This window comes from Andreprevotia sp. IGB-42 (assembly GCF_009848685.1).
Lineage (GTDB): Bacteria > Pseudomonadota > Gammaproteobacteria > Burkholderiales > Chitinibacteraceae > Andreprevotia.
Genome location: NZ_WXTX01000004.1, coordinates 115,008 through 230,350 on the forward strand (window position 1 = coordinate 115,008; position 115,343 = coordinate 230,350).

At 60.9% G+C, this 115,343-nt stretch carries 97 protein-coding genes and 1 pseudogene (2 of these 98 cut by a window edge); 38 read left to right on the forward strand and 60 right to left on the reverse strand.

Going from position 1 to position 115,343, the window contains the following annotated elements; translation table 11 throughout:
• From IGB42_RS07585 to IGB42_RS07650, 14 genes are all read right to left on the reverse strand, one after another.
• Window positions 1–3,175 carry the 5' portion of an FAD/FMN-binding oxidoreductase gene (locus IGB42_RS07585; protein WP_174764184.1) on the reverse strand. It extends 728 nt beyond the left edge of the window, so 3,175 of the gene's 3,903 nt are visible here — the first part of the coding sequence; it begins with the start codon at window positions 3,173–3,175; its stop codon lies beyond the left edge, outside the window.
• Between the two features lie 163 nt (window positions 3,176–3,338).
• The gene (locus IGB42_RS07590) at window positions 3,339–4,940 is read right to left on the reverse strand and encodes a diguanylate cyclase (protein ID WP_159669379.1); all 1,602 of its coding nucleotides are present in this window, start codon (window positions 4,938–4,940) and stop codon (window positions 3,339–3,341) included.
• 106 nt (window positions 4,941–5,046) lie between these two features.
• Complete coding sequence (locus IGB42_RS07595; RefSeq protein WP_159669381.1) at window positions 5,047–6,057, reverse strand: tetratricopeptide repeat protein; 1,011 nt, start codon at window positions 6,055–6,057, stop codon at window positions 5,047–5,049.
• A gap of 103 nt (window positions 6,058–6,160) precedes the next feature.
• Complete coding sequence (locus tag IGB42_RS07600) at window positions 6,161–7,321, reverse strand: iron-containing alcohol dehydrogenase (RefSeq protein ID WP_159669383.1); 1,161 nt, start codon at window positions 7,319–7,321, stop codon at window positions 6,161–6,163.
• A 31-nt stretch (window positions 7,322–7,352) separates the two neighbouring features.
• Entirely contained in the window at window positions 7,353–8,363 is a 1,011-nt protein-coding gene (locus tag IGB42_RS07605; protein WP_159669385.1) for a lipopolysaccharide assembly protein LapB, read from the reverse strand.
• Between the two features lie 144 nt (window positions 8,364–8,507).
• Window positions 8,508–8,783 carry a DUF971 domain-containing protein gene (locus tag IGB42_RS07610; protein WP_159669388.1) on the reverse strand — a complete coding sequence of 92 codons (276 nt, stop codon included), beginning with the start codon at window positions 8,781–8,783 and terminating at the stop codon, window positions 8,508–8,510.
• Window positions 8,780–9,760 (reverse strand): HEAT repeat domain-containing protein, encoded by a 981-nt coding sequence (locus tag IGB42_RS07615; RefSeq protein WP_159669392.1) that lies wholly within the window; start codon window positions 9,758–9,760, stop codon window positions 8,780–8,782. The genes IGB42_RS07610 and IGB42_RS07615 overlap by 4 nt, the downstream gene beginning before the upstream one ends.
• Window position 9,761: 1 nt before the next feature.
• The gene (locus tag IGB42_RS07620) at window positions 9,762–10,619 is read right to left on the reverse strand and encodes an ABC transporter ATP-binding protein (protein WP_159669395.1); all 858 of its coding nucleotides are present in this window, start codon (window positions 10,617–10,619) and stop codon (window positions 9,762–9,764) included.
• The gene (locus IGB42_RS07625) at window positions 10,616–11,455 is read right to left on the reverse strand and encodes an ABC transporter permease (RefSeq protein WP_159669398.1); all 840 of its coding nucleotides are present in this window, start codon (window positions 11,453–11,455) and stop codon (window positions 10,616–10,618) included. The genes IGB42_RS07620 and IGB42_RS07625 overlap by 4 nt, the downstream gene beginning before the upstream one ends.
• A gap of 74 nt (window positions 11,456–11,529) precedes the next feature.
• Window positions 11,530–12,942 (reverse strand): ABC transporter substrate-binding protein, encoded by a 1,413-nt coding sequence (locus tag IGB42_RS07630; protein ID WP_159669401.1) that lies wholly within the window; start codon window positions 12,940–12,942, stop codon window positions 11,530–11,532.
• A 33-nt stretch (window positions 12,943–12,975) separates the two neighbouring features.
• Entirely contained in the window at window positions 12,976–13,224 is a 249-nt protein-coding gene (locus IGB42_RS07635) for a ferredoxin family protein (RefSeq protein WP_159669404.1), read from the reverse strand.
• On the reverse strand, window positions 13,221–14,951 hold the full coding sequence (locus IGB42_RS07640; protein ID WP_159669407.1) for a fumarate reductase/succinate dehydrogenase flavoprotein subunit: 1,731 nt from the start codon (window positions 14,949–14,951) through the stop codon (window positions 13,221–13,223). The genes IGB42_RS07635 and IGB42_RS07640 overlap by 4 nt, the downstream gene beginning before the upstream one ends.
• Before the next feature lie 16 nt (window positions 14,952–14,967).
• Window positions 14,968–15,708: a GntR family transcriptional regulator gene (locus IGB42_RS07645; RefSeq protein WP_159669410.1), complete on the reverse strand. Its 741-nt coding sequence runs from the start codon at window positions 15,706–15,708 to the stop codon at window positions 14,968–14,970.
• 299 nt (window positions 15,709–16,007) lie between these two features.
• Complete coding sequence (locus IGB42_RS07650; RefSeq protein ID WP_159669413.1) at window positions 16,008–16,898, reverse strand: LysR family transcriptional regulator; 891 nt, start codon at window positions 16,896–16,898, stop codon at window positions 16,008–16,010.
• A 156-nt stretch (window positions 16,899–17,054) separates the two neighbouring features.
• Between IGB42_RS07650 and IGB42_RS07655 the strand changes: the two genes are divergently transcribed.
• Both IGB42_RS07655 and dkgB read left to right on the forward strand, forming a co-directional pair.
• Window positions 17,055–18,278, forward strand: coding sequence for an MFS transporter (locus tag IGB42_RS07655; RefSeq protein WP_159669416.1), 1,224 nt, complete (start codon window positions 17,055–17,057; stop codon window positions 18,276–18,278).
• A gap of 57 nt (window positions 18,279–18,335) precedes the next feature.
• Window positions 18,336–19,136 carry a 2,5-didehydrogluconate reductase DkgB gene (gene dkgB, locus IGB42_RS07660; protein ID WP_159669419.1) on the forward strand — a complete coding sequence of 267 codons (801 nt, stop codon included), beginning with the start codon at window positions 18,336–18,338 and terminating at the stop codon, window positions 19,134–19,136.
• A gap of 119 nt (window positions 19,137–19,255) precedes the next feature.
• Here the strand turns inward: dkgB and IGB42_RS22515 are convergent, their stop codons facing one another.
• Window positions 19,256–20,617 (reverse strand): carbohydrate-binding protein, encoded by a 1,362-nt coding sequence (locus IGB42_RS22515; RefSeq protein WP_159669422.1) that lies wholly within the window; start codon window positions 20,615–20,617, stop codon window positions 19,256–19,258.
• Between the two features lie 185 nt (window positions 20,618–20,802).
• Window positions 20,803–22,428 carry a carbohydrate-binding protein gene (locus IGB42_RS07670; protein ID WP_159669425.1) on the reverse strand — a complete coding sequence of 542 codons (1,626 nt, stop codon included), beginning with the start codon at window positions 22,426–22,428 and terminating at the stop codon, window positions 20,803–20,805.
• 356 nt (window positions 22,429–22,784) lie between these two features.
• On the opposite strand from IGB42_RS07670, the gene IGB42_RS07675 reads away from it, so the two are divergent.
• The 6 genes from IGB42_RS07675 to IGB42_RS07700 all read left to right on the forward strand — a co-directional run bounded on the left by IGB42_RS07675 (window position 22,785) and on the right by IGB42_RS07700 (window position 29,931).
• On the forward strand, window positions 22,785–23,789 hold the full coding sequence (locus IGB42_RS07675) for a LacI family DNA-binding transcriptional regulator (RefSeq protein ID WP_159669427.1): 1,005 nt from the start codon (window positions 22,785–22,787) through the stop codon (window positions 23,787–23,789).
• 165 nt (window positions 23,790–23,954) lie between these two features.
• Window positions 23,955–25,205 (forward strand): extracellular solute-binding protein, encoded by a 1,251-nt coding sequence (locus IGB42_RS07680; protein WP_159669429.1) that lies wholly within the window; start codon window positions 23,955–23,957, stop codon window positions 25,203–25,205.
• Complete coding sequence (locus IGB42_RS07685) at window positions 25,202–26,104, forward strand: carbohydrate ABC transporter permease (RefSeq protein ID WP_159669431.1); 903 nt, start codon at window positions 25,202–25,204, stop codon at window positions 26,102–26,104. The genes IGB42_RS07680 and IGB42_RS07685 overlap by 4 nt, the downstream gene beginning before the upstream one ends.
• Window positions 26,101–26,928: a carbohydrate ABC transporter permease gene (locus tag IGB42_RS07690; protein WP_159669433.1), complete on the forward strand. Its 828-nt coding sequence runs from the start codon at window positions 26,101–26,103 to the stop codon at window positions 26,926–26,928. The genes IGB42_RS07685 and IGB42_RS07690 overlap by 4 nt, the downstream gene beginning before the upstream one ends.
• A 145-nt stretch (window positions 26,929–27,073) precedes the next feature.
• A complete protein-coding gene (locus IGB42_RS22520; protein ID WP_159669435.1) occupies window positions 27,074–28,942 on the forward strand; it encodes a beta-1,3-glucanase family protein in 1,869 nt (622 codons plus the stop codon).
• A 239-nt stretch (window positions 28,943–29,181) separates the two neighbouring features.
• Window positions 29,182–29,931 carry an ABC transporter substrate-binding protein gene (locus tag IGB42_RS07700; RefSeq protein ID WP_159669438.1) on the forward strand — a complete coding sequence of 250 codons (750 nt, stop codon included), beginning with the start codon at window positions 29,182–29,184 and terminating at the stop codon, window positions 29,929–29,931.
• Between the two features lie 82 nt (window positions 29,932–30,013).
• Here IGB42_RS07700 and IGB42_RS07705 read toward each other — a convergent pair whose 3' ends face one another.
• The 9 genes from IGB42_RS07705 to phnG all read right to left on the reverse strand — a co-directional run bounded on the left by IGB42_RS07705 (window position 30,014) and on the right by phnG (window position 37,531).
• Complete coding sequence (locus tag IGB42_RS07705; RefSeq protein ID WP_159669440.1) at window positions 30,014–31,222, reverse strand: multidrug effflux MFS transporter; 1,209 nt, start codon at window positions 31,220–31,222, stop codon at window positions 30,014–30,016.
• Between the two features lie 257 nt (window positions 31,223–31,479).
• The gene (locus tag IGB42_RS07710; protein WP_159669443.1) at window positions 31,480–32,619 is read right to left on the reverse strand and encodes an alpha-D-ribose 1-methylphosphonate 5-triphosphate diphosphatase; all 1,140 of its coding nucleotides are present in this window, start codon (window positions 32,617–32,619) and stop codon (window positions 31,480–31,482) included.
• Complete coding sequence (gene phnL, locus IGB42_RS07715; RefSeq protein ID WP_159669446.1) at window positions 32,607–33,317, reverse strand: phosphonate C-P lyase system protein PhnL; 711 nt, start codon at window positions 33,315–33,317, stop codon at window positions 32,607–32,609. The genes IGB42_RS07710 and phnL overlap by 13 nt, the downstream gene beginning before the upstream one ends.
• Window positions 33,318–33,319: 2 nt before the next feature.
• On the reverse strand, window positions 33,320–33,742 hold the full coding sequence (locus tag IGB42_RS07720) for a VOC family protein (protein WP_201799861.1): 423 nt from the start codon (window positions 33,740–33,742) through the stop codon (window positions 33,320–33,322).
• A 4-nt stretch (window positions 33,743–33,746) separates the two neighbouring features.
• Window positions 33,747–34,517 carry a phosphonate C-P lyase system protein PhnK gene (gene phnK, locus IGB42_RS07725; RefSeq protein WP_159669449.1) on the reverse strand — a complete coding sequence of 257 codons (771 nt, stop codon included), beginning with the start codon at window positions 34,515–34,517 and terminating at the stop codon, window positions 33,747–33,749.
• Complete coding sequence (locus IGB42_RS07730) at window positions 34,514–35,380, reverse strand: alpha-D-ribose 1-methylphosphonate 5-phosphate C-P-lyase PhnJ (RefSeq protein WP_159669452.1); 867 nt, start codon at window positions 35,378–35,380, stop codon at window positions 34,514–34,516. The genes phnK and IGB42_RS07730 overlap by 4 nt, the downstream gene beginning before the upstream one ends.
• Window positions 35,377–36,471 carry a carbon-phosphorus lyase complex subunit PhnI gene (locus tag IGB42_RS07735; RefSeq protein WP_159669455.1) on the reverse strand — a complete coding sequence of 365 codons (1,095 nt, stop codon included), beginning with the start codon at window positions 36,469–36,471 and terminating at the stop codon, window positions 35,377–35,379. Before IGB42_RS07735 ends, IGB42_RS07730 begins: the two co-directional genes overlap by 4 nt.
• Before the next feature lie 2 nt (window positions 36,472–36,473).
• Window positions 36,474–37,061 carry a phosphonate C-P lyase system protein PhnH gene (gene phnH / locus IGB42_RS07740; protein WP_159669458.1) on the reverse strand — a complete coding sequence of 196 codons (588 nt, stop codon included), beginning with the start codon at window positions 37,059–37,061 and terminating at the stop codon, window positions 36,474–36,476.
• A gap of 2 nt (window positions 37,062–37,063) precedes the next feature.
• The gene (gene phnG / locus IGB42_RS07745) at window positions 37,064–37,531 is read right to left on the reverse strand and encodes a phosphonate C-P lyase system protein PhnG (protein ID WP_159669461.1); all 468 of its coding nucleotides are present in this window, start codon (window positions 37,529–37,531) and stop codon (window positions 37,064–37,066) included.
• Window positions 37,532–37,696: 165 nt separating this feature from the next.
• On the opposite strand from phnG, the gene phnF reads away from it, so the two are divergent.
• From phnF to phnN, 4 genes are all read left to right on the forward strand, one after another.
• The gene (gene phnF / locus IGB42_RS07750) at window positions 37,697–38,425 is read left to right on the forward strand and encodes a phosphonate metabolism transcriptional regulator PhnF (RefSeq protein ID WP_159669464.1); all 729 of its coding nucleotides are present in this window, start codon (window positions 37,697–37,699) and stop codon (window positions 38,423–38,425) included.
• Between the two features lie 115 nt (window positions 38,426–38,540).
• The gene (locus IGB42_RS07755; protein WP_159669467.1) at window positions 38,541–39,692 is read left to right on the forward strand and encodes an alpha-D-ribose 1-methylphosphonate 5-triphosphate diphosphatase; all 1,152 of its coding nucleotides are present in this window, start codon (window positions 38,541–38,543) and stop codon (window positions 39,690–39,692) included.
• Window positions 39,692–40,387 (forward strand): DUF1045 domain-containing protein, encoded by a 696-nt coding sequence (locus IGB42_RS07760; protein ID WP_159669470.1) that lies wholly within the window; start codon window positions 39,692–39,694, stop codon window positions 40,385–40,387. Before IGB42_RS07755 ends, IGB42_RS07760 begins: the two co-directional genes overlap by 1 nt.
• Window positions 40,384–41,001, forward strand: a complete 618-nt coding sequence (gene phnN, locus IGB42_RS07765; protein ID WP_159669473.1) for a phosphonate metabolism protein/1,5-bisphosphokinase (PRPP-forming) PhnN — start codon at window positions 40,384–40,386, stop codon at window positions 40,999–41,001. Before IGB42_RS07760 ends, phnN begins: the two co-directional genes overlap by 4 nt.
• A 127-nt stretch (window positions 41,002–41,128) precedes the next feature.
• Here the strand turns inward: phnN and IGB42_RS07770 are convergent, their stop codons facing one another.
• The 18 genes from IGB42_RS07770 to IGB42_RS07855 all read right to left on the reverse strand — a co-directional run bounded on the left by IGB42_RS07770 (window position 41,129) and on the right by IGB42_RS07855 (window position 61,750).
• Complete coding sequence (locus IGB42_RS07770) at window positions 41,129–41,692, reverse strand: phosphonate degradation HD-domain oxygenase (RefSeq protein ID WP_159669476.1); 564 nt, start codon at window positions 41,690–41,692, stop codon at window positions 41,129–41,131.
• A 24-nt stretch (window positions 41,693–41,716) separates the two neighbouring features.
• Window positions 41,717–42,511 carry a phosphonate ABC transporter, permease protein PhnE gene (gene phnE, locus IGB42_RS07775; protein ID WP_159669479.1) on the reverse strand — a complete coding sequence of 265 codons (795 nt, stop codon included), beginning with the start codon at window positions 42,509–42,511 and terminating at the stop codon, window positions 41,717–41,719.
• Window positions 42,512–42,620: 109 nt separating this feature from the next.
• Window positions 42,621–43,595, reverse strand: a complete 975-nt coding sequence (phnD, locus tag IGB42_RS07780) for a phosphonate ABC transporter substrate-binding protein (protein WP_159669483.1) — start codon at window positions 43,593–43,595, stop codon at window positions 42,621–42,623.
• A gap of 39 nt (window positions 43,596–43,634) precedes the next feature.
• The gene (phnC, locus tag IGB42_RS07785) at window positions 43,635–44,474 is read right to left on the reverse strand and encodes a phosphonate ABC transporter ATP-binding protein (protein ID WP_159669486.1); all 840 of its coding nucleotides are present in this window, start codon (window positions 44,472–44,474) and stop codon (window positions 43,635–43,637) included.
• Window positions 44,475–44,772: 298 nt separating this feature from the next.
• Window positions 44,773–50,025: a DNA repair ATPase gene (locus tag IGB42_RS07790; protein ID WP_159669489.1), complete on the reverse strand. Its 5,253-nt coding sequence runs from the start codon at window positions 50,023–50,025 to the stop codon at window positions 44,773–44,775.
• Between the two features lie 57 nt (window positions 50,026–50,082).
• Window positions 50,083–50,640, reverse strand: a complete 558-nt coding sequence (locus IGB42_RS07795) for a zf-TFIIB domain-containing protein (RefSeq protein ID WP_159669492.1) — start codon at window positions 50,638–50,640, stop codon at window positions 50,083–50,085.
• 69 nt (window positions 50,641–50,709) lie between these two features.
• Window positions 50,710–52,851, reverse strand: a complete 2,142-nt coding sequence (locus IGB42_RS07800) for a flotillin family protein (protein ID WP_159669495.1) — start codon at window positions 52,849–52,851, stop codon at window positions 50,710–50,712.
• Window positions 52,852–52,917: 66 nt separating this feature from the next.
• Window positions 52,918–53,556 (reverse strand): OB-fold-containig protein, encoded by a 639-nt coding sequence (locus IGB42_RS07805; protein WP_159669498.1) that lies wholly within the window; start codon window positions 53,554–53,556, stop codon window positions 52,918–52,920.
• Between the two features lie 147 nt (window positions 53,557–53,703).
• Complete coding sequence (locus tag IGB42_RS07810; RefSeq protein WP_159669501.1) at window positions 53,704–53,970, reverse strand: hypothetical protein; 267 nt, start codon at window positions 53,968–53,970, stop codon at window positions 53,704–53,706.
• The gene (locus tag IGB42_RS07815) at window positions 53,967–54,296 is read right to left on the reverse strand and encodes a hypothetical protein (RefSeq protein WP_159669504.1); all 330 of its coding nucleotides are present in this window, start codon (window positions 54,294–54,296) and stop codon (window positions 53,967–53,969) included. The genes IGB42_RS07810 and IGB42_RS07815 overlap by 4 nt, the downstream gene beginning before the upstream one ends.
• Window positions 54,293–55,045 carry a PspA/IM30 family protein gene (locus IGB42_RS07820; RefSeq protein ID WP_159669507.1) on the reverse strand — a complete coding sequence of 251 codons (753 nt, stop codon included), beginning with the start codon at window positions 55,043–55,045 and terminating at the stop codon, window positions 54,293–54,295. The genes IGB42_RS07815 and IGB42_RS07820 overlap by 4 nt, the downstream gene beginning before the upstream one ends.
• Window positions 55,046–55,066: 21 nt before the next feature.
• Entirely contained in the window at window positions 55,067–55,480 is a 414-nt protein-coding gene (locus IGB42_RS07825; RefSeq protein WP_159669510.1) for a DUF2170 family protein, read from the reverse strand.
• Between the two features lie 174 nt (window positions 55,481–55,654).
• Window positions 55,655–56,512, reverse strand: coding sequence for a phosphonoacetaldehyde hydrolase (gene phnX / locus IGB42_RS07830; protein WP_159669513.1), 858 nt, complete (start codon window positions 56,510–56,512; stop codon window positions 55,655–55,657).
• 1 nt (window position 56,513) lies between these two features.
• Window positions 56,514–57,605 carry an iron-containing alcohol dehydrogenase PsrA gene (psrA, locus tag IGB42_RS07835; protein ID WP_159669516.1) on the reverse strand — a complete coding sequence of 364 codons (1,092 nt, stop codon included), beginning with the start codon at window positions 57,603–57,605 and terminating at the stop codon, window positions 56,514–56,516.
• Between the two features lies 1 nt (window position 57,606).
• Window positions 57,607–58,428 (reverse strand): phosphonate ABC transporter, permease protein PhnE, encoded by an 822-nt coding sequence (gene phnE / locus IGB42_RS07840; RefSeq protein ID WP_159669518.1) that lies wholly within the window; start codon window positions 58,426–58,428, stop codon window positions 57,607–57,609.
• Window position 58,429: 1 nt separating this feature from the next.
• On the reverse strand, window positions 58,430–59,224 hold the full coding sequence (gene phnC, locus IGB42_RS07845) for a phosphonate ABC transporter ATP-binding protein (RefSeq protein ID WP_159669521.1): 795 nt from the start codon (window positions 59,222–59,224) through the stop codon (window positions 58,430–58,432).
• Window positions 59,221–60,081, reverse strand: coding sequence for a phosphonate ABC transporter substrate-binding protein (phnD, locus tag IGB42_RS07850; protein WP_159669524.1), 861 nt, complete (start codon window positions 60,079–60,081; stop codon window positions 59,221–59,223). Before phnD (IGB42_RS07850) ends, phnC (IGB42_RS07845) begins: the two co-directional genes overlap by 4 nt.
• 220 nt (window positions 60,082–60,301) lie before the next feature.
• Window positions 60,302–61,750 (reverse strand): PAN domain-containing protein, encoded by a 1,449-nt coding sequence (locus IGB42_RS07855; protein ID WP_159669527.1) that lies wholly within the window; start codon window positions 61,748–61,750, stop codon window positions 60,302–60,304.
• A gap of 109 nt (window positions 61,751–61,859) precedes the next feature.
• Here IGB42_RS07855 and IGB42_RS07860 point away from each other — a divergent pair, with 109 nt between their 5' ends.
• Window positions 61,860–62,759, forward strand: a complete 900-nt coding sequence (locus IGB42_RS07860) for a LysR substrate-binding domain-containing protein (protein WP_159669531.1) — start codon at window positions 61,860–61,862, stop codon at window positions 62,757–62,759.
• A gap of 68 nt (window positions 62,760–62,827) precedes the next feature.
• Here the strand turns inward: IGB42_RS07860 and IGB42_RS07865 are convergent, their stop codons facing one another.
• The 4 genes from IGB42_RS07865 to IGB42_RS07880 all read right to left on the reverse strand — a co-directional run bounded on the left by IGB42_RS07865 (window position 62,828) and on the right by IGB42_RS07880 (window position 67,860).
• A complete protein-coding gene (locus IGB42_RS07865; RefSeq protein WP_159669534.1) occupies window positions 62,828–64,783 on the reverse strand; it encodes a right-handed parallel beta-helix repeat-containing protein in 1,956 nt (651 codons plus the stop codon).
• A gap of 90 nt (window positions 64,784–64,873) precedes the next feature.
• Window positions 64,874–65,158 (reverse strand): hypothetical protein, encoded by a 285-nt coding sequence (locus tag IGB42_RS07870; protein ID WP_159669537.1) that lies wholly within the window; start codon window positions 65,156–65,158, stop codon window positions 64,874–64,876.
• Between the two features lie 18 nt (window positions 65,159–65,176).
• The gene (locus IGB42_RS07875) at window positions 65,177–66,151 is read right to left on the reverse strand and encodes a hypothetical protein (protein ID WP_159669540.1); all 975 of its coding nucleotides are present in this window, start codon (window positions 66,149–66,151) and stop codon (window positions 65,177–65,179) included.
• 173 nt (window positions 66,152–66,324) lie between these two features.
• A complete protein-coding gene (locus IGB42_RS07880; protein WP_201799862.1) occupies window positions 66,325–67,860 on the reverse strand; it encodes a glycosyl hydrolase family 18 protein in 1,536 nt (511 codons plus the stop codon).
• A gap of 384 nt (window positions 67,861–68,244) precedes the next feature.
• On the opposite strand from IGB42_RS07880, the gene IGB42_RS07885 reads away from it, so the two are divergent.
• From IGB42_RS07885 to IGB42_RS07925, 9 genes are all read left to right on the forward strand, one after another.
• Window positions 68,245–69,120, forward strand: coding sequence for an AraC family transcriptional regulator (locus IGB42_RS07885; RefSeq protein ID WP_159669546.1), 876 nt, complete (start codon window positions 68,245–68,247; stop codon window positions 69,118–69,120).
• 230 nt (window positions 69,121–69,350) lie between these two features.
• Window positions 69,351–70,148 carry a threonine/serine exporter family protein gene (locus tag IGB42_RS07890; RefSeq protein ID WP_159669549.1) on the forward strand — a complete coding sequence of 266 codons (798 nt, stop codon included), beginning with the start codon at window positions 69,351–69,353 and terminating at the stop codon, window positions 70,146–70,148.
• Window positions 70,149–70,200: 52 nt separating this feature from the next.
• Complete coding sequence (locus tag IGB42_RS07895) at window positions 70,201–70,662, forward strand: threonine/serine exporter family protein (RefSeq protein WP_159669552.1); 462 nt, start codon at window positions 70,201–70,203, stop codon at window positions 70,660–70,662.
• A 142-nt stretch (window positions 70,663–70,804) separates the two neighbouring features.
• A complete protein-coding gene (pflB, locus tag IGB42_RS07900) occupies window positions 70,805–73,063 on the forward strand; it encodes a formate C-acetyltransferase (protein WP_159669555.1) in 2,259 nt (752 codons plus the stop codon).
• Window positions 73,064–73,165: 102 nt separating this feature from the next.
• Window positions 73,166–73,990 carry a pyruvate formate-lyase-activating protein gene (gene pflA / locus IGB42_RS07905; protein WP_236822528.1) on the forward strand — a complete coding sequence of 275 codons (825 nt, stop codon included), beginning with the start codon at window positions 73,166–73,168 and terminating at the stop codon, window positions 73,988–73,990.
• A 114-nt stretch (window positions 73,991–74,104) separates the two neighbouring features.
• Window positions 74,105–76,750 (forward strand): bifunctional acetaldehyde-CoA/alcohol dehydrogenase, encoded by a 2,646-nt coding sequence (gene adhE / locus IGB42_RS07910; protein ID WP_159669558.1) that lies wholly within the window; start codon window positions 74,105–74,107, stop codon window positions 76,748–76,750.
• 362 nt (window positions 76,751–77,112) lie between these two features.
• Complete coding sequence (locus IGB42_RS07915) at window positions 77,113–78,273, forward strand: twin-arginine translocation pathway signal protein (RefSeq protein WP_159669561.1); 1,161 nt, start codon at window positions 77,113–77,115, stop codon at window positions 78,271–78,273.
• Between the two features lie 32 nt (window positions 78,274–78,305).
• Window positions 78,306–78,944, forward strand: a complete 639-nt coding sequence (locus tag IGB42_RS07920) for a TetR/AcrR family transcriptional regulator (protein ID WP_159669564.1) — start codon at window positions 78,306–78,308, stop codon at window positions 78,942–78,944.
• Window positions 78,945–79,634: 690 nt separating this feature from the next.
• On the forward strand, window positions 79,635–79,985 hold the full coding sequence (locus IGB42_RS07925) for a hypothetical protein (RefSeq protein WP_159669567.1): 351 nt from the start codon (window positions 79,635–79,637) through the stop codon (window positions 79,983–79,985).
• A gap of 167 nt (window positions 79,986–80,152) precedes the next feature.
• Here the strand turns inward: IGB42_RS07925 and IGB42_RS07930 are convergent, their stop codons facing one another.
• The 3 genes from IGB42_RS07930 to IGB42_RS22430 form a co-directional block, all read right to left on the reverse strand.
• Window positions 80,153–80,590, reverse strand: coding sequence for a hypothetical protein (locus tag IGB42_RS07930; RefSeq protein ID WP_159669570.1), 438 nt, complete (start codon window positions 80,588–80,590; stop codon window positions 80,153–80,155).
• Between the two features lie 343 nt (window positions 80,591–80,933).
• Entirely contained in the window at window positions 80,934–81,065 is a 132-nt protein-coding gene (locus tag IGB42_RS22425) for a hypothetical protein (protein ID WP_255461438.1), read from the reverse strand.
• Window positions 81,062–81,190, reverse strand: coding sequence for a hypothetical protein (locus IGB42_RS22430; RefSeq protein WP_255461439.1), 129 nt, complete (start codon window positions 81,188–81,190; stop codon window positions 81,062–81,064). The genes IGB42_RS22425 and IGB42_RS22430 overlap by 4 nt, the downstream gene beginning before the upstream one ends.
• 408 nt (window positions 81,191–81,598) lie before the next feature.
• Here IGB42_RS22430 and sbnA point away from each other — a divergent pair, with 408 nt between their 5' ends.
• The 9 genes and pseudogenes from sbnA (at window position 81,599) to IGB42_RS07975 (ending at window position 96,628) form a co-directional block, all read left to right on the forward strand.
• Window positions 81,599–82,579 (forward strand): 2,3-diaminopropionate biosynthesis protein SbnA, encoded by a 981-nt coding sequence (sbnA, locus tag IGB42_RS07935; protein WP_159669573.1) that lies wholly within the window; start codon window positions 81,599–81,601, stop codon window positions 82,577–82,579.
• Between the two features lie 150 nt (window positions 82,580–82,729).
• A complete protein-coding gene (gene sbnB / locus IGB42_RS07940; RefSeq protein WP_236822529.1) occupies window positions 82,730–83,776 on the forward strand; it encodes a 2,3-diaminopropionate biosynthesis protein SbnB in 1,047 nt (348 codons plus the stop codon).
• Window positions 83,754–84,485 (forward strand): AzlC family ABC transporter permease, encoded by a 732-nt coding sequence (locus IGB42_RS07945; protein WP_159669576.1) that lies wholly within the window; start codon window positions 83,754–83,756, stop codon window positions 84,483–84,485. Before sbnB ends, IGB42_RS07945 begins: the two co-directional genes overlap by 23 nt.
• A complete protein-coding gene (locus IGB42_RS07950) occupies window positions 84,482–84,817 on the forward strand; it encodes an AzlD domain-containing protein (protein WP_159669580.1) in 336 nt (111 codons plus the stop codon). The genes IGB42_RS07945 and IGB42_RS07950 overlap by 4 nt, the downstream gene beginning before the upstream one ends.
• Window positions 84,818–84,869: 52 nt before the next feature.
• On the forward strand, window positions 84,870–86,405 hold the full coding sequence (locus tag IGB42_RS07955) for a condensation domain-containing protein (protein WP_159669583.1): 1,536 nt from the start codon (window positions 84,870–84,872) through the stop codon (window positions 86,403–86,405).
• 19 nt (window positions 86,406–86,424) lie between these two features.
• Window positions 86,425–92,880, forward strand: coding sequence for a non-ribosomal peptide synthetase (locus IGB42_RS07960; protein WP_159669586.1), 6,456 nt, complete (start codon window positions 86,425–86,427; stop codon window positions 92,878–92,880).
• A gap of 563 nt (window positions 92,881–93,443) precedes the next feature.
• Complete coding sequence (locus IGB42_RS07965; RefSeq protein ID WP_159669589.1) at window positions 93,444–94,415, forward strand: phosphatidylinositol-specific phospholipase C domain-containing protein; 972 nt, start codon at window positions 93,444–93,446, stop codon at window positions 94,413–94,415.
• Window positions 94,416–94,477: 62 nt separating this feature from the next.
• The gene (locus IGB42_RS07970; protein ID WP_159669592.1) at window positions 94,478–95,137 is read left to right on the forward strand and encodes a flagellin; all 660 of its coding nucleotides are present in this window, start codon (window positions 94,478–94,480) and stop codon (window positions 95,135–95,137) included.
• 333 nt (window positions 95,138–95,470) lie between these two features.
• Window positions 95,471–96,628: pseudogene (locus tag IGB42_RS07975) on the forward strand (IS3 family transposase).
• Window positions 96,629–97,251: 623 nt separating this feature from the next.
• Here the strand turns inward: IGB42_RS07975 and IGB42_RS07980 are convergent.
• The 4 genes from IGB42_RS07980 to IGB42_RS07995 form a co-directional block, all read right to left on the reverse strand.
• Entirely contained in the window at window positions 97,252–98,379 is a 1,128-nt protein-coding gene (locus tag IGB42_RS07980; protein ID WP_159669595.1) for a sensor histidine kinase, read from the reverse strand.
• Between the two features lie 467 nt (window positions 98,380–98,846).
• Complete coding sequence (locus tag IGB42_RS07985; RefSeq protein ID WP_159669598.1) at window positions 98,847–102,323, reverse strand: YhaN family protein; 3,477 nt, start codon at window positions 102,321–102,323, stop codon at window positions 98,847–98,849.
• A 3-nt stretch (window positions 102,324–102,326) separates the two neighbouring features.
• Complete coding sequence (locus tag IGB42_RS07990; protein WP_159669601.1) at window positions 102,327–103,580, reverse strand: DNA repair exonuclease; 1,254 nt, start codon at window positions 103,578–103,580, stop codon at window positions 102,327–102,329.
• Window positions 103,581–103,734: 154 nt separating this feature from the next.
• Window positions 103,735–105,633, reverse strand: a complete 1,899-nt coding sequence (locus IGB42_RS07995; protein WP_159669604.1) for a protein kinase — start codon at window positions 105,631–105,633, stop codon at window positions 103,735–103,737.
• 418 nt (window positions 105,634–106,051) lie between these two features.
• Here IGB42_RS07995 and IGB42_RS08000 point away from each other — a divergent pair, with 418 nt between their 5' ends.
• Window positions 106,052–106,267, forward strand: a complete 216-nt coding sequence (locus tag IGB42_RS08000) for a hypothetical protein (RefSeq protein ID WP_159669607.1) — start codon at window positions 106,052–106,054, stop codon at window positions 106,265–106,267.
• A 33-nt stretch (window positions 106,268–106,300) separates the two neighbouring features.
• Here the strand turns inward: IGB42_RS08000 and IGB42_RS08005 are convergent, their stop codons facing one another.
• Together IGB42_RS08005 and IGB42_RS08010 are read right to left on the reverse strand one after the other, a co-directional pair.
• Window positions 106,301–106,597 (reverse strand): hypothetical protein, encoded by a 297-nt coding sequence (locus IGB42_RS08005; protein WP_159669610.1) that lies wholly within the window; start codon window positions 106,595–106,597, stop codon window positions 106,301–106,303.
• A gap of 138 nt (window positions 106,598–106,735) precedes the next feature.
• Window positions 106,736–107,548: a hypothetical protein gene (locus tag IGB42_RS08010; RefSeq protein WP_159669613.1), complete on the reverse strand. Its 813-nt coding sequence runs from the start codon at window positions 107,546–107,548 to the stop codon at window positions 106,736–106,738.
• 208 nt (window positions 107,549–107,756) lie between these two features.
• Here IGB42_RS08010 and IGB42_RS08015 point away from each other — a divergent pair, with 208 nt between their 5' ends.
• The gene (locus tag IGB42_RS08015) at window positions 107,757–108,002 is read left to right on the forward strand and encodes a BPSL0761 family protein (RefSeq protein ID WP_159669616.1); all 246 of its coding nucleotides are present in this window, start codon (window positions 107,757–107,759) and stop codon (window positions 108,000–108,002) included.
• Here IGB42_RS08015 and IGB42_RS08020 read toward each other — a convergent pair.
• Window positions 107,981–108,841 carry a DNA/RNA non-specific endonuclease gene (locus IGB42_RS08020; RefSeq protein ID WP_159669619.1) on the reverse strand — a complete coding sequence of 287 codons (861 nt, stop codon included), beginning with the start codon at window positions 108,839–108,841 and terminating at the stop codon, window positions 107,981–107,983. The two genes, IGB42_RS08015 and IGB42_RS08020, sit on opposite strands and share 22 nt — an antisense overlap.
• A 143-nt stretch (window positions 108,842–108,984) precedes the next feature.
• Here IGB42_RS08020 and IGB42_RS08025 point away from each other — a divergent pair, with 143 nt between their 5' ends.
• The 5 genes from IGB42_RS08025 to IGB42_RS08045 all read left to right on the forward strand — a co-directional run bounded on the left by IGB42_RS08025 (window position 108,985) and on the right by IGB42_RS08045 (window position 113,096).
• Window positions 108,985–109,650, forward strand: a complete 666-nt coding sequence (locus IGB42_RS08025) for an SOS response-associated peptidase family protein (RefSeq protein ID WP_159669622.1) — start codon at window positions 108,985–108,987, stop codon at window positions 109,648–109,650.
• 71 nt (window positions 109,651–109,721) lie between these two features.
• The gene (locus IGB42_RS08030) at window positions 109,722–110,012 is read left to right on the forward strand and encodes a hypothetical protein (RefSeq protein WP_159669625.1); all 291 of its coding nucleotides are present in this window, start codon (window positions 109,722–109,724) and stop codon (window positions 110,010–110,012) included.
• Between the two features lie 48 nt (window positions 110,013–110,060).
• Window positions 110,061–110,411, forward strand: coding sequence for a hypothetical protein (locus IGB42_RS08035; protein ID WP_159669628.1), 351 nt, complete (start codon window positions 110,061–110,063; stop codon window positions 110,409–110,411).
• Between the two features lie 127 nt (window positions 110,412–110,538).
• Entirely contained in the window at window positions 110,539–111,921 is a 1,383-nt protein-coding gene (locus IGB42_RS08040) for a P-loop NTPase fold protein (protein WP_159669631.1), read from the forward strand.
• Between the two features lie 59 nt (window positions 111,922–111,980).
• On the forward strand, window positions 111,981–113,096 hold the full coding sequence (locus tag IGB42_RS08045) for a hypothetical protein (protein ID WP_159669634.1): 1,116 nt from the start codon (window positions 111,981–111,983) through the stop codon (window positions 113,094–113,096).
• A 46-nt stretch (window positions 113,097–113,142) separates the two neighbouring features.
• Here IGB42_RS08045 and IGB42_RS08050 read toward each other — a convergent pair whose 3' ends face one another.
• The 3 genes in view from IGB42_RS08050 to IGB42_RS08060 are tightly spaced (at most 25 nt apart) and all read right to left on the reverse strand, a layout consistent with a single transcriptional unit that may run on beyond the window.
• Entirely contained in the window at window positions 113,143–113,841 is a 699-nt protein-coding gene (locus IGB42_RS08050) for a hypothetical protein (protein ID WP_159669637.1), read from the reverse strand.
• A gap of 19 nt (window positions 113,842–113,860) precedes the next feature.
• Window positions 113,861–115,177: a TniQ family protein gene (locus IGB42_RS08055; protein WP_159669640.1), complete on the reverse strand. Its 1,317-nt coding sequence runs from the start codon at window positions 115,175–115,177 to the stop codon at window positions 113,861–113,863.
• A 25-nt stretch (window positions 115,178–115,202) separates the two neighbouring features.
• Window positions 115,203–115,343, reverse strand: the 3' portion of a protein-coding gene (locus tag IGB42_RS08060; protein ID WP_159669643.1) for a TnsD family Tn7-like transposition protein. Its footprint extends 1,599 nt past the window's final position; only the last 141 of its 1,740 coding nucleotides appear in the window; its start codon lies off the right edge, out of view — the gene reads right to left on this strand; its stop codon occupies window positions 115,203–115,205.

The following is a 115,343-nucleotide window of genomic DNA, read 5'->3' on the forward strand; positions in this document are numbered from 1 at the left end:
GCATCGCCTGCGTGGCGAGGCCGACCTGGCTGAACAGCCGCTCCGAACCGCAACCGGGGAAGTAGAACACCGATTCCTGCTCTTCCACCGGCTGCACCGGGTTGCGGATCACCGGGATGGTAGCGGCGTCTTCCACGTCCAGCAGCGCACGCGCAGTCTTCTTCGGCAACTTGCCCGGCATGGGCTTGTTGATGAAGTGGATGATCTGCGTCTTGATGGGCGGTTTGCCCACGGTGGCCGGTGGCTGTTTCTTGAACGCGTTGGTGAGGCCCAGCTTCTTGCCCAGGTTATAACCGATGCGCTGCGCCATCACGCCCCACTCGATCGATACCTTGCGCACCAGCTTGATGGTGGCTGGATCCTTGAGTGTAAGGAAAGCCATACCCAGTGCGGAGACCGGATTGAACTTCTTCTTGCCTTCCTTACGCAGGAAATTGCGCATGGCCACCGACACGTCGCCGAAGTCAATTTTCACAGGACACGGGTTCAGGCAGCGATGGCACACGGTACAGTGATCGGCCACGTCGCCCAGCTCGTCGAAATGCTTGAGCGATACGCCGCGGCGGGTCTGTTCCTCGTACAGGAATGCCTCGGTCAGCAGACCGGTCGCCAGGATCTTGTTGCGCGGGCTGTACAGCAGGTTGGCACGCGGCACGTGCGTGGTGCACACCGGCTTGCATTTGCCGCAGCGCAGGCAATCCTTGATCGAATCCGAAATCGCACCGATATCCGATTGCTCCAGGATCAGCGATTCCGCCCCCATCAGGCTGAACGACGGCGTATACGCGTTTTCGAGGTCGGCGCCCGGCAGCAGCTTGCCCTTGTTGAAGCGGCCGTGCGGGTCCACCTTGAGCTTGTAGGCTTCGAACGGCGCCAGCTCTTCGCGGGTGAGGAACTCGTACTTGGTGATGCCGATGCCGTGCTCGCCGGAAATCACGCCGTTGAGGTCGCGCGCAACCTGCATGATGCGCGCAACGGCCTTGTGCGCACGCTGCAGCATCGCATAATCGTCGGAGTTCACCGGCAGATTGGTGTGCACGTTGCCGTCACCGGCGTGCATGTGCAGCGCCACCCAGGTGCGGCCCTTGAGCACCTGCTGGTGGATAAGCACGATGGCATCGAGGATGGGCTTTTCGTTGCGGCTGGCGAACATCGCTTCGAAGTCGGCCAGCAGCTCGCGTTTCCACGAAATGCGCAGCACAAAGTCGCGCAGCGCCAGGAACACGCTCTGCGGCTGTTCATCGGCACCCAGCTGCTTTTCCAGCGGCATGGTCGGGAACGTGGCGGTATACGCCTCGAACGCGTCATCCAGGTGATCGCGCACCCACTGCCAGTGCGTGCGTGCACGGACAATCAGCTCCAGCGCAGCGGTGCGGCGCTCGCCCACCAGTGCCTCGCGCGATAGCGGCGTATCGGCAAAGTCCACCGGCAGCGTGCCTTGCGAGAAGAACGCCTGCAGGCCGTCGAGCAACTCGAGCTTGTTGTCGATCGACAGCTCGATGTTGATGCGCTCAATCGAATCCGAATACTCGCCCAGGCGTGGCAACGGGATCACCACGTCTTCGTTGATCTTGAACGCATTGGTGTGCTTGGCGATGGCCGCCGTGCGGGCGCGGTCCAGCCAGAATTTCTTGCGTTGCTCGCTGCTGGCGGCAATGAAGCCTTCGCCACCGCGCGCGTTGGCAAAACGCACCACCTGCGATGCAGCCTCGCCCAGCGCTACTTCGTTGTCCGACACGATATCGGCAATCAGCACCATCTTGGGCCGGCCCTTGCTCTTGGCCTTGGTGGCATAGCCCACCGCACGCACATAGCGCCAGTCCAGATGCTCCAGCCCGGCCAGTTGCACCGCCGGGTGCGCATCGAGGTAATCCTTGATTTCCACGATGGACGGCACGGCGCGGCTAACTTCGCCGAAGAACTCCAGGCACACGGTGCGGATATGATCCGGCATGCGATGCAGCACGAAGCGCGCGCTGGTGATCAGCCCGTCGGTCCCTTCCTTCTGCACGCCCGGCAGGCCGGCGAGGAATTTGTCGGTGACGTCCTTGCCCAGGCCCACCTTGCGGAATTGCTGGCCCGGCACCACCAGTGTTTCTTCGCCGATTTTCGTTTTGCCGTCCGGTTTGTAGGTGATCACGCGGAACGTGGCTTTTTCGGCATCGTGGATCTTGCCGAAGTTCTGGTCCATGCGTTCGATGAACTTCCAGTTGCCGTCCGGATCGACCATTTTCCAGGAAATCAGGTTGTCGAGCGCGGTACCCCACAGCACGGCCTTCTTGCCGCCGGCGTTCATCGCCACATTGCCGCCGATGCACGATGCATCGGCCGAGGTCGGGTCCACCGCAAACACCAGGCCGGCATCTTCCGCCGCTTCCATCACGCGGCGCGTGACCACGCCGGCGCCGCACTGGATGGTGGCAACCTTGCCGGTATGGCCGGGAATCTCGATGAATTCCACGCCATTGTGGCGGTCGAGTTTTTCCGTATTGATCACTGCCGACAGCGGGGTCAGCGGCACTGCACCACCGGTATAGCCGGTACCGCCACCACGCGGAATCACGGTGAGGCCCAGCTCGATACAGGCGGCAACCAGCGGCGCCATTTCCTCTTCGGTATCGGGCGCCAGCACCACGAACGGGTATTCCACGCGCCAGTCGGTGGCATCGGTCACGTGCGATACGCGCGCCAGGCCATCAAAGCAGATGTTGTCGCGGCGCGTGTGCGCGCTCATGCGCTTCATCACCTTCTTGCGCAAGGCAGCCACATCGCGGAACTCGCGCTCGAACACATCGACCGCCACCCGCGATTTGCTGATCAGTTGGCCAACCTGCGGGTTTTCCTGGCGGCGCTTCTCGATCTCGGACAAACGGTGATGCATCGCCCCGGTCAGCATCTTCAGCCGCTTGGGGTTTTCGAGCAGGTCATCCTCAAGGTACGGGTTGCGCTTGACCACCCAGATGTCACCCAGCACCTCGAACAGCATGCGCGCAGAGCGCCCGGTCACCCGTTGCTGGCGCAACTCGTCGAGCACCCGCCAACCGTCGTCACCCAGCAGGCGAATGACAATTTCACGATCAGAGAACGACGTATAGTTGTACGGAATTTCGCGTAAACGCTCGGCGGTATGCGGCAGAACGGCTTCGGTGTGATCGGCGAGGGTATGATCGGGCATTACAAGCGATCTCGCAGGGCTGCTAAAGATCGGATTTTACCGGAATTTATCCCGGCTAAAGACCCATTTTAGTTAGGGCCTTTGTGTGATAAGCAGCAAATCGCCCCGGATCGGGGCATGGATCGCCCGCCAGCCGGCTTGCCGGCTGCTGCTACGTCAATCGCTAATATGCGTTGCTTTCCGCAATCACCCGGTCGCGGCCCATCGCCTTGGCCCGGTAGAGCTGACGGTCTGCACGATCAAGCAGTTCGCACAACTGCGCATCACCGGCCAGGTCGGCAATGCCGATGCTGACGGTGATGGCGAGGTTGGCATGAATGCGCGCCCACGACCACGCCCCCACCAGGTGGCGCAATCGCTCTGCCACCTCCAGTGCCCCCTCCCCGGCGCGGCCGGGCAGCATCACCAGGAATTCCTCGCCGCCGTAACGCGCCACTAGGTCGTCCTGCCGGCAGCCCGATTTGAGCAGCGCCGCTACCTGGCGCAATACCTTGTCGCCGATGCCGTGGCCGAAATGGTCGTTCACCCGCTTGAAGTGATCGATGTCGAGCATCAGCACGCCCAGTTGCAGCGTCTCGTCGCCAGCGCGGCGGAACAGCTGCTCGCCCTGCGTCTCGATGCCGCGACGGTTGAGCACCCCGGTGAGCGCATCCTGACTGGCGAGTTTCTCCGCGCGCTTCAATTCGCGGTGCTGCGTGGCGCGTTGCTGCTTGAGGCTGGCATTTTCCAGCCTCGCCTTCTCGACTTCCAGGCGCATTTCCATCACGTGCAGCTTGTGCGGCGATGATTGCTGCAGGATGGCGACATAACCGGCGTGATAACGGCGATAACAGCTCAGTGCCGCAGCAGTGTTGTCCAGCGCTTCGAACACCAGACTCAGTTGCTCCTCGATCTGGTAAACCAGATGCGCCGCGCCGATGGACGTCGACTCAGCCAGTGCCTGCTGCAACAGCGCCGCCGCCTGGACGGATTCACCGCGCGCCTGTGCAAGCTTGCCCAGCAACAGCAGATTGGCCGCCTCGCCCCATAGATGGCCGTGCTCGCGGTTGATGTCGAGCGCACGCAACAGGAATTGCTCGGCCTCGGCCAGCAGCCCCTGGCTGAGATAAACAGTACCGATACCGCTATAGGTGTCGGCCTCGAACTCCCGATGCGTGCGTACCTGCACCAGCGCCTGCGCGCCGAAAAGCGCCTCCAGCGCTTCGTCGTAACGCCCCAGCCGGTGCAGGTCGACGCCGATATTGATCAGCACCGCTGCCTTCAGGCTATCGTCTGCAACGGACTCGAAGCCATCGCGCGCTTTCAGGTGGTGATCATAGGCGGCCTGGAAATCATCGTGCGCGTAGTAGATCTGGCCGATGCCCACCTGCGCCCGCACATAGGCCTCATGCGCATCGACATCCAGCGACACACTCAGGCAACTGGACCAATACTGCAGCGCAACGTCATATTCGGCCAGCACATAGTAGGCGCGGGCGATTTCCTGCAGGCAATCGACCACGTGCACCTTGTAGCCGTATTCCTCGCCCAGGAACAGGCTATGGCGCATCAGCGCAATGGCTTCCTGGTAGCCGCCTTGCAGCAGCAGCGCGCGTGCGTGATTGAGCAACCCTTCCACGTAACCGAAGTGATAGTCGATTTCCAGCGCGCGTCGGCAAGCCTGCTCTGCCAGCGCCCTCGCCTCATCGCATCGATCGCGATACATATCCCTGGCCTGCTGGTTAAGGCCATCGACGAGGGATTGGGTTACGGGCTCGGCATTCATTGCAGCTCAATAAGTAATCGCTGTTTAAACTAGAGCAGATGGACTGGCAAAATCAAGCATGGTTGCAGGAAAAGCGCCGGGCGCAGCACTCGTCATGCATGAACGGTCAATCGTTCAGGCGCAATTCCATATTGGCAAAGCGGCTGGACGTCACCGTTTCCTGCAGATTTCTCTGCAGATCCTGGTAGGCGGCGATGTGTTCAGTCGAACGTTCCGGCTCGTTGAGCGCCACATAAAGCGTGGAAAGCGCCAGGTGGATGCGGGCCACCAGGTTCTGCGTGCCCATGGCCTCGGCCAGTTGCATCGCCCGCAGCAGTTCATCGCGCGCGGCATCGAGCAGGCCATCGGTCATGCTGCAATGCCCCAGCCACAGCAGATCGTTGGCTTCGCCCCACAGGTGACTGTGCAGCCGGTTGATCTTGAGCGACACACGCAAGCTCATGCGCGCCTTGCCCACTTCGCCACGCGCAAACTGGATCTGGCCGATGATGCCGTAGATCTCCGCCTCGTATTCGTAGTGCTGCGCGGCACGCACCAGCGGCAGCGCCTGCTTGAGCACTTCCAGTGATTCGCCGAAGTGGCCCAGATATTGATGGTCGACCGCGATATTGATCAGGCTGCCGGCCATCAACTGCACATCATCGCAATTTTCCGACAACTCGGCAGCGCGGCGGTGGTGCGCCAGTGCCGTCTCGAACTGCTCGTTGGCAAACAGTACCTGCCCGAGGCCGATATGCGCACGCACCCGATCCAGCTGCGAGACCGACGAAGCGGGCAATTCCAGGCAAGCCAGCCAGCAATCGGCGGCGGCATCATAATCGGCTTGCGTGTAATGGCTGCGGGCAATCATCTGCAAAGCCAGGCCGTGCTCGGTACCGATATCGATTTGCGTGCCGATATCCATCACCGTCAGCAAGGTAGCCAGCGCATCGTTGTACTGACCGAACAACGCCAGCGCCAGCGCAGAAACGTTGAGTGCCTCGGCCTCGCCCAGCTTGTCCCCGTTTGCCAGCGCGAGGTCACGCGCCCTTTGGGCAAGCGACAGCGCATCGGCAGTCTGGGAGTTGACCAGCTTGCGTGCGCGCTCGAGCAGATCGACGTGTTCGGGTAGGGACATGGAAGTGAAGCGAGCCTGGACGTGCTTGCGGGCTAGAAGCTTAGCACTTTGCCGCCGCCGCCGCCTTTGGCGTGCGCCAAGCGTTGCGTCCTTGCTGCAACGCTCAAGCCGCGGCCGTGAGGATGCGCGCGCAATCGTCCGGGGTCAGCGTGCCGCCCTCGCCCAATTGCAGGCGCTGGTGGCGGATCAGTTGCTCGCGCACCGCGCTGGCCACTTCGTCCGCATCCAGCTTGTATGCGGATAGCCGCGTAGGCACTTCCAGATGCTCGAAAAAAGCCGCGGTGGCATTGATGGCAGACATGGCCACTGCGCGATCACTGCCCGTCAGCGACCACACACGCCGGCCGTACTGCGCCAGCTTGGCAGTCTTGTCGTCCAGACGGTGCCGCAACAAGCTGGGCAATACCAGCGCCAGCGTGCGGGCATGGTCGATACCGTACAACGCCGTCAGCTCATGACCGATGGCATGCGTGGCCCAGTCGGTTACCTGCCCGGCCCCCACCAGCCCGAACAACGCCTGGTTGGCCGACCACACCAGGTTGGCCCGTGCATCCGGGTTGGCCGGGTCGTTGAGGGTTTTCGGCCCGTTTTCGATCAGCGTGGCGAGAATGCCTTCGGCCAGCCGGTCCTGGATCGCCGCAGCATTGGGCACGGTCAGGTATTGCTCGGTGGTGTGCACGAACGCATCGACGATGCCATTGGCCACCTGCCGCTTGGGCAAGCTACGCGTGACTGCCGGGTCCAGCACCGCAAAGCATGGGAACACCAGCGCATTCTTGAACGAGAGCTTGTCCTGCGTGGCACGGCGTGTCACCACTGCAGCATTGTTGCTTTCCGACCCTGTCGCGGGCAGCGTCAGCACCACACCCAGCGGCAGCGCACGCTGCAACGGCGTACGGTTGCCGACGATCAGCCACGGATCGATGGCCGGATCGAGCGCGATGCCGGCAGCGATGAATTTGCTGCCGTCGATTACCGAGCCGCCGCCAGCTGCCAGCACCCAGTCCACCTGTTCCGCGCGGCCCAGCTCGACCGCGCGCAGCAATGTTTCGAACTCCGGATTGGATTCGATGCCGCCGAACTCGATCACCGTGCAATCGGCCAGCGCATCGCGGATCTGCTGATACACGCCGTTGGCATGAATACTGCCGCCACCAAAGGTCAGCAACACGCGGCTGCCCGCGGGGATTTCGCCACTGATACGGGCGATCTGGCCCTCACCGAAGTGGATGCGGGTGGGATTGTGGAACGTGAATGCTTGCATGGGTGCTCCGCACGCGGGACGGCTGACAGGCTCAGTGCGACAGCCGCGCCTCCAGCGCGCGCAGCTGTGCAAAGGTGGCCGGCCGGACAATCCGGTTGAATACTTCCTGATAGCGACGATGATAACGCTCGGCGGCGGTAACGTCGCCACTGTGCTGGCTGACCTGCGCCAGCAGGTGGTTGGCCTGGTAGACCTCGTGGGCGGAGCCCATTTCCTCGGCGCGACCGAGTGCGGCAAGGAAACACTGCCGTGCCTCATCCAGATCGCCGTCGGCCATGGCGAGCCGACCACGGGTCATCTGCTGCGATACCTCTCCCCACACCCACACGCGCCGCAACGATTCGGCCTGCACCAGATAGCTGCGCGCAGTGGCGATATCGCCACGGTCCAGCGCGATATGGCACTGGTACACCAGTATTTCGCCCTGATATTCCTGATTGCCGGCCTCGTGCGACCACGGCGCAGCGAGGCGCAATGCCTGCAATGCATCGTCGTAGCGGTGCAGCTTGTAGTAATCGGCAGCGAGATTGATGCTGACCCGCGCATGCAGGTCGGCGCCCAGCGCGGGGATCAGCAGTTGCTGTGCGGTCAGGTGATGCGCCAGCGCCATCTGGAACGATTCATGGGCGAAATACACCTGCCCCAGCCCGATGTGCGCGTGGATCTGCGTGGAGCGCATGAAGCCGGCATTGTGCGATGCATCAAGGCAATCGCCCCAGTAGGCAATGGCTTCGCCGTATTCACCCACCGTGTAATAGATGCTGGCCAGTTCCTGGATGATTTCGCCGCGCTCGGCCTCGATATCTTCGGTTTCGGCAATCTTCAGCGCATTGAGCATCGCCTGCTGACCGTCGGGCACCCGACCGAACGCCAGCAGCAGCGAGCCATAACGACGCCAGACGCGGCAACGCAGTGTGGCATCGGGGCAATCGTCCGCATGATTGCGCGCCTCTTCCGCCAGTTGCATGGCCCGGTGCGGATCGATATAAGTCAGCCGCTCGCTTTCTTCCAGCAGGAGAGCAAGATCGGGAATGTCCGGCATAAGGCGGCTGCGTCAGCGTTGTAAGGGAATCTGCGCAGCCTAACGCTGCTTATCGGGGATTTCAAGCTGGCGGCGGTCCGGGTATGCCAAAACGTACACATCCGTCCGTATGCAGCTGCCACCGGATTGCCGCAATCGCGGCGTTCATGCTTCACATAGCGAGAGCAGATACGGCCATGGATAGATGCCCCGCTCATGGCCATCGCTGAAATGCAGCTGCACCGCATAGTTGCCTACCGGCGTGATGCCGGTGACCTGGACCCCTGCTGCAAGCGGGTGCGGCTTGCCCAGCAGTGATGCCGAGCGGCACTCGGTACAGCGGCATTGCTGGCGTAGCACCGCAAACGATATGGCACTGCGCTGGCCGGCAGACTCGATCACCAGCGCTTCGCCCGTCAGCACGAGCTGATCCGGAGTCATTGTGGCTGCACCGCAGCCAGCTTGCCCAGCGCCAGCATCGCCGCCTTGCGCACTTCCGGGTCCGGATCGGCGGCGGCCAGTTGCAGTACCGCCAATGCGGCAGGATCTGCGATCTCGCCCAGCGCAATGGCGGCTTCTTTGCGCAAGTTGCCCATTTCGTGCAACAAGGCCTCGCTCAGCACCGGCAACGCGCTGCGTGCGCCGATACGCCCCAATGATCGGGCCGCACGCAAGCGCACCTGCCAGTATTCATCGGCCATTGCAGCAATCAGCCCATCGGCAGCAGCGGCAAGGCGGAGTTTGCCCAGCGTGGCTGCCGCTTCTTCGCGCACCGGCCATGCGGCATCGGCCAGCGCGCCAAGCAGCGCATCCAGCACGCTGTCATCCGTTGCGAGGCCCAATGCACCAGTGGCAGCGCGGCGCACTTCGATATCCTCATCATGGCGTGCCAGCGTGCTCAGCGCTGGCAGTGCCGCACCATGCTTGAGCCAGCCCAGCACGCCGACCGCTTCGCGCCGCACCAACGCAGCCGGGTGATCCAGCGAGGCCTGTGCGGCCTGGGCAGCCTCGCCCAGACGCAGTTCGCGCAGTGCCCGTAACGCGGCAGCGCGGACAAATGCATCATCGTGTAGCGCCCACGGCAGCAAACGCAGCCCGGCAGCATGGGTTTTGAGTTCAGACAGGCTTTGCGCTGCAGCAGCACGCACCACCTCGTCCGCATCGAGCAGGCAGGCTGCGAGGCCATCGACAGCATCCGGGTCTTCGTTGCCAGCCAGCAGGCGCGCGGCTTCGGCACGCACTTGGGCATCGCCATCGGCCAATGCCCGCAGAAAGGCTGGCAGGTACGCATCGTCTTCAAAATCGGCCAGCTCCATCAGCGCCACGCGGCGCGTGGCGGCATCCGCAGCGGCAAGGCGCGGGGCAATGGCGGCGAAATCGGCATCATCTTGCAGGTGTTCGAACAGGGTATCGGTCATGTCAGATCGCAAACTGCAGGTCGCGCGCTTGCGGCGCGCCCAGCGGGGTGAGTCGGGGCAGCACGGGGGCCACGCCATCATGGTGCAACAAGGCGAGGCAATGGCGCTTGAGTTGGGCAAACTGCGCGGTCATTGCCAGCTCCGCACTGCGCGGGCGCGCAAAACCGGCTTCCAGCGTTTCGATGATGCGACCCGGTCGCGGCCCCATGATCAGGATGCGGTCCGACAGGAACAGCGCTTCGTCGATATCGTGGGTGATGAACAGCACCGTGGTGCCGAAACGGCCCCAGATATCGAGCAGCAGCTCCTGCATCTTCAAGCGGGTCAACGCATCGAGCGCGCCGAACGGCTCATCCATCAGCAGCACGCGCGGGCGGTTGATCAGCACGCGGGCAATTTCCACCCGCTGCTGCATGCCGCCCGACAGTTGGCCCGGGTAATGGCGCTCGAAGCCGCCCAGCCCCACCAGTTCGATCAGCTCGCGCGCCTGCTTTTTGCGCTCAGCTGCAGCAACGCCACGCATCTTCAGGCCGAAGGCCACGTTATCGAGCACGGTTTTCCACGGAAACAGCGTGTGGTGCTGGAAGACCAGCCCGCGCTCCGGTGCCGGCCCACCGATTGCCACGCCGTCAAGCGCCAAGCTGCCCGCCACTGGCTTCAAATGGCCTGCCAGCGCCCCCAGCAAGGTGGATTTACCGCAGCCCGATGGCCCCAGCAGGCAGACGAACTCGCCCGGCGCCAGCCGGAAAGACACCTCATCCAGCGCCTGGAACGCGCCGGCACCGCTGCCCAGGCGGATCGATACCCGGTCGATCTCCACCCGGCCCGGAGCCTGTTGCCCTTGCGGTTGCACGTTCATTGCCCGCTCCCGCGCTGCCACGGCATCAGTGCACGACCAAGCTGGCGTAGCGCAATGCTGCTGCCCATGCCCAGCACGCCGATCAGCAGCATGCCCACGATGATGTCGGGGTAGTTCTGCAAGGTATACGACTCCCACGTGTAGTAACCGATGCCGAACTGGCCGGAAATCATTTCCGCAGTTACAAGGCAAAACCAGCAGGTGCCCATGCCGATGGACAGGCCGGTGACAATGGCCGGTGCCGCGGCAGGCAGGATGACCTCGGTAAATACGCGCAGCCGCCGTGTGCCGAGGCTGCGTGCGGAGGCGATCAGCCGGCTATCCACGCCTTCCACCCCGTGAATGGTATTGAGCAGGATGGGAAACACCGCCCCCACAAAGGTAATGAAGATCATGCTGGCTTCCGACGATGGAAACAGCAGGATGGACAACGGTATCCACGCCACCGCCGGGATGGGCCGCAACACTTCCAGCGGCGGCAACAATGCATTGCGTGCCCGGGCAAAGCGGCCGATCACCAGCCCCAGCCCGGCGCCCACGATGGCGGCCACCAGAAACCCGGCAAACACCCGGTACAGGCTGGCGCCCAGATGCTTGAGCAACTTGGGGGACTGCAGCAGATCCCGGCCCGCATTGAGCACTTCCAGCGGCGGCGGCACATTGGCGAAGGTGACAAGGCCCAGGTGCACGCGCGTGCTGGCGGCCCAGTGCCACAACAATACACAGGCCAGCAAGGACGCCAGCCGCGTGGCCCAAGCCTGCCACGGCCACAGCGCCCAGCCGGCGCGTGGACTGGCAGGCGCTGCTGGCAGCGTGATTTCGGCAGCGATGCTCATGATTTTCCCTGATTGGAAAGAGTAATCGATGGGCCGGGCAGCGTGGGCAGCAACGGCACCCGGCCCATGACTGGTCAGTTGGCGGCCAGCCGGATGGATTCGCGTACTGCGGCGTAATCCACCACCTTGGCGTTGTTGCTCTTCGCCCACGCGGTGGCCGCCTCCTTGAGCAGGAAGGCGGCCAGTTGGCCCTTGGCGTCTTGCGCAAACCACGCCTGATGCGCCAGCAGCTTGATGCCGCTATTGCGGTCCTGCGCGTAGATGACGCGGATTTTCTTGCCGCTGGCCTCGATTTTCCGGGCATCGGCAAACGCGGCCTCGGGGGTCGCGTAGTTGCGGATCTGCGGCTCGCCCTCGATCCATACCTGCGCCAGGCGTTTCAGGTCGGTGATCGGCTTGCCGGTCAGTGTGTCCTTGGCCTTGAGCGGCAACTTGTCGTAGTTTTTCAGCCGCGCGTCATAATCCTGACCAGACAACCTGAAGGCCTCGCGGATATAGCGGTCATCGACAAAGGTATTCACGTCCAGGTCCGCATCGGTTTTCTTGAGGAACTTGAGCGTTTCGATCGACGTCTTCACCGCCTGCCGGTATTCGGGTTTCCAGGTGAAGTCACGCGTCTGCAGGCCTTGCGGGCCATGGAACAGATAGGCGACTTCAGCTTCCACGCCGGTGGTTTTCTCGATCAGGTCGCTGTATTTCTCCGGGTTGGCGGCATAGAGCTGGTCCGCCTCGATGGCGGCACGCAGGAACGCCACGACGATTTCCGGATATTTCCTGGCGTAATCCGCGCTTACCAGCGAGCCATGGAAGGTGGGCGCATTGGCTTGCGAGCCATCGAAAATCTTGCGGGCAAAGCCGCGATACGGAAACAGCTCGGCAAACGGCACGAAATCGGCGTGTGCATCGATCTTCCCGGCCTGCAGCGCCGGGCCGGCCACCTCCGGCGGTTGCGCGATGATGGTCAGATCCTTGCTGGGATCGATGCCGTTGGCGGCCAGCGCGCGCAGCAGCATGCCGTGCGAAGTGGAGGCGAACGGTACCGAGATGGTCTTGCCGCGCAGCTCGGTAATCGACTGGATGGCCGAATCCCTGGGCACCACGATGCCGTTGCCGCTGCCTTGCGTGCTGCCGGACAGCACGGTGATGAACACGCTCTTCTTGCCGGCCTTGTCGAATGCGGCGCCGTTGAGCGAGCCGGGGAAATCGGCCATCGAGCCGATATCGAGCTTGTCCGCAACCATTTCATTGGTGAGCGGCGCGCCGGAAGTGAAGTTCTTCCACTGGATGTCGTATTGCGCATCCTTGTACTTGCCGTCGTGCGGCAGGTATTTCTCCAGCAGTTTCAGTTCGCGGATCAGCAGGCCACCGGTTGCGCAATTGATGGTGGTGTCCTGCGTGCCGATGGCGATGCGGATGGTTTCTGCCTGCGCAAGGCCGGCAGTGACAAGGGCGAGCGCAAGCACGCCGAGCTGGATGGACCGTTTCATTGGAAACTCCGTTGCAAAGTATGGGCGGGTGATTTATCTGAGCAGGTAAGGGATATCGACGTGCACGGCCCCGGTGGGGCAATCCTTCTCGCACGGCATGCAGTACCAGCATTCGTCGAATGCCATGAAGGCCTTGCCCTTGCTCAGGTCGATGGCCAGCACGTCCAGCGGGCAAACGTCCACGCACACGGTGCAGCCCTTGTCGGCAATGCACAGTTCTTCGTCGATGCGCACCGGCACGCTGCTGCGTTGCTCGGCGATGGAAAAGGTGGGGAAACTCATGCCGGTACGGCCTCCGTGCTGATGCGCAGCTTCTGGTAAGCCGCCTGTTCCTGTTGATCCATGGCAATCACATAGGGCTCCAGCGCGCGCTTGAAGCACGCCATCTCGCCCGCCGCGTTCTTGTGCAGCTGCACGTGTACTTTCCATTCCGCATCGTTGCGCTCCGGGTAATCCACCCGCGCGTGGTACAGGCCCCAGCGGCTTTCGGTGCGATAGAGCGATGCGCGCGCGGCCATTTCGGCGCAATCGCGGATGGCGTGCACTTCCATCGCCCGCATCAGCTCGTGCGGGTTGCGCGCGTGCAGCCGGTCCAGATCGCCGCGGATCGCCTCGAAGCGCTCCAGGCCGATTTCCATCTTGCGGGTGACCTTGGGCGGCTGCAGGTAGTCGTTCACCATGCGGCGCAGCTTGTATTCCACCTGGTTGGGCGGCAGGCCCGATTCGCGCAGCAGCGGCGCCCACACGCGCTGGCGCTCTGCATCGACCTGCGCGCTGCTCACATTGGCGTGCGGGTGTTCCTGGGCGTGGCGTGCTGCCGATACGCCGGCAAAGTGTCCGTAAACGAATGCGCCCAGCATGTAGTTGTGCGGTACGCAGGCCATATCCCCGGCAGAGAACAGCCCCGGCACCGTGGTGGCGGCGTTTTCGTCCACCCACACGCCCGATGCCGAGTGCCCGCTGCACAGGCCGATTTCCGAGATATGCATTTCCACCATGCGCTCGCGGTAATCAGTGCCACGCCCGGCGTGGAAACGGCCACGGCTGGGGCGCTCGTTGGTATGCAGGATGGTTTCGATGGTGGAGATGGTTTCCTCCGCCAGGTGATCGAGCTTGAGGAACACCGGACCATTGCCGCCTTCCAGCTCGCGCTGGAACTCCAGCATCATCTGGCCGCTCCAGTAATCGCACTCGATGAAGCGCTCGCCGCGGCTATTGGTGGTGTAGCCACCGAACGGGCCGGTGACGTAGGCGCAGGCAGGGCCGTTGTAATCCTTGATCAGCGGGTTGATCTGGAAGCACTCGATGCCCGATAGCTCAGCACCGGCGTGGTAGGCCATGCTGTAGCCATCGCCTGCGTTGGTGGGGTTCTCGTAGGTGCCGAACAGGTAGCCCGATGCCGGCAAGCCCAGCCGCCCCGCCGCGCCGCACGCCAGCACCACCGACTTGGCACGCACCACGTGGAAATCGCCGGTGCGGCAATCGAAGGCAAAGGTGCCGGCAATGCGGCCGTCTTCACCAACGATCAGCCGCGTGGCCACCAGCCGGTTGGTGATCTCGACGCGGTTTTTCTTCAATTGCCGGTACAGTACCTTCTTGATGTCGTGCCCTTCCGGCATCGGCAGCACATAGGTGCCCATGTGATGCACCTTGCGCATCGCGTAGTCACCGGTTTCGTCTTTCTCGAATTTCACGCCCCAGCGATCAAGCTCTTCGATCATCGCGTAGCTGTTCTGCGCGTAGGCGAGAATGGTTTTCTGGTTGACGATGCCGTCATTGGCGGCGGTGATTTCACGCACGTATTGCTCGGGCGTGGCAAAACCCGGCACCACCGCGTTGTTGAGGCCATCCATGCCCATGGAAATGGCGCCGCTGCGCTTCACGTGTGCTTTTTCCAGCAGCAGCACTTTCAGCGCCGGGTTGGCCTGCTTGGCCTTGACGGCAGCCATCGGCCCGGCAGTGCCGCCGCCGATCACCAGCACATCGACCTCGCGTTCTATCGTATTCATGGGTTTTCCCGTTGGATCAGCCGCGCGCAATGCGCAAGCGGTACTGGAAGTTGTCGGCGCGGCAGTACAGGTACTCGAAATCGAGCGGCTGGCCGTCATGGGTGTGGGTAAGGCGCTCGATGCGCAAGATGGGCGCACCGGTATCCACCTGCAGCAGCGCCGCAGTGGCGGCATCGGCCAGTACCGCATCGATGGCGAGATCCGCGTGGCCCAGCGCAATGCCGTAGTCGTTTTCGAGAATGAGGAAAATGTCGCGGCTGGCGAGGTCTTCACGGGCCAGCAGCGTGCCGATGCGCGAATGCACATAGGTGACGTCGAGCGAGACCGGCTCGCGGTTCAGGTAGCGCACGCGCCGCAGCTCGCATACCGGCTCAGCCGGCGCGAGCTGCAACCGCGTGGCCACCACATCGCTGGCAGCCAGCGTGGCGATGCTGACCACATGGTTGTAGGTTTCGTGGCCCTGCGTGGCCATGGCCTCGGCAAAGCCCTGCAGCCGGCCCAGCTCCTGGAATGGCTTGGGGCGTGAGACGTAAGATCCCTTGCCCGGCACCTTGAAGATAAGCTGCTCTTTCTCCAGATCACCCAGCGCCTGGCGCACCGTGATGCGGCTGACGCTGTATTGCTGCATCAGTTGGCTCTCCGACGGCATGCGGTCATGCGGCAGATAGCGGCCCGAGACGATGCCGTGGCGCAACTCATCGCGGATACGGCTGTAGAGCGATACATGGCCATGCGGGAACTGCGGTACGTTAAGCATGAGGACACAACCTGTTATGACAGGTCATTACCTAGCACGACGCATGCCCACGACCTAGACAACAGATAAAAATCATATAACCGATTGAATAAAAATGATTTTTATGAAAACAACTTGCTGCGAGACGATGTGTTCCATTTGAAAATATTGTTGATATATCAACAACAAAGAAAACAAATTGATCAAAAATCACCAACCCGTCCGCGTACCGAGCGCAGCCAGCGATACCCTGCCCTTGCACCCGCCCCTGCGCCCTCCAGCCGCTTCTTAATCCCTGCAGCCTTCCAGCCTGCTTGTCTTCAATCGACGCGGATCTGCGCAGCCAGGTAATCCAGAAAACACGCAATCCGTGATGCCAGTGCGGTGTTGCGGTAATACACCGCGTGGATGGGCTGGCGCACGTCGACGGTGTGCTCGCCCAGTACCTGCACCAGCGTGCCGGCGGCGCGGTCTGCTTGCGTCATGAAATCAGCCAGGCAGACCAGCCCGGCGCCTTCCAGCGCCAGCTGGCGCAGCGTATCGCCGCTGGATGCACGCAAGGCAGGCGCAATCACATAGTGCTCGCCCAGCGCATGGCGCAGTGGCCAGGCATTCAGCGATTCGGGCTGGGTGAAGCCCAGCAGGCTGTGCCGGGCCAGCTCCGCCACGGTTTGCGGCTGGCCATGTGCCTGCAAGTATGCAGGGCTGGCCAGCACGCGCAGCCGGTTGCTGCCCAGCGGACGGGCGTGCAGCGTGGAATCGGTAAGCGTGCCGATGCGGATGGCCACGTCGGTGCGCTCTTCGATCAGGTCGATGTAGCGATCACTGGTATTGAGTTCGAGCCCGATATCCGGATATGCGGCGCGAAAGCCCGGCACCATGGGTGCCAGCACGTGCAGCATGAACGGCGATGCCGCGTTCACGCGCAAGCGGCCGGCCGGCCGCGCGCGGCGCAGCGCCATCTGCTCTTCCGCCTCTTCCACCGAAGCGAGAATGCGCCGCGCCTGTGCAAGGAATAGGCGGCCTTCCTCGGTCAGCTCCAGCCGGCGCGTGGTCCGCTGCAGCAAGGTGGTGCCCAGCTTGCTTTCCAGCCGCCCCAGCGCGCGGCTGACGCCGGACACGGTTTGCGCCAGTTGCTCTGCCGCAGCGGTGATCGAACCGCTATCGACCACGGTTGCAAATGCCTGCAGTTCATCGAGTGTCGTCTTCATTATTGAATTTCAGTCAAATATCTTTTGGCTGTCCAGTGGTTTTTCAGCAAGGATCAAACGCGGACACTGCGCTCTCGAACCTGGAGTGGCGAACACGCCGCTGCATGCAACCCAAGCAGTGGCAGGAATCGCCATTCCCAACCATGGGAGTCTGTCATGCCACTTGCCTTGCTGGCGCTGACCATCAGCGCCTTTGCCATCGGCACCACCGAATTCGTCATCGTGGGGTTGATTCCCACCATCGCCGCCGATCTGGGCGTCAGCGTGCCTTCGGCCGGGTTGCTGGTCAGCCTGTACGCGCTGGGCGTTGCCATCGGCGCGCCATTGCTGACCGCACTGACCGGCCGCGTGCCACGCAAGCAATTGCTGCTGGCGCTGATGCTGCTGTTCACGCTGGGCAACCTGGTGGCGTGGCAATCACCCGGCTACACCTCGCTGGTGGTTGCGCGCGTGCTGACCGGCCTGGCACACGGGGTGTTTTTCTCCATCGGCTCCACCATCGCCACCAGCCTGGTGGCGCGGGGAAAAGCCGCCAGCGCCATCGCCACGATGTTTTCCGGCCTGACCGTGGCACTGGTGACCGGCGTACCGCTGGGTACCTTCATCGGTCAGCACCTGGGCTGGCGGGCCACCTTCCTGGCGGTAGCGCTACTCGGCGTGATCGCCTTCATCGCCAGCATGCTGTTCGTGCCGGCGAAGCTCGCGCACAACAAGCCGGCATCGGTACTGCAGCAACTGCAAGTACTCAAGCAGCCGCGCCTGCTGCTGGTGTATGCGATGACTGCAGTGGGTTATGGCGGCACCTTCGTGGCGTTCACCTTCCTCGCCCCCATCCTGCAGCAGGTATCCGGCTTCAGCGCGGGTGCAGTCAGCCTGGTGCTGCTGGTGTACGGCGTATCGGTGGCCGTGGGCAATGTATGGGGCGGCAGGCTGGCGGATCGCCGCGGCCCGATCAGCGCGCTGAAAATCATCTTCGCCGGCCTGGCCGCAGTGCTGTTCGTGCTGACCTTCACCGCGCCGCACGCCTGGCTGGCACTGACCACCATCCTGATCTGGGGCGCATTCGCCTTCGGCAATGTACCGGGGCTGCAGGTCTATGTGGTGCAGCAAGCAGAGCACCACGCGCCGCATGCGGTAGACGTGGCCTCCGGCCTGAATATCGCCGCGTTCAACCTGGGCATTGCCGCCGGTGCCTGGGGTGGCGGCCTGATCGTGGCGCACGCCGGCCTGCTGCATACCCCGTGGGTGGGCGGGCTGATCGTGCTGGGGGCACTGGCACTCACCACGCTGAGCGGCCGGCTGGATCGCAACAACCCAGCCCTTACCGCATCCTCCAACGGGCCTGCATCCACTACCCGGCCCGCCTACGCTGGTCACTGAATCCACCGATCCAGACACTTCGCCTTCAACCCGACCATCAACAACAGGAGTTCCATCATGTCCATTCCCGCCTTCGGCCTGGGTACTTACCGCCTGCAGGGCCAGCAAGTGATCGATTCGGTCAGCAATGGCCTTGCCCTCGGCTACCGCCATATCGACACCGCGCAGATCTACGGCAACGAGGCCGAAGTGGGCCAAGCCATTGCCGCCAGCAGCGTGCCGCGCAGCGAGCTGTTTGTCACCACCAAGATCTGGATCGATCACCTGGGTGCAGACCAGTTGATCCCCAGCCTGAAGGAAAGCCTTCAGAAACTGCGCATGGATCGCGTCAACCTCGCGCTGATCCACTGGCCGTCCCCGGATGACCGCCACGCGGTGGCCGAATACATGCCGGCCCTGCTGGAGGCCCGCCAGCAGGGCCTCACTGATCAGATCGGCGTTTCCAACTTCACCATCAGCCACCTGCAACAGGCCATCGCTGCGGTAGGCCGCGATGCGATCGCCACCAACCAGGTGGAAATCCACCCCTTCCTGCAAAACCGCAAGCTGGCGGACTTTGCCAGTGCGAACGGCCTCCACCTGACCGCCTACATGCCGCTGGCCTACGGCAAGGTGGTGGACGAGCCGCTGTTGCAGCAGATAGCCGCCCGGCACAACGCCACCCCGGCGCAAGTGGCATTGGCCTGGCTGCTGCAGCGCGGCTTCGCGGTGATCCCGTCATCCACCCGGCGTGAAAACCTGCAAGCCAACCTGGCAGCGCAAACACTGCAACTGAGCGATGCGGACATGGCGGCGATTGCCACGCTGGAGCGTAACGAGCGCCTGGCCAACCCGGATTTCGCCCCCGCGTGGGACTGAACGGCTGGCTGATCAACCCTGCGGCTGATCGCCGGCACCAGAATGCAAAAAGCCGGTCTGACTGACCGGCTTTTTGCTGGCCGCCGCATCCGTGCAGCGATGCGACAGCATTGACATCGTTACTGCTTCTGGTACACCCGCACGTATTCCACATCCATCTGCTGCGGGAAGCTGGTGTTGCTATCCGGGCTGCCCGGCCAGTTGCCGCCGACGGCCAGGTTGAGGATCACGTAGAACGGCTTGTTGAACGGTGCCGGGTAAGCGCCACCAGTGCTGTACCACTGCGTTTGCGTGGAATAGAGCACGTTGTCCACGTACCAGCGGATCTGGCCCGCTTCCCATTCCACTGCATACACGTGGTAATTGTCGGCAATGCTGGTCGGCGGGGTGTAGCCCACGGTGGTGTACTGGTTGTTCGGCCAACTGGCGCCGAAGTGGATCGAGCCATAGACGGTGTTGCCACCGGCGGCCTTGGTGTTGATCGCTTCCAGGATGTCGATTTCACCGCTGGCCGCCCAGCCGCCATAAGCGCTGTCTTGCGGCATCATCCAGAATGCCGGCCAGATGCCCTGCCCGTATGGCAGCTTGATTTTTGCTTCCATGCGCCCGTAGGTCCAGCTGGCTTTGGTATGCAGGCGGGCCGAGGTATAGCCGCGTGTACCGTCCGGGCCGGAGAACTGTTCCTTCAGCGCCTTGATCGACAGCGCACCGTTCTGCACGAACGCATTCTTGCTGCTGTTGGTGTAGTACTGCAGCTCGTTGTTGCCGCCACCCGCGCCGTTCACTTCGAATTCCCACTTGCCGGTGTCGATGCTGCCGCTATCGAACTCGTCGCTCCATACCAGCTTCCAGCCCGGGATCGGCGTTGGTGTCGGTGCCTGGGTCGGCTTGGGGGTTGGCGCCACGGTCGGCACCGGCGTTGCCGGCTTGGGCGTCGGGGTAGGCGCTGCGGTGGGGTTGCTACCGCCACCGCAGGCACCGAGGTCATTCCACGGCAGGCCATCGCCGGTGCTGTTGGCCGGGACATTGCCCTGCGTCCACCACTTGGCGCTGTAATTGCGGTTGGCGTAGCTCACCTGCGCGCCACCGTTGTATGCAGTACCGCTGTTCCATGCGGCGTAGCAGCCGGGGCCGGTAGCAGGCGGCGTGGTCGGTGGCGTCGTCGGCTTGACGGTTGGCGTGCCGGTCGGCGCTGCAGTTGGCGTGGCCGTCGGCTTGGGGGTAGGCACGGCCGTGGGCACCACGCCGCACGAGCCGCCCGGCTGCCACAGGCTGGGGGTGGACGCCGGGTTCCAGTTGGCGCCGGCAAACGCGGTATGCGTGACCAGCGCGGTATAGGTGGCGCCACTGTAGGTGGTCGTATCGCCGGCACTGTAGGTATTGCCCTCGGCCCAGGCGCCGCGGCATGCGGCGTGGCTGGCGCTGGCGGCGGCCAGTGCGATGATGACGGGCGCAAGGCCGGTCAGGGTGCGGGTGATCATTGTCTGCTCCATGTTGTTATTGCGCTGTTGTCAGCGACTTGTTGACGGGCGGCCTGCTGACCGCCCTGCCTCACTGCACTTGCTGTTGCATCTGCTACTGCACTTTCACAACTCTTTTGCTCCATGTCCCGCCGTGCGCGTGCCGCTACGGACTTCGGCGCGCTCGATCCTGAATCGATGACGGATCAATAACGGATGTTCGGGAAATCGCGTTTTGCCTGCTGCAGCTGGGTTTCCCACTCGGCCGGCCAGCCGAATGCCTGCGTGGCCTGCGCTTTCAGGTCTGCGCCCGCAGCGCCACTCATGAAGTGGATGTATTCGCCCCAGTTGAGATCACGCGTGTAATCACGGCCGTTGTTGGGGAAGTACTGCCCCAGCAACTGGAAGTACTTCACCATCACCTGCGCATGGCCGTGATCGCGCCACAGCGGGTAGAACCAGTCGCGGAACCAGTTGGTGCCGGCGCGCGGAAAGCTGTCGTTATCCTGCTGCCAGCGGTTGTAGACGTCGTTGGCCTGCGCGGTCATGCCCAGCGCCACATAAGCGTCGTAGATGTAGAACTCCATCCACTTGCTGTCTTTCCAGATGCCGAACGCCGGCGAGCCGTGCTTGCCGCTGGCAATGCTCTCGACGATATGGCCGGTTTCGTGGGTGACGACCTCGTACTGCGGGTTGATCCAGTTGCTGCCGCCCACGTCACTGACATTGTGATAATCGTGCGATGCGTCGTACACGCTGGACGGGTGGCCGCCGTAGTACTTCGCCTCGTGGTGCAGCGAATACAGGCGATCCGAACCCAGCGTGGCGGGGCCGTAGGTGTTCTGCGCGTAGCGCCACATCCTGGTCAGGTAGGGCAGCATCCATTTGCCGGCCGCGCGATTGACGTCGTCATCGAAATAGATCGCCACGGTGTCGTTGTACGCAATCAGCTTCATGTTCTGCTGGTGCTCGAACCAATGCTCCTGCCAGGTGAGCGCGGGCGCGGCAAACCGGGCCGGTACCGGTACCACCGGCTTGCTGCAACTGCCACCCGCCTGCCACAGTGTGCCGGTATTGGCGGGCGTCCAGTCTATGCCCGGCGCCAGCGTATGCGGCACCAGCGCGGTATAGGTCTGCCCCTGATAGGTGATGACGTCGCCGCTGGCATAGGTCTGGCTCTGTGCCCAGGTCGAACAGACTGGTGCAGGCGTTGGCACTGTTGTGGGGCGAGGGGTGGCAGTAGGTGCCGCTGTCGGCGCGACCGTCGGCTTGCTGGTTGGCGCAATGGTGGGCTTGGCCGTGGGTTGTGGCGTGGATGTCGGCGTTGCAGCACCGCACGCGCCGCTATCGTTCCATGGCCTGCCATCCGCGGTATTGCTGGCAGGGATATCGCCCTGCGTCCACCAGCGCGCTGTGTAGTTGCGACCGCTGTAGCTGACCCGCGCACCACCGTTGTATGCGGTCGCGCCATTCCAGGCTGCATTGCAATCGCTGCCCGGCAAGGGGGTGGGCGCCGCGGTCGGCCTGGCGGTGGGGATGGGCGTCGGGACTGGTGCCGTTGTTGGCCTGAGCGTCGGTCCGGAAGTCGGCACGGCAGTGGGCACGCTGCCATTGCTGGCCCCCAGACCGCTCCACAGGCTGGTGTTGGCGGGGTTCCAGCCGGTGCTGGCGTAATCGGTCTGGTTCACCAGCGCACGGTAATCGTGGCCATTGAACGACACCACGGTACCGGCGGTGTAATACACGTCCGCCTGCCATGCCGGGTAGGCCGCGTACGTGTGGGCGGCGATCAGCAGTGCAAGCACTGCGGGCAGGGTATGGCGTCTATGCATGATGCAAATGGTCCGTATCGGGTTGGGTGAAGCCGCCATGACGGCAGCCTGAAAATCTCGGTATCTTTCCGCGCCACATCCAAGGCTGCACCGGCGGACTGCGGCATGAATACAGCACAAGCAGACAAGCATTTTGATAGCGCTTGCAGGCCTGTTACCTTGTAGCAGTCCACGCAACAAAAAATGAATGCGCTTTCAGTTTTTTACGTCGAAGCCCATGCAAAACAGTACTCTTGCCAATACTCACAGAACGGAAACGGTTTAAAATACCGCGTCCACACAATAAGTTAGCCGCAACATAGCGGCACAATAACAAACAGATATTTTTCTGACAACGCTTTCAAGATGATGACCCCATGAACGAAAAAACGTCCACGCTCGAACAGGTGGCGCGTGAAGCTGGCGTTTCGCCCAGCACGGTTTCGCGCATCCTTAATGGCACCGCCGGTGTCAAGGACAGCAAGCGCGAGGCGGTAGAACGCGCCATCAGCAAGCTCAGCTATCAGCCCAACAAGGCCGCGCAAGCACTGGCCAGCGGCAGATCCATGACCATCGGCGTGCTCACGCAGAACATTGCCAGCCCCTTCTACGGCGAATGCCTGGAAGGGATAGAAAAGGGACTGTCCGGCACCGGCTATACCCCCATCTTTGCCAACGGCCACTGGGATGCCAAGGAAGAGGCGCACCGCATTGCGCTGCTGATCAGCCGCCAGGTAGACGGTCTGATTGTGCTGACGGGCGGTGTGACCGACGCCACGCTGGTGGAGCACGCACGGCGCATTCCCATCATCGTGACCGGGCGGCAGCTGCAAGCGCCCAACCTGGTGAGTTTCTGGCTGGATGATGCCGCCGCCGCGCGCGAAGCCACGCAGCATCTTGTCAGCCAGGGCCACCAGCAGATCGCGCACATTGCCGGCCCGCTGGATCATCCTGACAGTCAGGCGCGGCTGGCCGGCTACAAGGCAGCATTGCAGGCGGCCGGCCTCGCCATCGACGAGCGCCTGATCGCACAGGGCGATTACAGCGAAATGAGCGGTGTGCTCGCGGTCAGCCAGCTGCTGGCAGCGCGCGTGTCGTTCTCGGCCATTTTTGCCGCGAACGACCAGATGGCCTACGGCGCGCGGCTGGCGCTCTACCAGCGCGGGCTAAGGGTTCCGGAAGATGTATCGCTGGTGGGATTCGACGATCTGCCGCACTCCACCTACCTGGCGCCACCGCTGACCACCATACGCCAGCCCACGTTCGACATGGGTATTGCCGCTGCGCAAACGCTGGTCGACATGTTGCTCGGCAAAGCACCGGAGCCCCCGGAAATGGCACTGGAACTGGTCGTCAGGGATTCCACTCGTCGGTTACGCTAAGGGGAAACCCGCGTTTGGGGACATTGGGCTTTTCTGCCCAATCCTGACACGTTATCTTGCATGCATGGGCCAGCAACATTGCTGGCCAAAAAACGGCAACGTCGTGAACTGCGGTTCCGGAACGTTGCCATGAAGGTGGCCAGATAAGCCACCGGGAGACATGCAATGAAACGTTGTCTACAGGCCCCGATCGCGGCCTGCGCCTTGGCGTTGCTGTCGTCAGCCGCGCTGGCGCAAAACCTGACGGTAGCGGTTTTTCCAAAGCTGGATGAGGCCGTCAAGCTCGCGCTGCCGGTGTGGCAGCAGCGCCACCCCGATATCCCCGTCCGCCTCGTCACGCTCGGCTACGCCGATCACCACAACCGGCTGGCCACGCAGCTGGCCGGCAGTACCGGCGCGCCCGACGTGGTCGGCATCGAATCCACCTACCTGGGGCGTTTCAAGGCGGCAGGCGTACTGGAAAATCTCGCCATGACCCCTTATCACGCCAACCGGCTGGAAGCGCAGTTCGTGCACTACGCATATACACAGGCCACCGCCCGCAATGGCGCCGTATATGCGCTGCCGGCCGACGTGGGCCCCGGCACGCTGTTCTACCGCAAGGATCTCTTCGACAAGGCCGGCATCAACGAGGCGGACCTGACCGGCTCATGGGCCAGCCTGCTCGATGCCGGCCGCAAGCTCAAAGCCCGCTCCGGCCTTTACCTGCTGGCCAATGCGCACGATATGAAAAACCTCTACCTGCGTGCTGCAGCAGAAGAAGGCGAAGGCCTGTATTTCGACCAAGCCGGCCGGCCATTGGTAGAAAGCCCGCGCTTCGTACGCGCCTTCGAGCTGGCACGCACCGTGCGCCGCGAAGGGCTGGATGCAAAAATTTCCCCCTGGACCAATGAATGGGCAGCCATGCTGCGCAGCGGCAAGATCGCTGCGGTCGGCAGCGGCTCGTGGTTTGCCGGGCAATTGTCGAGCTGGGTAGCGCCCGATACCGCCGGCAAATGGCGCGCCGCGCAGTTGCCGGCGCACCGCTTTGCCGCCTGGGGCGGTTCGTTCTACGCCATACCCAAACGCGCGGCGAACAAGGCGCTGGCGTGGGAATTCATCCAGTTGCTGACCACCGATCCCAAAACCCAGCTTGCCACCATGCGCGCGCCAGCACTGCAGGCCCTTCCCGCACTGGTCACTGCATTGCGGGATCCATATGTGGATACGCCCATGCCCTTTTTTGGCGGTCAGCCGGCGCGCCAGCTGTGGCGCCACGCTGCACTGGCCACACCGGCATCCCCGCTGGACCGCAATGATCCAGTGGCCGAGGAGCTGGTAAACGCCGCTCTGGACGCCGTATTGTTCAAGGACAAGGATATCCGCGCTGCGCTGCGGGACGCACGCACGCAGATCGAGCAGCGCATCAGGCGATGACGCCACGGCGCTTATCCCCGCATGGCGTGGCGCCATATCTGTTCCTGGCGCCCTTCCTGCTGTTGTTCATCCTGTTCGTGGCAGTGCCGTTCGCCGGTTCGTTATGGCTGGCGTTCCGCCATGGCGATGCGGCCACGGGCCTCGCCGGGCTCGACTATGTGGGCTGGCACAACTTCCGCTTTGCCGGCAGCGACCCGCTGTTCTGGCATTCACTCGGCAACACGTTGATGCTGACGGTAATGGCCGGCGTGCCGCAACACCTGCTGGCACTGGGCTTGTCGTGGGCGATCTATACCAGGCTGGGCCGCGCCAGCGGCTGGGCGGGTTTTGTGTGCATGCTGCCCTACGTGACTTCGGCCATTGCCATTGCGCTGGTATTCATGACCTTGCTGTCCACCGAATACGGGCTGATCAACCGCTGGCTGGCGCTGGTGGGCTTGGGGCCGGTGGACTGGCTGCACGACGAGCTGTGGGTGAAGGTCTCGATCGCCGCACTGGTATGCTGGCGCTATGCCGGCTGGAATACCGTGCTCTACCTGACTGCATTGCAAGCATTGCCGGCCAGTTTGCTCGACGCTGCAGCCATCGATGGCGCCACCGGCTGGCGCCGCTACTGGTACGTGGTATTGCCGCAATTGCGGCCGATGATCGTGCTGGCCAGTACGCTCACCTTGATCGGCGGCTGCCAGTTGTTCGATGAATCCTTCATCCTGGCGCCCGACGGCGGTACCTCGCAATCCGCGCTCACCACCTCGGCCTACCTGTACCGGCTGGCCTTCGTGAATGGCGATCTGGGCGGCGCCACCGCCATGGCCTGGCTGCTGCTGGTGAGCACCGTCACGCTGATCGTTGCATATCAGTTGCTGTGGGGGCGCGGCCTGTGGCGCAGGATGGCATGAGGCGTGCACGTGCCGGCCAACTGCTGGCGCTGTTGTGGCTGGCCGCAGCGGCGTTGCTGATGCTGCTGCCATTCTGGAACTTGCTGGTTTTTTCCAGCCATAGCAGTGCAGAGATTTTCGGCCTGCCGCCGCCTGCGGATATCGGCGCGCAGTTTCCAGCCAACCTGCAAGCGCTTTCCGCCACGCCATTCTGGCAAGCGATGTTCAACAGTGCCTATGTGGTGCTGATGTCGACGCTGCTGTGCCTGGCCGTGTCATCGATGGCGGGCTTTGCGCTGGCGGTATACCGCTTCCGCGGCCAGAGCGTGGTGTTGGCACTGGCGGTACTGGGCATGCTGTTGCCGCCGTTCATGACCGTGGTGCCGTATTTCTTCTGGATCAACCAGTTGGGCTGGCTGGATCAGTACCGCGCGGTCTACATGCCTGCGGCAGTCAGTGGCATGGGCGTGCTGCTGATGCGGCAGTACATTTGCAGCGCCATTCCGCGCTGCCTGCTGGAAATCGGCCGGCTGGACGGCTGCAGCGAATGGCGGCTGTATCTGCAGATCGTGCTGCCGCTATGCAAGCCCGCATTGGCCACACTGGGCGTGGTCAGCTTCATTGCCGCATGGAACAGCTTTTTGCTGCCGCTGGTGGTGCTGCCCTCCCCCGAGCACTACACGGTACACGTGGCGTTGCGCGCGATGCAGAGTGCTGCCGGAGGCGAATGGGGTGTGGTGATGACCGGCGCCATGTTCGCGGTGCTACCCACGCTGGCGGTATTGATCATCGCTGCGCGGCACTGGCGCAGCATCCTCAGCATGACGGCTGACGCAGAAAACTGAGTCAGTCCGGTAAGCAAACCCTGTTTCCGTGGCGCGCATGCCGCGCGTTCATCACCTTTTCTTGACAGCCATATTGAAAGCGCTTTCAATTGCGCACAAAGCCACAGCGCTTTTTCAAAAACCAAAACGAGAATGGAGCGAGACAATGCAACGATGGATACGGCTGATCGTCAGCCTGTGCCTGTTACTGCCATTCCTGGCAGCCCCCGCACTGGCAGCGGACTACAGCAACGGCGTGGCCGTGACTGGCAATAGCGCCACGATCTGGTTCAAGTCGAACGTCAGCACCACCTGGGTGGACGTGCACTACAAGGTCAACAATGGCCCGCAGCAAAACCTGCGTAGCAGCTATAACGCCGCTACCGCGCGTTATGAACAGAAAGTGGATGCGGTCAGCGGCAACCTGCTCGCCTATTCGTTCACCTACAACAACGGCAACCCTGCGTACGACACGCCGGTGTTCACGCAGACCGTCGGTGCGGCGCCAACCAGCGCCCCCACTACTGCGCCAACCACAGTACCGACTCCAAAACCCACCACGCCAGCCACCAGCGTGCCGCTGCCCACGGTGAAGCCCACCGTTGCCCCGACCGCTACTCCGGGCACCGGTTGCTACGCCGCATGGAACAGCGGCACCGCGTATAACGGCGGCGCGCAGGTGAGCTATGCCAGCCGCAACTACACCGCCAAATGGTGGACGCAAGGCGAAATCCCGCCCAACAGCACCGGCGACGGCAAGCCATGGAACGACGTGGGCGCATGCGGCAACAGCGGTGTGACGCCGGTACCGACCACCAAGCCGACCACCGCGCCTACCGCAACCCCGACTGCTGTGCCGACCAAGGCCCCGACGGCCGTACCGACCGTGGCACCGACCACTGCGCCGGTACCGACCGGCATCCCCACCGGCAACGGCGTGATGACCATCCAGCTGCTGAACGGCACCAAGGGTGCGTATCCGGATAGCCAAGTTTACTGGTCCATCATCGGCTACAACCCGGATACCAAGCAGCTGGCGTACGTGGATGCCAGCGGCAAGCTCGTTCCGGCCACCGTGGCAGACAACAACGCCGCCAACCGCCTGACCAAGAACGGCCAGACCTACAGCAACTACTTCCAGAAGCTGAGCGACACCAGCTGGGTATCGCTGCCGCGCATCAACTCCGGCCGCATGTTCATCAGCGTGGGCTCGCCGATGTACATCAAGATCAACACCACCGGTGACGGCGCAACCGGCTTTGCCGGGCCGGACCTCGGCAACCCGACCGATCCCAACCAGGACGTGTACTTCGAATGGGTGGAGTTCACGGTGGACCAGTATGGCTACCACGGCAACTCCACCCGTGTGGACCAGTTCGGCTTCCCCATCACCACGCGGCTGATCAGCAATGACGGCTACGACAAGACCGTGGGTGAAACCGAATCGCGCGCCACCATCTTCTCGGCCTACCAGAACAACGTGCCGGCCGAGTTCAAGGGCCTGGTGCGCGCACCGTACCGCATCATTGCGCCGGGCAAGGGCTCGTTCGGCCCGGGCGGCGCGAATGCCAGCTACTTCGACAACTACGTGAACCAGGTGTGGAGCTACTACACCGGCCGCGAGCTGACCTTTACCGCAGAAGCGGGCACCTTCAGCGGCCACGTGGTGGGCAACGACTTCGTGTTCTCGAAGAACGGCGGCCCATACAACCTGTATATCCGCGGCAAGCCCACCACGCAGGCCATCCTGGAAGGCTCGGGCAACCTGGCAACCGGTACATCGGATGAACTGGTGGTGCAGGCGCAAATCACCGCAGCATTCAACCGCCACCTGATCCAGACCGTGGATCAGGCCAACTGGGCGAACGCGAGCTACTACTACCTCGCATCGCCGGCCAACTATTACGCGAAGTTCTGGCACGACCACAGCCTGAATGGCCTGGCTTATGGTTTCTGCTATGACGACGTCCGGAACCACAGCAGCCTGCTTGAACATGGCAACCCGAAAGCGTTGATCGTGAACATAGGCTGGTGAGGTAAGTAGTCAGCAGTCTTCCCTTGGCTTGAAAGGCGACGGTACATCCGTCGCCTTTTTTTTGCCTGCCGCCGGCCGGTGTTGCAAGCCGTGCCCATTGCCCGGGCATCCGGCCAAAAGGTTGGGCAGCACACCTTGCCCGTCCCTTATGATGCAAGCAACGCCCCGTTATCACTCACCACTCCGGGCAAGGAGAAACCCGTGCACCGCGTGCACCCCTTCATGGCTGCAGCTTCACCATGCGCATAGCAGCACTGGCACTGGCTGCCTGCTGCAGCTGGGCCCTTGCGCACACCGCCAGCGCACAGACCATCCACCTCGTCACCGGCAATTACCCGCCTTATGAATACGAGGAAGACGGTAAGGTGGTGGGGCTGGCGGTGGACATCCTGAAAGAAGCGTTCGCGCGCAGCCAGTGGCAGGTGGAAATCCGCGTGGTGCCGTGGGCGCGCGCATTGCGCGAGGCGCAACAGGGCGATGCCGATGCGGTTTTTTCCACGCTGAAAACCCCCGAACGCGAACAGGCCTACCTGTTTTCGCAGGAAAGCCTGGTGCCGTTCACCAGTTCCTTTTTCGTGCCGGCAAACAGCACCATCCGCTTTGACGGCAAGCTGGTGCCGCTGCTGCAGTACCGGTTCGGCGCGCTCAACGAAGCCAGCAACGGCAAGATGTTCGATAGCGCGGTCAAATCCGGCGAAATTGCCAATATCGAAATGGCCAACGACACACTGACCAATATCCGCAAGCTGATGGCCGGCCGCATCGACATCATGGTCAGCAATACCTACAGCGGCGTGCACTTCCTGAAGAAGAACCAGTTGACCGGCCGGGCCCGCGCACTGCAGCCGTATATCGATAGCAACCCCGCGTACATCGCCTTCACCCGCAAGCGCGACATGCGCAAGGCGCGCCAGGCATTCGATAGCGGCCTGGCGGCAATGAAGCGCGACGGCAGCTACCAGCGCATCATGGACCGCTACGCGCGCTGAGCGCGGGCGGCTTCCAGATCAAGACGGATCCGGCGCGAACAGCGCGCCCGCCTCACGGCGGCGCACTGCGCACCGTCCATCCTCATGCTGCCGGCTGTGCGGGCTTGCCGTGCTGGCCGTGCCGCAATACCACCCATGCCAGCACGAAAGCCACCAGTGCCGAGCCGGCGATGCCGGCCACCATCGGCCGCGCGGTGCCATCGACAAACTGGCCCACCACCGCCATCACGATCGCGCCCACCACAAACTGCAGCGTGCCCATCAGTGCCGATGCAGTGCCGGCAATAGCACCGTGCTCTTCCAGCGACAATACCGCGGTGGCCGGCACCACGAGGCCGAGGAAGCCGTAACCGATGAACAGCAGCACCAGCATCACGTCCAGCCGGGTAATGCCCAGCAGGTTGAGGGCCAGCAGCAACAGCATCACCAGCGCGTAACCAGTCACCGCGAACTTCACCATCTGCACCAGGCCGAAACGCTGTGCCAGCCGGCCGGTGAGCTGCGATACGCCGATGAACGACGCGGCATTGGCAGCAAACGCAAAGCTGTACTGGCGCGGCGTCAACCCGTAATGATCGATCAGCACGAACGACGAATTGGCCAGATAGGCAAAGAAGCTGGAAATACCGAATGCGCCGATGAACACCAGCCCCAGGTAATGGCGATCGCACAGCAAGGTGCGGTAGCCCGCCAGTGCGCTGCCCACGCTGCTGTTCACGCGCTCTTCCCGAGGGCGGGTTTCCGGCAGGCTGGTGGCCAGCAGGATCACGCCCAGGCCGGCCGCCACGGTCACCGCCCAGAACACCATGCGCCAGCCATGCCATTCGATCAGGAAGCTGCCGGCCAGCGGCGCCAGGATGGGCGACACGCTGAATACCAGCATCAAGAGCGACATCAGCCGCGCCGCATCATTGCCGGTATGCAGGTCACGTACGACGGCGCGCGGGATCACCATGCCGGCACTGGCGCCCAGCCCCTGCAGAAAGCGCAATGCGATCAGCGTGTGGACATCCGGCGCCAGCGCACAACCCACGCTGGCGGCGGCAAACAGCAGCAGGCCGAAATACAGCGGCGCCTTGCGGCCCACCATGTCCGATACCGGGCCGTAGATGATCTGGCCGATGCCGAGCGAGATGAAAAACGCCATCAGGCTGGCCTGTACCGCACCGGTCGATGCACCCAGGTTCTGCCCGATGGAGGGCAAGGCGGGCAGATACATGTCGATGGCAAACGGGCCGATGGCGGACAACAAGCCCAGTACCAGCGCCATGCGCAGGAAGTTTGATTTCATGAGGCAAACCTGGAAGAACGAAGCAAAGGCGGGAGCAGCAGACTGCTACGCAATGCGTATACAGCCCGGACAACCCTGCATGCTACCAACACCGGCCCCCTCATGGGGAGGTGTTACGGCAAGCAAAAGTACCGGAACGGCATGGCGCAGCGCGGATGGCACGCATGTATCCCGCGCAGACGGTTTCATTTTCGCATTGCCGGATGACGGTTGTTCAACCGCCATCCGGCCGCTGCCTGCCATGGGCAGGCAGACCATCAGGCCACCCGCTCACCCTTGCTCCATACCGCACGCACCAGCGGCGTGTGCGCGCTGGTGCGCACGCGGATCAGGTCTGCACGCAAGCCGGTGGCGATATCACCACGATCCGCCAGCCCCACCACGCGTGCCGGGTTGCCGGCTACGGTGGCAATGGCGCGCGGCAAGGTCCAGCCGGCTTCTTCCACCAGCAGGAACGCCGCGTGGAGCAGGCTGGCCGGCACGTAATCGGACGAGAACACATCCAGCAAACCGGCTCGCGCCAGATCCAGCGCCGCCACATTGCCCGAATGCGAGCCTCCGCGCACCGCATTGGGCGCCCCCATCACGATGCATTGGCCGGCATCGCGCGCAGCCTGCGCGGCCTGTAGCGTGGTGGGGAATTCGGAGATCGTCACGCCATCCGCAGTGGCTTCGGCCACGTGTGCGAGCGTGGTGTCGTCGTGGCTGGCCAGCGCAATGTGCCGCTCGCGGGCCAGATTCACTACCGCATGGCGGTTGCGCTGTGCATGATCGCGCTGCAGCTGGCTGCGCGCGGCCACTTCGTCCGCCAGCCGCTCGTCGCTCCAGTGGCCGTGCTTCTGCGCGTACACGCGGTATTTCTCCAGATCGCTCCACTGCCGCTGGCCGGGGGTATGGTCCATCACCGACAGCAGCTTCAGCAGCGGGTCGTCCAGATATTGGCCCAGCAGCTCGAGCACATCGGTGCTGGCCACTTCGCAGCGCAGGTGCAGCCAGTGCTCGACCTTGGTATGGCCGCCCGCCACCACCTCGCGCAGGGCATTGATCGACGGCACCAGCGTGCGGGCACGGAAACCGGTGGGGTCCAGGTCGCCCATGCACAGCGAATCGAAGACTGTGGTGATGCCGGCCGAGGCAATCTGCGCATCGTGGATCGCCAGCGCGGAGTGCACCGGCCATTCCACGCCGGGGCGTGGGCCCAGGTGCTTTTCCAGGTTGTCGGTATGCAATTCGACCAGGCCGGGCAGCAGGTAGTCCCCGCCGAAATCCTCGGCGCCGGCCAGTTGCGTCGGGCCGGTGGTCACCTCGGTGATCATGCCGTCTTCCACCCTTACCGTGCCGGTGAATACGTCGTCCGCAGTCACCACGCGGGCATTAGTTAGGGTCAGTGTGCGCATTGCGCGGCTCCTTGCGGAATGGCGAGCGGAAAGCAGCGGGTAGCCAGCCGGTTGCGGATGGCCACGTCATGGAAAATGCCGATGATGGCCGCGCCGCGCAGCCGCGCCGCATCGATCAGCTGCGCAACGCGCTCGGCATTGTCCGCATCCAGCGATGCAGTGGGTTCATCCAGCAGCAGCAGCGGTTTTTCCGCGATCAGCCCGCGCGCGATGTTCACCCGCTGCTGCTCGCCGCCGGAAAAGGTGGCGGGTGGCAATTGCCACAGCGCGGCAGGCAGTTGCAGCGCGCGCAGCAGCACGGCCGCGCGCTCGCGCGCTTCCTCCGCGCCCACGCCCAGCTCGCGCAATGGCTCGGCCACGATATCGAGCGTGGCCACGCGCGGGATCACCTGCAGAAACTGGCTGACATAGCCGATGGTATGGCGGCGCATCACCAGCACCTCGCGCGGGCTGGCCTTGCCCAGCTCCACCCAGTTGTCGTCGTGGCGGATGTGCACGCTGCCGCCCGTACTCAGGTAGTTGCCGTACAGGCAGCGCAGCAGCGTGCTCTTGCCGGCGCCGGACGGGCCGGCCAGCGCCACGCACTCGCCGCGTGCCACGGAAAAATCGATATCGGCCAGTACCGGCAGCTGTACGCCGCCCTGCTGGTGCAGCGTGAAGGTCTTGGCAAGGCCGCGTGTTTCTATCATCGTTTGCATGGCTATCCTTGGGCCGGCTGTGCCAGCGCCTGTGCGCGGTCACGGTAGGCTTTGAGTTCGATCATGTTGCCGCTGGGGTCGGCGAGGTAAAGCTTGGCGGTTTCGTCCGGCTGGCCGGCGTTGAGTACCTGCGGTGCCTTCAGCACATATGGCGTGCCCGCCAGGCGCCCGGCCAGTGCCTGCCAGTGCGCCCAGCCCAGCGTGGCGCCGAAGTGCCGGCTGCTCTGCTCCGCCACCGGCAACACTTGCGCTGGCTGGTGCTGCAAGGTGATCTGCGCGCCAAACAACCACACATCGCACCATGCATCGCGCACACGCCCGATGCGGGCGCCCAGCTCATCGCAATAGAAGGCGCGCGCCTCGGCCAGATCACGCACCGGAATCGACAGATGGAAAATGGGGTCTTCGCTCTGCATGTCGGTCATGGCGTCATACCTGCAGGATGGAAGAAACCAGCAACTGCGTGTACGGGTGTTGCGGATCATCCAGCACCTGGTCGGTCAGGCCGGTTTCCACCACGCGCCCGCCCTTCATCACCAGCAGCCGGTGCGCCAGCAGCCGCGCCACCGCCAGATCATGCGTGACGATCACTGCCGCCAAGCCGAAGCTCGTCACCAGCTCGCGCAGCAGGTCCAGCAGACGCGCCTGCACCGATACATCCAGCCCGGCGGTCGGTTCGTCCATCAGCACCAGCCGGGGCTTGGTCACCAGGTTGCGGGCAATCTGCAGCCGCTGCTGCATGCCACCGGAAAACTGCGCCGGCAGCTCGTCGATGCGGGCCGGATCGAGCTCCACCCGGGCCATCCAGTCCTGTGCGGTACTGCGGATCTGCCCGTAATGGCGGGCGCCGGTAGCCATCAGCCGCTCACCCACGTTGGCGCCGGCGCTCACGTTCATGCGCAGGCCATCACGCGGGTTCTGCTCGACAAAACCCCAGTCGGTACGCAGCAGCCAGCGGCGCTCGGCTTCGGATAACTTGGCCATGTCGGTGAGGCCGCGGCCGAGCAATGCGTATTCGATGGTGCCGGCATCCGCAGCCAGCCGTGTGGACAGCAGGTTGAGCAAGGTGGATTTGCCAGAGCCCGATTCACCCACTACCGCCAGCACTTCCCCCGGCCACAGCGAGAAACCGACATCCGCGCAGCCGATGCGTGCGCCATAGCGTTTGGTGAGGCCACTCACTTGCAACAAGGGATTCATGCTGCCTCCTTCACGGCGCTGCCGGCATGCCCTGCTGCCTGGCGGTTGCTGCAATATTCCGAATCCGAACACACGAACATGCGCCCGCCCACATCATCGAGCACCACTTCGTCCAGGAAGCTGTCGCTGGCGCCGCACAGCGCGCACGGCGCGTCCCACTGCTGCACGCTGAACGGGTGGTCTTCGAAATCCAGGCTTTCCACCTTGGTATACGGCGGGACCGCGTACACGCGCTTCTCGCGGCCAGCACCGAACAGCTGCAGCGCCGGGCTGTGGTTGAGCTTGGGGTTATCGAACTTGGGGATGGGTGACGGCGCCATCAGGTAGCGGTCGTTCACCAGCACCGGGTAATCATAGGTAGTGGCAATGTGCCCGTAGCGGGCGATGTCCTCGTACAGCTTCACATGCATGAAGCCGTAATCGGCCAGTGCATGCAGCTTGCGGGTGACCGCCTCGCGCGGCTCCAGCCGGTGCAGCGGTTCGGGCTCCGGCACCTGGTAAACCATGATCTGTCCGGCAGCCAGCGGCGTTTCCGGAATACGGTGCCGGGTCTGGATCACCGTGGCTTCCGGCGTGCGGTTGGTGGTGGCCACGCCGGCAGTGCGGGCAAAGAAGCGGCGGATGTTCACCGCGTTCACGGTGTCGTCCGAACCCTGGTCGATCACCTTGAGCACGTCATTGGTGCCGAGGATGGCCGCAGTCACCTGGATGCCGCCAGTACCCCAGCCATAGGGCAGCGGCATTTCGCGGCTGCCGAACGGTACCTGGTAACCGGGGATGGCCACTGCCTTGAGCAGCGCGCGGCGCAGCATGCGCTTGGTCTGCTCGTCCAGATAGGCAAAGTTGTAACCGCTGGTGGTCATGCCGTTTCCTCCTCCGGGGTGGGTTGACCGTGCGTGGCGCGCATGCGGCGCACCAGCTCCAGCTCGGACTGGAAGTCCACGTAATGCGGCAGTTTCAGATGCTGGACAAAGCCGCTGGCTTCCACGCTGTCCGAATGCGACAGCACGAATTCCGCCTGCTGCGCGGGTGACTTGATCGCTTCAGCCAGCTCCTGGCTGCGCAGCGAACGGTCCACCAGCGACATCGCCATCGCCTTGCGCTCGGCCTCGCCGAACGCCAGGCCATAGCCACGGGTGAATTGCGGCGGCGCGGTGCTGGAGCCGGCAAACTGGTTGACCATCTGGCATTCGGTCAGCGTGATGTCGCCGATCTCGATAGCAAAGCCCAGCTCTTCCGGCACGATTTCCAGCGCCACCTCGCCCATGCGGATTTCGCCGGCAAACGGGTGAGTATGCGAATAACCACGCTGCGTGGAATAACCCAGCGCCAGCAGAAAGCCTTCATCGGCACGTGCCAGGTTCTGCAGCCGCGTGGCACGGTCGGCAGGAAACTTGAGCGGCTCGCGTGACAGATCCACCGGTGCCGGGTCGCCATCGGGTGGGGTTTCCGGCTCGATCAGGCCTTCGCCCGCCAGCAGGTCGGTCACGCGCGGCATGTCGGCCGGCAGTGCTTCGGCCTGTGCCGGCGGCTCGGTAGCGACGCCATTGGCCAGCAAAGTGAAATCGAGCAGCCGCTGTGTGTAGTCGTACGTGGGGCCCAGTACCTGCCCGCCCGGCAGCTCCTTGAAGGTGGCCGAAATGCGGCGGCGGATACCCATGCGCGCGGTATCCACCGGCAAGGTGTAGCCGAAACGCGGCAAAGTGGTGCGGTAGGCACGCAGCAGGAAGATGGCTTCCACCTGATCGCCAGCGGCCTGCTTGATTGCGAGCGCGGCCAGGTCTTCATCGTAAAGCGAGCCTTCGCTCATCACGCGTGCCACGGCAAGGCGCATCTGCTGGCGGATCTGCGCGACCGACAGTTCGGGCACATCGGTATCGCCACGGCGTGCATCGGCCAGCAATGCATAGGAATTGAGGATGGCGGTTTCACCGCCCTTGACGGCAACGTACATGTCTAGCCCTCCCTGACGGTAGTGGTGCGCGGTATGCACAGGAAACGCGTGCCGGCCACCAGCACCAGATCGACGCCTAGCGGAAAACGGCCGTGGCTTTGCTGCCAGTCGCGCCAGAATTGATCCGGCAGGCCGGCAACACCGAGCCGGGTTTCCCCATCAATACCGGGGCCGGCAAAAACCAGCCCCTGCTCCCCGAACGCGCTGACCTGGATGATCAGCGTGGCGGAGCGATCCGGGTATTCCGCCTCGCCCTGCGCAAATGCGGCCAGTGCCGGCATGCTGGCGGGCTGGTCAATCAGTGCGAACCGCGCGGTGCCCGGGTCATCTACCAGCGGGCAGCCGCTGTGGAAACGCAGCCAGGCTTCGGGGCCGGCCGACTGCAGCCAGACGGGGGTTTCGTAATCACACAATGTCAGCGCGATGGCGCTCGCAGCCGGGGCCAGCGGGGCCGGCGCCGTCACGGCAACCTGCAGCGCATGGATGCGGCCGGGTTGCGCCATGGCATCGAGCAACTGGCGGAAAATCCGTTGCGAATCGGGCGCAGGCTGCGGCAGGCCGGGCAGTAACGGGGTATGCGGTGCGTTCATGATCAGTCTCCGCGTGCCAGGGTGAAGAAATTGACCCGCGTAGCTGCGGCCTGCGCGCTGGCCTTGTCGCGCGCTGCAGCCTGCCGTGCGGCCAGCGGTGCAATCAGCCCGGGCAACAGATCGGCCTGGCGGGTTTCGTCCTGCAACAGCAGATCGAACAGCGCCACCAGCTCGGCATGGCGGCTGTCACGCCCCTGCACATAGCCCACCCCCAGCCGGCCCGTTTCGTCCTGCACTGCGCAGCGCGTGACGGAGACTTCCCCCTGGTTGTACTGCTGGCCGGTGCCACCGGCACGCGCCCGCACCATCATCAGCCCACTTTCCGGGCGGCGCAGCCAGCTCAATGCCGGCAATGCATGGCGCGCCAGCTGTGTTTCCAGCTCCGCCACGCCAGCCCTTGCCAGTACCGCCAGCCAGCGCTGGCGCGCCGCTTGTGCTGCTACTTCCCTGTTACCACTCTGCTCTGACATCCCGCCTCCATGTATACATATCTATACAAGTTACCGGGCAGAGTATCGGCCTAAACCTTGCTGACAGTAAATCACTGCTTCGTGAATCTTTTTTGAAATTGATGCTACCCGGCACGGATTGCGGCACCATCGCCCTTTCACGCACAGATACAGAGAGAGCGCGGCATGATCCAGCGCGGTTCCGGCGTCGCGGTATGGCGCCAGATCGAACAGACCATCGAGGCTGAAATCAGTCGCAATGTATACAAACCGAGCGAACGGCTGCCTACCGAGGCGGAGTTTGCCGCGCGTTTCGAGGTCAACCGCCACACGATAAGGCGCGCCATTGCCGCGCTGGAATCGCGCGGGCTGGTGCGGGTGGAGCAGGGTCGCGGCATTTTCCTGCTCGACTACGCGGTCAACTACAACGTGGGCAAGCGCACGCGCTTCTCGGAAACCCTCAGACAGCAGAAGCTCGATGGCAGCCGCACCATGCTGCGCGCGCTGGAAGTACCCGCCACGCCCAAGATCGCACAGGCGCTGGCGCTGCAGGAGGGCGAACGCGTGCTGCAGATCGATACAGTGGGGCGTGCCGATGGCCGCGTGATCAACTTTGCCACGCATTACTTCCCGGCAGTGCGCTTTGCCGGCCTTGCCGAGGCATTCGAGGAAACCGGCTCGATCACCGAGGCACTCAAGCGCTACGGCGTGGCCGATTACGAACGCGTGGAAAGCCGCATTACCGCGCGCATGCCGGACGACAACGTGGCGCGCCTGCTGCAACAGACCCGCAACCAGCCGGTACTGCAGGTGGAAGGCATCAATGTCGACCAGGACGGCACGCCGATCGAATACGGCATCGGCCGCTTTGCCGGCGACGCGGTGCAACTGATAGCCAATAACCGCGATCTGTAACGCCACCGCTCCCACCAGCCGACGCGCAGGCCAGCGTGCAAAACTTGTCTAGATATCCAACAAAACCGTCATGCAAACCGCTTAGAATCGTTGTTATCTTCCAGGGAGACGAGCGATGCTGAAAGGAATCGTGGCGCGACGCGCGCTGCTTGCAGATGGCACATGGGCCGATACCACGCTGTTCATCGAAAACGGCAACATCAGCCATATCGGCGGCGCTGCCGGTACGGGCTGGCTGGATACCGGCAACTACCTGGTACTGCCCGGCATCGTGGACATCCATGGCGATGCATTCGAGCGGCAGATCCTGCCCCGGCCGGAAGCGGCGTTTCCGCTGCAACTGGCACTGGCCGATACCGACCGCCAACTGATCGCCAACGGCATCACCACTGCCTATCATGGCATCACCTGGAGCTGGGAAGGTGGCCTGCGCGGCCGTGAAAACGCCATCGGCATCCGCCGTGCACTCACTCAGCTGAAACCGCAGCTCGCTGCCGATCACCGCATCCACCTGCGCTGGGAAACCTTCAACCTGGCGGCCGTCAACGAGATAGCCGACTGGCTGGCTACCGGCCATGTGGATCTGCTGGCGTTCAACGACCATATCGACATGGTGGTGGAGCGGCTGGGCGACGACGGCAAGCTGCGCAAGTACGCAGACCGCGCCGGCATGCCGCTGGCTGATTTCCGCACGCTGGTGGAACAGACCGCCGCACGCCACGCCGAAGTACCCGCCGCCATCGAAAAGCTGGCCGCGCATGCGCGCGCCGCCGGGGTGGCCATGGCCTCGCACGACGACGACACCCTCGCCGAGCGCACGCATTTCCATACCATCGGCTGCAGCATCAGCGAGTTTCCGCGTACGCCGGAAGCCACCGAAAGCGCCAAGACACTGGGCAGCCCCATTGTATTCGGCGCGCCCAATGTAGTGCGTGGTGGCAGCCACTGCGGCGCTCCCACCGCGCGCGACATGGTCGCGGCAGAGCGCTGCGACATCCTGGCATCGGATTACTACTACCCCGCGCCACTGGCGGCCGCCTGCCAGCTGGTACATGAAGATGTTTGCGGCTGGGAGCGCGCCTGGGCACTGGTTTCGCGCAACCCGGCGCGTGCCGCTGGCCTCACCGACCGGGGCGAGCTGGCAGCCGGTCAGCGTGCCGACCTGGTGGTGATCGATACCCGCAACCCCGCCGCACCGCGCGTGGTGGCCAGCATCGTGGCCGGCCAGCTGGTGCATCTGGCAGAGGACCTGCCACGGAGCAACTGATGGCTTATCGCTACGCGATCTACCTGGTGCCGCCTGCTGAACATCCGCTCTGGCACGCCGGCACGCACTGGCTGGGCAGCGATCCGGCAACGGCTGCTGCGCTGCGGCCACCGCAATTGCCGGGGCTGGATGCCGCCAGCCAGCACGCGATTACCTCGGAACCGCGCCGCTATGGGCTGCACGCCACACTCAAGGCGCCGTTCCGGCTGCGCGATGACTGCAATGCAGCAGACCTGATCGCTGCACTGCAGGCGTTCACCCGGGCTTTGCAACCGTTCACCTTGCCAGCGTTGCAGGTCACCGAACTCGATGGCTTCCTGTGCCTGCGGCCTGCGGCGGAATCACAAGCACTGCAGGCATTGGCCGACGCATGCGTGGTGGAGCTCGATGCCTTCCGCGCGCCGCTGAGCGATACCGAACTGGCACGCCGCAAACCCGATCTGCTCGATGCGCGCGGCAAAGCGCTGCTGGCGCGCTGGGCATACCCGCACGTTTTCGAGCGCTTCCGCTGCCATATCACGCTGAGCGGGCGTTTGCCGCCTTCCGCCCGCAATGACTTGCTGCCGGCACTGGTGGCGCTGTTTGCGCCGGCACTGGCAGAACCGCTGCCGGCACAGCTTGCGCTGTTCGCCGAAGACCATGCCGGCGCGGCATTCCGGCTGGTGCAGCGTTTTTCTTTGGGGGGCAACGCATGAGTGGCAGGCTGATCATCGTGCTGGGCGCATCCGGCGTGGGCAAGGACAGCGTGATTGCGTATGCAAGAAGCGCTCTGGACAACCGCCATGCCGTCCGCACCGTGAACGGGCATGAGGGCAAAACCTGCATTGCCGCGCATGGCGCACGCGCGCCGCAGGTGCGCTTTGCGCAGCGCTACATCACCCGCCCCGCGGCTGCGGGTGGCGAAGCCCACCGCGAAATGAATGCAGACGAATTCGCGCTATGGCTGGCGCACGACCGTTTTGCGCTGTGGTGGCAAAGCCATGGCCTGCAGTACGGCATCGGCACCGAGATCGATGCATGGCTGGCGGGTGGCGTGACGGTGGTAGTCAATGGTTCGCGTGCCAATATCGCCGCGGCGCAGCAACGCTACCCGGAGCTGGAAGTGGCGCTGTTCACCGCCACGCCCGCCACGCTGGCAGCACGACTGGCTGCACGTGGCCGGGAAAGCGGGGCCGATATCGCAACCCGGCTGGCGCGCAGCACGCCGCCGCTGCCAGACACCATCAGCGTGCATGAAATCGCCAACGATGGCGCACTGGAAGCAGCTGGCGAGCAGTTCCTGGCCTTGCTGCTGGGCCAGCCCGGCTAAGCGCCGCTAACACAACCTTGCTGGCGGGGTTGTGCGCGGGCGCCGAGCCTAACTTGTCATACGTCTTGTACGGCCTGCGTTTCGCTCACCTTGCCGGGCCAAGCCCCGGCGTCGGCGAGTAACACCTTCAGGCAGCATTGGCCGGCGCCAGCGTACAGGTGGTGGCAATATCCAGGAAATACGCCAGTGGCGGCGTGGCTTTGCCAAGCGTCTTGGCCTGGTCATCCCAGATGCGCAGTTGCACCGCGTCTTCTGCATGTGGCTGGGCGATGAACGCCGCGGCGCCCGCCTGCGTATAGGTGCCACCCTGCAGTTCCAGGCTGCGTTGCGACGCAAACGACAGTGACTGCCAATAGGCGGATTGCACCGCACACAGATAGCGCTTGGCATCCACATGCAGCTTGATGGGTTCGAGCACCGCGGCCGGGAATACACCGCGCAAGAACGGCAACGCCAGGAACTGGTGCACGTCGTCCACGCCCTCGGCGGCTGGATCGTCGCCCAATTCATGCACCAGGTGGCCCAGGTCATGCAGCAGCGCGGCGGTGATCAGCGCGGCGCTGGCGCCAGCCGCTTCGGCCAGTGCGGCGCATTGCAATGCATGCGCCAGTTGGGAGACGCCTTCGGCGCCGTAGAATTCTTCGCCACGCCGTTCGAACACGTAGCGGATGTCGTCGATGGAAAGTGCCATTGCATTGCCCTCTTCAGTTCAGGATCAGATCAGCGCCTTGCGGATTTGTGCGGAAACCAGATCGATCAGCGATACCGTGATCACGATCATGATCATCACCGCGCAGGTTTCCGCGTACTGGAAGCCACGGATGATCTCGTACAGGATCACGCCGATACCGCCCGCCCCCACCATGCCCACCACCGAAGCCGAGCGCACGTTCGATTCGAAGCGGTACAGCGAATACGAGATCCACAACGGCAATACCTGCGGAATCACGCCGTAGATCACTTCTTCCAGTGGCGATGCACCGGTGGAGCGGATGCCTTCCACCGGCCGCGGATCGATCGCTTCCACCGCTTCGGAGAACAGCTTGGCAAGGATGCCGGTGGTATGGATCCACAGCGCCAGCACGCCGGCAAACGGCCCCAAGCCAACGGCCACGATGAACAGCATCGCGAACACCATTTCATTGATGGCGCGGCAGGCATCCATCGCGCGGCGCACTGGCTGGTATACCCAGGGCGGCACGATATTGGTGGAAGCAAGAATGCTGAGCGGCGCGGCGCAGATCACCGCCAGCACCGTGCCCCATGCCGCGATCTGCACGGTAACGATCATTTCGCTCAGGTAGATCCGCCAGTCGCGGAAACTGGGCGGGAAAAAATCGCCGGCAAACTGGGCCATATTGCCCGAATCGCGGTAAAGATCGAGCGGGCGCATGTCCGCGCCTTTCCACGACCATGCCAGCAGTGCAAAAAAGACCAGCCAGCCAGCAATGGCCCACCAGCTGCGCTTGGGCGGCAACGCTTGCCCGGCGGGCAGTACCTGTTCGGTCATGGCTTCATCTCTTGGATACGGTATCCGGTAAAACGCCCGCACCAGCCGGTGCAGGCGTTGCCGCCACCCGCGCCATACGAGTGGCATGGGGAGGCGGCATGCAGGCTGATTACTTGCTGGCAGCCAGTTGCTTGTTCAGCTCGGCCAGCTTGCCGTTCACTTCGGCGAGTTTGGTCTTGCGCTCATCGGCGGACAGCGTGGTGTCGTCCTCGATCTTGTTCTTGGCACGCGCGAGTTCCAGCTGGCGGGTAGGCAGCAGTTGCGCATCGGTGGAGGCACGGAAGCTGCCGGTGTTATAGATGGTTTTCAGGATCGCCTTTTCGCGTTCGTTCTTGCCATAGCTGGTGAAGAAGTTGCGCACCTTGGCCTTGAACTCTTCCGGCAGATCCTTGCGCCATACCAGCGGGTCTTTGGCGATCAGCGGCGATTTCCACAGGATGCGCAGTTGCGCGTAGCGATCCGGGAAGGTCTTCTGCAGCTTGTCCATCTGCTCGGTGTTGTTGGTGGCCACGTCCACCTGCTTGTTCAGCACCGCCATGATGTTGGTTTCATGGTTGGCATTGCGCACGGTCTTGAAGTGGGTTTTCGGATCGATGTCGTTTTCCGAGAATAGGTAGTAGCCCGGTACCAGGAAGCCCGATGTCGATTGCGGATCACCGTAGCCCAGCGTGTACTTGCCCTTGCCCTTCAACACCTGGTCGATCGACGTGATGCCGCTGTCCTTGTGCGTGATCAGCAGCGACCAGTACCCGGGAGCGCCATCGGCATCCACCTGCTGCGCAAACACTTCGCCACCGGCGCGATCCACCGCCTCGATGGCCGACTTGTTGCCGAACCAGCCCATCTGCACCTTGTTGAAGCGCATGCCTTCGATCACGCCGGCGTAATCGGTGGCAAAGAACGCGTTGACCTTCACGCCCAGATCCTTGCTCATGTCGTCGATCAGCGGTTGCCAGATCTGCTTGAGCGCAGTGGTCGATTCAGTGGAAATCATGCCGAAGTTGATTTCCTTCGGGGCTTCGGCAGCGTGCGCAACCGAGAAAGCGGCAGTGCATGCGATTGCGGTGATGAAACGGCGGAACATCGGTATCACTCCTTGAATGGACAGGTTTGGGGTTGCGGGTTATTCGTAAGCGAGGGCAATGGCGGCTTCGGGCAATACCGGCGCCGGCGGCACGACCGAACCGTGCGAGATCAGCTCGGTGGCCAGCGGGCCGTAGATTTCGCGCAGCAGGTCGGGGGTCAGTTTTGCCGGCAGACCGTCGTACACCACACGGCCCTGGTGCAGCGCGATCACGCGCTGGCAATAGCGCATGGCCACGTCCACCTGGTGCAGCGATACGATCACCGTGGTGCCGTGGTCGCGGTTGATGCGTGCCAGCGACTCCATCACCTTGCGGGCCGCCTCCGGATCAAGCGAGGCTATCGGTTCGTCCGCCAGGATCAGCCGTGCCTCCTGCACCAGCGTGCGGGCAATCGCCGCGCGCTGCTGCTGGCCGCCAGACAGCGTGGACGCGCGCTGGCGTGCGTATTTGTCTATGCCCACCTGGGCCAGCGCCGCCAGGCCACGGTCGCGCTCGGCCTGGGTAAACCATTTGAAGACCGAACGCCACGCCGGTACCCGGTGCAGCATGCCGGTCAGCACATTGGTCAGCAGCGGCAGCCGCCCCACCAAGTTGAACTGCTGGAAAACAAAGCCGATCTGCACGCGCGTGCTGCGCACATCGCGCGCCAGCTTGCCGTTCTCCTGCACGCGCTTGCCGAACACGCTGATGCTGCCCGCACCCTTGTCGGCACAGACGAATCCTGCGATATGGCGCAGCAAGGTGGATTTGCCCGAGCCCGATGCGCCCAGCAACACCACCATCTCGCCCTCGTTCACGCTCAGGCTGATGTCATCCAGTGCACGCGTGCCCGGCGTAAAACTCTTGCTCAAATGCTGTACTTCCAAAGCAGCGGCCATTCGTCCACTCCTGGCGAAACAATGGCGCCGATTGTGACCACCGCAGATGAAAGAGAGATGTCTATACAATGAACAACAGATGACGGGGCATGACTGTCCATCCCCGCGTAAGCACGCTGAAATCCGCCCCGCTGGAAGTCGCCTGCGGATCCCGCTTTTCCGCCTGGAAAAAACAAAACCGGCCCTTGCCGGGGCCGGTTTGAACAGGGCGCGGTGACGCTGATCTACAAAAGCACGACAGCCGGGAAGCTGCCCTTGCGCCGGATGCCGCTGCATGGCTGCTTGCAGCAGCGCATTGCTACTCCGCCTTCTTCGCCGCCACGCTGGCCGGCTTGCCGATGGATTGTTGCAGGTCGGCATCCAGCTGCTTGATCTGCTCCGATATCTGTTGCACCCGGTCCCAGATATCGTGGTCGAGGCGGATCTTGTGCTGCATCGCGCTGATGACCGGTATCAATGCATGCTCGTACGCATGCGCCAATCCCTGCAACACCTTGACAAGCTCGGGTTGCGGCGGGATGGTGATCTCCGGCTGGATGCCGCGCAACGCCGCATCGATGTTTGCCAGGCCATCCCGGCATTCGCGCGCCACCGCAACACCCGGGTCGGGCTTTTCCAGTTGCGCGCTGATGCCGGACAGCGCATCGACGATGCGCGCACTGCCCTGTTCGCCCGCCAGCCGGCTGTCGATCGCCCCCAGCGCCTGCACCATGTGCGATACCTGCTGCGCGATCCGCGTTGCGCCATCGGCATCTGCGCCCCCCATGCGCTTGTGGTTGAGAAAATCACGCCGTATCTGTTCCCAGCGCTCGTGTTCTTCCGGGGTGAGCGCACCTTGCAATTGGGCCAGCTTGAGCAGGTTTTCCTCCGCGCCACTGGTGAGCGTTTGCGCTTCGCCCAGATAGTGATCGCGCACCATGCTGACGAGTTCGACATCGTTCATGATCGCCGACACGCGCATCGCCAGCTTGGCCATGTTGCGGTAACTGCCCTGCAGCCTGAACGGCGGCTCGACACGATACGCATCCGCCTGCGCGGCCGATGCAATGTAGGCAGCGTTCACCTTCATCAGCAGTTCGCGCACCACGAACAGCTTTTGCAATACCGCGACGATTTCGCCCGCTTCCGCACTGCCGTAAGCATGCTTGAAATCGGTCAGCGGTACCGTGTCGCCGGCGGCCAGCCGCAGGAAGCGCCCGATATCGGCCGGGTCGCGATTGGCCAGCGGTGCAAGCACCGGGTTGGCGGTCAGGCTGTTCTCTAAATAAGACAGTGCGAACAACTGCTCGCGGCCGGACAACACATCACCCAGGTTGTAGATGTCCGCCCGGTTGGCCAGCATGTCCGGAATGCGGAATGCATCGCCGGTTTCGGTATACGGGTTGCCGGCCATCACTACGCAGAAGCGCTTGCCGCGCAGGTCATAGCTGCGTGGCTCGCCGCGCCACAGTCCTTCGATGCGGCGCGTGCCGTCGCACAGCGCGATGAAACGCTGCAGGAATTCCGGATTGGTGTGCTGGATATCGTCGAGATACAGCATCACGTTGTTGCTCATCGCTAGGCCGAAGTTGAGCTTTTCCAGCTCCTGCCGGGCGGCACTGTTGCCGGCCTGCGCCGGATCGAGCGTGGTGACCTCATGCCCCAGCGCCGGGCAGTTGATACGCACGAACACCAGCCCCAGCCGGTTGGCCACGTATTCCATCAGCGTGGTCTTGCCGTAACCGGGCGGTGAAATCAGCAGCAGCAGCCCCATCAGGTCGCCACGGCGGGTTTCACCGGCGGTGCCGATCTGTTTGGCAAGGTTGTCGCCGATCAGTTGCAGGTATACCTGGTCGATCAACTGGTTGCGCACGAAGCCCGACAGCGGCTTGGCCTGGTATTGCTCCAGCCGCAATGCCTTGCGATGCGTATCCACGCACGTCTGGCGCAGTTTCTGCAGTGCCTCGAATGGCGGCACCACGTGGGTATCGTAGCCGGTCAGCCGCTGGCGGAATTCGTTCAGGTCCAGCGCCAGCGCGCCCTCCTTCACCCGGCCATGCTGGCCCAGCAGGCCGGCGAGCGACACATTCAGCGCCACGCTGATGCGGCGACGCGGCAGCTCGGCCAGCAGCAGCGCGGCGGCTTCCGGCGCGAAGGCGGCAGGCAGGCTGGCGCCCTCTGCCACCGCTTCGCACCAGTGCTGCGCCAGATACCAGCGCTGCGCCAGCGTACCGGCCTGCAAGCCGGCTTGCAGCGCACCCATCGCGCCACGCCGTTCCAGTTGCTGGTTCAGTTGCGCCACCAGATCAAGCGCATCGCCGCTGGCCGCCCAATCCGGCAGCCCGCTGGTCAGCTCGGCCAGCAGGTAATCGACTACGCTACCCAGCAAGGCGGCATCGGCCGGCAGGCCCTCGCGCCCGACGAAGGCGGCGCAATGCGTGCCCAGGCTATCGCGCAGGCTGTGCAAGGCCTTGTGCTGACCGAACTCCTGCGCGATGCGGCGCGCGTTATCGGCACGGATGCGCCACACGGGTTTCTCCGCCTCCCACACGCCGTGCTGCCAGCACAGGATGGCCAGCGCACGCGGCAGCGGGCCGAAGCGCAGCAGCCCGGCATCGCGGTCCATCGGCAGCAATGCCGCCAAGATCAGGCCGGCATCATGGTCGTGCACCCCTTTCTGGTATCCCTCCTGATAGCGCGGCGCGGCGAATTCGCGCACCAGCGGCAGCAGGCCAGCCTCGTGGTTGAGTGCGGCAAACAATATATCCGCCGGCAGATCGCCGGCATGCATGGCCTTGAGCATCTGCCACGCCAGGTATTCGGCACGATAGACATCGTCGTTTTCCGAAACCAGCGCCTGCGCCCAGAACGGCCGCAATGCATCCAGTGCCGGATCACGCACCGGATCGAAAAAATCAGTGCCGGTTACATGCAGGCACAGCTCGCCATCGCGGCTGACCAGGGTGAGATCAACGGCCTGCGTGGAAACCGTAAAGGTGTGCTTGCCCAGGCGGATGCCATCCGCGGTGAACAGGTCACCCTTGTCGCGCTGGATGCGTACTGCGTTGTCGCGCAGCGTTTTCACGCGGGCATCCAGCGTATCGGCCTGCACGCCGTCGCCCAGCGCACGCAACTGCTCCACCAAGCCACGCAGCTTCACCACCATCGCATCTGCCGCGAAGTAGCTGTGCAGCTCATCGGGCGTGACAAAACGGCTGATGCGTTTCTCGATGCCGGCCAGGATGCGCGTGGCGGCAGCCGCAATCGACTGCACGCGTTGCTGGCGCGCATCCAGCAAGGTCTGGCGCCGACCGGCAAACGCTTCCATCACCGCTTCGCGCTTGGCGAGGATATCGGTAAGGAAAGTCTCCTGCGCGCCGAAACGCGTTTCCAGATCTTCAAGCTGGGTGAGCAGCAGCGTTTGCGATTCCTCGCATTGCTCGGGGCTGGCGGCCAGATCGAGTGCATTGGCCACGCTTTGCGCAAACAGCTTGAACTGCGCCCCAAACTCGGCACTCGATTCGCTGACCGCCAGCGTATCGCGCCGGCTGCGCGCAGCTGCGCGTACCTGGTTGAGCCGCGCGTAGACTTCGCTCACTGCATCAAGGATGCGCGTGCGCACTGTCGGGTCGCCGCTTTCCAGCCCGGACAGCAGCTCGGTCAGCAGGTCCAGCCCGGCAGCGGTGTTGTCCAGCGCATCCAGTTGCGGCGCCAGCAATGCCACGCTGCCGACGGCGGGCAGCTCGGCGGCGATACGCTCCAGCTCCTGGTGATAGGGCGCAAAGGCTTTTTCATCGGCAAGAAAGCGGATGGTTTCATCGGCGATGCGTGTCTGCTCACTGGCCAGTGCGTCGTCCAGCTGCTGCAGCCGTGGCAGGTCGATATAGCGTTGTTCGCGCAGCGCCAGCAATTCGCCGCGCTGGCGGCGCAGCTGCGCCAATGCATCGACAAACTGCTGCGGCAAACGCCAGATGGTGGCGGCAATATCGGTCAGCAGCTGCTTGTTGCCCGCCTCGGCCAGCGCCAGCGCCTGCGTGGCTGCCTTGCGGATGCTCTGCACCTTGTCGAATTCATCCAGCGCCAGCCTTGCGGTATCGGCAATGGTTTTCAGCGCCTGGTCCAGCGCGCCGGCTTCGTCGGCGCCCAGCCAGAAATAGCCATCCAGCAGGCGGGAAATGGCGCGCAACAGGTCTTCGTACGCCAGCCGGCTGGGCACCTGTTCGCGCGTGCTGCGCGCAATGCCATACAGCTCGGAGATGCCGCGCACCAGCTCGGCATTGCCGATACGGCCGAAAAAGCCGGTGGGCGGGGCGCTGGCGGCAAACTCTTCGCTGCAGAAAGGCGTGGCCCACAGCTGCATCGGGTGCGTGCGGCTGGCTTCTTCGCCCTCGATGGTGAACAGCAGCACGCGGCCATCGTCAAAGCGGGCGTAGCCATTGCTGAACAGCGGCGACGACAGCGCCTTGTCGATCAGGTTGTACGCGAGCAGCGCCAGGCGGCCGGCTTGCGGCTCGTAGAAGATGTACAGCACGTCCTCGCCATTGGGCGAGCGGATCATGCGCTTGAACTTGAAGCCGCCTACATCCTCGGCAAAAGTCTTGTATTCGCCATTCTGCAGGTAGCAGCCGCCGGGGAAGACGATGCCGTGGTCTTCCGGCAGTTGCACGCAGGATTCACCGATCTGGTCGATGCGCACCACCTGCAGCGTGCGGGCGTTGTACACCAGGTAGCGATAAGCAGTTTCGCGGTAAGGCAGGATTTTCAGCAGGATCAGCGTGCCCAGCCGCGCGTAGCTGATCTCTGCATCGTTGAGCGACTGCTGCGCATCATCCACCGGATCGCTGAAGATGCCCTTGCCCACCTCGGTATTGTTTTCGATCTTGACGGTGAGGTCACCGCCGATGGTTTCGACAAACAGCGTATCGAGGATGTTGACGTGCGGGTGCTTGCCATTCACATGATCGGCACGCGTGGTGGTGATCCATTCAAAGTCATGTGACGGCGGCAGCACGATATCGCGCTCGCCCCGGTTATCGATGTACTGCGACACCGCACCGGATTTATCCAGTTGCCAGCGGAATACGCGCACATCGGTCGGCCGCATGCCGATCTGGAACGCCACCAGCAGTTTATCGGCGGTTACCCGCAGTTGCCGCAGGCTGGTGTCCTTGTAGTACGCATACAGCTCGCGGAAATCTGCGGCAAACCGCGCGTCATCGAGGAAGCTGCCAGCGGTGCTGACGCTCTGCAGCTCGATCTGCTCGCCCTCGCCAGTCAGCCGGTACAGGCTGAATACATCATCGATGCGCGTTTCCTTGCGCAGCCCGATATACACGTTGTAACCGAACAGCAGCAGATCGCCCACGCGCACCAGATCACGCGCCTGGCAGCTGTTTTCGGTGCGCGCACGCGTGCGGCCAAGCAGGCGCAGTTCGGCGCGGCCAAAGGCGGCAAGGCGCGCATCGTTCAGCGCCGCCGTCTTGCCGGACAGCGCTTCCCCTTGCGTGGCCAGCCGCTGGCGCAGCAAATCATAGCCGCCACTGGCGGCCAGGTCGTGCTCTACGGTCGTCATGAACTAACCTTGAATAGGGCGATGGATCAACGGCAACAGATCGATGGCACGAGCCATTCAGTCAGCGGGTTTCTGCAGGAAGGCCAGCAGCTCGGTGCGGTGCGGATGTGCGGCCAGCCAGTCGCGCGTCTGCTGCAGCCGCGCATAATCGTCCGCGCCGAAGCGCTCGATGTAGCTGGCCTGCTGGCGCTGGCGCGCTTCCGCCTCGCGGATTTCGCGCTGGCCGGCATCGCCGATGATCTGCAACAGCCGGTATGTGCAGCCATCCTGCTGCAGTGCCGCCCATTCCGCAGCATCCATCCACACGCCATTGCACGGGACGCAGCGGTCCACCCGGGCTGGATGATGGCTGGCCAGCCGGTATTTCTGCATCAGTGCGCCGCATTGCGGGCAACACAAGGCCCGTGGCGATGTCTCTGCCACGAACACCAGTTGCGGCGCAGTTGCCAGCAACGGCCCCTCAGCCGATGCCGCCAATACATCCGCCGCAGCGCGCACCCAGCGCTGGTACACCTCGAGATCGAGCCAGAAACCGCCATCGCTGCTCACCAGCGCGGTGAGCCCCGTGGCGATTTCCAGCGGTTGCAATGGCTGTTGATTGGTCGGTGAGTTCATGTGGCCTCCGGTATCGCTGCAAACATGTGTTGTATTCATCATTGCCGGCGGCACCGCCGCCGGCTTAGCTCACACTGCGGGCCTGAGCGTCTGCAGCAATTGCGCCAGTGCCTGCTGCGTAGCCGGGCTGCCGTCCTTGCCCACCTTGTGCAGCAAGCTGGCTACCGACAGGTTCTGCAATTCATCCGCCGAGCTGCCCAGGCTGCCGAGCAGGCCCTTGGCATCAGTGATCAGGTCGCGCTCGCCAGCCAGGTGATCCTTCAACGCCAGTTGCAGCGTATCGCTCTTGGCAATGGTGCCGTCGATGGCCTTGCCGATGGCCAGCGAATTGACGAACTTGCCGAAGTAGTCGCCCTCGCCCCCCACGATATCGATGCGCGCCTTGGACAGCGCCTCGCTCAGCACCAGCGCCTGCTCGCGGGCAATGCCGGTATTGGCTTCGATGGCCTGCATGGTTTCGATGTGTGCGTAATCGAGGCGCAAACGGAATTCTTCGTGTGCGCGCACCGCATCGCTCATGCTCTGCATCGCGCCGAACTTCTCTGCCAGGCCCTTGGATTCGGCAGCAAGGCGCGCTTCGATCACGTTCGCCTCGGCTTCGCCGCGCTTGGTCATGGCAAATGCGGCGGCTTCGCCCTGCTTGGCCACGGCATCCGCATCGGCTGCCTTCACCTGCACATCGGCAAGGCCCAGCTTCTCGCGGCCGGTGGCTTCCGCTTCCATTTTCAGGCGCAGCGCATCGGCTTCGGCAGCGCCTTGCTTGGCAACCGCTTCGGCATCGGCGATCCGGATGCGCGCCTGTGCCAGGCCATCCTTCTCTTTCGCATCGGCCTGCACGTTCATCACGCGGGCAGCGGCAAGGCCCGGCGCAGCGTCGATCGCTTCCATGCCTTCGGCTTCGCGCTTTTTCGCTTCAGCGTCTTTCTCCGCCACCTTGAGCTTGGCATCGGCCAGGGTCAGCTCTTCGTTGGCCTTGAACTTGGCCCGGCGCTCGTCGGCTTCTGCAGCCTTCACTTGCAGCACCATTTTTTCTTCTGCCTGCGCTTCCGCTCCGATCACCACCGCCTTGCGGGTGCGGTCGGCCTCGGCCACCATGCGCAGTTCCTTGATCGCCTCTTCCTGCTCGGCCACCGTGCGTTCCACCACGATGCGCTCGCGGATCACGTCGGCAATCGCTTTTTTCTCGACTTCGATCACGCGTTCCTTGTTGATTTCCTGCAGTGCCACTTCGCGCTCGCGATCAACGATTTCCAGCGAACGGGCACGGGTGACCTTTTCTTCCTCGATGGCCACCGCACGCTTGCGGTTGTTCTCGGCCACTTCCTTCTCGCGCTGCATGTTTTCCTGCTGCACGGCAATCTGCTGATCGGCCTGGATGCGCGCCAGCTCGGCCTTGGCATGCTCTTCCGACTTCACACGATCGGCCTCGGATTTCTCCCGCGCCTGCACGGTGGCAATCTCGCGCTGCTGGCGTGCTTCTGCCTCGCTCTGCTGGCGTTGCAGCGACAGGATGGCCTCGGTGGTTTCCACGTCCTTTTTCTTGATCTGCATCTGTTCATTGCGCTGCAGCTCGTTGGTGGTGACGTGCTGGATGGCGGTCAGCTCGGTGATCTTGCGGATACCCTGCGCATCGAGGATGTTGTTGCGGTCGAGCTTGTCCAGCGGCGTCTGCTCGAGGTAGTCGATGGCCGCGTCTTCCAGCACGTAGCCGGACAGGTTGTCGCCGATCTGGCGGATGATCTCGTCGCGGAACTTGTCGCGTGCCTGATAAAGGTCTTCGAAATCCATCGCCTTGCCCACGGTCTTCAGCGCCTCGGCAAACTTGGCGGCAAACAGCTCTTCCAGCGTCTCCTGGCTGGAGGCGCGCTCACACCCCACGGTCTGCGCGACGCGCAGCACATCTTCCGCAGCCTTGTTCACGTGCACGAAGAACGTCACTTCGATATCGGCACGGATATTGTCGCGGCAGATCAGCCCGGCATTGCCGGCACGCTTGATGACGATGGTCTTGAGCGAGATATCCATCAATTCCATCTTGTGGATCACCGGATAGACCATGCGGCCGGTAAAGGTGACTTCGGGCTCGCTGCGCAGCGTGTTCACGATCATCGCCTTGCCCTGTTCCACCTTGTGGTAGAACTTGATGAACATGAGAAAGGCGCAAAACAGGAAGAAGGCGAAGATGCCGATCGCCATCAGGATGGGGGTCATGACTGCTCCTGGAATTATGGGTATGGATACGGTTGATGTGCAGCGCGGGTCGCTCTGATGGCTACATCAGCGGTCCCCTTCATCGACAGCCACCACGGTGTAAACGTCGCGGCTGGCGTCGTAATCGGTAATCAGCGCGTGATGCCCACGCGCCAGGGTGTTCGGGCTGCTGGCGGCGATGCGGATATTGAAAGGCGCGCCACCGCTAGCCACTTCGGCGCGGCCGAATTTCTCGTCCACGGACTGGGTACTGATCCGGCAGACGCTGCCTACCAGCACCGCCTTGCTCACCGCGTTATGCGTGACGAACAGCCCACGCAGCGGCCGCAGCGTGATGGCCGTTGCCGGCAGCGCCAGCGCAAAGCTCACCAGCAGCAACACGGCGCCCAGTGCGTAGTGCAACACCGTGGGCAACCACAGCAGGTACTGGTGCGCCAGCGCGGAAAACAGCCAGCCATACAGCGAGATCAAGGTGATCACGATGGAGAACGGCACGCTGCCCAGCCCCAGCGCCATCAGCTTGGCGGCAAAATCGCCCATCTCGTGGCCATCCGCATGCATCTCGGCATGGCCGCCATGGTGCAGGTGCAGGGCGTCGTCGGCCATGCCCAGCAACGATGCCAGCCAGTACAGCAGCGCCACGCCGAGCAACACCGTCCAGATCGCCGTCGGGAAGGTAGTTGCGGTTTCAATCAACCTGTCCATGCCCGCTCCCCTGCTTGGTCTGGCAGCGCAGACCGCTGCCATTCAGGCCATTGGCATACAGCGCGGGCAGCAGCCTGCGTTGCCGGCAACGCATTGCGGCGCTCTGTGGTCACTTCGTTCTCTCCCTGCTGTGCCGGTCAGGCCGGTTTATTGTGCTGATTCACGCCACAATGGCGTTCTGCACTGTGCGCAAAGGATACGGCGGCGGAAATCGGTCATCCCCAACAACCCCACATCCAGCGTGGTTGCCGTGCTGCATTGCTTGCACAGCCCACCGTGTTGCGTGTGATATTCATGCTGCGTGGGCAAGCGCTCCCAGTGGCGCTGGGCGCCTGGCGAGTAAAGCACCAGCCAGTAAAACAGCGCGGCAAACAGCAACAGCAGCGGCAGCCCCAGAAAAATTTCAAGCATCATACTTTTTTCTTACGCGCAAATTCAATCAATGCGGCAAGTGCCTGCTCCTTGATCTCCAGCCGTTGCGTTTCCGCCAGTCCGTAGCGTCCGGCCAGGATGCGGTAATCATCGTCGGACAGCGTCACCGTCAGCCGCGGGCGCTTGGGCCGGCCCGAAACCGGCAATCCGAGCACATGGCGGATCTGGTCCGAGTTGCTGATGTTCTGCTCGAACGCGGCACGGCGTACCACCTGCAGCACCTCGTCCTCCACATCGAACGCCACCTGCACCGCACGGATGGCCGGATCGGAGCGTTGCCAGCGCTCCGGCAGCTTGGGCGTACTCATGCGCTGCCTGCCGGCGGTTCGTTGGCAGGTGCCGCCGCAGCCGGCGTATCCGCCGCCGCGCCCGCACGGCGGGCCTTCAGCCTGGCCAGCACGTCTTCCCCGCGCGCACCGGTGTCGCCGATGCCTGCGTCCGCCAGCCGTTTTTGCAATGCCGCGCTGCCGAACTCGGCATCCAGCTCCTCGGCGGCGCGCATCTGGTCTGCCAGCTGGGTATGGCGCTGCTTGATGCGATCCAGCGATTCGCGCGCATTGCCCAGCTTGGATGCGCTGCTGCCCATGCTGGTGGAAATCGATTCGGTGGCGCGGTAAACGCTCTCGGTGGTCTTGGCGACGGCCAGCTCGCGCTCATGCTCGCGGATGCGCGTTTCCGCGGTGCGGATCAACGCCTTGAGGTTGAAGATATGGCCGGCAAATTCCAGCTGCGCCTTCACCTGCGCGGCGCGCTCGGTTTCCAGCTCGGCAATGTGGGCGGCCACATCACCGGCGAGCTTTTCTTCGGTCTTGTCGAGCGCCGCCATCGCGTGTTCTTCGTAGCGGATCACTTCCTTGTCCAGCCGCTCGATCTCGCGCTGGGCGGCTTTTTCCTGCGCCATCACCAGGGTCAGATCGCGCTTGGCCTTGGCAATCGCGGCCTTGGATTCGTAAATTTCCTGCTCGTAGATGCGCGTGGCATTGTTGTCGACAACGCTTTCGCCAATTTCACGGGCGCTGCCACGCAGCGCGGTCAGAATCTTGCTGAATACGGACATGATGTTCTCCGGGTTCCGTGCCTATTGCAGATAGTCGGCCATGGCTTCGAGCGCATCGACGGCGTTGTCGCTCAAGGCCAGCAGGTCCTGCACCAGATCATCGGTGCCGGCATCGCAGGCCAGTGCACCGTAAAGCAGGTATTTGTCGCCTATGCGCCCGAACGACGAAAGCGGAATCGCCACGTTCAGGTCCAGCATGGCCTCCAGCAAATCCATGCGCGTTTCCGGCCGTACATCGCGCTCGGTCCAGACGTAACAGATGCACAGCAGCTGGGTATCGGCCTGGGTGATGAAGATCGGCAATTCCTCCCGCCCGGCGATGGTCAGGCGAAACACCTCGACCTCGCCACTGATGCGTTCGGTATCGACCGGCCCCAGCACCGCAGCCAGTTGCTGGCCAGCAGTCTGGATGCGTTGATGCAAAGCGGTTTCCATGGCGTCTCCTTGCCGTTGATGCTTCAGACTAGAAGTGCAGACATATGATGTCAAGACATTTTATGGCGAGAGGCATGAAAATCATGCCGGATGGATAAAACCGCTATCCGGCAATCAACAAGAAAAAAAGGCCATGCGCTGTGGCATGGCCTTTGGCTGGCAAACGTGAAGCGGTTACGGGCGCTCACCCGCTGCCAGGCGCCGCCCGATATCCGCCACCACATCAGGCAGCGCGGCAACGGAATCGATCACGTAATGCGCACCGGCCTGCAGCAAGCGGCTTGCCGCAGTATCGCGCAACGTGCTCACCGCTGATTCGGGCAGTGCAGCGAGCGCCTGCTGGGTAAGCCCCACCTCGTTGCCGGACAGCGTCAGGCCCACGCACCACATGCCGGCATTGCGCCCTTCGCTGATGCCCGGGGTAGTGTCATCCACCTTGATGCATGCGCCCACATCGCTGATCGACAGCGCCAGTACATTGGCCAGCGCCATATAGGGGCCCGGCCGGCCGCCGGCGGCAAGCGCGTCGCCCGCCACCACGTGATCGGGCGCTATGCCTTCCTTGCGCGCCAGCGGCAGCAACACGTCCATCACCGGTTGCGGGTAGCCCGAGCATGAGCCGATCTTCAGCCCCTGCCCGCGCAACCAGCCCAGCGTATCGACCGCGCCGGGAATCGGCCGCGAATAGTGGCCGACCTTGTCGATCTGCATCGGCATGAAGCGCTCGTAGATGGCATCGATGTCCGCCTCGGTAGAGGCATTGCCGAAGCGCTGCTGCCACTGCACCTGGATGGCGGGTTCGGCCAGCAGCGTGCGGATATGATCGCGCTTGGACAAGCCCATCGGGCCACGCGCCTCTGCCAGCGAGACGGTGATGCCGAAGGTAGCGAAGGCATCGACGAAGATTTGCGTGGGCGCCAGCGAGCCGAAGTCGACCAGCGTACCGGCCCAGTCGAAGATGACGGCCTGCAGCGCCTGGCTGGCGGGGTTGCCGGAAGGGGGGGCGGATGGGGTGGAGAAACGTGCGTTCATGTCAGATCCCGGATGCATTGATGAAATTCTTCCCGCGGGGGCCAGCCAGCGCTTGCGCGACACGGCCATCCCAGTCGCGCGGGGCGATGCCGTAATCGGCGGGGTCGGTGCTGACGCCCAGCTCGGCAAGGAAGTGGTTGAGCTTTTCCACAGCGGTATCGGCGCTGCTGGCGTCGAAGATGGCCAGCAGTTGCGCATCGAGCGCCGCATCGCGCCCGAGGGCCAGCCGCAGGATGCGCGGCAGGCTGAACGAGCAGGCAATGCCGTGGGCAGTGCCGTGCTGCAAGGTGATGTCGTATGACAGCGAGTGCGCCAGCGCAGTCTTGGTGTTGGAAAACGCCATGCCGGCCAGCAGCGCGGCAAACGCCAGCTTTTCGCGCAGCACCAGTTGTTGCGGATCACGCATCAGCGCAGGCAGCGTGGCAACGATGATGCGGGCGGCGCTGACGGCCAGTGCGGCGGAAACCGGGTTGCGATGCACGTTCCACAAGGATTCGAGCGCATGCGATAGTGCATCCAGCGCGCTGGCCAGCGTGGTGTTGCGTGGCAGGCTGAGCATCAGCTCGGGGTCGATCAGCGCCGCTTCCGGCCAGGTCCACGGCAGGTGCAGCGAATGCTTGCGCCCCCCGGCGGCATCCCACAACGTGGCCCACGGCGTAACTTCGCTGCCGGTGCCAGCGGTGGTGGGGATGGCGATCAGTGCACGATGCTGGCCATCCTGCGCCAGCGGTGCGCCGTTCAGGTGTGCCAGCAATTCGTCGAAACGGCCGGATGGCGTGGCAGTGAGCATGGCCTTGGCGCAATCGATGCTGCTGCCGCCGCCCAATGCGATCACGCACTCGGCCTGCGGGTAATCACGCCACAGGCGCTCGTACATCGGCGCCAGCCACACGATATCCGGATTGGCCTGCACGCTGGTTTCCACCGCCAGCAGTCGTTCGCCCAGCAAGGCCTGCACGCGCTCGACCAGGCCCAGCGCTGCCGCCTCGGGGAAGGCAATCAGGATGGCGCGCCGCTCGCCCAGCAATGCCGGCAGCGTATCCAGGCAGCCATTGCCGGCATGGATGGCGACGGGATTGTTATATAGCCACATATCAGTGATGCCCCTTGTCGCGGATGAGCCGGCGCAGCTGGCTGGATACGAAGTCCGCCGCGATGACCATCACGGTGATGACGATGATGCAGGTTGCCGTTTCCGGGTATTTGAACAGCTTGAGGCTGCTGACCAGCTCGAAGCCCAGCCCGCCCGCGCCCACCATGCCCAGCACGGTGGCGGAGCGCAGGTTGACCTCGAAGCGGTACAGCACCACGGCAATCCAGCTGGTGATCACCTGCGGCAGCACGCCGAACACGATGACCTGGAGCGGCCGGGCGCCGGTGGAACGCAGTGCCTCCAGCGGGCCTTCGTCGATTTCCTCGATGGCCTCGGCAAAGAACTTGCCCAGCATGCCGGCGCCGTGCAGTGCCAGTGCCAGCACGCCAGGGAAGGGTCCCAGACCGACGGCGGAAACAAAAACCAGCGCCAGGATCAGCTCGTTGATGCTGCGGATGACGTTGAGCCCCTGGCGCGTGGCCTGGTACAGCCATTGCTGCTGCATCAGGTTGCGTGCAGCCAGGAAGGCCAGCGGCACCGCCATGCTCACGCCGAGCAGCGTGCCCCAGATGGCGATCTGGATGGTTTCCAGCGCCGGGGCAAGCAGACGGTCGAGAATGGCCGGGTCCGGCGGCACGGTGCGGCTGAGGAAGTCGAAAATCTGCGGCGTGCCGGAGGCCAGTTCGGTCCAGCTCAACTGGGCGCCCTGCGCACTCCATTGCAGCAGCCACAGCGCGGTGATGCAGCCTGCCAGCAGCAGTGCCCAGCCGCGCGGGCTTTCCGGCAGGTTGACCACCCAGCGGTAACGTTGCGGGTTGTTCATGTCAGGTACTCATTTCAAAAGTGATCGGGGCCAGCACGGGCGGGCTACCGGCCGGTACTGCCGGAGCCGGGCTGCTGCCATACAGCTGCTGCAGGTCGGCCTCGGCCAGTTCTTCCGGCCAGCAATCGAACAGCACGCGCCCATGGGCCAGGCCAACGATGCGGTCGCCGAATTCGCGCGCGTATTCCACTTGGTGCAGGTTGCACAGCACGGTAATGCCCAGCTCCCTGCATGCATCGCGCAGGTACTGCAGCACGCGGCGCGAGGTATGCGGGTCCAGACTGGCCACCGGTTCATCGGCCAGGATGACCTTGGGGCGCTGGGCCAGCGCGCGGGCAATGCCCACGCGCTGCATCTGGCCACCGGACAATGCATCGGTGCGCTCGTGTGCCTTGTGCGCCAGCCCCACCCGCTCCAGGCATTCCATTGCCAGCGCGATGTCGTCACCGCGGAACAGCTGCAGCACCGAGCTCCATGTGGGCAACGAGCCCAGCCGCCCGGTCAGCACGTTCTTCAGCACCGACAGCCTTGGCACCACGTGGTGATGCTGGAAGATCATCGCCACATGGCGCCGCAACAGGCGCAGGTCACGGCAGTTGGCGGTATCGAGCCCGTCCACTTCCAGCTGGCCGCCATCGGGCTGCACCAGGCCGTTGATACAGCGCAGCATGGTGGATTTGCCGGCACCCGATTGCCCGAGGATGACCACGAACTCGCCCGGTGCCGCATCCAGATCCACGCCCTGCAGCACCACGTTGTCGCCGTAGCGTTTGCCCAGATTGCGCAGGCGGATCACTTCATGCTCCGCAGATCAAGCTTGAGCACCTTGGCGGTATCACGCACCACGTCGTAGGCCGCATCGTCGGTAGGCTGGAAGCCGTTGAGCATGCCCTGATCGCCCCACTTCACGTCCTTGAGGCTGGCCATGGCCTTGGCGAGCTTGTCTTTCAGTGCTGGCGACAGGTCCTTGCGCCATACCATCGGGGATTCGGGAATCGGCCGTGACGACCAGATGATCTTGAAATCTTCTGCCTTCACCTGGCCCTTGGCGACGGCGGCGTTGAAGATGCGGTCGGCCACGGCGGCGGCATCGACCTTGTCGTTGGCAACGGCCAGGATGCTGGCATCGTGCGAGCCGGAGAACAGCACGCGGCCGAACACCTTGTCCGGGTCATAACCTGCTTGTTGCAGGCCAGCCTTGGGGAACAGGTGGCCGGATGCCGAGCTGGGGTCGACAAACGCGAAGTTGCGGCCTTTCAGGTCCGCCAGCGTATTGATGCCGCTGTCCTTGCGGGCGATGATGATGCTTTTGTACGCGCTCTGGCCGGTTTTCTTGGTAACGGCCACGGCAAAGGCATCCACATCCGCCACCGAGGTGGCCAGCACATACGAGAACGGGCCGAGATAGGCGACGTCGAGTTTCTTGGAACGCAGCGCTTCGATCACGCCGTTGTAGTCGGTGGCCACGAAGGGCTTGACCGGCACACCCAGCTGTTTTTCCAGCGCATCGAGCACCTGCTTGCTGCTTTCGATCATGGCCTGGGAATCTTCGGCCGGGATCAGGCCGATGGTCAGCGGTTGCGCGGCAAGGCAGGGGCCGGCCAGCAGCAGGGAGGCGAGGGCCAGGCGGGCCCGGGAGAACAGTCGTGTCATGGTGGGTAACTCCGTGAGTGAGAAGACCCGGCCACTTTAAGAACTGGCCATGACAGCAAATCCATCGATTCGATAATGGTTTTTTCTGTTAATCATTGATTTTATGAATGGATTGAACCAAAAAAAAACCCGCAGCGTGCACTGCGGGGCCGAACTGGCTGGGAAATGGCTGGCTAAAAAATTTCCTGCCCTACACAGCGAGGCAAGAGCTTTGTAGCGCTTACGGCGTGGTGCCGCAGCTGGCGTGCTTGTGCCCCGGCGTGGGGTTGGCAAGGCCGAGGAAATCAAGGATGTGCGGTGTGGCGCCATCAATCTGTGCGAGCGGGGTGGTGGTGAGGTCACCCAGGCAGTAAGGCGTCTTGTCGCTACGCAGATAGGTGTTGTTGAGCACCAGGATGGTATCGCGCTCGCTGGCCGATTGGCCGCCGTGGCCGCTACCCAGGCCGCCGTGGTCGGAGGTGATCACGATCAGCCATTCTTCCTGCGCATAGGTCGGGCGTGCCACCAGCGCATTGAGCACCTGCTGGATCTGCTGGTCTTCCGCCACGATCTTGCTCTGGTAGAAGGCATTGGCCGGATCATAGCTGCTGGCGTGGATATCGACGTTATGCAGGTAATAGAAGATGGCCGTCGGCGCGTTCTGCCAGCCCAGCCAGCCCTTGACCGCATCGGTGGCCTGTTGCGAATTCTTGGCGGCATTGGCCACCACGAAATCGGCATTGGCCGGCTTGAGGTTGTTGGTGATGTTGAACCAGTCGCCCACCACGGCCACGGTGGCCGTCGGGTACGCGGTCTTGATGCGATCAAACACGTGCGGCTTGAGCAGCGGCAGCGTGGCCTCGTTGGATGTCACCCCATGCTGGTCTGCCCAGTAGCCGGTAAAAACCGAACCCCAGCCCGGCCCGCTCAGCGTGGCTTGCGTACCGCCCGCCAGTACGTTGCGGTGATAGGCACCGCCATAGGCCAGTGCGGCAATGGCCGGGGTCTGCGCGCAACCGCTGCACAGCACCGCATCGCCACGCAAACCATCGATACCGATCAGCAACACGTGCTTGTTGCCCGGCAAGGGATTGGGCACGCCGCTACCGGCGATCAGCGAGTAATGATCATACGGATTGCCACTGTAGTTGGTCTTGAGCCCACCCACGTCCTGCGCGCGCTTGTCGCTCAGATCGCATGCCTGCTGCGTCTTGAAGTAATCGAACGATTTGCACCAGTTGCTGCGGCTGGCGTCCGAGCACGCGGTTGCGCACTCGGCCGGCGTGACTGCGGTCAGGTGCTCGTTGTTGTAGCCGGAAATCGCCGCATTGGGGGTGAGGTAATACGCCTTGAGCGGATCGGGCTTCAGGCTGTAATGATCGTACGGGTTGCCAGCGTAGTCGGTTTTCAGGCCGCCCACGTCGGCAGCGCGTTTGTCGCTCAGATCACACCACGATGCGCTGCGGTTGTAATCGAACGATACGCACCAGCCGGCACGCGATGCATCCTTGCAGGCGGTGGCGCACGCTTCGGGCGTGACATTGATGAGGTGCTCGTTGTTGTAGCCGGAAATCGCCGCGTTGGGTGTTTCGATAAAGCTGTCGAGTGATGCTGCAAAGGCCGAACCGGCCAGCAGCAGCGCGGCCAGCGCCAGGCAGCTGCGTTGCCTGGCAAGCAGAAAGGTTTTCATGGGGTTACTCCAATGGGATAAAGGAGCCCCCAGCGTAGGAAGTTCACATGACTGTCACGCCATCGATTCAATATCCGAAACCCCACACAACTATTGAGCAGGGCTATTGATGTCCGTTGCCAAACTCCGCGCCTTCCTTGCCGTAGCCCAGCATGGCAGTTTCAGCGCCGCAGCCAGGGCACTCGGTCTGACGCAGCCCACGCTGACCACCCAGGTGCAGGGGCTGGAGCAACAACACCGGGTGGAGCTGTTTCACCGCCGCGGCCACCGCATCGAGCTGTCGAGTGTGGGCCAGCAACTGCTGCCCATTGCCCGCCAGTTATCAACACTGGAAACCGAAGCCTACAACCTGCTGCATGACTGTGGCGAGCTGAACCGCGGCGAACTCAAGCTGGGCGCAGTGGGGCCGTTCCACGTGATCGAGATGGTGGATGCGTATCGGCAGCGCTATCCGCGCGTGAGCGTATCGATCCGGCTGGGCAATTCGGCCGAGGTCCTGGCGGCGCTGGAAAGCTATGCCATCGATCTGGGGGTACTGGCGCGCTTCCATGATGCCCCGCACCTGACCAGCCTCGATTACGCGCGGCACCCCATCATCCTGTTCGTGCACGTGGATCACCCGTTTGCGCAGCGCCGCAGCATTGCGCTGCAGGAGTTGCACGGCCAGCCCATGCTGCAGCGCGAAGCCGGCTCGACTACCCGCCGGGCACTGGAAAAAGTGTTGCGCGAAGCCGATATCACCCCACGCATCGCCATGGAAATCGGCAGCCGCGAAGCACTGCGCGAGGCCGCTGCACGCGGTATCGGCATCGGCGTGGTATCGGAGGCGGAATTCATTCCGGATGCCCGATTGCGCATGATCCGCATCAATGACGACCCCGCCTATACCGAAACCCACCTGTACTGCCTGACGGAACGGCGCCAGAGCGGCTTGCTGAATTCGTTTTTTGATGTCGCCGGCGAATGCGCCAGTACGCGCCAGCGCCGCGGGACGGCCGGTACTGGCTAAAAAAACCGGACATGAAAAACCCGGCCAGATTCGGCCGGGGTTTTTTTGTTGCCTGCAATTCTGGATGATCAGTATTGGTGACCGCGCAATCCACGACGCGGGTGCCCGGCTGGCAAGCCGGTCGTCGGGCCTGCACCGGTCAGCGCACTGGTAGCCGATGTGCTCAGCTCGCTACCCGAAGCCAGCGTATCCATGCCGTAGGTATCACGCCACACGGCCCAGGTCCGGTTGCGGGCGCTGCATTCGCTATCCTTGAACGCGAGCGTGTTGGTGCTCTCGACCAAGTTGGCGCCGGCAGCCAGCTGGCTGCTGAAGTTCGGCGGTTCCGCCTGGCAAGACAGACCGCTGTACGGCGACTTGGTGCGCGAGCTGAGCAGGTTGTAGTTCAGCCGCGTGCCATAGCTGCCCGGCGTGAACGGCCCCCAGTTCATATAGATGCTCTGGTTCACCACGGTGTTGTGATGCACATCGTGATTGGTCATCGTGCAGTTGTTGCTGGCAAAGCACTGCAGCCCCAGGTAGATACCGGCATTGACCAGCAGGTTATGGTGCACCTGCACATTCTGCGACCCCGCTTGCGCCGAGATCTGGATGCCAAGCGGCGTGGTTTTCACGGACGGAAAATCGATGTAGTTCTCGCGGTACTCGTTGTTTTGCGAGTTGTCCTTGTCGTGAATGCCGCCGCCAACACCATCCTGCAGAGCACCGGTGCCCAAGCGGATCTGGTTGTTTTCGGTCAGCGAGTTGCCGGCATCGAACAGCACCATCGCATACGCACCACCGATATCCCGTGTGTACGGCCCGAAGTCGTTATCCTGGACCAGCAACTTGTGCCTTGCGGTGGTGGCGCCATGCCCCGTACCGTGGATAAACCCCGGGTTATTGTTTTCGTTGCTGCCGCTACCCACGCCATCGGTAAAGCGCACGTTGCGGATCACCAGGCCGGTGGTGGTGGTTTCGCTCTTGATGCCATACAGCTTTACATGGCTGATATCCACACCCTCTATACGGGCTGCCGGCGCAGTCACCGAGTAGACATTCAGTATCTGGTAATTCAGGTCCAGCGTGACCACTTCATCCGGATAGGCCAACAGTTGCTGCGATTTGGTGTCGTACAGCGTGAAACCGCCGGAGGCATAACTGCCCTTGCGCAGCACCACCGCTTGGCTGGGCGTGGAATTGGCAATGGCATACGCCAGCGTCTGATACGGCTGGGCCAGCGTGCCACGGCCGGCTGCGTTCACCCCATCCGGTGCCACGAACACAAACTGGGCCGCGCTCGATTGGATGGTGAAGCTTTGCTCCAGCGTTTTCTGCGTGCTGCCGCTATCGCGCACTTCCAGCGTCAGCACATAGGCGCCCTCGGCTGCGGGGGTGAAGCGTACCGCACCGGTGCGGAAATCCAGCGAAACGCCGGTGGTGCTTTGCGCCACGCCATCGAGCGTCAGGCTTTTTACCCGGTATTCGTACGGGAAGATGCCGCCAATCACGCCCGGACGGCTTTCATAGGCGATGCCCGGATATGCATACTCGCGCAGGCCGAAGCTCACGCTGAGCGGGTTGTTGGGCAAGGTATCGGGTTGCACCACAGTGGCCACTTCATTGCTTACGCAGCGGACAAACACCGCGCCGCCATCCGCCGGTACCGGTGCAGACGTGCCCTCTGCCACCTTGCAGGTCTGCCCGGCGGGCTGCGTGGCGATCTGCACATCCGCAGCACTGCCGGCCGGCAACGCAAAACTGGCAGCCCCGTTGAGCTGCACATTCAGCAGCGTACTGCCATTGATCAGCGCCAGCTCTTTGCCCAGCGCCAGGCCTTTCACCCGCAGGTTCAAGGTAGTAGGCGTCAGGGTGGCGAGCTGTGCGCCCTTGCCGCCGGTGGCGTTGCCGGTGGTGACGTTGCTGCCGCCATCGCCGCCACCGCATGCTGCCAACAAAGCGCTGGTACTCAGCGCGGCCCAGATGGCCACTGCAGGCAGCCCCCCGGATTTATTGGATATCCTGTTTCTCTCGCTTGGCTTCATGATATTGCTCCAGTATTGGTTATTTTTTTCCGTATCCGTACGCACTGCTCAAAGCTGAAACACACCGCAACCATCACCACGGATGGCGTATTACCCCTCCATCAATAAAGAAAACCGTTCAATCGCAATGGCGTGCAGGAAGCCGTAATGGCGATTGCCTTTTTGGTACGCAATAACGCGGAATGGATCTTTCATGCCGGCCAGGCGGCATGCACAGTCATGCGCCAGATACCGGATCGCTTTGCAGCCCAAGTGGCCCGACTGGCCATGAAAGCAGGCGGGGCGGCAAAGAAATCCGGCCCAGCCAAATAAAAACCACAGAAGAAGCCGAATGAAACGGCAATACAAAACCGGCAAAACCGTTTCATCCCGCATCTATCAAATCAACGCTGCTTATAGCCCTTGGCCAACCCAGCTCCATTCCGGGTAAAGCACGCTATTCACGGTGGCGCCATTGCCGATAAACAACGAATGGGGGTTATTCACCGTATACCAGCCGGTCGCGCTCGAATGCTCCAGCTCGAATACCACGTTGCCGTAGATGCCATACGGGCCGGAGACCGACGAATTCTTGTACGCGGCAAACATCGTCTGACCACCCATGTCCAGCGTGCCCACCGAGCTTTCTCGGGTTACCTCAACCGATGCCTTGCCCCAGATGCCCAGCGTATCGATACGGGTTTTGTTGTCGCCGAGGAAATAACCATTGGCGGTGACCAGCACGCTTCTGAACTTGTTGGCCGCGCTCGATTTTGCCGAGGACGTATCCCGCACATCCACCCCGACTCCGTTGTTGTTGGCTTCGAAATCCGCGCTGGATGCCCCGATCACCAGCACATCAATGCCGGTGAGGTTGCTCAGGAACAGGCTGCTGCTGTCAGTGGCAATCACGTGGCCCAACGGCGCATCCGCATCGCTTTTGGCGTTGGTGGTGAGCTGGTCGATGGCAACGGTGGCGTTGGCCCTGGCTTTGACCGCGGCCACGCCGGCGGGTACATCGACATTGAAATTGCTCAGGCGCGCAGCTGCAGACAGCACCAGAATGGCTGCCTGATCCGCATTGGGCTGATTGACGCGCACCGAGCCGGTCTTGCGCGCATCGTTGACGATTTCCACACCGTTACGATCGATCAGCAGCGGCCCGTAGCACTGGCCGGAAATGACAAAGCGCACTTTCTCTGCCGTCCAGTTCTTTCTTTCCAGCGCGTTTTTCAACGCCCGGCCGTCGTTGTTGCAGTTGATTTTCACCTGCGTGGCATCGCTACCCGCATAGCTGGTAGCGAGTGTTTCTGCGGCCTGTACCCGCGTGGCCTGGCATGCCAGCGCCGTGGTCACGGCCAGTGCAAGGGCGATATTGCTGTGTTTCATGAAGTCTCCATCCATCTTTGTGGTTTGGTGGTTGCAAACGCCGGCCGCAATCGCAAACGCAATTGCAGCCGGCTGCTGCCTGGTAATGCCCTTGCCCGGATACGCGCGCAGCAGGAACCGGATCACCACCTAGGGTGACCGGATCCAGCAGGCCTGTTTCGGGCTGCGGCTGTCTATTTCTTGAGGATTTCCCCGGCAAGCAGCGGTGCCAGGTCGTCATCGCGGTCAGCGGTCACTTCCCATACCATCGCGCCGCCCAGCTTGTTCTGCTTCAGGTACTTGAGCTTCTCGGTGATCGATTGCGGGTCTTCATAGGCGATGAAGCTGCCGGTTTGCGCGTTGAACAGCCATGGCATGCGGGCCGCGTCGGACCAATAGCGGGTGTAGCCATTCTTGTTCACGTAGTTGCGCTTTATGTCCTGGTAATCGAGCGCGCCCTCGGTCGGATAATCCCAGGTGCTTTTGCCGATGCTGGTGCACTGCGTATACCGGCCCTGGTTCTGCGGCTGGCAGCCATTCCAGATGTGGCCGTTGTATTCGAAGCCCATCACCAGCTTGCTGGCCGGCACGCCCTTTTGCAGATAGGTCTGAATGGTGCCGTCCGCATTGTATTTGGGTGGCTTGCCGGACACCGGGTCCGCGTACAGCGGCGCGATATGGCCTGATTCCAGCCCCCACGGGCCGGCGTACTGGTAGGCCATCACGTTGATCCAGTCCACGTTGTCGGCCACGGTTTTCCAGTCGTACTTCACCAGATTGGCCGGGTTGGCTTCCGAAGCCAGCGTCAACAGATAGGTTTTGCCGTCCTGTTTGCCGGCGGCATCCAGCGTGGCGCGCACAGTCTTGAACAGCAGCGGGTAGTTGTCGATATCTTCGGCACGCCAGATATTGTCCGGGTGCACCTTGAAGGTGGGATGCTCCCAATCGATGTCGAGCCCGTCAAAGCCATGCTTGCGCATGAACGCCACAGCACTGTCGGCAAAGTGCTGGCGGCTTTCCGGCGTCAGCCCGGCATTGGAGAAATACTTGGAGCCGCTACCGCCCCCGCCAATGGAAATCAGCGTCTTCAGGTGCGGATACTGCTTTTTCAGCTCGGCCAGATACACAAAATTGGCCACATCGCCCCAGCCCGATTCGCCATACCACTCGCCTTCATCGGGCATGTATACGGTGCCATCTTCACGGACTGCGGCAAACGCGTAGTTGATGTGGGTATAGAGGTTGGCCTTGATCTTCAGCGGGCCGAAATTGCCAAAGGTGCTGTATTGCCCCCAGGAGATGTAATAGCCGATCACCTTGGGCTCGGCGCCAAGCCACTGCCAGACATCGCGCTTGCCGGGTTGCTCGCCCTGGGTCCACCATTTCGCCTTGTAAAGCTGCCCGCCATGGCTGACCTGCGTACCGCCATTGTAAGCACGTCCGGCCTGCCAGCCCTGGTCACCCGCGGCCACCACCTTCAGCCACGCACCGGATGCACCGGTGGGGGTTTCACCCTTGTTCCACCATTGCGCCTGCCAATCCTGCCCCAGGTAGCTGACCACATCGCCCTTGGTGTAAGCACTTGCGGCCTGCCAGTCTGCCGCCCAGGCGCCTGCCCAGCTCAGCCCCAGCAACAATGCCAGGCCGGCAAGCTTGCTGCCAAGGCCCCGCCCGGGGCGGTCCGGGGGAACAAGCTGCGCTGGCGCGCGGTCTACCAGATATCGCTTCATGTCCGTCTCCATCCTTATGTGTGATGATGCGTCCTGTGCCGGACGTCAAAGGCGCTCGGGTATCGATGCGCCGGTCTTGCCTGCGCTGCGCGGATGCACAGCGTATTGATCAGCAGCAGCGGCCATCTACCGTGTTCAGAATCCGGCGGAATGCACCGGTATCCGCAGCCACTGTTGCACTGTTGCCATTGATTGACCCTGTGCAGGCTGCTGCGCTTGAACCGCTGGCCCGCCTCGGCAATCATTGACCAATCTTGTAAGTCACGGCCATTCTAGTTGGCGACCTATACCGCAAGAATGTCCTGATTTTGCTTAAAACTTGTCCAATTATTCGGCTCGCCAATCCTGCCGCTACGGCCGGTTCGTGCTCACAAGGGCTTTGCCATGGCCACCATCTTCTACGAGCGTTTTGATCTTGATCCGGTACAGGTTTCCGACGTCTCGCGGCTGGTCGGTGCGCGTGTGTTTCACGAAGCCTCGTGCCCGGCCATGCGTCAGCACGGCCTGTTCATGTGCGGCGTCGGCATGCCGGATGGGCCCTGCGATATCGAGCGCATCGATGCGCCCTTTCATGTACTGATCGTGATACTCAGCGGCATCGCCGAGTTGTATGAAGGAAACCGGCGCTGGCTGGTCAACCCTGGGCAATTCGGCGTGCTGCCGGCGCGCGGCCATCGCGGTTACCGGCGTATTGGCGATGTACCCATGCGCCACGCCTGGCTGTTGCTTGAGGACGACGAACGCTGGAATGTGCTGGAACGCAACCATGCGTGGGTGGGCAACACTGAACATGGCGCGCGCCTGTTCGACGCGGTATCGCTGTTCCAGCGCGAAGCGCAACTGAGCAACGAAGGCGCACACGATGCATTGGTGCCGCAAACGCTGGAAATCGTCAGCCGCCAGCTTGAGCGGATGCTGGATCTGGGGGGCAAGCGGCCGGAACACGAACAGGCGTTGCTACAATTGCTGGGCGACATCCGCCGCGAGCCCGGCGCCGACTGGTCGGTGCCGGCGCTATGCCGCAGGGTGGGCCTGGGTTCCACGCAGCTGTACCGGCTGTGTCTGCGCCGCTATGGCCGGGCACCGGCACAACTGGTATTCGATACCCGCATGCAGCTCGCGCACGACTGGCTACTGGATGGCAAACGCGTGGCCGAAGTGGCCACTGCGCTGGGTTATCAGGAAATCGCCAGTTTCTCGCGCCGCTTCAGCAGTCATTTTGGCTGCGCGCCCAGCAGGATGATCAAGGGGAAGCAGTAGCCGCGGCGCGCCACCGACCAGCGTGCTTTCAGTCAGGAAGATCCGCAGCAGCGCCGGGCAACTTCAACCGGCATGGAACCGGCAGCACACGCCCAGGCGCAGTTGCATGGGCAAGTTTGCGGCAGATCAGCATCTGCATCACGGTACGCTGCTAAGCTGCGAATGCACCTTTGCAGCATGCACCCCGATGCAGCCATTGCTGAGCGCCCCCCATGCGGAGTCCATCAATCATGACGTCCGGAACTGCCATACCATCCGCCCCGGCACCCGAAGCCGGCACCGCCCCGCTCGCGGATATCCTTGCGCTCGCGCTCCAGGCCGGCATGCTGGCCCACCAATCGGGGGCATCCACGCACCGCACATCGTTATTGATGCGCGACACCGCTGCGGCCCATGGCGTGGCACTTGTCGACGTGATGATCTCCTCCACCAATATCGGCCTGACCATCATGCGCGATGGCGAAAGCCACACCAGCATGCGCAAGGTCCCGCACATGGCAGTCGATTTTTCGGTGCTGTGCGCACTGTCGCGCTGGCAAGCCGGCACCCGGTCGCAGCCTGCGGACCTGCAAGGCGCCAGTGCGGCACTGGCACGCATCGCACAAACCCGCACTGTCTATCCGCCCCTGCTGGTCATCGGCATGGTGGGGGTGGCCTGCGGCAGCTTTGCGGCACTGTTTGGCGGCGACCTCATGGCGGTCATCATTGCCGCAGTCGGCGCAACCCTGGGCGGAGCGGTAAAAGCCTGGTTGCTGCGCCGCCATTTCAGCCATGCCATCTTCGCCACCGTTGCCAGTTTTGTGGCGATCCTGGCAACCGGGCTGCTGTGCCCGCTCAGCACCACGCCCAATGCCGCGCTTGCCGCAAGCGGCCTGTTCCTGATCCCCGGCGTACCGCTGATCAATGCTGCCAGCGATCTGCTCAACGCCAATTACCTGAATGGCGTAGTGCGGCTGACCTTGAGCGCGGTGGTCGTGTTCGGCCTTGCACTGGGCATGAGCCTGGCCTTGCGCCTGCTCCCGGTCTGAGGCACCACGGCATGGCACGAAAACACATCGGCAAGCAGCGAGGATACGCAAAATGACCGCCTGGCTAATCGAACTCTTAATCGAACTCTGGGCCGCGCCGGCGGCGCTTGGCTTTGCCATGCTGTTCAACGTGCCCAAGCGTGCACTGTGGCTCTGCGGCACGCTGGCGGTCATCGGCCACGGGTTGCGGCATCTGGTCGACGTGCTGCATGGTGACCTGGTACTGGGCACGCTGGCCGGCGCAGTGGTGATCGGGCTGCTGGCGGAGCTGCACGCCCGCCGGCGCCACGAGCCCGGCGCCATTTATGCGATCAGCGCCGCGATCCCGCTGGTGCCCGGCAAGTCGATGTATGAATCGGTACAGGCCATGCTCGGCATCGCCGTGCTGCCAGCCAATGCCGATGGCAGCGCGCTGATTGCCATTGCGGGCGTCAGCGCCATCAAGGCCGCCATGATCCTGATGGCACTGGCCTTCGGCATCGCCGCACCGATGCTGTTGCGGCCGGATCGCTAGCGGCTTACCCGGCGCAATGGCAGCAGCTGGCCAGCCGCTGCCATGCGTGAAAATCTGCATGCCGCTTTCTTGATATGGAACAACATTGCCGGTTGCGGCAAGGCATAACCTGACGGTGTATCGCCACGATCAGGGGAATGCAATGAACGCACCGCTCAAATCGCCACAGCATCGCGCGTGGCACAACTTTGGCGCCGGAAGATGGCAGCAGCAGATCAATGTCCGCGATTTCATCCAGCGCAACTACACACCCTATGACGGCGATGCCGGCTTCCTCGCTGACCCCACCGAACGCACGCTATTGCTCTGGGGCAAGCTCTGCACCCTGTTGCAGCAGGAGCGTGCCGCGCCCGGCGGGGTACTGGATGTGGCTACCGACCGTGGTACGCGCATCACCGCTTTCGGCCCCGGCTATATCGACCGCAGCCTGGAAAAAATCGTCGGCGTGCAAACCGATGCGCCACTCAGGCGCGCCATCTTTCCCAATACCGGCCTGCGCATGGTGCAGGCCGCATTGCACGAGATAGGCCGTGATCTGGACCCGGCGATCGAAACCATCTACCAGCATTACCGCAAGGATCACAACAGCGCGGTATTCGATGCCTACAACCCGCTGATCCGTGCCTGCCGCTCCTCCGGCATCATCACCGGCCTGCCCGATGCCTACGGCCGTGGCCGCATCATCGGTGACTATCGCCGCGTGGCGCTGTACGGGGTGGATGCGCTGGTGGCCTTCAAGGAAAGCGACAAGGCCGCGACCGACGATCTGGACTTCACCGAGGACGTGCTGCGGCTGCGTGAAGAAATGTCCGAACAGATCCGCGCACTGCACGAACTCAAGGCCATGGCGGCCAGCTATGGTTTCGATATCGGCAGCCCCGCCACCACGGCCCAGGAAGCCACGCAGTGGCTGTACTTCGGCTACCTGGCGGCAGTGAAAGAGCAGAACGGCGCCGCGATGTCGCTGGGCAGGGTATCCACCTTCCTGGATATCTATTTCGAACGAGATCTGGCCGCAGGCGTTTTGGACGAAACCACCGCGCAGGAGCTGATCGACGATCTGGTGATCAAGCTGCGCATCGTGCGCTTCCTGCGTACCGAGGAATACAACAGCCTGTATTCCGGCGACCCGACCTGGGTGACCGAAGCCATCGGCGGCATGGGCAAGGACGGCCGTACGCTGGTCAGCAAAACCAGTTTCCGCTTCCTGAACACGCTGTTCAATCTGGGAGCCGCACCGGAGCCCAATCTCACCGTGCTGTGGTCCAGCGCGCTGCCACGTGGTTTCAAGGATTTCTGTGCCCGGGTCTCGATCGAAACCAGTTCGATCCAGTATGAATCGGACGATCAGATGCGCCCGCAATGGGGGGACGACTACGGCATTGCCTGCTGCGTTTCGGCCATGGCCATCGGCAAGCAGATGCAGTTTTTCGGTGCCCGCTGCAACCTGGCCAAGGCCTTGCTGTATGCCATCAATGGCGGCGTGGATGAAAAAACCGGTCAGCGCGTGGTGCCCGGCTTCGAGCCCATCACCGGCGACTATCTCGATTTCGATACCGTGGTCACGCGTTTCGAGGCCATGCTGGACTGGCTGGCGCAAACCTATGTGAAGGCACTCAACGCCATCCACTACATGCACGACAAATACGCGTACGAGCGCATCGAGATGGCGCTGCACGACCGCGACATCCTGCGCACCATGGCATGCGGCATCGCCGGCTTGTCAGTGGCGGCCGATTCGCTGTCCGCCATCAAGTACGCCAAGGTAAAGGCTATCCGCAACGAGGCCGGCATCGCCGTCGACTTCGCCATCGACGGCAGCTACCCCGCATTCGGCAACAACGACGACCGGGTGGATAACCTGGCGGTGTGGCTGACCGAAACCTTCATGCGCAAGATCCGCCAGCACCCGACCTACCGCAATGCGATGCCGACCCAATCGGTACTGACCATCACCTCCAATGTGGTGTACGGCAAGAAAACCGGCAATACGCCGGATGGCCGCCGGGATGGCGCACCGTTCGCACCGGGTGCCAACCCGATGAATGGCCGCGACCAGTCCGGCTTCGTCGCGGCAGGGGCTTCGGTTGCCAAGCTGCCCTACGCGGCGGCGCTGGATGGCATCAGCTGGACCGCCTCGGCCACGCCGGATGCCCTCGGCCATACCGGAGCAGACCGCATCGCCAACCTGACCAACTGCCTGGATGGCTTCTGCAATGCCAGCGGCTTCCATATCAACGTCAACGTGCTGAACCGCGACACGCTGCTGGACGCCATGGCTCACCCGGAGCAATACCCGCAACTGACCATCCGCGTGTCCGGCTATGCAGTCAACTTCATCAAGCTCAGCCGCGAACAGCAGCTGGATGTGATCAACCGCACTTTCCACCAGCACGCCTGAGCGCGTGATGCCATGTGCCAGCATGCCTGCCCGGCGTGCGGCCCGCCATGATCGATGTGGCGGGGCCTCGCCTGCAGCTGCCGGCCGGAACAGGAGCCCTGCATGTTCACCGCCACTGCAATGCCGACAAAATCGCCTTTCCCCTCAGGCAAATTCGCCGCTGCCACGCTGGACCAGGACGGCCATCGATGCGGCTACGTCCACTCGGTGGAAACGGGCGCCGCGGTGGACGGGCCGGGCGTGCGCTTCGTGCTGTTCCTGTCGGGCTGCCAGTTCCGCTGCCTGTATTGCCACAACCCCGATACCTGGAAATTGCACAACGGCATGCTGCTCACCGTGGATGACGTGGTAGCGCAGATCGGCAGCTACGCGCCCTTCCTGCGGCTGGCCGGTGGGCTGACCATTTCCGGTGGCGAACCGCTGCTGCAGGCCGGCTTCGTGCGCGAGGTGTTCACCCAGGTAAAGCAGCGCCACGGGCTGCATACCACGCTGGACACGCAAGGCTTCCTGGCAACCCGGCTGCCGGATAGCTGGTTCGACCCGGTAGACCTGGTGTTGCTGGACATCAAGCATATCGACGCCGCGCGCTACCGGCAGATCACCGGCCAGCCGCTGCAACCCACGCTGGATTTTGCCGCGCGCCTGATCCGGTTGGGCAAGCCCTTCTGGGTGCGCTACGTGCTGGTGCCGGGCCTCACCGACGATGCCGCCCATATCGCGCAACTGGCCGGCCACCTGCAGGCATTGGCATCGCAAAGGCCGGGTTGCCTGCAACGCGTGGAGGTGCTGCCCTTTCACAAGATGGGCGAAACCAAATGGCAGGCGCTGGGGCTGCGCTACTCGCTGACCAGCACCCCGGAGCCCTCGCCGGCGGCCGTCGATGCCGCGCGCGCCATTTTCAGCGCCCATGGCCTGGCATGTTGCTGACCGACCGGCCAGCGCAGTGGCATAAATACCGCTGCCGCCCTTGACCTGGATCAAGCCGCGGCAACGCCACCGGCCGTAATCTGGCTGTGAGACCCAAGCTCACTGGAGATTGCAATGGTTACCCGCACCGCACAGGAACTCGATGCCCTGATTGCCCGCGTCAAGCAGGCCCAGCAGGTTTTTTCCACCTTCAGCCAGGCGCAGGTGGACGATATCTTCCGTGCCGCGGCATTTGCGGCGGCCGATGCGCGCATTCCGCTGGCCAAGCTGGCGGTGCAGGAAACCGGCATGGGCGTACTGGAAGACAAGGTGGTGAAAAACCACTTTGCCTCCGAATACATCTACAACAAGTACAAGGATGACAAGACCTGCGGCATCCTCAGCGAAGACGACGCCTTCGGCACCATCACCATCGCCGAACCGGTGGGCCTGATCTGCGGCATCATCCCCACCACCAATCCGACTTCGACGGCGATCTTCAAGGCGCTGATCGCGCTGAAGACCCGCAATGGCATCATTTTCAGCCCGCACCCGCGCGCGCGGCAGGCCACCTGTGAAGCCGCGCGGCTGATCCTGGCCGCCGCCGTCGCTGCCGGCGCCCCCGCCGATATCATCGGCTGGATCGACGAACCATCGGTTGCGCTATCCGAGCAACTGATGCACCACCCGGACATCAATCTCATTCTCGCCACCGGCGGCCCCGGCATGGTGCGCGCCGCCTATTCGAGCGGCAAGCCGGCCATCGGCGTCGGCGCCGGCAACACCCCGGCGGTGATCGACGAAACCGCGGATATCAAGCGCGCAGTGGCCTCCATCCTGATGTCCAAGACCTTCGACAACGGCGTGGTGTGCGCGTCGGAACAGGCGGTGATCGTGGTAGACAAGGTCTACCGGGCAGTACGCGAACGCTTTATCGGTGCCGGCGGCCATGTGCTCTCGGCCGCGGAATGCCAGGCCGTCAGCAAGGTGATCCTGCATGAAGGTGTACTCAACAGCGCCATCGTCGGCCAGAGCGCAGTGCAGATTGCCGCCATGGCCGGTATCCAGGTGCCGCCCTATACCAAGGTGCTGATCGGCGAAGTCAGCGAAATCAATGCCGGCGAAGCCTTTGCGCATGAAAAACTCAGCCCCACGCTGGGCATGTACCGCGCCCGCGATTTCGAGCACGCGGTGGAACAGGCCGAGGCGCTGGTGGCACTGGGCGGCATCGGCCATACCGCATCGCTGTATACCGATCAGGACTTGCAGCCCGAGCGCGTGCATTACTTCGGCCAGCGCATGAAAACCGCGCGCATTCTGATCAACACGCCCTCCAGCCAGGGCGGCATCGGCGACCTGTACAACTTTGCGCTGGCCCCGTCACTGACACTGGGCTGCGGCTCCTGGGGCGGCAACTCGATCTCGGAAAACGTCGGCCCGCAGCATCTGATCAACAAGAAGACCGTGGCCAAGCGCGCCGAGAACATGCTGTGGCACAAGCTGCCCGGCAGCATCTACTTCCGTCGCGGCAGCCTGCCGTTTGCGCTGGAAGAACTGAAGCACAAGCAGCGTGCGGTGATCGTTACCGGCCGCTACCTGTTCGATAACGGCTATTGCGACACCACCATCGCCACGCTGAAGAAGCTGGGGCTGCAAGTGGAAGTGTTCTACGGCGTAGAGGCGGACCCGACGCTGGCGGTGGTGCGCGAAGGCGTGCGCGTGCTGGATGCCTTCAAGCCGGACGTGATCATTGCGCTGGGCGGTGGCAGCCCGATGGATGCCGCCAAGATCATGTGGGTGATGTACGAGCATCCGGATGTGCACTTCCAGGACCTGGCACTGCGCTTCATGGACATCCGCAAGCGCATCTACCATTTTCCCAAGCTGGGGCAGAAGGCCAGCCTGGTCGCCATCCCCACCACCTCCGGCACCGGCTCCGAAGTCACGCCATTTGCCGTGGTCACCGATGAAGCCACCGGCATCAAATACCCGATTGCCGATTACGAGCTGACGCCCGACATCGCCATCGTCGATCCGGACCTCGTAATGGACATGCCCAAGAGCCTGACCGCGTACGGAGGGATCGATGCCGTCACGCACGGGCTGGAAGCCTATGTGTCGGTGATGGCAAACGAGTATGCCGATGCACAGGCATTGCAGGCACTGGCCTTGCTCAAAGGCCACCTGCCCTCGGCCTACCTGAACGGTGCGCGTGATCCGAAAGCGCGCGAAGCGGTGCATAACGCCGCCACCATAGCCGGCATTGCCTTTGCCAATGCCTTCCTCGGGGTATGCCACAGCATGGCGCACAAGCTCGGCGCCGAATTCCACCTGGCGCATGGCCTGGCCAATGCACTGCTGATCAGCAACGTGATCCGCTATAACGCCGCAGACATCCCGACCAAGCAGACCTCGTTCAGTCAGTATGACCGGCCGCAGGCCAAGTGCCGCTACGCCGAAATCGCCCGCCACCTCGGCTTGCCCGCCAAGACGCATGAGCAAGGCGTGGCCAGCCTGATCCAGTGGGTGGAAGAGCTCAAGACCACGCTGGCGATTCCCGCTTCGATCCGCGATGCCGGCGTACCGGAGCAGGACTTCCTCGACCAGCTCGACCAGTTGGCAGAAGGCGCGTTCGACGACCAGTGCACCGGCGCCAATCCGCGCTTTCCATTGATCAGCGAACTGCGCCAACTGCTGCTGGACAGCTACTACGGCCGGCCCTACCAGGAAAGCTATCAACGGGCGGAAGCAGAAGCCATCAAGCAGGAAAGCGTAGCCTGAGCATCGGCGGAACGGCCTTTGGGCAATGCAGCCCCGGGGCCAATCCGCACGGCGTAGAAGACAACCGGTAGCGCAATGCGCGCTACCGGCAAGCGTTTGATGCCAGGCTGGCGGTGAGCATTCAACTGCACCACCGCACTTCACCCACACCTTGCAGCTCCGCCATACCTGTCCATCCAGCGCTTGACGGGCGCACCTTCCCGCATGGCGTACCCGACGATTTTGCGCCAATGCCCTGCCGCTCCCCTCAAAACACATCACGCTCTCGACCAGACACTTCATCTTTGTCGTCGATTGCCATTGACATGTCACCACGTGGTGACTAACGTATGCCTATCCATCCAACAGCAGGGAATTGCATCATGGACAGGCGACAGTTTTTGCGGATTGCAGGCGGTGGCATCGTGCTGGCAGCGGGAGCAGGCGTGGCAGGATGTACTTCGAACCCACCAGATGAAGCCATTGTCGCGTGGCAGGGCCCGCGTGCTGAAACCGATGTGCGGCGCTGGGTGCTGGGCTACGCCATCCTTGCGCCGCACTCCCATAATCTGCAGTCGTGGCTGGTGGACCTGAGTGTGCCGGACGAAATCACGCTGCGTTGCGATCTGAACCGGCTGCTGCCGGAAACCGATCCTTACTCGCGACAGATCATGATGAGCCACGGCACATTCCTCGAGCTGCTGGACCTTGCAGCGCGCGAACGCGGCCTGCGTGCCGACATTGCGCTGTTTCCCGAAGGCGCCTTCGGCCCGGAAAAACCCGATCAGCGCCCGGTGGCACGCATCCGACTCACCCCGGATGGCGCAGTCAAGCCTGACCCGCTGTTTGCTCAGATCCTGCAGCGCCACACCAACCGCCAAGCCTACGATGCCGCGCGCGCCGTGCCCGACAGCGCATGGCAGGCCATGGCGCAGGCAGCGCAACCGCACCCGCTGCGCTTCGGCTACGTGGGGCCGGAAGCACCGGTCGTCATCGCTCGCCACCGTGCCATCGCCGCCGAGGCCTGGCGTATTGAGCTCAGCACACCGCGCACGGTGATGGAGTCCTACCGCCTGCTGCGCATCGGCAACGAAGAAGTGGCCAGGCACCGCGATGGCATCACGCTGCTGGACCCGGAAGTGGTGTGGTTGAACCGGATGGGCATGTTCGACCGCAGCAAGGCCCCGGCCCCGGACGACCTCGCCACTACCAGCCAGATCGAGGATTTCGGCCGCAAGCTCACCAGCACGCAGGGTTTCCTGTGGCTGGTCAGCGATGGCAACACGCGCGAAACGCAGATCAGCGCAGGCCGCGCCTACGTGCGTGTGCAACTGGCCGCCACTGCGCACGGCATCGCCATGCAGCCGTTACAACAGGCATTGCAGGAATACCCGGAGGTGGCACAGCCGTATCGCGGCATCCACCAACTGCTGCAAGCCACCCAGCCGGCACACACGGTGCAGATGTGGGCACGCGTGGGCTACGCCCCTGCGGTATCGCCCGCCCCCCGCCGCGGCCTTGACGCGCAACTCGTGAAGCTTTAAATCTGGTGGCCCATCTGCCGGGCCACCATCCCATGCCACCACCTGCCGAGCAGGACACCCCCAAGCCGACCCGCACCCGCGATCGCGCGGCCAGCGAAGAGCGCATCCTTGCCGCGGTCGGCACCGTACTGGCACGCGATGGCTTCGCGGCCATCGGCATCAACGCCATCGCGCGCGAAGCAGGCGTGGACAAGGTGCTGATCTATCGCTATTTCGGCGGCTTGCCCGAGCTGCTGCGGCTATGGGGCAGTAGCGGCCGCTTCTGGCCCACGATGGCTGAACTGGTGGGCACCGACAGCGCCGCCCTCGCCATGTTGCCGCTGGCAGAGCGCTACGCGCTGTTTTTCGATCGCTTCATCGACGCGCTGCGCAGCCGCCCGCTCACCATTGAAATCCTCGCTGCAGAAGTGGTCACCCGCAACGAGCTGACCGCCATCCTGGAAACTGAACGCGAGCAATGGGGCATGCAAGTAGGGGCGTTGCTTGGTGGCGCCGAGGTGGACGCGAACCCGGCGCTGCGCGGCATCACGCTGCTGCTGATCGCCGGTGTGCAATACCTGCTGCTGCGCGCCCGCACCATACGCCGCTTTGGCGGGCAAGACCTGCACAGCGACGACACCTGGGCTGCGCTGAAGGCATCGGTCGCGCTGATGGCAAAACGGATCTGCTGATACGCATGAAACCTCACACCCTTGTTCCCGCGCTGATCGCGATAACGCTTGCCGGCCTCGCATCCGCAGCAGATCAGGCTCCTGTCGTAAAACCCCGTGTGCCAACCACCGAGCAGGCATGCAAGGATTACGGTGGCCACTGGACACGTCTCGGTCTGAATATGCGCTGCGATATCGAAGCCCGGGATGCAGGCAAAACCTGCACAGATTCAGACCAGTGCCAGGGTGCCTGCCTTGCGCCCGAGAATGCTGCACCAGACGAGAATGTGATCGGCCAATGCTCCCTATTTATTCAATCAATATGGGCAGCATCGTGTTGGTGAGGCACGGCAAAGCTTATGGAATCATTGCCGAATAAGTGGCAATCAGCCACCGCCACCATCAGATGGCGGCTAATCGTGCACCCCTCGCCCCTTCTGCAGCTCAAACAGCTTGAGCTGCATGCGCGTGGCAACCGATCTTTACGGCGAGGATTTCAGCGCCCATGGGCGTATCCGGGTCCGGCTGGGCTCAATCCTTTCACCTGCGCCTTGCAGTAAATCGTGGTCTTGGATGCACGCGCTCAACAACATGAAAAATCCGGCACTGGATACTAAGGTTCAGCAACATCTCACCTCATGTGCGGTTTCACCGCCGCAGTGATTTATCCAGCGGGTGGCACCACATCCCTACTTTCGGAGGAAACTCGGCATGAAACGACTTTTCCGGAACATCCTGTCCAGCAGCTTGTTTTTGCTGTCGGTAAGTGGCGTGATCGTCACCCAGGGCTGCGCCAGCGTGGAAGACCCGCGTGCCGTGGCGGCAAAAAATGATCCGGCGTTTTTTACCTGGTATATGCAACTGGCAAAGGAAATCCAGGCCGATCCGGAGTATCGCAAGCTGCCGCTGGACACCGATGAACAGGCCAACGAGTTCGTGCAGTGGCTACAGGACACCTACAATCACAAGCGCTCGGTTGAGGACTTTTCCAATTGGGCCAATAGCCGCTACCCCGGGCACCAGTATGAAATGACTTTCATCACCGAACGCCTGCCACGCTAAGCAGCCAGATTCTGCCGCCGGTACGGATCTGATCAAGAATCCGCCAGCGGGCGTCAGCCGAGGCCTGAGCATCAAGCGGGGCAAAGAGCATGCTCTGGCCCTGCAGCACCAGATGCCGCAGGGATTGATGCCAACCTCACCGCTGCCTGCGCCAGCATGAAACCTGGTCAGGTCTGGCTGGCATAGTTCAGAGAATGCTCATCATCAGGATCAAGCACGGTCAGCACAAAATCTTCGGCCCGATCGAAGCTACCGAAAGCTGAGCGCACGCTTTGCGCCCGGACGACTTCGCCAACCAGCGCGAGAAGCGAAGTGGTCAGCTGCCTATCCCCATGCCATAGACGTTGCATTTCGCTACAGAAATCCGCAGCTTCGGGCCATTTTCCTTCGCTGAATTGCGAAACGTTGTAATGAGGCCATGCGGCGATATCCCGCTCATCACACGTATCTTCAGCGAGCAGCACGGAAAGCGCCAGCGTTCCATGCCATGGAAACACACTGATATCGAACCGGCACATAGGCTTTCCCTTGAAGCGGACGGCCAGCTCCCGCGCCTTTGCGATCAGTGCGTGTTCAAGCTGATCATGAAGTTTCGATCCGTTCATGCGGGCGTTCCGGCACGCGGTTTATCGCAGACCCCGGTCAAACACATGGTGCCACTCGTTATCCGGTCGATGATAGCCATTGTACCGCGTGCCCATGACCAGGCCGTCGGCCGCAATCCGGCCAGGCTGGCCGCGCAAAGCAGTCCGGCCACGCCGCATGATCGGCAGCGCTGCCTTCTGCAGCTCGAACGTGCCAGCCCCTTCGCTCTCTTCTCCGGTCTCTTGAGGCGCCGCATGGCACCCGCCGGACTGCACCCTCAGTAGCGGCTCCTGCCTGCAGCACGCCGCCGCAGACGGCGCGTGGCGCGCAGTCCTTTTCCCTGGCTTGGCGCCTGCGGGTTTGTTAACGCTGGTCGTTCCTGCCCGTGGGGATGATGGCTTCGGCAGCGAGTTGCAATCGCTCGATGGCCGCCGCCGTGGCACAGGCAGCAACGATGCAGATGCTGTGATGGTCATCGTGCAGGCGGGAATTCATACCCGCAGATCGGGCAACAGCAACGCACTACCCACGCCGTTGCCGGCATCCCGATCGCGCGCTGCCAGCGCTTGTGCATCGATCTCCAGAGGAGACTTGCGCCATTCACCGGCACCCGGCGCCATATTTCCCGTGCTTCGCTTGCCTTTGCGTGCAAGCCGGATGCCAGCTGCCGATTGCATTTTGGCCAGGTCGGTTTGCGAGCTGGCCGCCGTTTACGCGTTTAAACGGGCTCGCGGGCGAGTGCGGCAAGCGCTAGCCCAAGCTGTGAAAAAGCAATAAATAAAATTTTCACAAATTATCCTGACAATGTAACAATCGCAGACACAAGAAATTAATACACTTTCACGAAAGAAAATATACACCAAAATTAAGATACATTTACGATTGTTTGCAAATCACCAATCCCGCCATGCACCGCCATCTGTGCCCCCGACAGAACGAGCGCTGTTTGTCGCAAGACCTGATAGCCGGGCAAGCCTTCTCCATTGCTTGTCATGCCAAGCGGCGCCAGGCCAACCCGAGGACGAGAAATGATTTTTCCCAGTGCAGACCAGATCATCCTGGATGACATCTTTGTCGCGTTGCCAGGCTTCCTGAAGCACGCGACGGCCTACCTGAAACTGGAGTCGTACAACCCTGGCGGCTCCATCAAGATGAAAACGGCCGCCGCGCTGCTGGATTACGCCGAACAACACGCCGGCCTGAAGCAGAGCCGCCGCGTGATCGAATCCTCTTCCGGCAATCTGGGTGTCGCCCTCAGCTTGATTTGTGCAGCGCGTGGCTATCGTTTTACGTGCGTCGTGGATAAAAACACCCTGCCAGCCAATATCAAGCTGATCGAGGCCTACGGCGCCGAAGTGGTGGTGATCAGCAAGCTGGATGCCAACGGCGGTTATCTCGGCAGCCGCCTGGCCTATATCCAGGAAAAACTGGCGCAAGAGCGTGGCCTGGTCTGGCTCAACCAGTACCAGAGCCCGGCCAACCCGGCCGTGCATTCGGCCCTCACCGCGCAGGCCGTGATAAATCAGTTTCCTGAACTGGATTTCATCTTCATCGGCGCGGGCACCACTGGCACGCTGGCAGGTTGCACCGAACGCCTGCGCAGGGATTCACCGGATACCAGCATCATTGCAGTGGACTCGATCGGCTCGGTAAATTTTGGCGGCAAGCCATCGCGCCGTTTCATTCCAGGTCTGGGTTCGAGCGTGACGCCGCATTTCCTGCGCGAAGAGGGCATCGACGATTTCATTTCCGTCGCCGAAGCAGACACCGTGGCCATGTGTCACCGCATGGCACGCGAGTACGGCCTGCTATTGGGCGGCTCCAGCGGCACCGTGCTGAGCGCGCTGGCGCAATACGAAAGCGTCATCGCGCCAGGTTCCACCGTGGTGGTACTGAGCCCCGATTCCGGCGAGCGTTATATCGACACGCTCTACAACCCCGAATGGGTGAACGAGCGCTTCCCGGATTTCTACGCTGTCCGGGAGGCGATACCCGTCGCCATGGCCTGAGCGCTGCACGCAGCAACTGCGGTACTCGCCGCAGTCCGACCGATGCGCAGCCCGCAGCAGCCCGCACCGCTGCATCAGCCCCAACATGCATTCCATTTTTCAGAACCGCTCATTTCCCTTCGTATGAACCCTTGCCCAGGACCTCTACCCATGTCGCGCGCCATGCCCTTGTTTTCCGTCATTCCTGGCGAAACCATCAACACCCTGATCCAGCAACACCGCGGCAGGATTGTTGACATCGTCCGTGCCGCTTACCTCGATCACGAGCTCGGCCAGACCATCAATCCGGACAGCTATTTCCTGCGTTTCGAAGATAACCCGTCGTCGCGGATCATCGCCTTGCCAGCGGCACTGACCGGCGATACGCGCCTTTCCGGCATCAAATGGATTGCCAGCTACCCCGAAAACATCCAGCACAACCTGCCGCGTGCTTCGGCCACCCTGATCCTCAACCAGTACGACACCGGGTATCCCTATGCCTGCCTCGAAGCCTCGCTGATCAGCGCGGCACGCACCGCTGCGTCGGCAGCACTGGCCGCCAATGTGCTGGGCCCCGATAGCCGCCACGCCCGCAAGATTGCCGTGATTGGCGCCGGCATCATTGCACGCAACATCCTGGAATTCCTGATTGATCAGGATTGGCGCACCGATGAGCTGGCCGTCTTTGACCTGAACCCGCAAGATGCAGCCCGCCTCGCCGCCCATGGCCAGAAGCTGGGTGGATACCGCGGCGTGGTCGCGGCTTCGTTGCAGGAAGCGCTGGATGACGCAGATCTGGTGGTACTGGCCACCACCGTAGCCACGCCATACATCACCCAGCCCGATGCCTTCAAGGCGGGCCAACTGGTGCTGAACATCTCGCTGCGCGATATCGCCCCCGAGCTGGTAATGGCTGCCAACAACGTGGTGGACGACATTGAACACTGCATGAAGGCCAACACTTCACCGCATCTGGCCGAGCAGAAATACCAGACCCGCAGCTTCGTGAACGGCACGCTAGCCCAGGTCATCACCGGAGAAGCCACGCTCGATCACAACAAGCCCACGCTGTTTTCGCCGTTCGGTCTCGGGGTGCTCGATCTGGCTGTTGGCCATTTTGTCTATGAGCAAGCCACTGCAAACGGTCAGGCCCAGCAGATCCCCAATTTCTTTGCCGAGACGCAACGTTGGGCGCATGAGGAAACCGCCAATGCATAGCGATGGCGCATGGGTCACGGCATTCAAACGCTCGTCGCCGTTTCTGCTATCGGCGTTTCTGTCGGGCATCGTCTTTGGCGCCCTGGCGGAAAACGCCGGCTTGTCGGTCGGCAATTCGCTGCTGATGTCCGCATGGGTGTATTCCGGCGCGGCCCAGTTTGTCGGGCTGCAACTCCTGGTCGCGCATGCCGATCTGGCCGTGGTGCTGCTCACCACCCTCCTGCTCAGCCTGCGCTTCTTCATCTACGCAATGTCATTGGTGGAGGAGGTCAAGGCCGTGCCGATCACTTACCGCGCCTTGCTGGCATTCGGCCTGATCGATCAGGTGTTTTTCCTGGCAAAGGATCGTTACAAGGAGCCGGTCAGCGCGCACTCCAAGCATCTGTTTTTCCTGGCTTGCGTGCTGATCTTCTATTGCAACTGGCTGGCGGGCACCGCCGTGGGCATCTACGTGGGCGACCGCATGGCCAGCCATGTCGCGCATCTTGGCTTCGACTTCATTGCCACGGCCTCTTTCATCGCCATGCTGGGGCCGTACCTGAAAAAACGGCGCTTCCTGCAGGTGTCTCTGGCGTCATTCCTGTTGTACCTGCCATGCCAGAACCTGCCCTACAACCTGGGCCTGATTGTCGCCTGCCTTGGTGCGGTCGCTCTGGTCAAAGCCTTTGATTTCCGCCGCAAACGCACCTTGAGCGAGGCTTCCGCATGAGCAATCTGACGACAACCATCCTGCTGATGGGCCTGGTGGTGTTGAGCATACGCGGTGTGGCCTTCATGTTCGCCGACCGCATCGTGCTGCCTGCCTTTTTCAAGGAATGCCTCGAGCTGTTTCTGCCCGCCATCCTCACCGTGCTGATCGTGTCAGGCCTCAGTGGACACCATGGCGGCAATGGCAATGTGCTGCGCTTCCTGCTCAGCCCCCATGTGCTGGCCGCCCTCGTTTGCATCGCCCTTTCACTGCGTTTGAAGAGTTTCTTTGCGGTGGTGATGCTGAGTTATCTCAGTTTCCTGGCGTTCCACTTCCTGCTGCCGCAAATCTGATCCGGACCCTCCCATGTCGCCCTCATCGATAGACCCAGCAAGCTTCATCTCAATGCTTGATGCCGTATTTTCCAACACCTTGCCCGATGACGTTCTGGAGATGCGTCTCGTCAATTGCGGCGGGGACTCCATCATGGCCGCCACGATTGCCGCGCGTTGCTTTCGCCAGTACGGCGTGAAAGTGCCGGTATCCGTACTGCTGCGCGCCGAGCGCCTGCAAGAGGTCGTGGAGTACATTGCCGAGCACGCCGTCAGCTCGGTGCCGGCCACGCCCGTAGCAGCCAGCAGGCCTGCCGGGCGCTTCGAGCAAAATGCTGCTCAGCAATTGATCTACTTTGCCCATACCGTGGATGCATCCACCACGGCATACAACATTCCGCTGCTGCTGCGCACCGCCAGCGCCATCCCGGCGGCACGCTTCCAGCAAGCGGTGAGCGATGCGGCGCGGCAGTTCCCCATGCTGTTCAGCCGCTTCACGCAAGACAGTACCGGTTTGTGGTTCGCCCCCGGCGCGCCGCATGACATTGCATTGCAGACCTTCAGCACAACCGGCGAAGCCGCTGACCATTTCGTGCAGCCCTTCGATCTGGGCGCAGGCGTGCTCCTGCGTGCCGGCATCGTACCGTTCAACGGCATCGAGACCGCGCTGTTGCTCGATTTCAGCCATATCGCAGCAGATGGACTATCAGTGGGCCTGTTTATCCAGGCGCTGAAAGCGCAGCTCACCGGCACGCAAAATACACCGGAGACCAGGGCGTTCTGGCCGGAGGTAGAAAGCACGCCAGCAGGCGCAGAAGCATTCTGGCAGCACCGTTTGCAGGATGTCGTGGCGCACCCGCTGTGGCCGGCCGATCGCCAGCTTCCACCCGCAGCCCCGCTCGGGTACGCAGTGGAATACCTGCTGATAGACGCCACGCTGGCTGCCGACATGCGCAGCCTTGCTGCAAGGCTGGGCACCACGCCGTTCAGCGTGCTGCTGCTGGCCTACGCGCTGCTGCAAACCAGTTTCACGCATGAATGGCGCAGCCATGTGGGCGTCGTGGTCAGTGGCCGCGCAGATGCGGATCTGGCCGATGTATTCGGCATGTTCGTGAATGCAGTGATCGTGCCGTTTGCGCTGGATGCAGAAGGGCCTGCCGGCCCCGCCATACACATGCTGGCCGAGCAGTTTCTCGGCACGCTGGATTATCAGAACTACCCGTTCCAGGCGCAGCTGCATCACGTTCGGAACCACAACGACTCGCCGCGCCCGACGCTCGATGCCTTGCTGGCGTACCAGAACATCGATTACCAGAAGATCGATCTGGCCGGCAGCCGCTTCCGCTCGTTCTGCGAAGCCAAAAAAATGGCGCAATTGCCGCAGGTGATCCACGTATTCGATCTGGCCGAGCAAGGCTACGAAATCCAGTGGGAATACTGCCCGCACCGCTTTGATGCAGACACCATCGGCGTCTTCACCAACAACCTGCTGCGCATTTTGCGCCGCCTGACCGGCAGTGCCGATACCGCCGCACTCAAGACCCTGATTGAAGCCGCGACGTCCAAAACCCGGGCGACACCGATCGTCGCCGCAGATTTTGATTTCTGACCCATCACAGGATTGACACATGCAAGCCATTACCCAGAACGATGCGGCGGCCAAAGAACACGCCCTCAAAAGCGCGGCATACCTGAAGAATTTGCTCGGCGCGAGCTGGATCCCCGCAGCCTTTGCGGGCATGCCCGGCCATGCAGCAGACAATGGCGTTTCCACGCTGGCTTTGCCCGGCGAAGTCACGGCTTCGCTGCAGGCCATATCCAGGGGCGACTGGATCAACATCGCCGCAATCATGTCGGTGGCCACACAACTGCTCATACACAGCCATGTCGCTTCCGATACGCCGCTCAGCACCGGCATTTCGCTCCCGGTGGAGGGGCAGCCGCCCCTGTGTTTGCTGCTGCTCAATGAGGCGCCTGCAGCAGAGCAGAAGCTGTCCGAGCTGATCAAAAGCCATCGCACAGCCATCCTGGATGCGCTCGCATATGGATTTGGCTCGTTCAATGATATCCGCCGCCATGCTGCGCTGGAGCGCGCCGTGCCGCTTACCGGCCTGCATCTGGCCGTGGGGCACAATGCGGCGGAAATGGCGCAACCCGGTGTCGTGCAATTGCAGCTCGCAACACTGGGGACGGAGGCCACCCTGGTATTCCGCGCCAATGGCGCGCCGTTCCCGGCCGAATATCGCGCCGCCATACTCGACAACCTGCAGCACATTCTGGCGCAACTGTGTGCAGCCCCGACCGCGGAGGCGCAAAGCATCAGCCTTACCAGCCCCCGCAATGCCGAGCACGCGCTCGCCTTGGCGCAAGGCCCCGAGTGCGACTTTACCGGGACGCGCCGGCTGGAGCAGGTACTGGAACAACGCGCGCTTGATCACGCCGGCAAGACCGCAGCAACCGATCAGCACGGCAGCGTGAGCTACGCCGAGCTGAACCGCCAGGCCAATGGCGTGGCGCAAACACTGATCGGCCTGGGCGTGCAGCCGGGGCAGGTCGTGGCCGTGATGGTGCCGCGCGGTATCGGCATGCTGGCCGCGATTTACGGCGTGCTCAAAGCCGGCGCGGCTTACGTGCCCATTGACCCCAATTATCCGGAAAACCGCCGCAGCTACATCCTGCAGGACAGTGGCGCATTTGTGCTGTTGCAGCAAGGCAGCACGGCGGCGGTAAGCGATGCCGCGGTCAGGTGCGTGGATGTGGCCGGATGCTTGGCTGCGGGTACCGATGCCAATCCGGCAGTCGACAAACATGCCGACGAGATTGCCTACCTGATTTACACCTCGGGCTCTACCGGCAATCCCAAGGGCGTGATGATCGAGCATCGCTCGGCCTTCAACCGCATCGAGTGGATGCAGAACCAGTTTGGCCTGACCGCCGATGACGTCATCCTGCAAAAAACGCCGGTGTCGTTCGATGTCTCGGTGTGGGAGCTGTTCTGGTGGCCGTTTGCCGGTGCTTCGGTGGTCCTGCTGGCACCGGGCGCCGAGAAGGAGCCTGCGCAAATCCTCGCTACCCTGAAGCAGCACCGCGTAACGCACATGCACTTCGTGCCGACCATGCTGGACGCATTCCTGAATGACCTGGAGCTGGAAGCCGATGCGATCCGCGGCGCGGCGCTGCGCATCGTGTTTACCAGTGGCGAAGCGCTGACCATGCACCAGTCCAACCGCTTCTTCGCACTCATCGGCCAAGCCCAGGGCAGCCGCTTGGTCAACCTTTACGGCCCGACCGAAGCGACGGTCGATGTCACCTGGTATGAATGCCTGGCTGACGATGCCAAAGCCTCGGTGCCGATCGGCAGGCCGATCCAGAACACGCAGATTTACATCGTCGACAAACACGGCAAACCCACCGCGCTGGGCGTGCCGGGCGAGCTTTGCATCGGCGGTGTGAACCTGGCGCGCGGTTATCTGAACCGCGAGGAACTGACTGCCGAGAAGTTCTGCCAGTTGCCGCTGCCGGATTTGCGCCGCGTGTATCGCAGTGGCGATCTGGTGCGCTGGCTGGCCGATGGCCAGATCGAGTATCTGGGCCGAATCGACCATCAAGTCAAGATTCGCGGCTACCGCATCGAGCTGGGCGAAATCGAGAGCGCACTGCTGCGCTGCCCCGGCATTACCGATATCCGCGTCATTCCCCGCAGCCGTGAAGATGGCAGCCGCTATCTGGCAGCCTATGCCGTGACGAATGCCGGCTACAGCGAGGCGGCAGTGCGGCAGCAATTGCTGAGCAACCTGCCGGAATTCATGGTGCCGCCCTTCATTGTCGAAGTAGCGTCTTTCCCGCTGACCCCCAACGGCAAGCTGGACCGGGGCCTGCTCCCCGATCCCTACACGCTGATGGCGGCCAGCCGCAAAGTCCCGCCGGGCAACGCACTTGAGCAAATGCTGGCAGACATATGGTCCGAGGTGCTGGGCGTCAAGGACCCGGGCATCCACGATAACTTCTTCAGCCTGGGTGGCGATTCGATCAGCTTCCTCGCCATCATCAGCCACGCGCGCAAAGCCGGGCTGGAGATCAGTTTCCAGGCGTTGTTCCAATATCCCACCATCAGCCAGCTCGCACCGTTCGTAGGGAAAGCGGTAGCCGTGGTCGAAACGGAATATCAGCCCTTCTCCTTGCTGTCTGCCGCAGACCGCGCCAGCGTACCGGCCGGGCTGGAAGATGCATATCCGATGACGGCACTGCAGGCGGGCCTGATTTTCCAGAGCGAGCTCTTGCGTGGTGCGTCCTGGTATCACGATATCCAGAGCTATAACCTGCAAGGCAGCTTCAACCGCGCAGCCTTCGAACAGGCCATGCAATGGATGGTGAACGAACACCCGATCATGCGCACCAGCTATCAGCTGAGCCAGCATGACGAGTTCGTGCAATACATCCACGAATCCGCCCAATTGCCACTCTTCATCGAAGACTGGCGCGGGCTCGATGCAGCCGGCCAGACGGCAAAGCTCGAAGCATTCTTCGAACACGAAAGCCACTACCGCTTCAACTGGGCAGAGCCCGGCCTGATCCGGGTACACATCCATATCCTTTCGGACGAGCGCTTCCGTTATTCGCTCAGCTTCCACGATTCCGCACTGGATGGCTGGAGCATCAACCTGCTGCACACGCGCTTGCTCAGTTACTACCATATGGCGCGCCGGGGAGAAACGCCGCAGCAACCGCTGCGCGATGACTTCTTGCGCAAATACCTGGTGCTGGAACGCGCCACCGGACAAGACCCGGCCGCACGCGCCTACTGGCTCGGCGAGCTGGCCGCCTTCGAAGCGATGCCGGTGCCTCGCCCGCTGCGTGAAAAGCGCGCCACCCCCGTGATCGATTACTTCGATGTGGAAATCGAGAGCAGCCTGTCGCAATCGATTCGCGCACTCGCCAGCGAACTGGCCGTGCCGGTAAAAACGGTACTGCTCGCCTGCCACCTGCACGTACTGGGCGTGATCTGCAACCGCCAGCGCGTGATCACCGGCTACGAGCATAGCGGTCGCCCGGAAGAGCTCAATGCCGAGCAAGGCGTGGGGTTGTTCCTGAACAGCGTGCCCTACCAGCTCGAACTTGCGCAGCATGAAAACTGGCGCGGACTGATCGGCCGCGTGCATGCCCACGAAGCGGAATTCCTGCCACATCGGCGCTTCCCGCTGGCGGAGATGAAAGCCGAATTGGGCACCACCGAGCTGATGTTCGAAACGGTATTCAACTTCACCCATTTCCACATGCTGAAGGAACTGAAGGCTTTGCCCGGCATGGACGAACTCACGGTCAAGGTACGCGCTGAAACCGAGTTCCCGCTGCGGGCGGAGTTTGGCCAGGACGCGTACACCGATGAGGTCCGCTTGAGCCTGCACTATTACAGCAATGAATTCGACCAGGCACAAATCGCCCGTTTTGCGGGTTATTACAAGGCAGCACTACGCCAGCTGGCCAGCAGCCCGGATACCCATTACCTCGACCAGAGCTTGCTGGACGCCGCCGAACTGGCGCAGTTGGCCAAGCTGGGCCGTGGCGCGGAGCACGCGCTGCCTGAAACCACTGCCATCGAACAGATCCGGCAGGTGACCCGGCAACAGCCGCAAGCCATTGCGTTGCAGGATGAGGACTTCCGCCTGAGCTTTGCCGGGCTGGAGCAGCATGCCGCCGCACTGGGCGCGCTGCTGCCGGCTGGCCAGCAGCATGTGGTCGGCGTTGCCTTGCCGCGCTCGGCCGCATGGGTGGCGGCCATCTACGCCATCATGGCCAAGGGCGATATCTACTTGCCGCTGGATCTGGAGATGCCGGACGCACGCCTGCTGGAGCTGATCACCCAATCCGGCGTGCGTGCCATCGTGTGTACGCCCGAGCAGCAGCAACGGCTGGCCGCCTTGAGCGCCAGCATCCCCGATGGGCCTGGCCTGATCAGCCTGGCGCCCGATGCAGCATCCGGAACGCCGGCTGTCACACTCGCCCGGCCCTTGCCGCAAGACCTGGCGTACCTGATGTTCACCTCCGGCTCTACCGGTACGCCCAAAGGGGCACAACTGGAACACGCGGGCATGTTGAACCACATGCTGGCCAAGATCGACGACCTGCAGCTCGACGCGAGCGATGTCATCGCACAAACCGCGCCGGTGACGTTTGACGTGTCGGTATGGCAGGCACTGACCGGCTTGCTCGTCGGCGCCCGCACGGTGGTCTACGACAAAGCCATCCAGCTCGACCTGCCCCGTTTCATTGCACAACTGGAAGCCGATGGCGTTACCGTGCTTGAAGTGGTGCCGTCATGGTTTGCCGTGCTGCTCGATTTCCTGGAGAGCGCGCCGCATGCACCCCGCTTTGCACAGCTGCGCACGCTGGTGCTCACCGGCGAAGCGCTGAAGCAGGAACAGGTGAATCGCTGGTTTACGTTGCATCCGGCCATTGCATTGGTCAACGCCTATGGCCCGACCGAAGCGTCGGATGACATCACCCATTGCATCCTGCAAGGGCCGGTGGAGACGCATATCGTGCCGGTGGGTCGTCCGGTGCGGAATTTGCAGCTGCATGTGCTGAACAACCATGATCAGCCAGTACCGCTGGGAACACCCGGCGAGATTTGCGTCTCCGGCATCGGTGTCGGTCGTGGCTACATCAATGCGCCCGACAAAACGGCCGCGGCATTCGATTTCGACCATCCTCTGGCGCGGTGGAGCAATGGGCGCCTGTATCGCACCGGCGACCTTGGCTATTGGCTAGCGGATGGCAATCTCGCCTACCTGGGCCGCAAGGACGAACAGATCAAAGTGCGCGGCATGCGCGTCGAGCCCGGCGAGATCGAAAACGTGTTGCTGGCCATGACCGATGTACGCGATGCCGCCGTAGTGTTCGATGGTGTCGGTCTCACCGGTTTCATCTGCGGCACGCACGATATCGCCACCGTGCAAACCGGGCTCATGCGCAAACTGCCGTTGCACATGGTGCCAGACCGGTTGTTGACCATCGAAGCATTGCCACTCAGCCGTGCCGGCAAAGTCGACAAGAAAGCATTGCTGGAGATTGCCGCCCGGCAGGTCAAGGATCACCTCACGGTGGTACCGCTGGCGACGCAACGACAACAGGAAATCGCCAGCCTCTGGGCCGCGGTACTGCAACTGGATGCCGATCACATCGGCAGCAACAGCAACTTCTTCAATCTCGGTGGCAACTCGTTGCTGGCGATGCTGGCAGCCATGCGCTCGGGTGGCCGCTTCAGCATTGCCGACCTGTTCGAGCAGCGCACGCTGGCCGATCTGGCCGCCTGCAGCGAACGCGCAATCGCCAACCGCGATGTACTGCGGCCGCTGAAAACGGCCGGGAGTGATCTGGCCCTGGTGTGCTTCAGCTATGCAGCTGGCAACTCGATCAACTTCCAGCCGGTGGCCGATCAGTTGCAGGCCGGCATCAGCCTGTATGGGGTGGAGCCCCCCGGCAACGACCCGAGTACCGGTGAAGATTTCATCGATTTGGTCGAACTGGTAAGCCGTTGCGTGGCGGAACTCCAGCAGCGCGGCGTGCGCCGGATCATCCCGTGGGGCCATTGCTCGGGCACGGGTGGTGCGGTGGAGCTGGTGCGTCAGGCCAAAGCCGCGGGGCTGGAAGTAGCCGGTGCGGTCGTGTCGGGCAAACTGCTGCGCGATGACGATACCTTGCAGGCGCAAATCCGCCAGAACGAAACCATGAGCGACAAGGAAATTGTCTCCTGGCTGGTGGATGTGACCGGTTTTGCCCTCGACCAGGCAGGCAATGCCAATTTCACGCAGCATCTGGCCGGTGCATTCCGCAATGATGCAATTGAAGCCAACCGGATGCTGATCCCGTTATGGCAAACCCCGCTCCCGTTGATGGAACAGCCGCTACTGTGCCTGATCGCCCGGAATGATCCACTCACACTCGATCATGCAGCACTGGTACAGAACTGGCGGCGTTTCAGCCCACAGCTGGTCATGCGCGAGCTACCTGACGGCGGGCACTACTTCATCAAGAGCCATGCCACCGCAGTAGCCGATCTGGTTCAGCGCGCTTTGTTGAACTGATGTCGCAAGGCGGGCCTGTATAGGCAGGCCCGCCTGATCAGACGCAAAGCATCAATGGCCAATGATGTGGTCATGCCCACAACAACGTGTAAAAACATAATAAAGTTTCATCATCAATGGCGCCGTACGCCGCATTTTTACCAGCCACACTGCGGCCACTCAAAAATAAGGTTTCATCTTCAATCTGTAGTTAAGACCTCGCTGCAGAATAATAGAGAGCCATCCTTGTGGCCTTTCCTCAGCCAGGTATCCCAAGGATTAGCCAAGTCGTAGCAAATCGGTAACTAACTCATGATTAACTGGCTGGGGCAAGGTCACCAGCGCAGCGGGGAGCCCCGCTGTTTCAAAGCGGCGTTGTAGTCACGCCAGCTGGTGATACGGTACTTGGGTGGCGAGGGGTGCGTCGCGCAAGCAGCAGAGATGGCAAACCAGCCAGATCAAACCAGCCTGTGTGCCGGTTTTGTGCTACAAGCCACAATTTGCTGTAATAAGACTTACTTCAAGCCGACCACAAGGTTAATATTGAACCGAAATGACCAGTTACCCATGCCAAGGTGATGAAAATGTCGGTTCAAACGCAAGGCGCATATGCCGGAGATTTGTCGAGCTGGATGTCTGGCTTGGACAGCTCGTTGACGATGGGCCAGCTGTCGGTCCCGGGCACCCACGACTCTGGTACCCAGAAGGTTTCTCCCGGCCCGTACCACACGCAGAATTTCAGCATCGCCCAGCAACTTCAGGATGGCATCCGCTTCCTCGATATCCGGCTCGCCAAGAATTCGGCCAAGACCGCCGGTGATCCGCTCCAGGTCAATCACGCGAACATCTCTTGCGACATCACCTTCGGCGACGTGCTGGACGATTGCGACGCCTTCCTGACCGCCAATTCGAGCGAAGCCATTTTCATGCTCGTCAACGACGCCTCCGGCAGCGCTACCGACGATACCGTCTATCAGGGATTCCAGACCTACCTCGGCAACAGCGCATATCAAAACCTGTTTTGCCTGAGCGCCACGTCGACGCTGCTGCCGCTGGCGCAATTGCGCGGCAAGATCGTACTGCTGCGCCGCTTCTTCGCGCCGGCCGGCGTCGATCTGGGCTTGAACCTGCAGCAGCAATCGAAAAACTTCGAGGGTGTCGGCTGGCCCAACAGCTACAGCGAAACCTTCGACACCACCACACCCGACGGCGAAACCAGCCTGCACATCGAAGACCAGTATGGCACCCACGATACCGGCAAGAAGATGAAAGCGGTTTCCGCCGCGCTGGATAAGGCCGCAGGCAATCCTGCCGACGGCAGGCTGCACATCACGTTCAACAGCATCGCCTATTACATGACGCACACGCCTTACCAATATGCCTGGTCGGCCAAGGATGCAATGAATCCGTCCCTGCAAGCGTATTTTGCGGATGAATCTGCGCAGAAGCCGGGCAAGGCACGCCTGGGCTTCGTCGTGCTCGACTTCTACAACAACGAGACCGGCCACCTCGACAACAGCAACGTCAGCACGGTGATCGGTTCGAATTTCGCATAAGGCCCGGGTGCGTCGACGGCGCCTCGGGATTTTTGGCAGTGAAATCAGAGTGGATGACAGATATGACTAAGCAGCACGACAACGACTTCACCTTCAACTTTCCCGGCTTGACCCAGGTCGGCTTCCAGGAACGCGATCACTCTATCAGCAGTGGGCAGCCTTATGGCGGCGTCAGCATCAAGAACAACAACACCGTGACCATCAAGGCAGGCCGGCACAAGACTTCGCAGGTTGCCCACTGGTTCGACGATGTGGTCCAGGGCGGTGGCGGCATCGCCCTGACGTATTCCGACACCTCGCCCGAGGAATTGAACTTCGCCGTGCGCGGCACGCTGACCCTGGTGATCAACAACGTCACCTACACCGCACAGAATTTCGTCCTGGCGCAGGGCAGCACCACCACCGGCGGCAACAACTGGTGGCTGGGCTCGGCACAGATGAGCGGCATCAAGCATAGCGATGTCACCCTGGACTATGCGACAGCGATCGTGAAAGCCACGCTGGGCTATGTCACCGACATCGTTACGGAAGATCCGGTCGGCGCCATCGAAGACACGGCCAAGTTGATCGTGGCGGCGGTACAAAAGCACAAGGTCGGTTCGGGCGAAGTGCCGTTCACCTTGAGCACCTCGAACAACGCAGTGGAACTGCTGCTGTTTCAAGTGTCGGAAAACCACGATACCGAGGGCTCGCTGCTCACGGGTACTTACACGGCGCCCTAACAGGCCGCCCGGCAAGCAAGCCGGCGCCGCATCCCACGGCACAGGACCATGAACAACAGGCCGCCTCATTCGCATGAAGCGGCTTGTTGCATCACCCCGCAACGGGCGATGGGGCAAAGCTTGCAGCACGCCGATCTGCTTCGGTCGCAGCGCTTCCGCGCCAAGATCGTCGCTGGCCTCCTCCCGAGTGCTTAAACCCCGATAAACTGGCATTTCTAGCCTGTCGCGGTCTTATCTTCCCGTTCTCGCATACCGCGCTCAAGGACCGATGTCCCCCCACCTTCGAGTAGCACGCAGATTTAGAGTCCAATCCCATAACCCAAGAGATTGGACGTGAAGAAACAGTATAGCGAAGCGCAGATCATCGGCTTTCTGCGTGAGGCTGAAGCGGGCCTTCCCATCAAGGCACTGTGCCGATGGCATGTTTTTCCGAGGCCGGCTACTACCTCTGGTGCTGCAAGTTCGGCGGCATGAGCGTCCCGGATGCCAAGCGCCTCAAGGCGCTGGAGGCCGAGAACGCCCGACTCGAGCACATGCTCGCCGAATCGATGCTCGCGAACGAAGCCACCCGCGAAGCACTGCAAAAAAGGGGTGACCGCACCGGCCCGACGGCACTCGGTGCGGTTTATGGCGCAACGCGGGCTCAGCCAGCGGCGTGGCTTGCAAGTGGCGCGCATAAGCGCCAGCAGTCTGCGCTACCAGCCCAGGCCAGACCGGAACAGCGATTTGCAGCAGCAGATCATCACGCTGACCCAGCGCCATCGGCGCTATGGCGCCGGCATGATTTATCTGAAGCTGCGCCAGTCCGGCTGGCCGGTGAACCATAAGCGAGCAGAACGGCTGCATGCCTTGGCCGGTCTGCAAGTGCGGCGGCTCAAACGCAAGAAGGTGCCACTCTTGGAACACTTTCCGTTGGTGCGTCCCACCGCTGCCAATCAGGTCTGGTCGATGGATTTCGTGTTTGATCGCACGGCCGAAGGCCGGGTGATCAAGTGCCCGACCATCGTCGATGACGCCACGCATGAAGCCGTGGCGGTGATTGCCGAGCGCGCCATCAGTGGTCAGCATCTGACGCGAGTGCTGGACCTGCTTTGGCTTGAGCGCGGTTTTGCCACAGCTGATTCGTACTGACAACGGCAAGGCATTCTGCGGCAAGGCGATACTGATCTGGGCGCAACAGCGCGGTGTCACACTCAAGCAGATTCAGCCGGGCAAGCCGAATCAGAATGCGTATGTGGAATCGTTCAATGGCCGATTGCGGGACGAATATTGAATGAGCACTGGTTCACCAGCTTGCCGCATGCGCGCGTGATGATTGAAGCGTGGTGACGGGAGTACCACGAGGAAAGACCGGAGAAGGCATTGGGCGGACTAACCCCTGCTGCTTATGCCCGGCAATTGGCGACAGCAAAACCCGTCATATCGGGGGTAGGACTCCAAACCCAAATGCTACTCAAGATGGGGGGAGGTCGGTCAGTTCCGAAGACTTGATAGCATTAGTGCAATGTTGCTGTGGCAATGACTGCGCTAGCTGAATAGCGAGCGCTGGTATCGCCGGCCGCGGAGCGGAAAGTGACTTGGTATTGGTGGCCGATCGGCTGGATGGCGACCACTTCAAAACGGACACACTTACCGTTCACGTCTTGGGCGAAGTAATCGCCCGGTTGTAGCTCTTTGATGATCAAAATAAATCCGATGTAAAACAAATCAGTAGTATTGGTATGCGGGCAGCCTTTCCAAACGAGGAGTCATATATTGGGGGCAATGCCACCAGACATGGGGAAGCCAGCACGTTAATCCAGGCAGTAACAGCACCTGCACAACGGCAGGACGCCATGGGTCAAAAAAAATGACCGGCGGGATCAAGCATGGTGGACATCAGGGGAAGGTCTTCCAGTAGAAAGCACAGGAAAGACTAGCCAACGAGACAAAAGGCTTGACGAAGCAACAACGAGGAGCGACGAAACCTAAGTGATTGATCAGAAAGGCCGAGTCGATTACGGCATCCTACGCACGAACACGATGGCCCGCAAGCAAATTCTGAAAATCAGTCCGATGTCAAGACCACTGGCATCTGAGGATTCAAGATCCGGCCATTGCGCATGAAGCCCGGCTCACTGGGTAATCGGTACCTTCACCAGAAATGCGGTACCTTGCTCCAAATTCGAAGTGACATCGATCGTCCCTTGGTGGGAAGCAACGATTTCCGAGGCAATAAAGAGGCCCAGACCCAGGCCTTCAGGAGATTCGTGATCGATCACCGCGCGCTGGGAAAAACGTTCCATCGGATTGAAGATGAACGGCATGACGTCTTCTGGAATGGGATCACCGTTGTTGTGAACCGAGAAGACTGCGTGGCCTTCTTCTACTGCCAGCGCCACCTTGATCGGCGCCTGGATATCACCATGCTGCACAGCGTTGCCGACGATGTTGGAAAAGACCTGTTCCATTCGAGCACCATCAAATTGCCCTCTGACGGCCCCCTCCACCTTGAACAGTACGTTGGCTTTAGGATGAAAAGCCCGGACTTCTTCAACGATACGTTCACATATCGGCGACAGATCGACCTCCATCGTTTTGATAGGGATACCTGGCCCCAGTTGGCAACGGGTTAAATCCAGCAGGTCTCCGACGATCTGGCTCGCTCTCGTCACACTGGTGTAGATCTGCATAGCCACTTTGGTCGCACGCTCGCCCATTCCTTCCGAACGCCTCAGCATATCGGCGCCAAGCAGGCTCGCTCCCAGAGGGGTTCGCAAATCATGGCCGAGAATGCCCAGGAACACGTTGCGCGATGCCTCAACGGCGCGCGAATAGCTGGCCACGGATTCGGTCAGGGCCTGATCAATGGCCTCATGGAATCGGGTCATATCCTCTACATGGATCGGCGAACCAAAGTTAGTTTGCTTCACCCATTGACCGAGCACACTTGTCCTCAGTGCGCGATACTCCGACACCATTTGATCAATGGTGAAACCCGCCATCAGCCGTGTCACCGCATGTGTTTCTGCGGCGGTTTCGAGTGCTTCTGATGGCTCGTGCTCCTGGACTGTGGCCGCTTGCGATTGCACCGCCGGTGTTGAGCGGAGGTCTGTCACGATTGCTCGAAGCACTTGATCGGCATGGTCTCGCAGCGCTTTGCTGTCAAGTGCTGCACCTGGCGTATCTATCGTTCTGGCGAAATCTTCCCAAGCCTGCAACATCGGCTCGAGGTTCTCGAGAATGAAATCGGGCAAGCGCATGGCGGTAATCCTGACGGGCGGAGGGGGCAAGGACCAACGCAAAGCATCAAAGCCGAAGTATGGGGCAACTGAACGTTCAACAGGGTACATTGCAGAGCTGGTGTTCTAAATGCGACAGATTTCCCGGCATCCGATGCGCTGATAACCGAACCTTCAAGAAACCGCGGTATTACCAATCCTTACCAGGTGGAAGCCACAGCACTGCTGGGCGACATGAATGTCGCCGGTTCGGATAAGCATGGCAGGGGGAAGGTCAGCACTTTTTTATGTGTATACAGCTCATGAATAGAAATAATAAACAATTTACATCAGAAACACCTAAGATATTGATTTATATAAACAACAAAAACAAGAGAAATAAATAAACTTTTTACATGAATCATGCTTGCGCTGCCCGATCCCTCCGGCGAGGAATATATAAAGATTCATCATGGCACCCTAGTGATACGACTGAACCTTGTGGATTGCTAGCGCTGCAGGTGCACTACGTTGACTCCCATACCGAAGACCTGTTGCACACGTGGAAGCAAGTGGTCGTGATGGCTCAAGAACAGTACCTGCGTCTGCCTAGATAGGTCTCGTAATGCTTGAAGCCCAGCTGTCGAGCGCTCATCGTCAAAGTTGATGAACAGATCGTCCGCAACGAACGGTAAAGCCTTTGCTTTCGCCAAATGAAGCTCTAAAGCGGCTATCCGAAGGGCCAAGTAGAGCTGGTCGCGTGTTCCCTCGCTCATTCCAGGGACCTCTACCGTTTTCCCGTCCATACGAACCGCTGACAGGCTATATGGCGTGTGCACGAAATCAACAAAGAGCTTGGTGTATCTGCCAAGCGTCAGGGTGGCGAAGATGGCGCCAGCGCGAGCCAGCATCGGGCCTTGGTTTTGCTCGCGATACCGTTCAATGGCCCAACTTAGGAGCTTAGCTGCGGCGGTCACCTTGATATAGCGCTCCGAAGCATTCGCCATCCCGGCAAGAGCCTCCTGACGGCGTGCCTCTGCAACTGCGGCGTCGCGTCCACCACCGAATGCCTCCATGTCGATCTTGGCCTTGGTTTGTTCAACGGCAAGGCAGGTTTGTTCCGCCTGAACCTGCTCAATTTCATCGCCCGTTTTCGTCAGTTCGGCCGGTATCTGAGCTAAGTCGCGACCCTCCACCTCAGAAATCACCACGTCGAGCGCAAACCCCTCGGCATCCTGAATAAGACCCGCACGGGCGAGGTCAATCTCGATGATCAGCCTGCGTTTTATTTCCCACTTCTCAACCAAAGGGGCCGCTTCGGAGAGCATGGTGACGCCAGCCAAGGCAAGTAAAGGGGCGACTTTAGCTTGGACCTGTTCAACTTGATTTTGCGCATCGTCACGCTGCTTGCTGGCAGCACGCAGCGCCACATCCGCTGCCGCCCGACTAGCTTCGTTTGCCTCGGCCAGCTTAAGCTTGGGTGAGAGCGTACGTACAACGTCTCTTGCGTCCGCTCCATACAAGTCCTCGGCCTTCAATATCTCGACGACGCGGGTAGCAAGTTTGCCAAACGCTTCAAGATCGCTATTCATGATGTCAATGCGGTCGCGTCGAGTCGCAATCGCCTTGTCCAGGTTCTGTCTAAAAGCATCGACCTTGAAGAGCGCTTGCTCGGCGTCATCCACGGACTTGACGTAGTTATTGAGCTTGGCTGCTGTTATTGCCCGGCTCCAACTTTTCTCCCAATCATTGAACGCGGAGCGTGCGGAAGCCTCTGCGGCTTTCAAACGGTGAAGCGCAGTAGACCCGCCATCGCGATGCTTGAGCAGCTGCATTCGCCTGGTCACCGCTCCATCCAGATCGGCGACCATCGTTTCCGCCTGGGTCAGAATTGCCGCGAGGGTATTTTCCGGCGGCACAATGCACCCCGCCAGTGCGAGCTGATTCGCCAAGTTACGGGCAGCGGTGCCAGATTCATCGACCTCCCGGTTGAACTCGTCCTGCTTCTCACCCAAAGCAATGAAAGAAGACAAGACCGCCTCGCGCTTGGACATCCAAACCTGGGCATCCTCCAGTGCAAGTCTTGGCAGGCTGAGAGCGATTGCTTCGCTCTGCCAGCCTTGGTCGAACGTTATCAGAGCTGCTGCCCTGCCATCCTTCGACTGTTCGGCCACTTTTAATTCAGCCTGTGCGCGCTCGACCTGCTGTATCAAGCTCTGCAAACTGGCTGCATCGGTGGTTGAGCCAAGTTGCGTGTCTACCAGCTCGTCGGCCAGTTTGATGGCTGCATCCAGGCCAGCTGCGCTGGATGCGAGTTGGGTACTTCCATCCTTGATATTTCCCCATTCATAATCCCGCTTGCTGCGGGCTTCTCGCACGTCCGACGCAGTGACGATATGGCGGGCCTCCACGAACTGCTTTACCGCCAGAGTTGCCCTACCAACATCCTGCTCCACTTGTTCGAGGCGGTCGGTCGCCGTACCGAGCGCGGACTCGAGTCTTTGGCGCTGGGTACATAGTCCATTCAGGCGTTCCGCGGAGGGCACCGGCATCTGCTGGAGCGCGTCGGGTGTCCTCTTCCACTCTCCTAAGTTTGCATATGCTGTGTCATAGTGGCGTTGAGCGGTCGCGACCACCACGCCAAGCCGCTTTTGGTTTGCAAGGGTATTGCGATAGACCTGCGCTTCGGACAGCGCGCTGCGAAATGCGGGTGACACCTCGACGACCGCAATCGTGGCTAGTTCCGCTTCGACTTCAGCGAGCTCAAGCTCCTTCTCTTCAATGCCTTCAGTCGCGGAAACCATGCCTTGAAGTAAGCCACCACGCTCGTTCACTAGCCGGTGAACGTCCCGGAGTGCAAACATATCTGGCAGCAGTGCAAGCAAACCTGCCTCATCTTTCAATTCTGACCATCCCAACTCCGCCGCCGCCGCCCGTGCGAGTGTCAGGCTGCGTTCGACATCCTCTTGCAAGGAAATCAGCTCGGCATGGTGGTTCCGCACACTCTGTCCATGGTCAGCCAAGGCTTGGATTTCATCCTTTGCGGCAAGGATGTCTGCATCGAAAACTGCTTCGTCGCGCTGCTGCGTGAGTTGTTCCACCATGAGCTTGCATTGGCGCAGCTTGGTCTCGGCGATCGATGCCTCCTGCTCACCGGTGGTCACGGTCTCCGACGCGTTCGAGGGGAAATCCAACACCTCACCAAGCGCTTCCAGTTCGGCAAGCTTCTGCTTCAGATCAATAACTTTGGGCGCCAGACGGCGGATTCGTTCAAGCTTGGCCCGGGCCATAACGAGCTCGCCCTTGCGCTCGGTTGCTGCTGCGATGCGGGCTTCCACATCATCAAGCATGGCGCGGGCTTCACCCCAGTTCTTTGAGCGGACCGTTGCCGCCTTCAGATCCTTGCTTGCCTGCTCGTACTCGGTACTCGCCTGATAGTATGCACGGCTGCCTGATTGTCTAGGCCCCCATAAATGGTCCGCTTCAACAATGAGTCCGTCCTTGACCTTGCCCAAGCCTGCAATCCCAGCCGCAGATTGAAATAGAATCTGACTGACGTCTTTTGAGGCATCCAGGATCAGCTCACCGCCCGCTACCAACTGCGCATGGCTCAACCCAAACATTGTCTCAAAGAAGTATCTGTCCGCCAGCCCCATGAAAGGCTGGAGCGCGTTGTCCAGTAATGGGGAGTCCGCCGCATTCCGCAACGTATTCTTGTTGCCCTTGGCCCTGACAATGGCGAGACTCTGGTCTCCATCAGCCACTGTCGCGGCTAGCCGCAGCTCTGGCTGAGGATGCAGAAAGGACATCGCCGTATATCGTTGAGGAAAACCAAATAGGAGATCCGCGATGGCACTACGGACCGTAGATTTTCCCGCTTCGTTAGGACCAACGATAAGATGGAAATCATGCTCTGCCTTAGGCAGCGGGATGTCGGTATCCGTAAACTTCCCAAAGCGGACCAAGTTCAGATTCTGTAGCCTCATCGCTCACTCCGCTTGAGCCAGATGTGCAAGCAGGCCAGGTGCGATGTCGTCAATGAGCTCCTTGAGATCTCCGGTACGGATTTTTTCGATTAGCGGCACCAGCGGTTGCAAGTCGAATGGAGCCTTACCTACGAACGGAGCCAAAGCGTCCTTCAGCTCTTTGATGAACTCTAGGTCCGTGCTGGCTTCTTCGAAGATGGTTTGAAGGTCTGTGAAGGCATCCATACGCTCATGCAGCTTCGCTGCATCCTCCATAGGCTTTGTAGCTATCTGTATCTTCTCGAGCCAAAGACGCTCGTTTCCGATGGCCGCAATCTGCGCCAGAACCTCCTGTCGGAGCTGCAATTCCAACCCGAATAGCGCTCCGTGAGCCTTGGTCCTCTCCCGGATAGTGATTCGCGCCGCTCGGGGTATTTCGCCATCGGTCCCGAGTAATGACTCGAGTTGGTAGCCCGTCTTTCGCACTACATCCTCAAGCGTCTCGCAGTCTGAGGCGTCTACTATAAGATGCTCCCAGCGCAGAACATCAATGAAGATGCGTTCGACAGCGACAGTTCCGGCCTCATCGACTGTGACCATCACCGCTCCTCTTCTCCCCAATTCTCTAACATTGCGTCCTTGCAGGTTACCTGGAAAGACGATGGTGGATGCTCCGGCCCACTGCTGAAACTCGTGTACATGGCCAAGTGCCCAATAGTCGTAGCCTTTGGCGTGTAGTTCAGCGACAGTGCATGGCGCGTAGTATGAATGCGCTTGGTACCCCTCAAGCGCTGTGTGAAGCACTCCGATATTGAAGTGACCCGCGGTCGGCGCGGGATACCCGGTGACCAGATTTGTTGTCACGTCGCGCTGCTTGAAGCTCTGGCCATGAAGTGACACATCCAGGCCGTCGACCCTGAAAGTTTGAGGCTTGTTGGGGCTGAAGGCGTGCACGTTGTCAGGTAGCTCCAACTTCTTGGTCATCTCACTTTCGGCGTCATGGTTGCCGAACACTACATATATGTGAATGCCAACACGCTTGAGACGCCCCATTTGCTTGGCGAAATAGATGCCCGTGTTGAAATCGCGCCAAGCGCCGTCGTAGAGATCGCCCGCAATGACCATGAAGTCAACCTGTTCGGCAATGGCACGGTCTACCAGCAGGGTGAAGGCGTCGCGAGTCGCGCTGCGGAGCTGTTCAGCTGGCGCGTCTGGATAGGCGGAAAGCCCGTTAAGGGGACTATCCAAGTGAATGTCCGCAGCGTGAATAAACTTCATTGCGATCCTCCTAGGGATGCGTCTTCCGAATCAACCGAAATTTCTTCCACATCGGTCACCCTGACAAAATTACTGGATCAACCAGAATCCGGAAGGAGTGGTAGCCAGGTGAGTTGGACGCTTCAGGTGTACTGAAGAATGCGGGGCCGAGCTCTCAAGCCATGCTGGCCGGCTCGACAATTGCCAAACCAAAGCGTTTGATTGCTTTTCTTAGGTACCCATTGCCAAGCTTGCCATCGAGATAGCCCACTTCCTGTTTCAAATTGGCGAACTGCTCTACACATTCGTGGAACTCGGCCGGAGTGCAGTTGCCCCGGCCAACTTCGATCAGTGCCATATACTCACCCTGCTGATCGTTAGTAAGTTCCTTCAGAAACGCTTGACTCTTGACGCGCAAAGGGTCCGAAGCCGCGAAGGCGATGATAGCTGCGGCATCACGAGCGTAGCCAATCCCGTCACTCCTCTGCTTTCGTTGTTCAACCCGCTCATCGTCGAGGTCGATGAGAGCCCAGAGCAATTTCTTGCTCAGATGGATAAGTGTAAAGTCGACCCTGCTTGAGGCTTGGGACTGAAGTCGAACAAACGGTTCCAGCCGTCTCGATTCGGCATGCTTGTCTTGAGTCGATTCCAGCAACCGGGCAAACTCGTTTCTGAGCCCCTCAATGCCAAGTTTCTCTGCTGTCCCCATGTAATCGTCAATCCGGTTATAGATGCCACCAGTCGGCGCGATGACAAAAAGCCCGCCCATGAAACGCCGTTCGCATGGTTCCCCGACGTTGTAAAACTTCGAGTAGTCCTCGTGCGAGTCGTTAACTACATATTCGAATTCATTCAACATCTTCAGATGTTCGATCGGCCCTTCAAGATAGCTATTCCCTTGAGTTAACCGCTCCGCCTCGCCTGCTTCCAAGACTGCGTAACCATACTCTGGATGGTCTGGAAAACACTCTAATATCAGCCTGATAGGCTTTAGGACGCATGTCCCCATCCCCGCAGCTAGACGTAGCGCGAGCATTTGCCCGCCTTCATGGGGATATGCGCTCTCGACATGCATACCGCCGCCTTCGGGATAGAAGCAGTGGTTCATTCCTCGGTGCTTGGACAGCATTCCCACGACTTCGGCGATTGCCTTTACGTCTCTCCATTCGGCTCGCGCTACGCCAGCACGCTGCAGAGCTGCTCGATTTGCGAACTCCCATTGCTGCGGGTTTGCTTTGTCAAAGTCGTACTGGAGCTCTGCAATAGTCTTGAGTTTTGCAGAAAAGTCGGCGGCAGCTGGCCGGCTGGAAGGATCAGAGCTTGTAGCCGCAATCAACAATGCCTCAAGCGGCTCAAGGAAGAAGTCTGTTGCTTGAGCTAGTGTAGACAGCCGCTCGCTGCCAGTAGAGGAATACTGCCCAGGGAATGCGAATTTTTTACCCCCAAGCATCACCCAGAGTGATTTGGCCAGACTGTAGACGTCAGCAGGATACGCGTCAGCCTCGCTGGTGTTGCTCTCCATCTCTGGCGCCAGAAATGTAGCTGGGCCCATCGGTTCGTCTTCTTTGGTGAGACCCTTGCGCTCGGGAAATGCCGCAATGCCGAAATCACCAAAACAATAAGCCCCTTCGAATCTGAAAACGTTCTCCGGCTTGACATCGCGATGCGCCACACCAAGTGTATGAAGTTCAGCCAGACCATCGGCGAGCTCAATGAACACGGATAGCATCTTGCGCCAACCGACTCCCTCAAGTACATCACGAAGCGTTTCAGCTTTGGGCATGATGTACCATGGGAACTCGTTTGCGCTTGCTTCGGGCAAGTGAAACTCAAGAATCGGAAGGACTCGGGGCGACCCCTTCAGGCGCCCAGTTACCACCAACACCTCATCATCAAATCGCTGCCGCCGACGAGCATCGTCGTTTAGGAAAAACTTGATTGCAACCTGGCCGTGCGTCGTATGTTTCGCTGGATAGACTCGACCGTTTCCTCCTTCTCCGAGCGATCTTTTCCCAAGCGTAGCAGCCGGAATTTGTGCGGCGAGCTGCCTTTTAGTTGCGGAAATGAGAGCCATGGGAGATGGGGGCCTTTGGAAAGATACTGAGTTAGATTGTAGAGGGTCAATTATGTCAGGCTGTGTTCAGCCTTTGCAGATTGAATCGTCCTGTTTTCCTAGCGAGTTGATGGCCGTCTTACAACGGAGAGCGGGCTTGAACTGCTGCGCGCCGCACCGACCGCTTCGGCCGATTAGCCGCCTCCGAACGTGCAGTGCTGATCACATCCAATCAATGGAGAGATCATGAGCGCTAGAATGGGTAGTCACGAGTGAGCAGACCCCGCAGTCCGGCGGCTTCTGCTTCCAGCGGGCTGGGCTGAACTAGGTATTCGCGACCTTCGAGCTGGCCCCTCGGCGCATTCTGCGTTCCAATGTACTGGAGGTTATGGTGCTCCAGCCCGGCACCAACAACTACTACACGGCTACGAGCGCGGCGATGACCGATTTCGATCTTGGGCAGCTCCTGTATTACCGTAAACTGGATGGACCACGGCAGCGCAAGGTGCAACGACTGATCGAGCTGTGCGAAGCCTTTCCGCAGCATGCAGGGCTGACAAACCTGCAGTACGCCATCGGCCGTGCTTTGCCGCATAGCCCGCAAGTGCGAATGACCTTGTTCATCTCGAAGCGGCCATGTGTGCAATCGTGCTAAGTGATACGCTGCTGGCCGATTTGAGCCGGATCGCTAGTCTTTTTCCATATCATGTTGAATCGCGGCATAAATTCCTGCAGGTATTCCATCGGGAACGTAGCGCCCATGAATACTCCGCACAAAAGCCGCCTCCGCCTCTTTGCTAACCAGTACTAGCTTCAGCTCCAGCCCTTCAGCTGAAATAATAAGTTTGCCATTTTTTGCCCGCTCAGCTTTGAACCCTGAAAACTCGCCCTCCAGTTCAACGACCTCAATCAAACCAGCAACGTTTGCCGGGTCGCAGGGATCTGCGGCATCTAGCCATTCATCAAAATTTGTTGTGGACGACATAATCACTCGATTCGAAATTAGATGGTGCAGCCTAGACCAAATTTACAAGAAATTCCAGACGGAATGCAGGCCATTATTAAATAAGCAATGAAGAGTGCATTCTGATAATGGGAAAAAAACGCATAGCAGCCATTAAGGTTAATGATCTGTAGTTTGCAATGGTGGCAGCGCTATTAAATGGGGGGCATATTCGGCAGTTATTGAGTTTTCGACCAATGAGTCCGAACCCCTAAACGGTGTAGTTGTCTCAACGGGCAATAGGGAAAGCTCGGCTCGGCGATGGCGCTGTATTTTTTGAGCATCGCGCATGAATTGAACAGCGCCAACGAAACTCAAGCCGGATATGAGTAACTGAACCGCATAGCTTATCAATGACACACATAAAACCAGTCCTGCAACAGCAATGTTTAGCGGAGCATGCTTAAATAGAAGAGGTAATAGCCACATGATAGCAAAACCCATAGCGGCAAATAACATATACCCTCCAAAGTGAAATGCCGTGACCCGATAGCCATTAAAATACCATTTATATATGCGCAACCTTAGCCTTCGGTGGCGTGATTTGAATCGAAATCGACCAGGTTTATCTCCATAGACACGTTGCGTAAGATAGGGTTGTGTACCGAGATAAAGCTTGAGAGCCCTTGTTGGGTTCGGGTGATTCAGAAGAGTACTGATCTCCCAGAACGTCAGCGTTTTTTTGAAGTACTGTGCAAATTGCTGTTCCAGCCGAAAACGCACGGCTGCAGATTGCGGATAGCTCGACTGATCGTGGGCATTGATTGCATCACATAGCGCAGCCAATTTTTCTTTACGCACGGCATGCCTTCCTGTGAGCCATTCCCGCAACGAACGTATGATGGGCAACGCCACCAGAAGAACAATAGCCATTACGATTAGATAGGAATTTTTTGTATCAAATGCTTGTATCAGCTCTGCAATTATCGACATAGTCATACTCTCTATACGTGGCATTGCCTACCACGCTTTGTTGATGCTGGTTCCCATTTATATATACTAGGACCAATCGCCTTGAGCAAGCTTGGTAACCTAATGGATGTATTCTTTAGGACTCGTTGCCAGAAGCGATTGATTTGCTTCAAATGCAGGCCACGTCGCGCTAGACTGAGGTTGCTCACCAGGCAGAGGGAAATCAGCCATGACGACAGCCAGCGAGCGAACCAAATCGGTATTACGGACCCGCCTGTTCCTGGAGTGGCTGGCCTACGCCAATGATCTTCCCGAACACATCCGCAGTGAAGCCTTGACGCTTACCCGGCATTTCCCGCTGCCTGGCGATCTCGAAATGGTCGCCAGCATCGTGGAGCAGGCCAAGAATCCGTTGTCGTACGCTGTGTTTTCCTTGGAGGACATTGCTGCCAGTTATGCAGGTTCGCCACGCTGAAGCTGGGGCAGCAAATTCATACCAGTCCGCTCGACCAGTTCCTTGTAGCTGATCACGCCATTCAGCCGAGCATCGTTGCGGTTCTCTAACCAGTACGCCCAGGCCTTATTGGTCATCGGATCGTAGACCAGTTTGTAGAGCGCGCTGGGCACCCAAACTCGTTGCATGTTGGCATCGGCGGACTGTTTATCGGCAAAGACCGGACCGGTGATCACATACACGTCGCCGGCAGCGCGCATCACATACTTGCGAACCGCCTTCTCGACTGACTTGGCCCACACACCGCGATTGTTGTCTGGCGCCTGCGGCACCATGTTGGCCAACGAAAAGCTCTGTGCCATCGCTTCCGGCGTGGGCATGTCGCCTGCCGGTGCCATGTGCCCACGGTCGTAACCAGAGCTTTTGTAATCATCCAGGTTGGCCCGCTCCGCTGCCGGCAGGCGCGCGTCGGCATAAAACCGATTAGTCCGCTGCTCATCCTTCGCATCAAGTAGCTGCGCCTTGTTCAAGCGCTCCGCCACAAAGAGCGGGGTATGGCTCAGGCCTGCGTGATACACCGCAAATGCCGAGAAGCACAATGCCCTTGGTTGCCACACTGCGGCATTGGGAACCTCCGGTGGCGTGCCGCCATAGAAAAACTGTGGACAGGCAGCAAACGCGCCTGCTTGGGCTGACGTTCTGCCAGGCTTTGCCACCGGCACGTGACCAGATAGTGCAGCTTCCGCTTTGGCCAGTTGGGCCACGGCCATACTGCTGTAGTGACGCCCTATGGGTGTAAAGGTGACGGCGGCGGCGCTGATCACTGCACCGAGCAGAACGGCAGAAACTTTGATGGACATAGGGAATGGCTTGGTTGATTGCGAGGGAGGACTGCAGCACTCGCAGAACGCGTGAGGCTTGCACCGTTACGTCTGTCGGGGTGAGCTGGGCAGGTTAGTGTGCATGAATAGAATATAGAACATTCGTTCTATTTGTGGCAATCATGTGTACCAACATCGCCCAGTACCAGCGCAACTCAGACTACGGCATCGCCTTTGGCCTGCAGCCTGAGGTGCTTAGAAACTGGAAAGACCCGCGTCGACCAACCTACGCCGCCCCGGTAGGCGCCATGGTCTGGGCCTTCAACTGTTTCAAGAGCCCGTCGACGGTGCTACCCAATACTGCTGTGTGGGGGTACCGACCAGACTGGGCCGCTGAACAAAACCTCCCTGTGGTGGGACGTGCCAACATCCGGAATTTCATCAGAAAACCGTATTGGCTACCATTGTGGGAAGCGGGTCAGCGCGCGTTGGTTCCCATCGATGGCTGGCATGAATGGCGAGCCGATGGGCTGCCGTACTATGTACGTCGCCAGCATGGTCAGCCAATGTTTGCCGCTGCGCTCACCGACTACGTCGGGCGCGGGCCAGTACGGCAGCTCAGGGTGGTATTACTGTGTGCGCCGTCCAACCATAGCGCAGTCAACGCGGATTCATTGCAGCCCATTCTGGTGCCGGCGCCGTATCGCAGATCTTGGATACAGTTCTCGCCGGCAGATGAAATGCTCTCGATGGCCAGGTTTCTCGCCCTTCCGGATGACTTGGTCAGCTATCCGATATCTCGGCGGCTGAGCGATCCCACAGCAAATGGACCCGAGCTGATCCGGTAGATGCGCTTTGCATAAATGTCATCGAAAACTTGCTAGAATGGAAAGCACCTAACATGCAGCGATGCTCAGATATGCACCTATACCGTTGTTTGCTCATCGGCATCGTAAGCGTTTGCCTCACAGCTGCAGGTCACGCCAAGGGCACCCTGACCGATGAGCAAATCAAGCAAGCCATCATTAAGGAAAGCATCGACGCCTACCCAGGTAACTGTCCCTGCCCGTATAACGCTGCCAAGAACGGTAGCGCATGCGGCAAGCGCAGCGCGTATAGCCGGCCCAACGGTTATGCGCCGATTTGCTACGCCAAGGACGTGACGGCTGAGATGGTTAAAGAGTGGAAAGGCGCGCGCAGGAGCGAGTAGCCTTGGCTGCGGCTGACCCACCTCAAGATGCTTAACGAGATTCAAAAAATGAATGTGAAGATACTGGGCGCTCTGTTGCTGCTCGCATCGCTTGATGCTTCTGCGCTGACCTACTTCCTGGAGAAGGATTTAGGCGTGAAAGGCAACATGCATTACTGCCGGTACAACAACGGCAAGGTGTACGCGGTGAACGCCTATGACATGTGTGAGCTCTCCATCGAGGTAGATGGGTATTCGCCACCAGCGAACTCTACTTCCTCCTATCGAAGCACAGGTTTCTTCAAGGGGGAGTATCAGGATGGCTTCACCAAGGTGTGCGTGTACGACGTTACCGGAACACGGAAAGCGATTCGGTTGAACTCGACGGAGCTCTGTCCGTTGAGCGCGTCGTTTGATTAAGGAATAGGCAAACCTAATTAAAAGCTAGATTCGTGCTTAGTCGGACTCCAACTGCTTCTATCTGATCGGCGATCAAGCCTAGGTAACGATCAGGTGATGCCCTGGAGTCATTTTTCTAGGAGTTAAGGTGCAAAATTCCATTACGTTCGATACTCGCGACGAATACCGCCGCCGTCCCGTCGCTGAAAAAGTTATCCAGCTTCTTGCCTCGGAGATTGAGGTCTCTCCAATGGTGATCGATGGCAGCTGGGGCACGGGCAAAACGGAGTTTTGTAGGAAATTGATTGCGTTGGTTGAAGGCAATTCAGAGGTGGCGCCATTTCGCCCAGTGTATATCGATGCGTTCCGAGCTGACCATGCTGATCAGCCTCTAATGACCATATTAGCCGCGATCCTGAAGCTGGTACCGGAAGCTGACAGGCCAAGTTTGATCAAAAAAGCGATTCCCGCTCTGCGTTTCGGTGCCAAAACTGCCGGCAAAGCCGCGATCGCTTGGCTTCTGAAACAGGACGCAGTCGATTTAGGCGATGAATGGGAGGAAGCGGTAAAGAATACCGGCGAAACCATTTTGGATAAAGCAACAGAATCTCTGCTCAAAGATCATATGAAAGCGGAGCAAAGCATCCATGCCCTGCAAGATGCGCTGTGCGGTATCGCCTCCATCAAGCCCATTGTTATATTTATTGACGAACTCGACCGTTGTCGACCCGATTTTGCGCTGTCCACACTTGAAATTATCAAACACGTTTTTAATATCAAAAGCGTAAAATTCGTTTTGGTGACAAACACTCAACAGTTAAAGGCAGCCATCAATCATTGTTATGGCTACGAAGTTGATGCTCAGCGATATCTTGACAAATTTCTGGCCTTCAGCTTTCGTTTGCCAGCGGTGTTTCAAGAACCGAACAGATTCAATTCTGGGTCGGCTGCACAGGCCCATTTCTCCACATGGGTAGAAGACAGCGTATATCTTCAACATAGTGGCATTGTAGATGAAGTCGTTCTAAAAACAATTAATGAATGGATTAATTTCAAGCAACTCTCTTTGCGTGAAGTAGAGACCTTCATTAGACATCTTGAAATATATCAAGCGCTTACCAATAAAAAAGGATTGGGGACAAAGGATCAAAAGTTGTACCTCGGTTACTTGTTGCTTCGCGTTTATGCCATCTATTGCGTATGCTTCTTTCCTTCGTTGGCTCAAAGTATACTCATCGGTCGCTACTCGCCAAAAGATATCGCCGATTCGCTAGGCCGAATTGCACTTATTGAACCCAACAAAAATTGGAACTATGGCTCAAACTTGCTGATCGTGCTCTTGGTAACAGATGCACCGGATTGCCCCCCAACATTTGCCCACAAAGATGAGCAATCAAAAAAGGACTGGGACCGAGAGCTCTATTCTTCAATTGGAAGTTGGGCAAGCGGAATTGCTGAATATGAAGAAAGGATTAGAGCTATACAGCGAGTCCTCCACACGATCTCATTAACAACAAATGGTTCAATTTGAGATTACCACATGGTTGCCATATATATTCAGCTTAGAACTGAAATTACAAATAAGCCCACATGATCAATCCCCAGATGTTTCAATCACTTAATAACATTATCGAGGAGATCTTTGCTCGCCTAAATAGCAATATCGAAACTCACCATACCGAGCCCCAAGTCTCTCTCGTCGATCATATGCGAGCGAAACGCAAGGCAAAGGCGCTTCACGCTAGCACGAAGAAGCTAATTTATCTCGATACGAATGCATGGAAGTGTATGGCTGATTATCGCCAGAAGAAGCCGAGTCTGACATCCGCCATGCTGTCATTCGGAAACCTCCTGCAGCAGGCGGTGAACAGTACTAATTTCGTGTTCCCGATTGGTTTACCGACGTTCTTCGAACTGGATTCAATGACGCGCCCAGAGACTCGGGCAGTATTAACCACATTGGTGGACGAGCTATCTCAGGGATTCTGCATTGCGCCGTTTCAAGAGAGGGTGGGGGGTGAATTAAAAAAACTGCGCACAGACACCCTGGACATACCCGATACTCTTGAGGATTTTCTTTGCAGTCCAATCGAATTGCTTGGAATCCCAACACTATCTTTCAATGAACACACGAAAATAGATTTCGATGAAGAGGCGTTTAACAAAGCATTTTTTGACAGCCTTACGGAACTACCTTTCTCTTTTCAGCTTGAGTTGGCAAGTACTTTAGAAGGGAATAAATGGGACAATTCTAGGGGTATTACTGAGTTAAACGCGGGTAAGCGGGAGCATCAAGCTGCGGTGAGCAAACTCATTCAAGGCATTTTTCTGGAGCTATGCGGCTGCATCGCACATTGGTACGAAGCAGAAAAAATTGAGCTTAGTCGGAAGGATCTGCTTCGATATTGTGCCCGAGCTCTAGGCCACTGGCATAGCACACCTACTTCGCGCGCACTGCCAACCCTGCGCATTCTGAGCTCGCTGTACGGATTGATGCGGCTCGATTCCCACCGCAAATATCATGCCGGAGATCCCAACGACTTTATGGTTGCCGCTTCAGCGCTACCGGTAGCACAAGCTTTATTTACCGACAAAAAGCTTGCTAATCTTTTGGCTGATTCCAACCTCCGCCTAGATACCTTTTCAGACTGCCAAATTATTAGTGGTTTCGATGAAATGGCCGAATATCTCGGTACAAACTTGTGACATTGCAGCTAACGCATATGGCTACTGGGATGCTTCTCTTTAAAAGTCACCCCACCCAGAACCTTGCACTGAAATTATTTAGTCTTCGCGTACGTACATCAATTTTCACTCGAAAAACCTTCGGGATCGAAGCGCCGTCCCCTCCACCCTGAAAATAGTCGCGCACAGACCATAATGCCTGCCTTTTAAGTGCCTCCCACTCAGCATAAAGTTCATCCTGCCGGTCCTTAGCCTGATGGGCAGCGCTTTTTTTTCGCACTGGCTGGGTGTGTTGGAAATCCGATAACGGATCTGATTTATGGGAAAACTCGATACTCCCGTATACCCATTCATTCTCCGGCGATATACGCCAGCGATAATGCACTCTGACCGTTAAATGGTCGGTGAAGCTGACAGGTGGTTGGACGTGGTCATCAATATAGAAAAACTCGGCTTGCCGTTCCTCCATCTCCCCCCTCATTTTCATCTGTTGCACCGCGTAGTGTAGATCGGCACCGGCACGAAGCGCATCGGCCCTGGCCTCAGAACGCCTCTTTGGTGCTTTGAATCGACGGTATTCCGATAACGAATTTTCGAACATACGTAACTTCGAAGCGACGAAAGGACCACAGTTATTAAGTCGAAATGCCAGTAAGGCAGACGAATATTCTTCATCTACACATTGATCAATGACTCGGCTCAGAACTACGGAGTCAATCGCTTTCAAAGCTTCATATTCGCTACGAGAAATGTTGATATCGCCCATGCATCCTCGGTTTCGTGAACTACATCAGTGTTGGGGATTTTTCGATTAAATATTCAAGATTTGGGCGAAATGTACTCTCTTCCGTGGAGAGGCCCACCCCGCTCATGATTTTCACCGCAGCCCCAAAGTACCTGCAAGCTTCCCGCAGTATTTTTTCTAAAACGATAGAATCAACGCCATGAATGCCACAGGCCTCTTCTAACGATTTCCCAAGAAAGAAGCTCGCGAGTGCGGCTCGTTCAGCTTCACTGTTAGCCGTCAGATTTGGAAGGTTGTGGCTCAATAGCGCCTGCGACGCAATACGAGCATCCATTCCACATGACTCTGCAAAACCTTGGTGACAACCGCCATTCTGAGCATACTCTCGCAAAATCTGCGGGCCCCACCATGGGTCATGCTCGGGTTGATCAAATTTGCATATCGGCGTTTCGCACTGATTTGATTGCTCCATCTTGACTATCGCTGTTCCGGCGGAACTAAACAGCAACGCAAGAGCCAGCACATAGCGTTCGGTGATAGTAGGTGGTGCCTCGCGATCGAAGATCCGTTTCAGATCATTAAATGGAGGCGAGTTATATTTAGCCGATTCAAAAAATCGATTGAACCAGTCTTCCGGCATAGCATCTTGATGCATTGCATTACTTCGGTCTTGCATCAACAGACAAGAGCCCGCAGAGCGTTGAGCCAAATATTGATGCTCGATCATGGCAACCAGCTTCGGGTGGCTCAAGCAAGCTGAACGATTTAGAATGGCTTTTGCTATTGCAGCATACCGCTGGACTACTGGAGCGGCATCCTCCAGATGTGAAGGCCAAAATGCGAATGAACGATCCCGAGCTCGCGCGATGTCAGGCTCATGATTGAAGGCGTCAAGGGACTCCAACCCCATCAGTGCAGATCCATGCAAATAACACCAGTCCACACCCTGCAGCTGATGTTCGCGATGCCAATACGACATTCCATATTTTTCCAAGTCTTGATTAATGCAAGATTCGCAATACCAAGCCCCCTTTTTACCAACACGAAATGCATATGTAATCAGATAATCATGTAACGCAGAGCCATCTTGCACGGGCACCACAGGATCAAAAGGGCGTAAAAATGGAATCAAGGTATGTCGTTGAAAAAAAACAGTTTCTGGCAGACCACTGGCTTTGGCCAGCAAAAACGCTTGTGCCGTACGACTCCCAAGTGATTTCTGCCCATCACCATGATGTTGATACCAAGACCTCAATCGCTTGCCGGTGACGACCATGCTCGGGAAATGGTTGAAGAACTGAATACGGCCACGCCAGCCTAAAATGTACTCGTCGGGAAATAAGGCAGGAATATTCATGCTTTAGAGCCAGGAAGAAACGTCATCACCTGCGGCGGACGTTCGAAGGGAGAAGGTTAGCACCAAGGATTACCTCGACTTGCGTCCGGTGAGCGGAGGGAAGGCCCGCAGCACGAAGAATGCGCCATACTTGCAATGGAATGTGCTTCTGCGAATGTTCATTGAT

Coding starts and splice junctions, on each gene's coding strand:
- pflB (WP_159669555.1), top strand. CDS start 70,805: ATGAACGCACCGCTCAAATCGCCACAGCATCGCGCGTGGCACAACTTT.
- IGB42_RS07890 (WP_159669549.1), top strand. CDS start 69,351: ATGACGTCCGGAACTGCCATACCATCCGCCCCGGCACCCGAAGCCGGC.
- phnN (WP_159669473.1), top strand. CDS start 40,384: ATGAGTGGCAGGCTGATCATCGTGCTGGGCGCATCCGGCGTGGGCAAG.
- phnF (WP_159669464.1), top strand. CDS start 37,697: ATGATCCAGCGCGGTTCCGGCGTCGCGGTATGGCGCCAGATCGAACAG.
- IGB42_RS07855 (WP_159669527.1), bottom strand. CDS start 61,750: ATGAAAACCTTTCTGCTTGCCAGGCAACGCAGCTGCCTGGCGCTGGCC.
- IGB42_RS07800 (WP_159669495.1), bottom strand. CDS start 52,851: ATGACCCCCATCCTGATGGCGATCGGCATCTTCGCCTTCTTCCTGTTT.
- IGB42_RS07790 (WP_159669489.1), bottom strand. CDS start 50,025: ATGACGACCGTAGAGCACGACCTGGCCGCCAGTGGCGGCTATGATTTG.
- IGB42_RS07590 (WP_159669379.1), bottom strand. CDS start 4,940: ATGAATGCCGAGCCCGTAACCCAATCCCTCGTCGATGGCCTTAACCAG.
- sbnA (WP_159669573.1), top strand. CDS start 81,599: ATGATTTTTCCCAGTGCAGACCAGATCATCCTGGATGACATCTTTGTC.
- IGB42_RS07730 (WP_159669452.1), bottom strand. CDS start 35,380: ATGACCACCAGCGGTTACAACTTTGCCTATCTGGACGAGCAGACCAAG.
- IGB42_RS07995 (WP_159669604.1), bottom strand. CDS start 105,633: ATGGCTCTCATTTCCGCAACTAAAAGGCAGCTCGCCGCACAAATTCCG.
- IGB42_RS08005 (WP_159669610.1), bottom strand. CDS start 106,597: ATGTCGTCCACAACAAATTTTGATGAATGGCTAGATGCCGCAGATCCC.
- IGB42_RS22430 (WP_255461439.1), bottom strand. CDS start 81,190: ATGGCGCCGGGTGCCGGTGAATGGCGCAAGTCTCCTCTGGAGATCGAT.
- IGB42_RS07760 (WP_159669470.1), top strand. CDS start 39,692: ATGGCTTATCGCTACGCGATCTACCTGGTGCCGCCTGCTGAACATCCG.
- IGB42_RS07815 (WP_159669504.1), bottom strand. CDS start 54,296: ATGAGTACGCCCAAGCTGCCGGAGCGCTGGCAACGCTCCGATCCGGCC.
- IGB42_RS07810 (WP_159669501.1), bottom strand. CDS start 53,970: ATGATGCTTGAAATTTTTCTGGGGCTGCCGCTGCTGTTGCTGTTTGCC.
- pflA (WP_236822528.1), top strand. CDS start 73,166: ATGTTCACCGCCACTGCAATGCCGACAAAATCGCCTTTCCCCTCAGGC.
- IGB42_RS07600 (WP_159669383.1), bottom strand. CDS start 7,321: ATGCAAGCATTCACGTTCCACAATCCCACCCGCATCCACTTCGGTGAG.
- IGB42_RS07925 (WP_159669567.1), top strand. CDS start 79,635: ATGAAACGACTTTTCCGGAACATCCTGTCCAGCAGCTTGTTTTTGCTG.
- IGB42_RS07755 (WP_159669467.1), top strand. CDS start 38,541: ATGCTGAAAGGAATCGTGGCGCGACGCGCGCTGCTTGCAGATGGCACA.
- IGB42_RS08020 (WP_159669619.1), bottom strand. CDS start 108,841: ATGTCCATCAAAGTTTCTGCCGTTCTGCTCGGTGCAGTGATCAGCGCC.
- phnE (WP_159669479.1), bottom strand. CDS start 42,511: ATGACCGAACAGGTACTGCCCGCCGGGCAAGCGTTGCCGCCCAAGCGC.
- IGB42_RS07865 (WP_159669534.1), bottom strand. CDS start 64,783: ATGAAGCCAAGCGAGAGAAACAGGATATCCAATAAATCCGGGGGGCTG.
- IGB42_RS07720 (WP_201799861.1), bottom strand. CDS start 33,742: ATGACCGACATGCAGAGCGAAGACCCCATTTTCCATCTGTCGATTCCG.
- phnL (WP_159669446.1), bottom strand. CDS start 33,317: ATGCAAACGATGATAGAAACACGCGGCCTTGCCAAGACCTTCACGCTG.
- IGB42_RS22425 (WP_255461438.1), bottom strand. CDS start 81,065: ATGAATTCCCGCCTGCACGATGACCATCACAGCATCTGCATCGTTGCT.
- IGB42_RS07605 (WP_159669385.1), bottom strand. CDS start 8,363: ATGCCGGACATTCCCGATCTTGCTCTCCTGCTGGAAGAAAGCGAGCGG.
- dkgB (WP_159669419.1), top strand. CDS start 18,336: ATGTCCATTCCCGCCTTCGGCCTGGGTACTTACCGCCTGCAGGGCCAG.
- IGB42_RS07920 (WP_159669564.1), top strand. CDS start 78,306: ATGCCACCACCTGCCGAGCAGGACACCCCCAAGCCGACCCGCACCCGC.
- IGB42_RS07705 (WP_159669440.1), bottom strand. CDS start 31,222: ATGAAATCAAACTTCCTGCGCATGGCGCTGGTACTGGGCTTGTTGTCC.
- IGB42_RS07945 (WP_159669576.1), top strand. CDS start 83,754: ATGAGGAAACCGCCAATGCATAGCGATGGCGCATGGGTCACGGCATTC.
- IGB42_RS08000 (WP_159669607.1), top strand. CDS start 106,052: ATGACCGATTTCGATCTTGGGCAGCTCCTGTATTACCGTAAACTGGAT.
- IGB42_RS08045 (WP_159669634.1), top strand. CDS start 111,981: ATGATCAATCCCCAGATGTTTCAATCACTTAATAACATTATCGAGGAG.
- IGB42_RS07625 (WP_159669398.1), bottom strand. CDS start 11,455: ATGAGCATCGCTGCCGAAATCACGCTGCCAGCAGCGCCTGCCAGTCCA.
- IGB42_RS08030 (WP_159669625.1), top strand. CDS start 109,722: ATGCACCTATACCGTTGTTTGCTCATCGGCATCGTAAGCGTTTGCCTC.
- IGB42_RS07965 (WP_159669589.1), top strand. CDS start 93,444: ATGTCGGTTCAAACGCAAGGCGCATATGCCGGAGATTTGTCGAGCTGG.
- IGB42_RS07980 (WP_159669595.1), bottom strand. CDS start 98,379: ATGCGCTTGCCCGATTTCATTCTCGAGAACCTCGAGCCGATGTTGCAG.
- IGB42_RS07875 (WP_159669540.1), bottom strand. CDS start 66,151: ATGAAACACAGCAATATCGCCCTTGCACTGGCCGTGACCACGGCGCTG.
- IGB42_RS07630 (WP_159669401.1), bottom strand. CDS start 12,942: ATGAAACGGTCCATCCAGCTCGGCGTGCTTGCGCTCGCCCTTGTCACT.
- IGB42_RS07770 (WP_159669476.1), bottom strand. CDS start 41,692: ATGGCACTTTCCATCGACGACATCCGCTACGTGTTCGAACGGCGTGGC.
- IGB42_RS07615 (WP_159669392.1), bottom strand. CDS start 9,760: ATGACCGATACCCTGTTCGAACACCTGCAAGATGATGCCGATTTCGCC.
- phnK (WP_159669449.1), bottom strand. CDS start 34,517: ATGAATCCCTTGTTGCAAGTGAGTGGCCTCACCAAACGCTATGGCGCA.
- phnD (WP_159669524.1), bottom strand. CDS start 60,081: ATGACACGACTGTTCTCCCGGGCCCGCCTGGCCCTCGCCTCCCTGCTG.
- IGB42_RS07870 (WP_159669537.1), bottom strand. CDS start 65,158: ATGCGGGATGAAACGGTTTTGCCGGTTTTGTATTGCCGTTTCATTCGG.
- phnE (WP_159669518.1), bottom strand. CDS start 58,428: ATGAACAACCCGCAACGTTACCGCTGGGTGGTCAACCTGCCGGAAAGC.
- IGB42_RS07805 (WP_159669498.1), bottom strand. CDS start 53,556: ATGGACAGGTTGATTGAAACCGCAACTACCTTCCCGACGGCGATCTGG.
- adhE (WP_159669558.1), top strand. CDS start 74,105: ATGGTTACCCGCACCGCACAGGAACTCGATGCCCTGATTGCCCGCGTC.
- IGB42_RS07690 (WP_159669433.1), top strand. CDS start 26,101: ATGAGGCGTGCACGTGCCGGCCAACTGCTGGCGCTGTTGTGGCTGGCC.
- IGB42_RS07640 (WP_159669407.1), bottom strand. CDS start 14,951: ATGAATACGATAGAACGCGAGGTCGATGTGCTGGTGATCGGCGGCGGC.
- IGB42_RS08035 (WP_159669628.1), top strand. CDS start 110,061: ATGAATGTGAAGATACTGGGCGCTCTGTTGCTGCTCGCATCGCTTGAT.
- IGB42_RS07655 (WP_159669416.1), top strand. CDS start 17,055: ATGCCACTTGCCTTGCTGGCGCTGACCATCAGCGCCTTTGCCATCGGC.
- IGB42_RS07930 (WP_159669570.1), bottom strand. CDS start 80,590: ATGAACGGATCGAAACTTCATGATCAGCTTGAACACGCACTGATCGCA.
- phnG (WP_159669461.1), bottom strand. CDS start 37,531: ATGTCAGAGCAGAGTGGTAACAGGGAAGTAGCAGCACAAGCGGCGCGC.
- IGB42_RS07645 (WP_159669410.1), bottom strand. CDS start 15,708: ATGCTTAACGTACCGCAGTTCCCGCATGGCCATGTATCGCTCTACAGC.
- IGB42_RS22515 (WP_159669422.1), bottom strand. CDS start 20,617: ATGATCACCCGCACCCTGACCGGCCTTGCGCCCGTCATCATCGCACTG.
- IGB42_RS07885 (WP_159669546.1), top strand. CDS start 68,245: ATGGCCACCATCTTCTACGAGCGTTTTGATCTTGATCCGGTACAGGTT.
- IGB42_RS07955 (WP_159669583.1), top strand. CDS start 84,870: ATGCTTGATGCCGTATTTTCCAACACCTTGCCCGATGACGTTCTGGAG.
- IGB42_RS08055 (WP_159669640.1), bottom strand. CDS start 115,177: ATGAATATTCCTGCCTTATTTCCCGACGAGTACATTTTAGGCTGGCGT.
- IGB42_RS07985 (WP_159669598.1), bottom strand. CDS start 102,323: ATGAGGCTACAGAATCTGAACTTGGTCCGCTTTGGGAAGTTTACGGAT.
- IGB42_RS08010 (WP_159669613.1), bottom strand. CDS start 107,548: ATGTCGATAATTGCAGAGCTGATACAAGCATTTGATACAAAAAATTCC.
- IGB42_RS07595 (WP_159669381.1), bottom strand. CDS start 6,057: ATGTCCCTACCCGAACACGTCGATCTGCTCGAGCGCGCACGCAAGCTG.
- IGB42_RS07620 (WP_159669395.1), bottom strand. CDS start 10,619: ATGAACGTGCAACCGCAAGGGCAACAGGCTCCGGGCCGGGTGGAGATC.
- IGB42_RS07950 (WP_159669580.1), top strand. CDS start 84,482: ATGAGCAATCTGACGACAACCATCCTGCTGATGGGCCTGGTGGTGTTG.
- IGB42_RS07825 (WP_159669510.1), bottom strand. CDS start 55,480: ATGGAAACCGCTTTGCATCAACGCATCCAGACTGCTGGCCAGCAACTG.
- IGB42_RS07710 (WP_159669443.1), bottom strand. CDS start 32,619: ATGCGCACACTGACCCTAACTAATGCCCGCGTGGTGACTGCGGACGAC.
- IGB42_RS07680 (WP_159669429.1), top strand. CDS start 23,955: ATGAAACGTTGTCTACAGGCCCCGATCGCGGCCTGCGCCTTGGCGTTG.
- IGB42_RS08015 (WP_159669616.1), top strand. CDS start 107,757: ATGACGACAGCCAGCGAGCGAACCAAATCGGTATTACGGACCCGCCTG.
- IGB42_RS07820 (WP_159669507.1), bottom strand. CDS start 55,045: ATGTCCGTATTCAGCAAGATTCTGACCGCGCTGCGTGGCAGCGCCCGT.
- IGB42_RS07915 (WP_159669561.1), top strand. CDS start 77,113: ATGGACAGGCGACAGTTTTTGCGGATTGCAGGCGGTGGCATCGTGCTG.
- IGB42_RS08025 (WP_159669622.1), top strand. CDS start 108,985: ATGTGTACCAACATCGCCCAGTACCAGCGCAACTCAGACTACGGCATC.
- IGB42_RS07635 (WP_159669404.1), bottom strand. CDS start 13,224: ATGAGTTTCCCCACCTTTTCCATCGCCGAGCAACGCAGCAGCGTGCCG.
- sbnB (WP_236822529.1), top strand. CDS start 82,730: ATGTCGCGCGCCATGCCCTTGTTTTCCGTCATTCCTGGCGAAACCATC.
- IGB42_RS07895 (WP_159669552.1), top strand. CDS start 70,201: ATGACCGCCTGGCTAATCGAACTCTTAATCGAACTCTGGGCCGCGCCG.
- IGB42_RS07610 (WP_159669388.1), bottom strand. CDS start 8,783: ATGACTCCGGATCAGCTCGTGCTGACGGGCGAAGCGCTGGTGATCGAG.
- IGB42_RS07700 (WP_159669438.1), top strand. CDS start 29,182: ATGCGCATAGCAGCACTGGCACTGGCTGCCTGCTGCAGCTGGGCCCTT.
- IGB42_RS07670 (WP_159669425.1), bottom strand. CDS start 22,428: ATGCATAGACGCCATACCCTGCCCGCAGTGCTTGCACTGCTGATCGCC.
- IGB42_RS07795 (WP_159669492.1), bottom strand. CDS start 50,640: ATGAACTCACCGACCAATCAACAGCCATTGCAACCGCTGGAAATCGCC.
- IGB42_RS07735 (WP_159669455.1), bottom strand. CDS start 36,471: ATGTACGTTGCCGTCAAGGGCGGTGAAACCGCCATCCTCAATTCCTAT.
- IGB42_RS07685 (WP_159669431.1), top strand. CDS start 25,202: ATGACGCCACGGCGCTTATCCCCGCATGGCGTGGCGCCATATCTGTTC.
- phnC (WP_159669486.1), bottom strand. CDS start 44,474: ATGGCCGCTGCTTTGGAAGTACAGCATTTGAGCAAGAGTTTTACGCCG.
- IGB42_RS07990 (WP_159669601.1), bottom strand. CDS start 103,580: ATGAAGTTTATTCACGCTGCGGACATTCACTTGGATAGTCCCCTTAAC.
- IGB42_RS22520 (WP_159669435.1), top strand. CDS start 27,074: ATGCAACGATGGATACGGCTGATCGTCAGCCTGTGCCTGTTACTGCCA.
- IGB42_RS07960 (WP_159669586.1), top strand. CDS start 86,425: ATGCAAGCCATTACCCAGAACGATGCGGCGGCCAAAGAACACGCCCTC.
- psrA (WP_159669516.1), bottom strand. CDS start 57,605: ATGTGGCTATATAACAATCCCGTCGCCATCCATGCCGGCAATGGCTGC.
- phnH (WP_159669458.1), bottom strand. CDS start 37,061: ATGAACGCACCGCATACCCCGTTACTGCCCGGCCTGCCGCAGCCTGCG.
- IGB42_RS07970 (WP_159669592.1), top strand. CDS start 94,478: ATGACTAAGCAGCACGACAACGACTTCACCTTCAACTTTCCCGGCTTG.
- IGB42_RS07650 (WP_159669413.1), bottom strand. CDS start 16,898: ATGAAGACGACACTCGATGAACTGCAGGCATTTGCAACCGTGGTCGAT.
- IGB42_RS07675 (WP_159669427.1), top strand. CDS start 22,785: ATGAACGAAAAAACGTCCACGCTCGAACAGGTGGCGCGTGAAGCTGGC.
- phnX (WP_159669513.1), bottom strand. CDS start 56,512: ATGAACGCACGTTTCTCCACCCCATCCGCCCCCCCTTCCGGCAACCCC.
- IGB42_RS07860 (WP_159669531.1), top strand. CDS start 61,860: ATGTCCGTTGCCAAACTCCGCGCCTTCCTTGCCGTAGCCCAGCATGGC.
- IGB42_RS07880 (WP_201799862.1), bottom strand. CDS start 67,860: ATGAAGCGATATCTGGTAGACCGCGCGCCAGCGCAGCTTGTTCCCCCG.
- IGB42_RS08050 (WP_159669637.1), bottom strand. CDS start 113,841: ATGGGCGATATCAACATTTCTCGTAGCGAATATGAAGCTTTGAAAGCG.
- phnD (WP_159669483.1), bottom strand. CDS start 43,595: ATGTTCCGCCGTTTCATCACCGCAATCGCATGCACTGCCGCTTTCTCG.